We start from the raw sequence: 112,826 nt of genomic DNA on the forward strand, positions 1-112,826 counted from the left end.
GATGAGCGGGTTTTTCGTTTTGGACGGAGCAGCCGGATCAGACCAGCTTTTCCAGTTCCGGGACGGCTTCGAACAGGTCAGCCACCAGGCCGTAATCCGCGACCTGGAAGATCGGGGCTTCTTCGTCCTTGTTGATGGCGACGATGACCTTGGAGTCCTTCATACCGGCCAGGTGCTGGATCGCGCCGGAGATACCGACGGCGATGTACAGCTGCGGCGCGACGATCTTGCCGGTCTGGCCGACCTGCATGTCGTTCGGAACGAAACCGGCGTCGACCGCGGCGCGGGAAGCGCCCACGGCAGCGCCCAGCTTGTCGGCCAGCGCGTACAGGTGCTTGAAGTTCTCGCCGTTCTGCATGCCGCGGCCGCCGGAAACGACGATCTTGGCGGCAGTCAGCTCGGGACGGTCGGACTTGGCCAGCTCTTCGCCGACGAAAGCGGACTTGCCGGCATCGGCCGGACCGCTCACCGCTTCGACGGCAGCGGAACCGCCTTCGGCGGCAGCGGCATCGAAACCGGTGGTACGCACGGTGATCACCTTGATGGCAGCGGAAGACTGCACGGTGGCGATGGCGTTACCGGCATAGATCGGGCGCTTGAAGGTATCGGCGCTCTCGACGGCGATGATCTCGGAGATCTGGTCGACGTCCAGTTGCGCGGCAACGCGCGGCAGGAAGTTTTTACCGTTGGTGGTGGCAGCGGCCAGCACATGGCTGTAACCCTTGGCCAGCTCGGCGATCAGCGGAGCGACGTTTTCCGGCAGCTGGTGGGCATAGGCGGCGTTGTCGGCAACCAGAACCTTGGAAACGCCGGCAACCTTGGCGGCGGCTTCGGCGGCGGCGGAGCAACCACTGCCGGCGACCAGGACGTGGATGTCACCACCGATCTTCTGCGCAGCGGTCACGACGTTCAGGGTGGCAGGCGCCAGAGCGGTGTTAGTATGTTCAGCAACAACCAAGATAGTCATTTAGATTACCTTCGCCTCGTTCTTCAGTTTCTCGACCAGTTCAGCCACGGACTTGACCTTGATACCGGCGCTACGGGCAGCCGGCGCTTCGACTTTCAGGGTCTTGACGGTGGAAGCGGTGGAAACACCCAGGGCATCCGGGGTGAGCACGTCCAGCGGCTTCTTCTTGGCCTTCATGATGTTCGGCAGAGACGCATAGCGCGGCTCGTTCAGACGCAGGTCGGTAGTGACGATCGCCGGCAGGTTGAGGGCCACGGTCTGCAGGCCGCCGTCGATTTCGCGGGTGACGTTGACCTTGTCGCCAGCCACTTCCACCTTGGAGGCGAAAGTGCCCTGTGGCATGCCGGTCAGCGCACCGAGCATCTGGCCGGTCTGGTTGTTGTCGCTGTCGATGGCCTGCTTGCCCATGATCACCAGTTGCGGCTGTTCCTTCTCGACCACCGCCTTGAGCAGCTTGGCCACGGCGAGGGAGTTCAGCTCATCGTTGCACTCGACCAGGATCGCACGGTCGGCCCCCAGGGCCAGAGCGGTACGCAGCTGCTCTTGAGCGGCATTGGGGCCGATGGAGACGACGACGATTTCGCTGGCAACGCCTTTCTCTTTCAAGCGCACCGCCTCTTCCACAGCGATTTCGCAGAAGGGGTTCATCGACATCTTGACGTTGGCGAGATCAACGCCGGAGTTGTCCGCCTTGACGCGGACCTTGACGTTGTAGTCAACCACTCGTTTGACAGCTACAAGAACCTTCATGGATTCCTCGTTACTCTCCGGTGAATAAGAATGTCGCCAAGGCAAGCCTGGCCAGTGATGCAGGTCGGCCGGAACCGACTGTCAGCCTAGACGGCAAGCGCAAAACCGCCCGTATCTTGACCGTAACGCCCATTTGGGTCAATACGGCAAAATACCTCGCTATAAGCCTCGGAGCCTGATTCTATCAGGGCTCCACGAAATTCAAACAAACGTTTGTATTGGACCCGACAAAGGGTGTAGATATAATGCCCCGCAGCTCAGGTCAGGCAATGATCATAGCCTTCCCCCTATAACATCAAGAGTGCCTCGAGTAGGAGATAGCCTGTGGAACGCGAATACATGGAATTCGACGTCGTCATCGTCGGCGCCGGCCCTGCCGGTCTGTCCGCCGCCTGCCGACTGAAGCAGAAGGCCGCCGAAGCTGGTCAGGAGATCAGCGTCTGTGTGGTCGAGAAGGGTTCCGAAGTCGGCGCCCACATTCTCTCCGGTGCCGTTTTCGAGCCACGAGCCCTGAATGAACTCTTCCCCGACTGGAAAGACCTCGGCGCCCCGCTGAACACACCGGTCAAGCGTGACGACATCTATCTGTTCAAGAGCGCCGAAACCGCCAGCAAGATTCCGAACTTCTTTGTGCCCAAGACCATGCACAACGAAGGCAACTACATCATCTCCCTGGGCAACCTGTGCCGCTGGCTGGCCCAGCAGGCCGAAGGCCTGGGTGTCGAGATCTACCCGGGCTTCGCCGCCCAGGAAGCCCTGATCGACGAAAACGGCGTGGTTCGCGGCATCATCACCGGTGATCTCGGCGTCGATCGCGAAGGCAATCCGAAGGAAGGCTACTACACCCCCGGCATGGAGCTGCGCGGCAAATATACCCTGTTCGCCGAAGGTTGCCGCGGCCATATCGGCAAGCAACTGATCAAGCGCTACAACCTGGCGTCGGAAGCCGATGCCCAGCACTACGGCATCGGCATCAAGGAACTGTGGGAAGTCGACCCGGCCAAGCACGAGCAGGGCCTGGTGGTGCACACCGCCGGCTGGCCGCTGGACGATGAGAACATGGGCGGCTCCTTCCTTTATCACCTGGAAAACAACCAGGTGGTCGTGGGCCTGATCGTCGACCTGTCCTACAGCAACCCGCATCTGTCGCCGTTCGACGAGTTCCAGCGCTACAAGCACCACCCGGTGATCAAGCAGTATCTCGAAGGCGGCAAGCGCATCAGCTATGGCGCCCGCGCGATCTGCAAGGGCGGCCTGAACTCGCTGCCGAAGATGGTTTTCCCCGGTGGCGCGCTGATCGGTTGTGACCTGGGCACGCTGAACTTCGCCAAGATCAAAGGCAGCCATACGGCGATGAAATCCGGCATGCTCGCTGCCGAAGCCATCGCCGAAGCCCTGGCAGCCGGCCGTGAAGGCGGTGACGAGCTGACCAACTATGTCGACGCCTTCAAGGGCAGTTGGCTGTACGACGAACTGTTCCGCAGCCGCAACTTCGGCCCGGCACTGCACAAGTACGGTGCGCTGATGGGCGGAGCGTTCAACTTCATCGACCAGAACATCTTCGGCGGCAAGATCCCGGTCACGCTGCATGACACCAAGCCGGATCACGCCTGCCTGAAACCGGCAGCGGAATCGACCAAGATCGAATACCCGAAGCCGGACGGCAAGATCAGCTTCGACAAACTGTCCTCGGTGTTCCTCTCCAACACCAACCACGAAGAGGAACAGCCCTGCCACCTGAAGCTGACCGACCCAAGCATTCCGCTGACCAAGAACCTGCCGCTGTATGACGAGCCGGCTCAGCGCTACTGCCCAGCCGGCGTCTACGAAGTGGTCACCCAGGAAAACGGCGAGAAGAAGTTCCAGATCAACGCGCAGAACTGCGTGCACTGCAAGACCTGCGACATCAAGGACCCGGCCCAGAACATTACCTGGGTTGCGCCGGAAGGCACCGGCGGTCCGAACTACCCCAACATGTAAGAAAGAAAAGGCTCCTTCGGGAGCCTTTTTCATGTCCGGGCGTCACTCATCCTGCGGCCCGATGGGGAAAAACTGTCCCCCGCTCCAGATACCCAGCCAAGTGCGGCCATCCATTTCCCGTGGCACAGCCAATTCCACCAACTGGTAGAACACATTCCGGTGAATCAGCGCCTCCAGATTGGCGCGCACATGCACATACGGCGCAGGTTCCTGAGTCTCGGCATCCAGGGCGACTCGGATCGGGTGCTCGCCTCCCGCCTCCACTTCGTCCTCGACATTGGTGACGAAGCGCAACACCTGACGCTCCCCCTGCCCCTCGACGTCGACGCTCACAGCCACGAATGGCGCATCGTCCACCTTGATACCCACCTTCTCTACAGGCGTCACCAGAAAGTAATCGTCGCCATCGCGCCGAATGATGGTGGAGAACAGGCGCACCATCGGCTTTCGCCCGATCGGCGTTCCCATGTAATACCAAGTGCCGTCACGAGCGATACGCATATCGATATCGCCACAGAAATCGGGATTCCACAGATGTACCGGTGGCAAGCCCTTCTTTTCGGTCTTGGGAATCTGAGCGAGCAGGTCGCTCGCCTTGCCGGAATCGGACATGTTTGGGTTCTCCTTAACGGCTCAAGCCGAGCAAACTCCGAGCATAGTCACGCAGCGGCGGGCCCAGCAGGTCTTCCGGCTTGGCGTCATAGAGCGTCAGTAAACCGCCGCGGCTGCGAATGCGCGCAGTATCCACCAGATAGCGGGTGTTGGTTTCCACCAGCATCAATTGGATCACCCCACGGTCGGTGCCGAGACGATCCAGGGCCTCTTGGTCTTCCCACTCCTCCCAGGTTCCGATGCGGTCGTCGGCACTGGCGAACCGGCAGTAGAGAAGATAATGGGCACCTGCGGACCGCGCCTGCCCCATCGCCTCCTCCAGCCCGACCGGTGCCTTCGCGCGGCGAATCATGGGGAAATACTCCACGAAACCGTTGAAGGCCTCTTCGGCCACGACGTTGGGTCGCGGATAGGCCTTGCCGGGCGGCACGAAATGGCCCTGCGCGATGTAGATGAAAGAGTCGGGCTGCAAGCGCAGATTGTTGATCCGGCGAGTCTCGCTATGATCGAGGAGCCCCGCATCACCCAAGTGATAACGGGTACCCTCGGCAAGATCGCTGACACTCATGCAGCCCGCCAAGGCAGAAAAGACCAGCAATAGAATCAGACTTCGCATCGAACACTCCTGTGCCGGCGACGGAAAACCGGCAGACAGACGCCAGATGCAGCATCCGCGCCATCAGAGCCCACACTGCCATGTGCACCGGCTCCAACCGTTGACAGTCGAGAGGACCAGCGAACGCGCCTCGCACGGAGAACGGAATACCGGCTCGATATAGCGAATGAGAAATCGGCCATCGTTTTCTGTAAGTAAAGAAGCGATGTGCTCAGCCACCGATGATCTTCATCACCGTGACGCCACCGGAGAATGCCAGGTCCTGCTTATCCGCCAGCGCCCTGACCAGAAGCCGCTGCAATGCCGGAAGCGCCTGGTGGCGCGGCTTATCGAGCAGATCGCCGATGTAGTGACGATTGCTGGAAGACAGACACCCATGCAGCCAGCCGGTGGAGGACAGGCGCAGACGCGAACAGGTACGGCAGAAAGGCACGCTCTCGTTGGCAATCACGCCGAAAAAGCCGCCTTCGGGAATTTCATAGCGCAAGGCCGTGGCATCCAGCGGCGCCTCAGCCTGCTGATAGACGTAACGCTCACCGATCAGCTCGAGCAACTCGCCCATACCGACGAACTGCTGGTTGAACGCGCTGGGATCGCGGGCCAGGTGCCCCATGCGCATCAGCTCGATGAAACGCAGCTCGAACCCTCGCTCCAGGCAGTAGTCCAGCAACGGCAGTACCTGATCGAGGTTCTTGCCGCGCAGCGGCACCATGTTCAGTTTGATTTTCAGTCCGGCGGCACGCGCCTGCTCGAGGCCATCGAGAACCGTCGCCAGATCGCCGCCACGTGCGATATGGCGGAACGCCTCGGCATCCAGTGTATCCAGGGATACGTTCAGGCGACGGATGCCGGCCTCCAGCAATAAGGGAAGCTTGCGCGTCAGCAGCTGGCCGTTGGTGGTCAGGCTGATGTCCGACAGCCCCAGCGTGCCGACCGCGCGCATGAAAGGTTCAAGCTTGGGGCTTACCAGCGGCTCACCACCCGTGATACGCAGGCGCTCGATCCCCGCTGCCTCGATCAGATAGGCGACCCCGCGAATCAAGGCTTCGGCAGAAAGTTCGTCCTGCGCGGCAACCAGACGCTTGCCGTCCGGCACGCAATAGGTACATGCATAGTTGCAAGCGGCGGTCAGGCTGATCCGCAGGTTGCGGAAACGCCTGCCCTGGCGATCGACGATCATGGACGACTCCGGAGGCTGATGTTCCCGAGTATATCCCTCGACTTACCGGCCCGCATGCCTGGCAGCGCCATTCAGGCGCTGAATATCAGCCAGCCGCTGGATGTTCTCCATCGCGCCGACGCTTGTTGCCCATGCGCACTCCAATGTCCATGAGGAACTGGAAGAAACCTTCCTGATCCTCCAGAACTTCGCGCCAGAACGGCGAGTGGTACAGCGCCACGGCACCATGGACCAAAGCCCAGGCGGCACAGTAGTGGAAGTACGGCGGCACGTCCTCCAGCTTACCTTCGGCGATGCGGCCTTCGATCAGCTGGGTCAGTCGCTCGAAGTTCGAGGCGCGGATCCGGTGCAATTGCTCCACCATCTCCGGAACCTGGTTACCCTTGACCACCTTCTCTTCCAGGCGATCGAACAGCCGATAGCGCTGCGGGTCACGCATGCGGAACTCGAAGTAGGCGCGTGACAGAGCCTCCTTGTCCTTGGCGACGTTCTCCGAGTGGAAAAGCTCGTTCAAATCCCGCTCGTAGTCGAGCATCAGGCGCAGGTAGATCTCCGCCTTGGACTTGAAGTGCTTGTAGATGGTGCCTTTGCCGATACCGACGGCGTCGGCGATCATCTCCACGGTCACACTGTCCTCTCCTTGCTCGAGGAACAGTTTCAACGCGGTGTCGAGAATTTCCTGTTCGCGACGACGAAACTCACGGACCTTACGGGGTTCTTTCTGCATAAAGAGACTGAAGGGTCAAAACTCGAAGCCGCGTATTATGCCTAAATAGCAGGAAATTGCACGGAACAACCAATCATGTACGGCTTTCAAGACGAATTTCCGCAAGCTCATGGACTGCGCTATCTGAACCATGCCGCTGTCGCACCCTGGCCGAAACGCGCGACCCTGGCGGTTACAGCCTTCGCCGAAGAGAACGCACGCCTGGGCGCACGTGATTATCCAGACTGGCTGCAGACCGAGCGACGACTACGCGAACGCCTCAAGCACCTGCTCAATGCACCCAGCACCGCAGATATTGCGCTGGTCAAGAATACATCAGAAGCGCTGTCTTTCGTTGCCTTCGGTCTCGACTGGCGATTCGGTGACGAAATCGTCATCAGCGACGAAGAATTCCCCTCCAACCGGGTGGTATGGGAGGCGCTGAAGCCACGCGGGGTCGTGGTGAAGCAGATCGGCCTCCAAGGATCGGACCCGGAGGGGGATCTGCTTGCCGCCTGCGGCCCACGAACCCGGCTGCTATCGATCAGCTCCGTGCAGTACGCCAGCGGCCTGCGCCTGGATATCGAACGACTCGGCCATGCATGCCGGACCCGGGGCGTGCTGTTTTGCGTCGATGCTATCCAGCATCTCGGCGCCCTGCCCTTCGACGCCCAGGCATGCGACTGTGCTTTCGCCATGGCCGACGGCCACAAATGGATGCTCGGGCCGGAAGGACTTGGCGTCTTCTATTGCCGCAGCGACATGCGGGAACAACTGACGCTGCACGAGTACGGTTGGCACATGCTGGAACACGCCGGCGATTACGATCGCAGCGATTGGCAGCCCGCACGAACGGCAAGACGCTTCGAATGCGGCAGCCCCAACATGCTCGGAGCCATGGCGCTGGAGGCGAGCCTCTCGCTGCTCGAAGAGGTTGGAATGGATGCCGTGGGCCTTGCGCTGGCGGACCGGGTCCAACGGCTGTATGACGGGTTGACGAACATTGTCGGCGTGAGCCTGCACAGCCCGAGCGATCCGGCCCGACGCGCCGGCATCCTGACGTTCAGCCTGGACGGCTGGGATAACCAAGCGCTGTTCGAACGCCTCAAGGCTGAACAGGTCATCTGCGCCCAGCGCGGAGGAGGTATTCGCCTTTCCCCACACTTCTATACCGAAGCCCAGGTGATCGAAGAAACGCTGGCACTCCTGCATAGACTGGCCAACGCCTGAATCTCAGCAGGGACGGGGGTATTCCAAATCTGTTTAAAAAATGAGCGAAACCAATCTGGACGTTCGGGAATCTTCGCCAATACTTCAAGGTACTGGTGCGCGGTATCTCCCCCCAAGTGCCCCGCCAGTCAAGGTACCGTGGATCGCGTACCTTTGTTTTACTCCTAATGGTCTTAACCCGGATTCATCCCCCAGAACCCGGGTTTTTTTTGCGTATGCGCCTGGCTTGACCTGTGTTACTCAGTCAGATGAGCCAGCGGAAACAGTCGCCTGAAATTCGCGGTGGTTTGCACGGCAAACTCCTCGAAAGAAACCCCTCGCAGCTCCGCCATGAACTCGGCGACCTCTCGAACGTACTGTGGCAAATTCGGCTTGCCACGGTGAGGCACGGGCGCCAGATAAGGGGAATCGGTTTCCACCAACAGACGATCAGCCGGCACCTTGCGCGCGACATCGCGCAGAGCCTCGGCATTGCGGAACGTGACGATTCCGGACAGAGAAATATAGAAACCGATATCCAGCGCAGCCCTGGCCATTTCCCAGTCTTCGGTGAAGCAATGGAGAACGCCCGCTTGCGGCAACGCCGCCTCGCGAAGCAGGGCAAGCGTATCGGCTCGAGCTTCCCGGGTATGCACGATGACCGGCTTACCGGTAACTTTCGCGGCCTCCAGATGCAGTCGGAAGGATTGCTGCTGGCGTTCCGCGGCCTCCGGCTCGTAGTGGTAATCCAACCCGGTTTCGCCAATCGCCACCACCCGAGGGTGGTTCAACTCGCGCAGCAGCCAATCCAGCGCTGGCTCCGCACCCGGTTCGAGGTCCAGAGGGTGCACGCCGATCGAACAGTCCACATCGGCATATCGCTCAGCCAAGTGCTTGACCGCTGCAGCGTTGTCGGCGCTCACGCCAATGCAGAGGAAATGGCCGACACCACGCGCTCGCGCAGCGTCCAGCGCCTTATCGAGGGAGCCATCATGGGCACCCAGATCGAGGCGATCGAGATGGCAATGGGAATCGACGAGCATGGAGAAACCTCAATACGAAAGACCGCAAGCCCAAGCTCTCGGCTGGCGCTCCCGGCTTGCGGCTTGAGGCGTGTCACTTACATCGTGTGGGTCGGCCGATCGGACTTCAAGGCGCCGGCCAGATAGGTTTCGATTTTGTTGCGGGCAGTATTGTCGCCGTCGTTGAACTGCACACCAACACCTGCGGCACGATTGCCTTGGGCGCCTTTCGGGGTGATCCAGACCACCTTTCCGGCTACCGGAATCTTTTCAGGCTCATCCATCAGATTGAGCAGCATGAAAACTTCATCGCCGAGCTTGTAGCTCTTGTTGGTCGGAATGAACAAGCCACCGTTCTTAATGAAAGGCATATAGGCAGCGTACAGAACGGATTTGTCCTTGATGGTCAAGGACAGGATTCCGTTACGTGGCCCCAGATTCGGTGGCAGACTCATACGACGTTTCCCGGCTGAATTTCGGTGGGCCGATTCTAGCCCGGTCCGGGCAGGCTTGCCCACTGCACGAGCAAGGCTTCGAGAAGCAACACACGGTTGAGATTCGCCTTGCTCAATATTTTTTGCCGCTGAGCCAGTAACCAGTCCTGGATCGCCAGCACTTTCGGCTGCGGCGCCTTGTCCGCCAGGTATTGGACAACCTTGCGCATATCGTTCAGACCCAATCCTTCTTCGTCACGAGTCAACTGATAACGCAACATCAAATGCGCCCAGTCGCAGAACCAGTCGAACAGCAGCAACAGCGGGACCGCATTCCAGCCCTCTGCCAATTGGCTGGGCGCCACCTGTTGCTTCAATAGTTTCTTTACGCCCTCGACCACCAGGGCCCGCTGCTCCCGTGCCCCCTGCTCATGCAGCCGCAACGCGGTCAAAGGCGACCCACCGGCAAGTACCAGCAGTTCCTCTCGATCATCCGAGCCGCTCTCCGGCAGGGCCTGAGCCAACCACGCCAGGCTCTGGGAACGGTCCGGCAAAGGGCAAGCCTGCTGCACACACCGGCTCTTGATGGTCGGAAGCAACCGGCTGGGCTGATGGCTGATGAGCAGCAGGACGGTATCCCCCGATGGCTCCTCCAGGCTTTTCAGCAAAGCGTTGGCCGAGTTCAGGTTCATCGCCTCAGCCGGCTCCAGCAGTACGACCTTTCGCCCACCGAGCTGGGCCGTTTGCACGACGAACTCGACCAATTCGCGGACCTGGTCGACCCGGATCGCCTTGTCGGCCTCCTCAGGCTCTAGGACAAAGTTATCGGGATGAGTACCGGCCGCCAGCAAGTGGCACGCCTTGCACTGACCGCAAGCATCCAACCCGGCCGGCTGCTGGCAAAGCAGACGGGCCATCAGGCTCTCGGCCAATCGCCGCTTGCCGATCCCGGCGGGGCCATGCAGCAAATAGGCATGTGCATGCCGGGAACGGCCGGCCAGTTGTTGCCAGAGCCCGGCCTGCCAGGGAAATACCTTATCCACGAACACGCTCCAGAATCCGTGGCAACAATGCATCGAGCGAAGCCTGTACCTCGATAAGGGGCAGCGAGGCATCCACGACGCAATACCCCTCCGGACGCTCGGCGGCACGACGCAGGTAGGCTTGGCGGACAGCATCGAAGAACGCACGCCCTTCACGCTCGAAGCGATCGAGACGACCACGTGCACTGGCACGCGCCAACCCAACCTCCACGGGTAGATCGAAAATCAGACAGAGATCGGGACGAACGTCCCCCTGTACGAAACGCTCCAGTATGGCGATGCGATCCTCGGGCACACCGCGCCCGCCGCCCTGATATGCATAGGTGGCATCGGTGAAACGATCACACAACACCACTCGCCCTTCGGCCAGAGCCGGACGGATCACTTGGGCAAGATGCTGGGCACGGGCGGCGAACATCAGCAACAGTTCGGTATCCACGGCCATCGGCTCGTCGGACGGAGCCAGAAGCAATTCGCGGATACGCTCGGCCAGAGGCGTTCCCCCCGGCTCACGTGTCATGAGGACATCGATACCGTGGGCACGAAGGCGCTCGGCCAGATAATCGCGATTGGTACTCTTGCCGGCCCCTTCGGGACCTTCGAGGGTGATAAACAGGCCAGTCACAGGCAGTCCTTGATCATTGCGCATCCGGCTTCACGGCCGGCGGAATGGGTAACGGGCTGGAACGGTAATCGGAGCGGCGATTGAGCTGAAATTCGCGCACCGCCCGGTTGTGCTCCTCCAGGCTGCTGGAGAACACATGGCTACCGTCGCCCCGGGCGACGAAATACAGGCTCTTGCCTTCCGCCGGATGCAGCGCCGCATGAATCGCTTCGCGTCCCACCAAGGAAATCGGCGTTGGTGGCAGGCCCGCCTTGACATAGGTGTTGTACGGAGTCGGTTCGAGCAGATGAGCCCGCGTCAACTTGCCGTTATAGCGCTCGCCCAGGCCATAAATCACGGTCGGGTCCGTCTGCAGCAGCATTCCCAGTTTCAGTCTCCGAATGAAGACCCCGGCGATCTGGCTACGCTCCTCCGGTACCCCGGTTTCCTTTTCCACCAGAGAGGCCATGATCAACGCCTCGTAGGGATCACGGTAGGGTAAGCCTTCCGCCCGTTTCCCCCACTCTTCGGCGAGCACGCTTTCCAGTCGTGCATGGGCCTGCTTGAGCAGGTCCATGTCGCTCATCCCGCGAACATAACGGTAGGTATCGGGAAAGAAACGCCCCTCGGGATGCAGCCCGGCCTGCCCCAGACGCGCCATCAACTCAGCATCGGACAATCCGTCCAGGGTCTGTTCCAACTTGGCCTGGCGCGCCAATGCTGCACGCACCTGCCGGAAATTCCAGCCTTCCACCAGCGTCAGGCTGTATTGCACTACTTCGCCACGCTGCCAGAGCCCCAGCAGGTCGATCGCACGCATGCCCGGCGCCATTCGGTATTCGCCGCTGTGCAGCGCGTGAGAGGCCAGATTGAACCGCCAGTAGAGACGCAACCAGAAGGCATCACGAAGAATGCCTTCGCTTTCGAGACGGTTGAGCAATCCGCTGGGCGTCGCGCCGGCAGGCACGTCGAGCAACTGCTCCTCCGCCAGCTGCAAAGGCTGCTCGAGACTCTCGTGCTGCTGCCAGACAGCGAAAGCCAGCAGCAAGCCAGCCAACAGCAGGCCACTCTCCAGCAGCAACAGTAATTTGCGTATCACGAATCAGGAACCCAGGACGTCGCAGACAAGGGCTTGCAGTTTACGGGTCAGAGGACCAACGGGCCAGTCGCGCTCTTCCAACCTGATCACAGGCCAGACGCCATAGAGGCTGTTACAGAGGAAGATTTCATCAGCCTGCAGCAACTCCTCGTAGGCAATGTCTCTTACCTCGACGGATATGCCAGCAGCCTGCGCAATCGCCAGCACTTCTGCCCGCATGACTCCAGCCACACCGCAGCGGGACAGATCGGCGGTAACGAGCCGCCCGAGCCGGGCCATGAACAGGTTGCTGAAGACCCCTTCGATCACACGCCCCGATACATCGCGCATCAACCCTTCGGCGAAGGCGGGGTCCTGCCACTCGGAACGGGCCAGGACCTGTTCGAGTCGATTCAAGTGCTTCAGACCGGCGAGTGCCGGTTGCTCGGCGAGTCGGGTCCGACAGGAATACAGGCTGACGCCCCGTTCGGCATTGGCAAGAGGATAGGCCGGCAAGGCGCCGCCCTGAAGAATACGCCGCGCTTGCCCACCCACCGGAGGCGCGTAGCCACGCAGACCATCGCCCCTAGTCAGAATCAGCTTGACTACTCCGTCACCCAACACGGAACAGAATGCCAATAACTCAGACTCGATCAGCGCTTCATCGCAGGCCATTCCCAACCGGGTACGACCTTCGCTCAAACGCCGCAAATGCCGCTCCAGCAGGCGCGGCCGCCCCGCCCTGACGGCGATGGTCTCGAACAGACCATCGCCGTAGGCGAGCCCACGGTCCGTAACGGGCACATCACCCGCTGGCAGGCCGTCGACCCAGGTCAGCATCAGCCGGCAAACCGGCGGAACAGCAGCGAACCGTTGGTACCACCGAAACCGAAGGAGTTGGAAAGCACCACATCGATCGGCATGCTCTTGGCTTCATGCGGCACGAAATCGAGATCGCAGCCCTCATCCGGATCATCCAGGTTGATGGTCGGCGGAGCCACCTGATCACGAATCGCCAGCACACTGAAGATCGCCTCGACAGCGCCTGCAGCACCGAGCAGATGCCCGGTCATCGACTTGGTCGAGCTGACGGACAGGCGATAAGCGTGATCGCCGAATACCGACTTGACCGCGGCCGCCTCGGCAAGGTCGCCAGCAGGCGTCGATGTGCCATGGGCATTGATGTACTGGACCTGCTCAGCATTCAGCCCGGCATCGCGAAGCGCATTCTTCATGCAACGCGCGGCACCGGCTCCATCTTCCGGCGGCGACGTCATGTGGAAGGCATCGCCACTCATGCCGAAACCGACCAGCTCGGCATAAATGTGGGCTCCACGCGCCTTGGCATGTTCCAGCTCTTCGAGCACCAGCGCACCGGCCCCGTCGGATAGGACAAAGCCGTCACGCCCCTTGTCCCAGGGACGGCTGGCACGGGTCGGCTCGTCATTGCGGGTAGACAAGGCACGCGCAGCGCCGAAGCCACCCAGGCCCAAACCGCAGGCCGCCATCTCGGAGCCACCGGCAACCATGACGTCAGCCTCGCCATAGGCGATATTACGGGCCGCCATGCCGATGCAATGGGTACCCGTCGTACAGGCGGTGGCGATTGCATAGTTCGGCCCCTGAAGCCCTAGGTGGATCGACAGGAAACCGGACACCATGTTGATGATCGAACCGGGCACGAAGAACGGCGATATGCGCCTAGGTCCCTGCTCGATCAAAGATTTGCAGTTGTTTTCGATATTGGTCAGGCCACCGATACCGGAGCCCATCGCCACACCGATGCGCTCACGGTTGGCATCGGTCACTTCCAGACCCGAATCACGGACCGCCTGGAAACTGGCCGCCAAGCCGTATTGAATGAACAGGTCGAGCTTGCGTGCTTCTTTCGCCGAAAGATATTCCTCGACGTTGAAGCCCTTCACCGATCCACCGAAGCGGGTGGAATAGGCGGAAAGGTCCATATGCTCGATGGGGCCAATGCCACTACGGCCGGCCAGAATGCCCTGCCAGCTGCTCGGCACATCGGTCCCCAGGGGCGACAACATGCCCATGCCGGTTACCACGACGCGTCTACGCGACACAGCTATCTCCTCTTGCACGTTTGCAACACTTAAAGAAAAACCGCACGCCTGTTAGGGCAGTGCGGCTTTTCCGTGTCGGGAACCCGACGATTACATTACTGCGCGTGAGCGTTGATGTAATCGATGGCTTCCTGAACGGTGGTGATCTTCTCAGCCTGCTCATCCGGAATTTCGGTCTCGAATTCCTCTTCTAGAGCCATCACCAGCTCGACAGTGTCAAGGGAGTCGGCGCCCAGGTCTTCAACGAAGGAAGCGCTGTTGGTGACTTCCTCTTCTTTGACGCCCAGTTGCTCGGCGACGATTTTCTTGACGCGTTCTTCGATGGTGCTCATACCTTGTTTTCACTCCTATGGGAAAATCCGTGCAGCTGGGCTGCAGTGTATAGAAAGGGTTTTCAAACTTTCAAGCCAAACGGCCGCTCCCCTTCAGCAACACATCAACAAGCCGTCTCACCCATTGCACTTTTGTAACGGATTCTAGACAGCCCTTATGACAGTTTTCTGAAGGAAGACGTCACATTCAAGCCATGTACATACCGCCATTCACTGGAATGGTAGCTCCTGTTACGTAAGCCGCACCGTCGGAAGCCAAGAAGGCCACGACACTGGCGATTTCCTCGGCCTGCCCCAGGCGCCCCAGCGGAATCTGGGTCAACAGCGCTTCCCGCTGGGAGTCGGGCAATTCGCGGGTCATATCGGTATCAATGAAGCCAGGAGCCACCGCATTGACGGTGATTGCACGCGATCCGACTTCCCGCGCCATCGCCCGGGTGAAACCCTCGAGCCCAGCCTTGGCGGCCGCGTAGTTGACTTGGCCGGCATTACCCATGGCACCCACGACCGAACCAATATTGATGATCCGCCCCCAACGGGCTTTTGTCATGCCGCGCAGCACGCCCTTGGACAGACGGAACAGGCTGTTGAGGTTGGTATTGATGACATCATGCCATTCGTCGTCTTTCATGCGCATCATCAGATTATCGCGCGTAATGCCGGCATTATTGACCAGGATCAGCGGCTGACCGAGATGCTGCTGAATGTGCTCCAAGGTACTGGCAACCGATTCGTCATTGGCGACATCCAACACCAGGCCGGCACCTTCGATACCATTGGCCTTGAGGGTTTCGGCGATACGCTCGGCACCGTTCGGGCTGGTGGCGGTGCCGATCACGACAGCTCCCTGGCGCCCCAACTCCAACGCAATGGCCTGACCGATGCCTCGGCTCGCTCCGGTAACCAGCGCAACTTTACCTTGCAGACTCATAGTCCTTCTCCTTGTTCAAGCCAAAGCGGCACGAGCAGCCGCAAAAGCTTCGGGGGTATCGAGATTATGCGTATTCACGCCCTTGACACAGCGCTTGTTCAAGCCGGAAAGCACCTTGCCAGGGCCGCATTCGACCAGCTCGGTCACACCGCTCTCAGCCAGACGGACCATGGATTCCACCCAACGCACCGGACTGTAAAGCTGGGCCAACAGGTCGCGCTTCAGAATGTCGAGATCGGATACCACGGCGGCGCTGACATTCTGGACCAGAGGAATCTCAGGCTTCTGCCAGTCGATCGCATTCACCGTTTCGGCAAAGCGCTCTGCGGCCGGACGCATCAATTCGCAATGCGACGGCACGCTGACCGGCAGCGCCATGGCACGTTTGGCACCGCGTGCCTTGCATGCCTCGATCGCCCGCTCGACCGCCGCCGCGGCGCCGGCCACCACAACCTGGCCCGGCGCATTGAAATTCACTGCGCTGACCACTTCGCCCTGGGCCGCCTCGGCACAAGCAGCCAGCACATCGGCATCTTCCAGGCCAAGGATCGCGGCCATACCGCCCTGCCCGGCCGGAACCGCCTGCTGCATCAGCTGGCCGCGACGCTCGACCAGCCTCACTGCATCGGCCAGCCCCAGGCTGCCGGCAGCGACCAGCGCCGAATATTCGCCAAGGCTGTGACCGGCCACGAAAGCGGGACGCACGCCGCCCTGGGCCAGCCACAGGCGCCACAACGCCACCGAAGCGGTGAGAATGGCTGGCTGGGTTTTGTCGGTCTGGTTGAGTTGCTCTTCCGGCCCCTGCTGGGTCAATGCCCAGAGATCGTAGCCAAGCGCCTCGGAAGCCTCAGCGAAGGCATCCAGCACCAGCGGCTGTTGAGCGCCCTGCTCGGCCAGCATGCCGAGCGACTGGGAGCCCTGGCCAGGGAAGACGAATGCGAGGGATGCGGACATGTAAACAGTTCCCTATTGATCTTATCGTCGTGACATTCACGCTTGGCATAGCCAAACGGAACGAACTGACAGTTGGATGACAGCCCTTCGGGCGCAGTCACATCATCCTACAGCAAGAGATGCTCCAGACGGCCGTGAAGACGCTCCGGGAGATCTTCCTCAATCTCCTTGAGAGCCCGCCGAATGGCACTCTGGAAGCTCTCCGCCCCTGCGGAGCCGTGGCTTTTGATCACGATTCCCTGCAAGCCGAGAAAACTGGCGCCGTTGTAGCGCGCCGGCGCAAGATCAGCCTGCAGACGACGCAGGAACGGCAGCGCCAGCGCCCCCACCATGCGAGCAACGACCCCTTGCCGGAACAGCTCGCCCATCCGAGCGGAGATCATGGCAGCCAACCCCTCGCTGGACTTCAGCAGGATGTTGCCGACGAAGCCATCGCAAACGACCACATCGGCCGCCCCACGAAACAGCCCATCCCCTTCGACGTAGCCGATGTAGTTAATCCCAGAGGCCTGCTGCAACAGACTCGCAGCCAGCTTGACCTGCTGGTTGCCCTTGACGTCTTCGGTGCCTACGTTGAGCAAAGCCACTCGAGGGCGATCGATGCCGAGCGCCTCCGCCGCGACAGCTCCCATGACAGCGAACTGATAGAGATGCTCCGCACTGCAATCCACATTCGCGCCGAGATCAAGAAGATGGCAATGCCCTTTTTCGGTAGGCACCGCCGTCACCATCGCCGGTCGATCGATACCTGGCAATGTTTTCAGGACATAACGGGACAGCGCCATCAACGCCCCCGTATTACCGGCGCTGACACAGGCACGAGCCTGGCCGTTACGCACCAGTTCCAGAGCCACGCGCATGGAAGAGTCCGGCTTGCCGCGCAAGGCCTGTGCGGGCCGCTCATCCATCCCGATGACTTCACCGGCATGCTGAATGCGCAGACGAACGCGATCCACATCCCGGCCACGGGCAATCAATTCTTCAAGGAGGGGGGCTTGACCGACAAGGGTCAGGTGCAGCGAGGGGAAAGAGGCCAAACAGGCAAGGCTGGCCGGAACAATGCAGTGGGGACCGAAGTCCCCACCCATTGCGTCAATCGCGATGATCGGAGCGGACAAGGATTACTCGTCAGCGCCCTTGTCGATCACTTTGCGACCACGATAGAAGCCGTCCGGGGACACGTGGTGGCGCAGATGCACTTCACCGGTGCTCTTCTCGACGGACAGAGCGTTGGACTCCAGCGCGTCGTGGGAGCGACGCATGTCGCGCGCGGAACGGGATTTTTTGTTCTGCTGAACAGCCATAACTAATTAACTCCTAAACGTTTGGGTCACGCTTTAACTGCGCCAGTACGCTGAACGGGTTGGACCGCGATACCTCGTCCTCGCTCGGCTCAGGCTCTTCGAGACCGACCGGATGCTGGCAAACTTCAGGGTCATGGAGCGGAACAATGGGCAGGGCGAGCAACAGCTCATCCTCGACCAACGTCAGCAGATCCAAAGGATCCTCATCCACTTCCAGCACGTCGTAACCTTTGGGTAGAGACTGGGTGTTCGCCCCGGCCTTCACCACAGCGTAATCACACTCGCTATGGATCGGCAGAGCGACCAGCTCAAGACAGCGCTGGCAAACCATCTTTACCTCTACGTCGAGTTCGCTATGGATAACCACAGCCCTTTGCTCGTTACGCCCGAAAGCAAGCTTCGCGCGCACGACCCCGGCATTTTCAGCCAAGGGCTCGCAAAGTCTCGGCAAATCGGCCAGCGACAACTCCCCTTCGAGGGTAACGTCGCGATCAGCCAATTTGCGCGGATCGACATGAGGTGGAATAGGCCCATTCAACATAGGCGCAGCATTCTAGGGATGCCCCTCCCCCCTGTCAAAGGAAATTCGGCCTGTCCGCCATCGAAACCGACAGCTAGAATCTCCGCTTATCAAGGAGAACCTTCATGCAACCCCTTGTACTCGCTTCCAGCTCTCCCTACCGGCGAGAGCTCCTCGCCCGCTTGCGCCTGCCTTTTACCTGGCAATCACCCGACATCGATGAAACCAGACACCCCGAAGAGCCGGCCGAAGCCCTGGTCCGTCGGCTCGCAGAAGAAAAGGCCAGAGCCCTCGCAGACAGCTACCCGCACCACCTGATCATCGGCTCCGATCAGGTAGCCACACTCGGAGAGCAGATTCTCGGTAAACCCCACGAACACGCCAAAGCCAGGGAACAACTGCAGGCCGCCAGCGGTAACAGCGTGACCTTCCTCACCGGCCTGGCCCTGCTCAACACCGCGACAGGCCGCTGCCAGACGGATTGCATTCCTTTCACCGTGCACTTCCGCCCCCTGAAGCCAGCCAGCATCGAGCGCTATCTGGAAGCGGAGCGCCCGTACGATTGCGCTGGCAGCTTCAAGTCGGAGGGATTGGGCATCAGCCTGTTTCGCGCAACCGACGGGGTAGACGCCACCAGCCTGATCGGGCTTCCGTTGATCCGATTGATCGACATGCTGCTTGCCGAAAGTATCGAAATACCCTAACGAAAGGCCCGGAAAACCGGGCCTTTCGTTATCGAATCAACGCAGCTGCGCTCCTTGCAACCCCATCCACAAGGACAGTTGCTCCACCACGCCCGTACCCAGCTTTTTGGCGAAGCGGTCGATAGGGCTCTCCTGAACGGTGTAATCCACCATCTCCTCGGCCCCGATGATCTCCCGCGCCACGTAGCTGCTGCTTCCCAGGCTATCGACCAGCCCCAACTGCAGCGCCTGTTCGCCGGACCAGACCAGACCAGAGAATAACTCCGGGCTTTCCTTCAGACGATCACCCCGCCCTCGCCTGACACTATCGATGAACTGTCGATGGGTCGTTTCCAGCACACCCTGCCAAAAACGAACCTCGTCCTCTTTCTGCGGCAGGAACGGATCGAGGAAAGCCTTATGCTCACCCGCCGTGTAGACGCGCCGCTCGACACCGAGCTTTTCCATCAGATCGACAAATCCGAAGCTGGCCGCCGTCACACCGATGGAGCCGACAAGACTGGCTTTGTCGGCATAGATCTCGTCCGCCGCACTGGCGATGTAGTAAGCACCGGACGCACCGGCATCAGCGATCACCGCGTAGAGCTTGATGTCTTTGTGCAAGCCACGCAGGCGACGAATCTCGTCATAGATATAACCGGACTGAACAGGGCTACCCCCGGGGCTGTTGATCCGCAGGATCACCCCCTTGGTCTTCGGATCTTCGAATGCCTTTCGCAAGGCACCAACGACGTTGTCGGCACTGGCCGCCTCCTTGTCCGCAATCAAGCCCCGAATCTCGATCAACGCCGTATGGCTCTCAGCTCGCCCAGCGGACGAACCAAGATTCAAGGCCGGGGAGAAGACAATCAGCGCTCCGAACAGGTAAATGAATACCAGCAGCTTGAAGAATATCCCCCAACGACGGGAACGCCGCTGCTCCTGCACGCTTGCCAGCAGGGCTTTTTCGAGCAGTTTCCAGCTTCTCTCGTCATCCGCCCCAGAAGCCGGCGCCTTCCATTCATCCGACATCTCATTCCACCTCGATCATTTATTTCGCCACCCCAGCCCCAAGCCAGGCGCGCAATTCTGAAAACTCTTCAATCGCCAGCAATGGTTCATGCTCGAGCAGAACCTCCAGCGGCTGAGCACCATAGCCGACCGCCACCGCATCCAGCCCCGCCCGCCGAGCCATCAGCAGATCGAAGGAAGAGTCCCCCACCATAAGGGCCTGCTCCGCCACCATGCCGCAATGCGCGAGAATTTCATGCAGCATGAGCGGATCGGGCTTACCAGCAGTCTCATCGGCACAGCGAGTCACGTCGAAATAATCCAGCCAGCCATGACCCGCCAGAACATGATTCAGACCGCGGCGACTCTTGCCCGTCGCCACAGCCAGGCGGTACCCCGCCTGCCTGAACGCCCCCAGCGACTCGACCACCCCCGGGAACAGCGCCGAAGGCTCGTTTTCGAGAGCCAGGTAATGTTCGCTATATTGCTGGCGAAAGCGCTCCACACGCCCCGCGTCCCGCTCAAGCTCGGGATACAGGGTCCGGATCGCCTCCGACAGCGAAAGACCGATAATCCCTTTGATTGCCGCCTCCGCACGCTGCGGCAACGAGCAAGACTCGGCCGCCCGACGCATGGATTCAACGATCCGCCCGATGGAGTCGACCAGAGTGCCATCCCAATCGAAAATCAACAGCCGATAGTCACGCACCAAGACGCTCCAGAGTCTGTACCCACATATCGTCGACAGGCGCCTCCAGACGCAACTCGCCACCCTCAGGCAGCGGCACGGTCAACGAATAGGCATGAAGGAACAGGCGCTTGCCTCCCAAGGCACGGATTTCCTGGGTAAATGCCTCATCACCATACTTGGCATCCCCCGCGATCGCGTGCCCAGCATGCTTGGCATGTACGCGAATCTGGTGGGTACGCCCGGTAATGGGACTGGCCTCGACCAAAGTGGCAAAATCACCGAAGCGACGCAGGACACGGAACTCGGTCAACGCATCCTTGCCCTCGGTATTGACCTCGACCATACGCTCGCCGGAGCGCAGGTTGTTTTTCATCAACGGCGCGCGAACCTGCTTCTTCGACGTCGGCCAACTGCCTCGCACCAGCGCCATGTAGCGCTTATCCACGCCATCGCCACGCAGCGCCTCATGCAGATGGCGCAACATGCCGCGTTTCTTCGCGATCATCAACAAACCGGACGTATCCCGATCCAGGCGGTGTACCAGCTCGATATCCTTGGCCTCCGGGCGCAATTGGCGAAAAGCCTCGATCACCCCATAGCTGAGCCCGCTCCCGCCGTGCACGGCGATACCCGCCGGCTTGTTGATAACAATGAGAGCCTTATCCTCATAGAGGATCGCCTGCTCAAGGCGCTCCAGGAGCCCCTGAGCAAGCGGTGCCGGCTCGTCGCGCTCGGCCAGACGCAGCGGCGGCACGCGCACGATGTCGCCCGCCTGAAGCTTGTATTCAGGCTTGATTCGACCTTTGTTCACCCGCACTTCGCCCTTGCGCAAAATGCGGTAAACCAGCGTCTTGGGCACGCCCTTGAGCTGGGTACGAAGGAAATTGTCGATGCGCTGGCCGGCAAATTCCGGCGCGACCTCGAGCAGCTGAACGCCGGAGGTCGGAAGGGAGGGAGTCGTCATGGCCGGCATCATAACAATTTTTCATGCAATTGAAGCACTTAATCATTGCTGCTATAGTCGCGAACGCCGCCAAAAGCGGCCTGGTCCGCGGATGATCGCCAAAACTGCCATCCCGACCATATGCAAACCCATTCAGGACGCGAGGCCGTCCGACGGGATTTCGCCGCGAAAGGCCGCGATCTTCCCGGAAACCCAAGCCTCGAGCCATGACGCGCGATCGCCCGAACGGGCAGTCGCGGTAAATGCCAACCCGCTGCGGATTCTGCGAGCGGCACCCGATTTTCAAGGGATACGTGTAGGGTGGAGATGCACGACCATCGGACTGTGTAGCAGCACGCTTTATTCAAGACGCTTCATCTCGTCCGCTGCCGATGGTTGATTCCTCCCCTGAGAAAGTGCTTTCTGTCACAACAGCAAGCAGGAGACGTAGTCGCGACCCCGGCCTTTCGGCCGAACGTTGCTAGACACTGGAACGGCCGACAACCATTCCTGACGCGCCCTGACACCGACCGCGAGAGTCGTGTGTGCCGAACGCCGTTTCCGGCAGCACCGGAAACCGAACGGTACTACATGAAAAGAATGCTGATTAACGCGACTCAGCCCGAAGAGTTGCGTGTTGCACTGGTCGACGGCCAACGCCTGTACGACCTGGACATCGAATCGGGCGCCCGCGAGCAGAAGAAGGCCAATATCTATAAAGGCCGCATCACCCGCGTCGAACCCAGCCTCGAAGCCGCTTTCGTCGATTTCGGCGCCGAGCGCCACGGCTTCCTCCCCCTCAAAGAAATCTCCCGCGAATACTTCAAGAAGAACCCCGAAGGCCGCATCAACATCAAGGAAGTGCTGAGCGAAGGCCAGGAAGTCATCGTCCAGGTCGAAAAGGAAGAACGCGGCAACAAGGGCGCCGCCCTCACCACCTTCATCAGCCTGGCTGGCCGCTACCTGGTGCTGATGCCCAATAATCCGCGCGCCGGCGGCATTTCCCGCCGCATCGAAGGCGAAGAACGCAACGAGCTGCGCGAAGCCCTCAACGGTCTCAACGCCCCCGCCGATATGGGTCTCATCGTTCGCACTGCCGGCCTGGGCCGCAGCAGCGAAGAACTGCAATGGGACCTGGACTACCTGCTGCAGCTCTGGACTGCCATCAAGGAAGCGTCCCAGGACCGCGCCGCCCCGTTCCTGATCTACCAGGAATCCAACGTCATCATCCGCGCGATTCGCGATTACCTGCGCCAGGACATCGGCGAAGTGCTGGTCGATAGCGTCGAGGCCCAGGAAGAAGCGCTCAGCTTCATCCGCCAAGTGATGCCTCAGTACGCCAGCAAGATCAAGCTGTATGAGGACAGCGTCCCGCTGTTCAATCGCTTCCAGATTGAAAGCCAGATCGAAACGGCATTCCAGCGCGAAGTCAAACTGCCGTCCGGTGGTTCCATCGTCATCGACCCGACCGAAGCCCTGGTATCCATCGACATCAACTCCGCTCGCGCGACCAAGGGCGGCGATATCGAAGAAACCGCGCTGCAAACCAACCTGGAAGCCGCTGAAGAGATCGCCCGCCAGCTGCGCCTGCGCGATATCGGTGGTCTGATCGTCATCGACTTCATCGACATGACGCCGGCCAAGAACCAGCGCGCCGTCGAAGAGAAGGTGCGCGAAGCCTTGGAAGCCGACCGTGCACGCGTCCAGATCGGTCGCATCTCGCGCTTCGGCCTGCTGGAGATGTCCCGCCAGCGCCTGCGCCCCTCCCTGGGCGAAACCAGCGGTATCGTCTGCCCGCGCTGCAACGGTCAAGGCATCATCCGTGACGTCGAATCCCTGTCGCTGGCGATCCTGCGCTTGATCGAAGAAGAAGCGCTGAAAGACCGCACTGCCGAAGTGCGCGCGCGCGTGCCCTTCCAGGTTGCAGCCTTCCTGCTGAACGAAAAACGCAACGCCATCACCAAGATCGAGTTGCGCTCCCGTGCTCGCATTTTTATCCTGCCGGATGACCACTTGGAAACCCCGCACTTCGAAGTGCAGCGCCTGCGCGACGACAGCCCGGAAGTCCTGGCCGGTCAATCGAGCTACGAAATGGCGCCGAGCGAGGCCGAAGAAGCCCACCCCATCAGCGCCACCCGCACCCTGGTTCGTCAGGAAGCCGCGGTGAAGACCGCGCCGCAGCGCACCGTTCCCGCACCGGTACCGGCCAGCGAACCCACAGCCGCCGCCAAACCCTCCGCGGAACCGAACCTGTTCAAGGGCCTGGTCAAGTCGCTGGTCAGCCTGTTCGCCGGCAAGCCGGAAGAGAAACCCGCCGAAACCACCGGCAAGCCGAGCAGCGAACGTCCGGCGCGTAGCGAGGAGCGGCGCTCCAGCCGCCAGCAGAACCGCCGCCGCGATGGCCGCGAAGGTGGTCGCCGCGATGACGAGCGCAAGCCGCGCGAAGAACGCCAGGCTCGCGAAGAACGTCAACCCCGCGAGCAACGCGAAGAGCGCCAGCCGCGCCCGCCCCGCGAGGAACGCCCGCGTGACCGCGAAGTAGCCGAAGGCCAGGAGAGCCGTCGCGAACGCCAGCCGCGCGAAGAGCGTCAACCGCGCGAGGAACGCAAGCGTGAGCTGCGCGAACCGCTGGATGCCCAGCAGGAAACCACGCGCGAAGAGCGCCCTGCCCGTCCGCCGCGCCCTCCGCGCGAAGAGCGTCAGCCCCGCGCCGCCGAGCAGGCCGCGAACGAAGAAGAACTGCTGCAGGGTGAAGAGCAGCACGAAGAGTCCCAGGAAGGCAGCGATGGCGAACGCCCCCGCCGCCGCTCTCGTGGTCAACGCCGCCGCAGCAACCGTCGTGAACGCCAGCGCGACGCCCAAGGCAACGAAATCGAAACCACCGAGGAAGACGGTGCCGAACGCAACGAACCGCAGGTCTCCGGTCTTGCAGTGGTTGCGGCAGCAGAGGCCTCCGGCGTGATCGCCAGCGAAATCCAGGCGGAAACCGCAGCAGCCGAGCAAGGCGTTCAGCCAGAAGCAGAAACCAGCGCCCCTGCCGAAGCCGAGGTCGTTACTTTCGTCGCCGAGCAGGCTGCTACCGAGCAGCCCCAGGCAGAGGCCGAGGTAGCTACCGCCACACCGGAAGAGCCTGCAGCCCAAGCGCCCGAGGAAACCGCCGCTACACCTGCGACCGAGACTGCCCCCGAAGCTCCGCAAGCCGCTTTGGAGCAACCAGCCGCACCGGTCGCTCCGAGCACGGGCCGCGCACCGAACGATCCCCGTGAGGTCCGTCGCCGTCAACGCGAGGCCGAACGCCTGGCACGGGAAGCTGCGGAAGCCGCCAAGGCAGCCGAAGCCACACAACAGGTCGAGGCACCAGTAGCCGAAGCGAATGTAGAAGTGGAAGCAGAAGCCACTGCAGAGCCGAGCACCGAAGCCGTTCAACCGGTGGACGAAGCCCAGGTGATCGAGCCGATCGCTCCGACCGTAGAACCGGAATCGGTCGAGCCTGAAGCCGAAAAGACCATAGCCGAGGCAACCAACGAGCCGGAAAGCGCGGCCACGCCTGAAACCGAAACCGAAACCGAAACCGAAACCGAAACCGAAAAAACGGAAGACCAGCAGAGTGATGAAATCAAGCCACACGCTTGATTTCACACTGCCAATAAAAGGGGATGCCTAGGCATCCCTTTTTATTGATGGCTCCGAACCACCGCCTCACCACTGGAATCAGCAAGTTCAAATCACGTTCGGCTCTATCTCCAGCGCCACGCCGAAGCGTGCAGCGACATCCGCCTGTATCCGTTGCGCCAAGCCCAACAATTGTGCCCCGCTGGCATTGCCATAATTCACCAGGACCAACGCCTGCAAGCGATGCACGCCCGCATCACCGTCTCGAAAGCCTTTCCAGCCAGCCCGCTCGATCAACCAGCCCGCTGCCAACTTTACTTGCCCATTGGCCTGGGGATAGACCACCAGATCCGGGTGCTCAGCTTGTAAATGCACCGCGACCTCCGCACTGACCAGCGGATTCTTGAAGAAACTACCGGCATTTCCAAGCTCGGCAGGGTCTGGCAATTTTTCCCTGCGAATGGAACAGATCGCATTGCTCACATCGATAGCCGTGGGATCGGAAATACCTTGATCAGCCAATCGCTGCCGCACCGGCCCATAGTCCAGATGCAGGCGCTTTTGGCGACTCAAGGCAAAGCGCACCCGCAGAATGAGCCACCGTCCTGCCTGTCGCTTGAACAGACTATCCCGATAACCGAACGCGCAGTCTTCCAACATGAAGTCCCGCAGCTCGCCACTATGACGATCGAGCGCGGTCAGCCCGGCAAAGACATCCTTGATTTCCACACCATAGGCACCGATGTTCTGCATCGGTGCAGCCCCCACGGTGCCGGGAATCAGGCTGAGGTTTTCCAGGCCGATCAAGCCCTGGGACAGACTCCACAGCACGAATGGATGCCACGGCTCTCCCGCCTCCGCCTCGACGACTACCTGTTCACCATCGTCGCTAAGAATGCGAATGCCTCGGCTGGCCATCCGCACTACCAAGGCCTCGACATCAGCCGTCAGCAGCAGATTGCTCCCTCCGCCGATCAACAGCAAAGGCAGCCCTTTCTGCTCGGCATCACTCAAAGCCTTGCGCAGTTCTTGCTCCCCCCGCACTTCTACGAACAGGCGGGCGGATACGTCCACGCCGAACGTATTGAACGGCTTCAGCGACTGGTTTTCCTGAAAATGCAAACTCACAGCCGCCCCTTGATCTCTGCCAGAAGCGCATCGCTGGCCCTCTCGATCAGGTCCAGAACCTGCTCGAAGCCGTCTTCACCGCCATAGTAAGGATCAGGCACTTCGTCCAACGCCATGTCATAGCGGCGCAAGAAAAGATCCAACTCGGCCCGGGCAGTCGCAGGCCGCACCGCCTGGATATTCCGAAGGTTGCTGCGATCCATTGCCAGGACCAGATCGAAGCGCTCGAAATCTTCGCGCTGGAACTGACGGGCGCGCAACCCGGACAGGTCATACCCACGCAGACGCGCAGCCCGGCAGGTACGGCTATCCGGAGCCTTTCCCACGTGCCAGTCGCCCGTCCCCGCCGAATCGATATGAATTCGCTCTTCCAGGCCTGCTTCACGCACGCGATGGCGAAAGACGCCTTCCGCAGTCGGCGAACGGCAAATATTGCCGAGACATACGAACAGAACGCGCATCACGCCCCCAGCAGGCGGCGCACCCGCTCCAGGTCTTCCGGCGTATCCACACCGGCCGGCGGCGCTTCCAACGCATCGGCGACATGGATGCGCACGCCATGCCAGAGCGCACGCAACTGTTCCAGGCTTTCGGTGTTTTCCAGCCAGCAGGGCCCCCAGGAAACGAAGTCATGGAGAAAACCGGCACGGTAGGCATAGATTCCGATATGCCTGCGATACGGAACGCCGACAGGCAGGCTTTCCTTGCTCTGCGCAAAGGCATCACGCGCCCAAGGCAACGGGGCACGACTGAATGTCAGCGCGAGACCATCAAGATCCGCAACGACCTTCACGACATTGGGATTGAACAACGAGGCCACGTCTTCGATCGGCTCAGCCAGTGTCGCGATCCCCGCTTCGGGATGAGCAGCCAGATTGCCGGCCACCTGGTCGATGATCGAAGGGGGGATCAATGGCTCATCGCCTTGTACGTTGACGACGATGGCGTCGCTGGCCAGGCCCAATTGAGCCGCCACTTCGGCCAGCCGGTCAGTCCCGGAGTTATGCTCGACACGGGTCAGCAACACCTCCGCACCGAACGCACGACACGCCTCGACAATACGCGCATCGTCGGTGGCCACAACCACACGACTGGCGCCGCTACGCCCGGCCTGCTCCCAGACGTGGCGAATCATCGGTTTGCCGGCGATATCCTGCAGCGGTTTACCGGGCAGGCGGCTGGAGGCAAAACGAGCGGGGATGACAACGGTAAAGTCGATACTCATTTGTCCAGACGCTCATCGACACTGAGGGTACGGGCTTCGCTTTCCAGCATGACCGGGATGCCGTCGCGCACAGGGAATGCCAAAGCATCCGCCTTGCAGATCAGTTCGGATTTATCGTCGGTGAGCTTGAGCGGCCCTTTGCACAAAGGGCAGGCCAGAATATCGAGCAGTTTCGGATCCATGGGAAATTCCTGAGGTGGTCTAGTCATCCGGATATGCCGGCTCGAAGCGCCCTCTCCGGCGCCGGCCTCGTCTGCATCCGAAGCCAGATGGACAGGCAGGATCAGAGACGGTCGGGCAACAGACGGACCAGTTGCGCATCGAACCAGGCAACGAAGCTGGCCGATGGCATGGCATCCACTGCCAGATACCACCAGTCTTCAGCCGCGAAACCTCGGCATTTCACCGCATCCTTTTCGGTCATCACCAGGGGTAGCGGCGGGCTGAAATGCAGCTCAGCGGCGCTGTATCGGGCGTGGTCGGCGAAGGCGTGCGGAATCGGGCGCCAGTGTAGCGCTTCGAGGGTAGCGAAGAAACGCCGTGGATTACCGATGCCAGCAACCGCGTGCATTGCTTGCCCTGAAGGAAAACTGTCCAGCGCCCGCCGTTCGTCACTGGCCAGATTGATCAGTGCGGAGGGCCGCAGCTGGAAAGCGAAACCATCCTGCCGGTCCTCAGCGGCACCGTTATAGAGCAAGGCGTCCACACTGAGCAGGCGAGTTTCAGGTTCGCGCAGAGGACCGGCCGGAAGGCAGCGGCGATTACCCAGGCCACGGGCGGCATCGATCAGAACCAACTCCAGGTCGCGCGCCAGGCGATAGTGCTGCAACCCGTCGTCGCATAGGATCAGATCCAGCGACTCGGTTTCCAGCAAGGCGCGCACCGCCCGGGGCCGGTCGGGATCGATCACCAGGGGTACGCCTGTGCGCTGGACGATCAACAAGGGCTCGTCGCCAGCCTGCTCCGCGGCGTCCGTCAGTTTGACACGCCAAGGCAGTTGCGGAGGATGGGCACCATAGCCGCGGCTGACCACGCCGACCCTCAACCCACGCGCCCGGCAATGTTCGATCAGCCAGAGGATCAGCGGCGTCTTGCCGGTGCCGCCAACGGTGATATTGCCAACTACCACCACCGGAACAGGCGGACGGTAGATATTCCCCTCGCCGGCCAGGAAACGCTCCCGACGCCGTGTCACTACGCGACGGTAGAGAGCCTCCAGCGGGCGCAGGAGGCCGAGTGCGGGGTGCCCCCGGTACCAAGCCTCCTGCAGGCGATCGGCGAGACTCACGGAGCCGGCTGCGCCTCGATCGTAGTGATCCGCAAATGGGCGAAGCCGAGCTTGCCGGCCGCGTCCATTGCCGTGATCACCGCTTGGTGAGGCGTCTTGGCATCGGCACTGATGACCATCGGCACGCTGTTGTCGCCGCCCGATTCCTTGCTCAACGCCGCCATCAGACTGGCCAGGTCGCTCTTCAGCAGGGCCTGCCCGTTCAACGAATAGTTGCCCTCGGCATCGATCAGGACTTCCAGCCGCTTCACCTCGGCTTCTTCCGGCGGCGTACCACTGGCTGCTTCGGGCAGGTCGACCTTGAGCTGGGTCTCACGAGTGAACGTGGTGGTCACCACGAAGAACAGCAACAGGATGAACACCACATCGATCAACGGAGCCAGGTTGATCTCGATGTTTTCCCGCGGTTTGCGCCGGAATTTCACGCCTTGCCCTCACCCAGGTCGACGTCGCGATCACCCTGTACCACTTCCACCAGCTTGATGGCTTCCTGCTCCATGCCGACCACCAGCTCATCCACCCGACGCTGCAGGTAACGATGGAAGAACAACGCCGGGATCGCCACGATCAGACCAGCCGCCGTGGTGATCAACGCCTTGGCGATCCCGCCCGCCAGCATTGGGGCATTGGCCATACCGGCACCCATGAAGGCACTAAAGATTTCGATCATGCCCAGCACGGTGCCGAGCAGGCCAAGAAGCGGGGCCACAGCCGCGATGGTACCGAGCGCGGTGAGATAACGTTCCAGCTCATGGATGACCCGGGCGGCGGCCTCTTCGATGCATTCCTTCATGATCTCGCGACCATGCTTGGAGTTGGCCAGGCCCGCCGCAAGAATCTGCCCCAACGGCGAATTGTTACGCAGTTCCTTGAGTTTGTCGTTGCTGAGTTGCTTGTCCTTGATCCAGCGCCAGACCTGTCCGAGCAGATGCGGCGGCGTGACGCGGCTGGGCCGCAGTGTCCATAGACGTTCGGCGACGATACCGGCGGCTGCGATGGAACAGAGAATGATCGGCAGCATGATCCAGCCGCCTGCTTTGACCAGTTCCCACACGAGATGAATCCCCCTCGAAAAAGTGGCGACACTCTAGCATAGGGACATCCCTCCGCCGACCGCTCCGGTTCTCATTTTTCCCGCCAGAATCGCCCCTGTGCACGTAACGCTTGCGCGGGCAGCCATTCGCCCAGATGTACCCGTACGGCCCCGGTCAGCGCACTGTCATGGATCTCGAGCGAAAACCGGCGATAGCGGGCGAGTACGGAAGGATGTGGATGACCGAAGGCGTTGTGCCGCCCCCGTGAAATCAGCACGGCGCGGGGAGCAACCGCCTGCAGGAAGGCCGGAGACGAAGAGCTCCTGCTACCGTGATGAGGCGCTACCAACCAGTCGGCCCGTACGGTCATGCCGCTGCCGACCAAGGCACGTTCGGCGGCCTCATCTATATCGCCTGTCAGCAGCAGGCGCTCGCCATTGGCTTCGATGCGCAACACGCAGGATGTCGCGTTCCCCTTGTCCGCATCGGCCCAGCGCCAAGTGGCGAAACGCACACCATCCCACTCCCAGCTCTCGCCCGCTACGCAAGCATCCGCCTCCAGCCGGGCGGACAGACGCGACGGCTCGCCACTCAGTACCCTGGCCACCGGCATTCCCCTCTGGACTGCCAAGGCACCGCCGGCATGATCGTTGTCCGCATGGCTCAGCAGCATGACATCGAGCCGCTGCACCCCCAGGCTACGCACGGACGGCAGGACAACGCGCTCACCAATATCGAATTCGCCGAAACGCGGTCCCGTGTCATAGAGAAGCGCATGCCCATTCGTCCGTACCAGCACTGCGAGCCCCTGGCCAACATCCAGCATCCAGACCTCCGCTCTGCCGGGCTCAGGTCTTTCCAGGGACGGAAAGAACAAGGGCACGAGTAGCGCCAGACCAAGACCACGCACAGGGACGCCCGCTGGCAGCAGCACCAGCAGTGTCCCCGTCGCGGCCAGCGCCCAGCACCACAACGGCAGCTTTGGCGGAAGCCAGGCGGGCAGCCAATCGGCGATAACCCCGAGGATCAGGAACAGCCATTCCAGCGACCAACCCGCCAGCCAGAGCAGGCCCTCGCCAAGCCAGGGAACCGGCAGCAGCAAGGTACCCAGCAAGGCCAATGGCACGCTGATCACGCTGACCCAGGGTACCGCCAGCAGATTGGCCAGAGGACCGCTGGCACTGATCGGCAACCCCAGCGCCAGCAACAGAGGTAACAGGCCCACCGCCATCGTCCACTGCGCCCGTCCGAGCGTTCGCCACCAGGACCAGGCACCAAGACGCCCACTGAATACCAGCGAGAGAATCGCTACAGCACCGAAAGACAACCAGAAACCCGGCTGGAGACTGGCCAGGGGCTCCAGTGACAGGACCCCGGCCAGCGCCAGGAGCAGCGGCAGCCAGACGCCAAGGTGACGAAACCGCAGCCGCCAGATCAGCAACACCGCTACCATCAGACAGGCACGTCGCACCGGAACCTCGAAGCCGGCCAGCAGCCCATACCCCAGGGCGCTGGCGAAAGCGAGGCTGCAAGCCCATGGCAGCCAAGGCAGGGACCTCGGCCACAAGCCCCAGCGCGCCAGGCCAGCAACCAAGGCATAGACCAGGCCCGCCAGGAGCGCGACATGCTGACCGGAGATGACCAGCAAATGAACGGTGCCGGTATCCTGCAGCAGACGCCAGTCCGCCGGCGCCAGGCCGGAGTCGTCTCCCAGCACCAACGCCGCGACGCCGCCCTGGCGGCCGTGCGCATCGACCTGCAGCATGCGCAGACGCAGCGAATCGCGCCACGCCGCGGGCCCTTGTGCCGCCCGTAGCCGCTCACCACTTTTCACCGTGCCGGTCGCACCGATCCGCTGGGCAAGCAGCCAGGACTCGTAATCGAACGATTGGGGATTGACCAAGCCATGGGGCCGCTTCAAGCGTACCGCCAGGCGCCAACGCTCACCGGCATGTACCGGAGGCCCGCCATACCAGGCCAGGCGCATACTCCGCGGCAGTCGGGTACGTCGCGAGACGGCTTCGTCCAACTGGAAGCGCACCACGCCGTCCCGATGCTCCGGCAAACCACTCACCTGCCCTTCCAACCAGAGGGTCTGGCCGTCCAGCGAAGGCGGTAGCCGATCATCCAGCGCCCATTGCGCCGAGGTGCATGCCCAACTGAAACCCAACAGAAAGAAAGCCAGGGGATAGCTGCGGAATGGCAACAGCATCAAGCCGAACAAGGCGAGGACGGACAGCAGCCACGTCGGCGGTAACGCCGGAAGAAAGCGCAGGGCGAGCAGCCCGGCAACGAACGCGACAATCCCTGTGCGCATTGAGTGAAGCTCCTCAACAGGCAGCGCCGGCCGACGTCGGCCGACCTGTGCCTGCTATTCGTTGTCACAAACTCTGACAGCAGCCTGTAGTGAATGGGTGCATAATAAGCCCGCTTCCGTTTGCCAGAGAGCCTTCATGCCGCGTCGTTTCTTCAAGCGCTACATGCCCAATCCAGAGAGCATCAAAGGGAACAAGTCCCTGCGCTTTCTCGGCAAGCTGATCCACGACCCCAACCTCTGGCATCTCAATCGTCATTCGGTCGCCCGCGCCATGGCGGTCGGCCTGTTCTCCGCCTTCGTCCCGATCCCCATGCAGATGCTGTTGGCCGCCTCGCTCGCCGTACCGATGCGAGCCAATCTGCCGATTTCCGTGGGCCTGGTGTGGCTGACCAACCCCATCACCATGCCGCCGGTATTTTTCTGCACCTACAAGCTGGGTACCTGGATTCTGCAGACACCTTCGGAAAACATGCCCGCCGAACTGACGATGGCCTGGATCAGCGCCAAGCTCGCCTCGCTCTGGGAACCATTGCTGGTCGGCTCGCTGGTAGCAGGGCTTGTGTTTGCGATCCTGGGCTACTTTCTCACCATGACCTACTGGCGCTGGTGGGTTCGGCACAACTGGCGCAAACGCCAGGAAGCTCGCCGGCAGCGCAACGCCTGATCCTTAGGTATCAGAGCTGCCGGAGTCTAGCGCGCCCACCTTCGGGACTTCTGTGACATCGCGGGCAGAGAAACTCAGTCTCCACCCGCATCGGGTCACTCGTAGCGCAGCGCTTCCGCCGGCTGGGTACGCGATGCGCGCCAGGCGGGATAGAGGGTCGCCAGGAAGCTCAGGATCAGCGCGGCGCTACAGATGAGCAGCACGTCGAACGCCTGAAGGTCGGACGGCAGATAGTTGATGAAGTAGACGTCTGAACTGAGGATCTGCTGGCCAGTGACACGCTCCAGCCATCCGATCAGGTTGCTCACATTCAACGCGGCCAACACGCCCAGCACACCGCCAATCAGGGTACCGACAAGACCGATGACCGTCCCCTGAACCATGAAGACAGCCATGATCAAGCCCGGCGTGGCACCCAGGGTGCGTAGGATGGCGATGTCCGCACGCTTGTCGGCGACCACCATGACCAGAGTCGCGATGATGTTGAAGGCTGCCACGGCAATGATCAGCAGCAGCAGCAGTGCGATCATGGTCTTTTCCATCTTCATCGCACTGAACAGGCTGCCCTGGGTATGGGTCCAGTCATCCGCCCGATAGCCCTCACCCAACTGGGCGGCAATCGCGCTGGATACCTGAGGCGCCTGGTACAAATCCTTCAGCGCAAGACGCACACCCTGCACCTGATGGGGCTGCCAGCGCTGTATCTGGGCCGCGTCCTCCAGATCGATCAAAGCCAACGAACCATCCAGCTCGGCACCGACTTTGAACACGCCGACCACGGTGAACCGCTGCATGCGTGGTGTGATGCCGCCCGGAGCGGAACTGATTTCGGGAACGATGAGCGTCAGCTTGTCCCCCACGTTAAGGCGAAAACGCCGTGCCGTGATGTCACCAATGACCATCCCGAACTCACCGGGCGCGAGCGTTTCCAGGCTCCCCTGCTGCATATGCGAACCGATGATGGAAACCTTCGATTCCATCCGCGGATCGATACCGTTCACCTGAATCGGCTGCATCCCACCACGATAAGAAAGCATACCTTCCAGTTCGCTGATCGGCGCCGCGGCTATCACTTGGGAGTTCTTCAACGCAGCGGCGGCCACTGGCTGCCAGTCATCCAACGGCTGGACGCCCGAGAGTGTCGCATGGGGCACCATGCCGAGAATGCGCGAACTCATCTCCTTCTGGAACCCGTTCATCACCGACAGTACGACGATCATCGCCAGGACACCCAGCGCCAGACCGATCATCGAGGTCAGCGAGATGAACGAGATGAAGTGGTTGCGTCGCTTGGCCCGGGTGTAACGGGTACCGATGAATATCGCGAGAGGCTTGAACATATCAGGCTGCCACCAACCGGCCTTCTTCCAGGCGCAGCACACGGTCCATCTGCCGTGCCAGTTGCATGTCGTGGGTCACTACCAGGAAGGCGGTTCGCGACGATTTGCTCAGCTCCAGCATCAATTCCTGGATGCCGTGGGCCGTATGCTGATCGAGGTTGCCGGTCGGCTCGTCGAGCAAGACCAGGGCCGGCTGGTTGACCAATGCGCGGGCGATGGCTACCCGCTGACGCTCGCCGCCGGACAGCTCCGCCGGCTTGTGCGCCGTACGATGACCGAGGCCGACCCGCTCCAGCAACGCCTGGGCCCGCTGGCGGGCTTCGGCGATCGGCGCCTGACCGATCAGCAGTGGCATGCAGACGTTCTCCAGTGCCGTGAACTCAGGCAACAGGTGATGGAACTGATAGACGAACCCCAACTGACGATTGCGCAACAGACCACGGGCCTTCTCGCTCAGCGCGGACAACTCCTGGCCCGCCAGCCACACGCTGCCGTGGCTCGGCGTATCCAGACCACCCAGCAGATTGAGCAAGGTACTCTTGCCGGACCCGGAGCTGCCGACAATGGCGATCCGCTCACCGGGATGCAGTTCCAGTTGCACGTCACTTAACACCTCGACCGATTGCGGGCCTTGCTCATAGCTCTTGCCCAGATCGCGGCAACTCAGGACAGCCTTGTCCTGCACGGAAATATCACTCATAGCGCAAGGCCTCCGCAGGCTGGGTGCGCGCGGCACGCCAAGCCGGATAAAGGGTAGCGAGGAAACTCAGGACCAACGCGGCGGCACAGATCAACAGCACGTCCTCGCCCATCAGCTGGGAAGGCAGGTAGTCGATGAAGTACACGTCGGCGTTGAGGAATTTGTGGCCCAGCAAGCGCTCCAGCGCAGCGATCCAGGCGCTGATATTGAGGGCTGCGAAGATGCCCAGCACCGCCCCGATCAGTGTGCCGACCACGCCGATGACAGTACCTTGCACCATGAAGACGCCCATGATCTGCCGTGGCGTCGCGCCGAGGGTCCGCAGGATGGCGATGTCACCCTTCTTGTCGGTGACCACCATGACCAGCGTGGAAATGATGTTGAACGCGGCCACCGCAATGATCAGCAGCAGCAGCAAGCCAATCATGGCCTTTTCCATGCGGATCGCCTGATATAGGTTGCCGTGGGTGCGGGTCCAATCGCGGGCGTAGTATTCGTCGCGCCCCAGGGAAAGCGCCAGCTCCCAGGCCGTTCGCGGCGCCTGGAAGAGATCGTCGAACTTCAAGCGAATACCCTGGACCTGCGACCCCTGCCAGCGATGCAGCCGCGCCAGGTCCTGCAGATGAGTCATGGCCACATAGCCATCCAGCTCGCCGGCACCGACATGGAAAATGCCCACCACGGTGAAACGCTTCATCCGGGGAAACATGCCCGCCGGCGTCACCGTGACCTCGGGCGCGACAAAGGTAATCTTGTCGCCCAGACCAACGCCCAGCTTGCTCGCCGCCTTGTCGCCGATGACGATGCCGAATTCGCCGGCTTTCAGCGCGTCCAGGCTGCCTTCGCGGAAGAAGTCGCCGATGATCGATACCTTGCGCTCTTCCTCCGGATCGATGGCATTGATCAGTACCTTCTGCACCTTACCGTCATGGGTGAGCAAGCCCTGCATCTGCGTGAAGGGTGCCACCGCCAGCACCTGCGGGTTCTTCATCACCCGCTGGGCGATATCACGCCAGTCGTCGATCGGCTGGTCGCCCTCGATGGTGGCATGAGGCACCATGCCCAGCACGCGGGTTCGCATCTCATGATCGAATCCGTTCATCACCGACAGCACCACGATCATCACTAGCACGCCCAGCGCCAGACCAATCATGGAAGTGAGAGAAATAAAGGATACGAAGTGGTTACGGCGCTTGGCACGCGTGTATCGCGCGCCGATGTAGACGGACAGCGGTCTGAACATAGAGGAGTTGATTCGCTGGCGAAAGAAGGGACGTCCTTGTGGCGAGGCCCGGATAGCGGCTTTACACTCTGAACACTACTGCAGCCATGGGTTCGCCATGTCGACCAAAGATGTAGACGATCGCCGCGAATACTATCGCATCACGGATACGATCGCATTGGAAATTCGCCCTGCCGAAAACTCCGGTAACGGACCGGCCGGCGATCTTCCCGATACCCCGCCGCTGTTCAATCTGCTCAGCGAACTACACCTGATGGACTTCGAATCGCAACATCTGTTACGACACATCAGCGAGCGCGACCGAACCCTCGCCAACTACCTGAAGGTCATCAACAAACGCATCGATCTCCTGGGCCAGGCGCTGGCACAAGGGCTCCTTCGCGAGATCGGCACGCGCAAGACCGTAGTGCTATCCGAGGGCGGCATCAATTTCACCCACTCCGAGGCTTTTCCTGCGGGAACGCTGCTCGCCCTGCGCATGGTGTTGATGCCCCAGGCCCTGGGCATGCTGCTGCAAGGACGGGTCGTCCACTGCCAATCCCGCGCGGACGGATCATTCGAAATCGGCGCCGAGTTCGAAGCGTTGACCGATGCACAGCGGCAACTGCTGGCTCGTCATATCCTGCAGAAGCAGGCCCTGGAACGCCGCCAGGCCCGCGAACGCCCCGACCCGCAATGATGAGATGACCATGCCACGCCGCTTACTGCTCACCCTGTTGTTCACCACTACCCTGCCCTGCTTCGCCGACACTCTGGAAATCCCGGTCGGGCAACAAGGCGCCACGGACATTGCGATGCCCAGCCGCGGCGAGTCGCAGCGCGCCGTTCTCGAGCGCTTCGGTCTGGCCGATGAAGAGCATCCTCCGGTCGGCCGACCACCGATCACCCGCTGGGATTACCGGGACTTTTCCGTCTATTTCGAAAGCGGTCGCGTCATCGACAGCGTCCGCCATCACCAGCCCCGTCATCCGAAGGAAGAATGAGTTGACTCTGATCTACGGCCATCGCGGCGCCAAAGGCGAAGCACCGGAAAACACCCTCGCCAGTTTCCAGAAGTGCCTGGAGCATGGTGTCCGCCGTTGCGAACTGGATCTCCATCTTTCTCGCGACGGCGAGCTGATGGTCATCCACGACCCGACGCTGAAGCGCACCACCGGTCGTCACGGTAAGGTCGTGCAGCACAGCGCCGAGGAACTGGTGGGCTATGACGCACGCCAAGGTGGTCCAGGCTGGGTCCATCCCTGCCCCATCCCTCGACTCAGCGAACTGTTCGAAAAATGCGATTTCGAGCATTGGCAACTCGAGGTGAAAAGCGCTTCGCGCGTGCGCGCCGCCCGTACGGTATTGGCCATCCAGGCGCTGGCGGAGCGATACGGTCTGCTCGACAAAGTCACCGTAACGTCCAGTTCGCGGGAAGTATTGAGAGCCCTGAACCGCCTGACACCCCAACTATCCCGCGGCCTGGTGGCCGAGTACGCCTGGCTCGATCCGCTGAAAGTCGCCAAGCACAATGGCTGCGAACTCCTGGCCCTGAACTGGACGCTGTGCACACCGGAACGTCTCGAGAAAGCACAGAAACAGGGACTGCACGTATCGGTATGGACAGTGAACGAACCGGCCCTTATGCGCCGGCTCGCCGACTTCGGTGTCGACAGCCTGATCACCGACTTCCCCGGCCTGGCAGTAGCCACTCTGACGCGCTGAGCGATACCGCAGATAAAAGAAAACCGGCCGCAAGGGCTAATGCCAGTCAGTTAAGCTGACTGGCATTTTTATTTTTGGTCGGGTACTTGGACGGTTTGGGCCTGACGACCCGGGGATAGCGGCGATCTTCCCGGCGATGCGGGAGGACGTAATGCCTGGCTGAGGCCTGCAGTTCGGCCAGATAGCGGGGGATGTTGCCGGGATGGTTCAGGGAGGTGCCGTTGAGGAACCCCAGGATCGCCCAGGTGCAGGCCGTGAAGCTCATCTCGCAAGGGTAGATGCCAGGGCAGTGGCGACTCATCTCCAGCATCTGATAGCGCAGCAGGTTGTAGGCCAACAGGACGCCCCAGAGTTCCTGCTCGATCATTTCCGGCGTCTTGCTACGCAGCGTGTAGTGGCTGGCCAGCAGGCCCTGTTTCATTTCCCGGTAGCCCAGCTCGATTTCCCAGCGTTGGCTGTACAGGTCAACGATTTCATCGGACGGGAAGCGCAAGGGGTCGGTCATCGAAGTCAGTATCTGACGCACCTTGCCCTTGATCGTCTTGCTCAGTAGCCGCGCCTGCAGCGTTTCCGGCAGATCGGGCCATTGTTTGCGCGCCTGCGGTGACGTGTGCAGGGTCACGAGGGCATCCTGGCGTCCCAGACGCTGGACGACTTCGTACTGAGTGTCTTTGCGCAAGGGCAGCAACCAATGGCGTTGGGTGCCTGTCCGTTGCCAGCGATGCAGCAAGCCCAGCGAGTAGAAACCCCGGTCGAACAGCGTCAGCGAGTGGTCGGGCGTGCTCTCGATCAGTTGCTCGGCCAGTTTCATTTCGTTGCTGTGATAGCCGGCCAAGGCACTGCTGACCAACAGGTGGCTGGTCAACTCCATCTGACAGACCATGCGGACTTGAGGAAACCCCGTGTCGCCATGTTGGTTGCTGGCACTGCCGTAGCGTTCGCGATTCTCCGGTGTATCGGGCGTGCGCCAGACCACCCCGTCGACGCTGAGCAAACGGAGTCCCGCCCAGGTCGGGTGATGGGCCGTCTCATGCCAGCGCCGCTGGGTTAGCGCGAACACTTCGCGGACCGCCTCGCTGCCCAGGCGTTGACGCCCCTGCACCACCGCGCTGGGCGCCACCAGCGGCCGCTGCCCGGGCAACCTGATGTCCAGGTGGTTGACGACATCCCAGGTCGACATGCGGCGGCACAAGGCCATGCCGATCACACACCAGATCATCGCCTCCAAGGGCAGGCGCCGCTTGCGGATCGTGGCGATCCCCGCGGACTCGAAGGCCGACTTGACCAGTTCGGGGTCGAGCAGCGCTCCGAGCCCTTCAAGGGACTGGGTGCCAGCAGCGACGTCATGGGTCAGTGCGAGCGCGCGGGAAAGTCGCATAAAAAATCCGATGCCTGAAACAGGCATCGGATTCTGCTCCCCGTTCGCCAAAGGTCAAGGCGGCGGGCTTAACTGACTGGCATTAGCCGCAAGGGCCGGTTTCTTTTTCCAACTGCCTGCTCAGAAACTCTCCCGATTCGGCCAATGCCAATCCCGGAGCGCACCGAGAGGTTCCTCTCCGACCGGCTCAGGCCACCGGTCGGAGCGGCTCAAAAAAGCCTGTTGAGACCGTCGAACGCAGCAACCCGATAAGCCTCGGCCATGGTCGGGTAGTTGAAGGTCGTGTTGACGAAATACTTGATGGTATTCGCCTCGCCCTTCTGGTTCATGATCGCCTGGCCAATGTGGACGATCTCCGAGGCCTGGTAACCAAAGCAGTGCACGCCGAGGATTTCCAGGGTCTCTCGGTGGAACAGAATCTTCAGCATACCCACCGGCTCAACGGCAATCTGGGCGCGCGCCATGCTCTTGAAGAAAGCCTTGCCCACTTCATAAGGCACCTTAGCCTGGGTCAGTTCACGCTCGTTCTTACCGATGGAGCTGATCTCGGGGATGGTGTAGATACCCGTCGGCACGTCGTCGACGAAGCGCCAGCTATCGTTCTCGACGATGCTGCCTGCTGCCGAACGCCCCTGGTCATAGGCCGCACTGGCCAGGCTGGGCCAACCGATCACGTCGCCCGCCGCATAAATGTTGCTGACCTCGGTCCGGTAATGCTCATCGACCTTGATCTGGCCGCGGCTGTTGACCTTGATACCGATGTTCTCCAACCCCAGCTTGTCGGTGTTGCCGGTGCGGCCGTTACACCAGAGCAAGGCATCGGCCTTGATCTTCTTGCCGGACTTCAGGTGCAGGACAACGCCGTTATCCACGCCCTCGATGCGCTCGTATTCCTCGTTATGGCGGATGAGCACATTGTTATTGCGCAGGTGGTAGCTAAGCGCATCGGAAATCTCGTCGTCGAGGAAGCTGAGCAACTGGTCGCGGTTATCGATGAGATCGACCAACACCCCCAGGCCACTGAAGATCGACGCATACTCACAGCCGATCACGCCGGCTCCATAGATGATCAGGCGACGCGGCGTATGGCTGAGGGTCAGGATGGTGTCGCTGTCGTAGACTCGTGCGTGAGTGAAATCGACATCCGCCGGACGATAGGGCCGCGACCCCGTGGCGATCACGATCTGCTGGGCGACCAGCTTTTCCACCATGCCGTTGAGGCACACCACCTCGATCGTCTGCTCGTCGGAGAAGCTCGCGGTGCCGAAGAAGGTATCGATGCGGTTTCGGGCGTAGTAGCCGGTGCGCGACGTGACCTGCTTGGCGATGACCTTTTCCGCGCTCTTGAGCACGTCGGGAAAGGAGAACCAGCGAGGCTCACCGATCTGGCGGAACATCGGGTTGGTGTTGAACTGCATGATCTGCCGCACGGAGTGTCGCAGCGCCTTGGAGGGGATGGTGCCGAGGTGCGTACAGTTGCCTCCGACTAGCGGACGGTTGTCAACCACCGCAACCTTGCGCCCCGCTTTCACGGCATTCATCGCCGCGCCTTCACCCGCCGGGCCCGAACCCAGCACCACGACATCGTAGTTGTAGACCGCCATGATTACTCCTTGAGGACAGGCCGAAGCGCAACCGCTGCCTCGGCAGAACCGGGATCGCAACGATCCCGGCCATCGCTTTCTTATGTGTTCCGGCAGATCCCATCCGACGCTGGTCGGATGGATGAAACGTTCAACGCTTGCTGGCGTCGTAGGCGAGATCGCTGACACCGGCTTTGCCCGGAGCCTTGTCGGCATTCGCCTCTTCGCATTTACTGAAATCGCCACCGCAGATCGAGCACTCTTTCTCGATACCGAGGTTAGCAATGCCGCCGCAGGAGCCGGCGATCGGCTTGCGCCCCATGATCACGCCGATGGCCATGCCCAGGACGACCAGAAGCATGACCGCGAATACGATCAACCACGTCATGGTGTTTCTCCTTGCGCCGCGAACAGCGCATCGAATGCGGGAGTGCTCCGGGTGACGAAGCCGTCTCCCTCGCGGGTCACGAAGAATGCCGCTATCCCCTCGCGCTCGGCGAAGGCATAGCCGCGCTCGGGACCGAGCACCATTAAAAGAGTAGACAGCCCGTCCGCCTGCAGGGTTTCTGCATGCACCACGGTGACCGCCGCCAGCTTGTGGCTGATCGGAGCCCTCGTCTGTGGATCGAGCGTATGGGAATAACGGCGCCCGTTTTCCTCGAAGTAGTTACGGTAATCCCCCGAAGAGGAAACCCCATAGCCATCCAAGGCAAGAATCTTCTGCGCCACGCGCTCGCCGCTCTGCGGCGCCTCGATGGCGATTCGCCAGGATGAGCCGTCCGGCTTCTTGCCCACCGCTTTCAGTTCACCTGTCGCCTCAACCAGATAACTGGTCAACCCCAGGGATTGAAGCCGTTCGGTAATCCGATCCACCGCATAACCCGCGGCGATACTGTTGAAATCGACCTGGACCGGGGCGTCCTTGCAAAGCTGATCGCCCTGAATGGAAAGATGCTGATAGCCGAATTGCTCGCGTACCGCGGCAAGTTCTTCGGCACTGGGGACTTTTTCTGCCCTGGCCTTGGGTCCGAAGCCCCAGAGGTTGAGCAGCGGCTCCAGCGTCAGATCGAACGAGCCCTCGCTGAGTCGCGACAATCGGTCACCGGCCCTCACCAAGGTCAGGATGGGTTCCGGCATCGCCATGCAGGTGCCGCCAGGCGCTTCGTTGAAACGCTCGATATCGGAATCGTTGCGGTAGGTGGACATCTGGCGGTCGATATCGGCCAGGATGCGCTCCACTTCGGGTTGTACCTGCTCGGCACCCGGCATACCCGAGCCGCGTACGTACTTGACCGAGTAGGTGCTGCCCATCGTGGGGCCACCGAAGGTTTCTACCGTGTCGGAAAACAAGCAGCCCGTCAGGGCCGCCGCAAGTGCGGCGACGCTGACGGGCTTGAGTACTGCAGCAATCATGCTTAGCCGCCGAAGTCATCGAGAAGGATGTTCTCCCGCTCTACACCCAGATCGGTCAGCATCTTGATCACCGCCGCGTTCATCATCGGCGGGCCGCACATGTAGAACTCGCAATCTTCCGGCGCCGGGTGGTCCTTCAGGTAGTTCTCGTACAGCACATTGTGGATGAAGCCAGTCAGGCCGGTCCAGTTGTCCTCGGGCTGAGGATCGGAGAGCGCCAGATGCCACTGGAAGTTCTCGTTCTCCGCCTGGAGCTGATCGTACTCTTCGACATAGAAGGCTTCGCGCAACGAACGCGCACCGTACCAGAAGCTGATCTTGCGCTTGGATTTCAGGCGCTTCAGTTGGTCGAAGATGTGCGAACGCATCGGTGCCATGCCGGCACCACCACCGATGAACACCATCTCGGCGTCGGTATCCTTGGCAAAGAACTCACCGAAGGGGCCGTATACGGTGACCTTGTCGCCCGGCTTCAGATTGAATACCCAAGAGGACATCTTGCCCGCCGGAATATGGTCCTTGCCTGGCGGCGGCGATGCGATACGGATGTTGAACTTCACCAGACCGCGTTCTTCCGGGTAGTTCGCCATCGAGTAGGCACGGATCACGGTCTCGTCGACCTTGGACACGTAGCGCCACATGTTGAACTTGTCCCAGTCGCCGCGGTATTCGGGCTGGATATCGAAGTCCTTGTAGTTCACCACGTGCGGCGGGCATTCCAACTGGACGTAGCCGCCCGCACGAAAATCCACGTTCTCGCCTTCAGGCAACTTCAGAGTCAGCTCTTTGATGAAGGTGGCGACGTTGGGGTTGGACGCCACCGTGCACTCCCACTTCTTCACGCCGAAGACTTCTTCCGGCACCTCGATCTTCATGTCCTGTTTGACCGGAGTCTGGCAGGACAGGCGCCAGCCCTCGCCCGCTTCGCGGCGGGTGAAGTGCGACTCTTCGGTCGGCAGCATTTCGCCGCCGCCGCTCTCGACGACGCACTTGCACTGAGCGCAGGTACCACCGCCACCACAAGCGGACGAGAGGAAGATGTTGTTTGCCGCCAGGGTTTGCAGGAGCTTACCGCCGGCCGGCACCGTGATGGTTTTCTCGCCGTTGATTTCGATAGTCACGTCGCCGCTGGATACCAGCTTGGCACGCGCCAGCAGGATGATCACCACCAATGCCAGTACGATGGCGGTGAACATTCCGATGGCCAGGAAAATTTCGTAATTCATGTAGTCATCCCTTCCTTACAGCTGGACACCGGAGAAGGACATGAAGCCCAGGGACATCAAGCCGATGGTGATGAAGGTGATGCCCAGACCGCGCAGGCCTTCCGGCACGTCGCTGTACTTGAGCTTCTCGCGGATGCCCGCCAGGGTGGCGATTGCCAGCGCCCAGGACAGACCGGAACCCACGCCATAGGTGGCACTCTCCGCAAGGTTGTAGTCCCGCTCCACCATGAACAGCGAACCCGCCATGATGGCGCAGTTCACGGTGATCAAGGGCAGGAAGACCCCCAACGCGTTGTACAGGCTGGGCACGTACTTATCGAGCAGCATCTCGAGGATTTGCACGATCGCCGCGATCACGCCGATGTAGCTGAGCAGGCCGAGGAAGCTGAGATCGACTTCCGGCAGACCGGCCCAGGCCAGCGCACCGTCCTTGAGCAGGTAGGTGTAGATCAGGTTGTTGGCCGGCACGGTGATGGCCTGCACCACGATGACCGCGATGCCCAGACCGATGGCGGTTTCGACCTTCTTGGAAATGGCGATGAAGGTACACATGCCGAGGAAGAAGGCCAGCGCCATGTTCTCGACGAACACGGCCCGCACGAACAGGCTGATGTAATGCTCCATTAGTAGGCCTCCTTATTGGATACCTGCGGGGCCATCTTGAAGGCAGCGGGCTCGACCTGCTCCTTCTTCCAGGAGCGCAGGCCCCAGATGATCAGGCCGATCAGGAAGAATGCCGAAGGCGGCAGCAGCAACAGCCCGTTCGGCTGGTACCAGCCACCGTCGTTGACTACCGGAATGATCTCGTAACCCATCAGCTTCCCGGCGCCGAACAGCTCGCGGAACGTGCCGAGCACGATCAGCATGGCACTGTAGCCGAGCCCGTTACCGATACCGTCGAAGAACGACAGGATCGGCGGGTTCTGCATGGCGAAGGCTTCGGCACGCCCCATCACGATGCAGTTGGTGATGATCAGGCCGACGAATACCGACAATTGCTTGGACAGACTGAAGGCGTAGGCCTTGAGGATCTGGTCCACCACGATCACCAGCGACGCGATGATCACCATCTGCACGATCATGCGGATCGAGCTGGGGATCTGGCTGCGGATCATCGAGATGAACAGGTTCGAGAAGCCGGTTACCAGCGACAGGGCGATGGACATCACCAGAGCGGTCTTGAGGTTCGACGTCACCGCCAGCGCCGAGCAGATCCCGAGGATTTGCAGGCCGATGGGGTTGTTGTTCAGAACCGGATTGAACAGTACTTCTTTGATAGTCGGTTGCGACATGATCAGGCCTCCCCGGCGCGCAGGTTAGCGATAAAAGGACCGAAGCCGTTCTCGCCCAACCAGAAATGCAACAGGTTGTTCACCCCTTTGCTGGTCAGGGTTGCACCGGCCAAGGCATCGACCTGGTGCACGGCTTTCGGGCTTTGCGGGTCTACACCGCCTTTGACGATATCCACGGCAAGCGTGCCGTCTTCGGCGAAAAGGGTCTTGCCCGGCCACTGGCCGCGCCATTTCGGGTTGTCGACTTCACCACCCAGGCCGGGCGTCTCGCCATGCTGGTAGAAGCCCATACCGATCACGGTGTTGAGATCGCCCTTGATGGCCAGGAACCCATACAGGGTGGACCACAGGCCGTAACCGCGAACAGGCAGGATCAGGGTATCGAGCTGCCCGTCCTTCTCCACCAGATAGACAGTGGTGTAACGCTCCTGGCGCTTGATCGAGGCGATATCTTCCTCACCCGACAGTACCTTGGACAGCTTCGGGTCCTTGGCTGCCTTCAACGGGTCGAACGTCTTCGGGTCCTGTGCATCGGTGAATTTGCCGGTCTCGAGGTCGACTACCTTGGTCGTGATGCGGCTGTTGAACAGTTCCTTCACTTCACGAGCCGGCATTCCCGGCCGGCCCAGGCCAGCGATGGAGAGAATGCTGCGCTGCTTGTCCAGCAGGCGGTTGTCGAGCTGGGTCGGTTTCAAAGCCACGGCTGCGCCGGCAACGAATACCGAGCACACCAGGCAGACCAGGACCGCCACCGTCAGCGTACGGACGGTGGATTCTTTTTGACTAGACATTGCGTGCCAGCCTCCGCTTGATATTGGCCTGAACGACGAAGTGGTCGATCAGCGGTGCGAACAGGTTGGCGAACAGAATCGCCAGCATCATGCCTTCCGGGAAGGCCGGGTTGACCACACGGATCAATACGACCATCACACCGATCAAGGCACCGAAGATCCATTTGCCGACATTGGTCATGGAAGCCGACACCGGGTCGGTGGCCATGAAGACCATGCCGAAGGCGAAGCCGCCCACCACCATGTGCCAGTACCAGGGCATGGCGAACATCTGATTGGTCTGCGAGCCGATTGCGTTGAACAGCAGGCTGAGCCCGATCATACCGATCATCACACCGGCAACGATGCGCCAGGACGCGATCTTGGTCATCAGCAGCACGGCGCCGCCGATGAAGATAGCCAGCGTGCTGGTTTCACCTACCGAGCCATGCATGGTGCCGATGAAGGCATCCATCCAGGTGATGCCGTGGCCAATCACGTTCTCGATGCCACCCGCAGCGCTCAAGCTCAGCGCCGTGGCGCCGGCGAATCCGTCAACGGCAGTCCACACCGCGTCGCCGGACATTTGCGCCGGATAGGCGAAGAACAGGAAGGCACGGCCGGTCAGTGCCGGGTTGAGGAAGTTCTTGCCGGTACCGCCGAAGACTTCCTTGCCGATCACCACGCCGAAGCTGATGCCGAGGGCGACCTGCCAGAGCGGGATGGTCGGCGGCAGGATCAGAGCGAACAGCACGGAAGTAACGAAGAAGCCCTCGTTGACCTCATGCTTGCGGATCGATGCGAACAGCACTTCCCAGAAGCCACCGACGATAAAGGTCACCGCATAGATCGGCAGGAAGTAGGCCGCGCCCTGGACGAAGTTGTCCCACAGGCTATTCGGGTCGAAACCGGCCAGAGCGCCGGTCAGCGCAAAGCGCCAGCCGTCCTGAGCCGCGAGCAGCTCAGGGTTGGCTGCGAAGATCAGGTTGGCCTGATAGCCGACGTTCCACATGCCGAAGAACATCGCCGGGAAGGTGCACATCCAGACGGTGATCATCATGCGCTTGAGGTCAATGCCGTCGCGCACGTGAGCAGTCGTCTTGGTCACGCTGCCGGGGCGATAGAAGAAGGTGTCGATGGCTTCGTAAAGCGCATACCACTTCTCGTACTTGCCACCTTTTTCGAAGTTGTGCTCGATCTTGTCGAGGAATGCTCGAATACCCATGGATCAACCCTCCTTCTCGATACGGGTCAGGTTATCCCGCAGGATCGGGCCGTATTCGTACTTGCCGGCACAGACGTAGGTGCAGAGCGCCAGGTCTTCTTCGTCCAGCTCCAGGCAGCCGAGTTTCTGTGCCACTTCGGTGTCGCCAACGATCAGCGAACGCAGCAGTTGGGTCGGCAGGATGTCCAGCGGCATCACTTCTTCGTAGTTGCCGACCGGCACCATGGCGCGGGGGCTGCCGTTGGTGGTGGTGGAGAAGGCGAACTTCTTCGCCCCCATCAGCTTGGAAACGAAGATATTCAACACGGAGTGCTTGTCGACCCCGGCGCGCAGGTAATGCAGCATTTCACGGTCGTTACCTTCGCGCAGGCAGGACACCTGCAGGTGGTAGCGGCCCAGGTAGGCGAACGCACCGTGGGCGGTACGGCCGCCCAGCAACGAGCCGGATACGACGCGGTTGTAGCCGGGCTGCAGCTCACCGGCGGTCAGCTCATCCAGGTTGGCACCGACGCGGGTACGGACCAGGCGAGGCTTCTCGACCACCGGACCGGCCAGCGACACCACACGCTCCATCCACAACTGCCCTGTGGTGAACAGCTTGCCGACGGCGATCACGTCCTGATAGTTGATGGTCCAGACGCTCTTGGATGCGCTGACCGGATCGAGGAAATGAATGTGGGTGCCCGGCAGGCCGGCGGGATGTGGCCCGGAGAAGGACTCAGTCTGGACCTTCGACAGTTTCTCGCCCGCCACGCTGGCCCCTTCTGCCTTGCAGAGGAAGACCTTGGCGAGGTTGCCCAGCACCTTTAGGCCGTTCTCGAAGTCGGCAGCATGCTCGGCAATGATTACCGCCGGATCGGCAGCCAGCGGATGGGTGTCGATAGCCGTCACGAAGATGGAGCTCGGTGTGGCATCGATCGCCGGCACCTTGCTGAACGGACGGGCGCGCAATGCAGTCCATAGACCGGACTGTTGCAGGTTTTCGCGGACCTGCTCGCTGCTCAGGCTGTCCAACTGCGAAGCCGGATACTGAGCGAAGGTCTCCTGTTCATCGCCGTCGATGTCGATCACCACCGACTGCAGGACACGCTTCTCACCACGATGAATGGCACTCACCACCCCGGCAGCCGGCGCCGTGTAATGCACACCCGGCGTCTTCTTGTCGGAGAAGAGAACCTGACCGAGCTTGACCCGGTCACCGACCTGTACCTGCATGGTCGGCTTCATCCCGTGATAATCGAAGCCTATGACGGCGACGCTGCGAACCGGCCTTCCGGCCTCGATACGCTGCGCCGGCGCACCTGTTATGGGCAAGTCGAGCCCACGTTTTATTTTGATCATAGGTTTGCCTAACCACTGATTTTAGAAAGCTTTTTCAGGTACGAACGACACCCTCGAGCCGAACGCCGCGACATCGTGCCGCTGGCGTTATCGACATGAATGATGTATTCGAACCCAGGTAAAAAATCCGCTCGATTATAGAGGTCGTCCCCCACACTGGCCACCCAAGCGCTTGCTTTTTTTATGATTTCCATAAGCCGTCAGGCATCTGGGTCTTGACCAAAAGCAAGGAGAAGGTCAGAAAAAAGACATCACGAAAAACCGCGCCCGCAGCTATCCGATTCCTTTGATTTTTTCTCTTATCCATTGGTCGAATCCCCGCCCATGTCCTCATATGAGGACAAGCAGAGGACACCAAGAGGCCGGAGCCACAATGCCCGGAAAGACGTGACCGGAGCGACTCGGGTCACTCTGAGCCCCCCCCCGCGGCATAGCCCCCCCCCCAGCAAGAGCTTCTCGAGCCGAACCCCTCGGCTTGGCTGGCACCCCAATCAAAATCCACCCCCTGAAAAACAAAACGGGAGCCCAAGGCTCCCGTTCCGTCTTACCGACTCAACCGTCAGGCACGCGGGAAAGCGGGCGGGTTGACGCCAGCCATCTCTTCCATCACGCGCACCACCTGGCAGCTGTAGCCGAACTCATTGTCGTACCAGACATAGAGAACGACACGGTTGTCGTTGCAGATGGTCGCTTCGGCATCCACCACGCCGGCGTGACGCGAGCCCACGAAGTCACTGGATACCACTTCCTGCGAGCTGACGAAGTCGATCTGCTTCTGCAGATCCGAGTGCATGGCCATCTGGCGCAGGTACTCGTTGATCTCCTCGCGGTTGGTGGCCTTCTCCAGGTTCAGGTTGAGAATGGCCATGGAGACGTTTGGCGTCGGAACACGGATGGCATTGCCGGTCAGCTTGCCTTTCAGTACCGGCAGCGCCTTGGCGGCGGCAGTGGCGGCACCGGTCTCGGTGATCACCATGTTCAGCGGAGCGCTGCGGCCACGACGACTTCCTTTGTGGAAGTTGTCGATCAGGTTCTGGTCGTTGGTGTAGGAGTGAACGGTTTCGACATGACCATTGACGATACCGAACTTGTCATTCACCGCCTTCAGCACCGGAACGATGGCGTTGGTGGTGCAGGACGCCGCGGAAACGATCTTGTCGTCGTCGGTGATTTCGGCATGGTTGATGCCATGCACGATATTCTTCAGGGCACCCTTGCCCGGAGCGGTCAATACGACACGAGCAATGCCCGGACACTTGAGGTGCTGACCGAGACCTTCGGCATCACGCCATTTGCCGGTGTTGTCCACCAGCAGGGCGTCCTTGATACCGTACTGGGTGTAATCCACCGAGGACGGGTCGTTGGAGTAGATTATCTGGATCAGGTTGCCGTTAGCGGTCAGGGTATTGTTCGCTTCGTCGATGGTAATGGTGCCGTCGAACGGACCATGCACGGAATCACGACGCAGCAGGCTGGCGCGCTTGACCAGATCGTTCTCGGCCCCCTTGCGCACGACGATGGCCCGCAGACGGAGCCCGTCGCCGCCACCAGTCTTCTCGATGAGGATGCGCGCCAGCAGGCGACCGATACGGCCGAAGCCGTACAGAACGACATCGGTGCCCTCGCGAGGAACGCTGTTCTGCTTGCCGACTACATCGGCCAGCTCATCACGCACGAACTGCTCGATATTGCGACCGTTACCTTCCGCCTTGAACTTGGCGACCATCTTGCCCAGGTCGACCGATGCGGCCCCCAGCTTGAGCTCGCTCATGATCTTCAGGATCGGGAACGTCTCGTGCACCGACAGCTCGGTCTCGTCCACCAGGCGGTGACGTGCGAAGCGGTGGGCCTTGAGAATCGCGATCACCGAGCGATTGATCAGGCCGCGGCCGTAAATCGACGTCACCACGTTGTTGTTACGGTAGAGCTGACCGATCAGCGGAATCATCGCTTCCGCAAGGGCTTCACGATCAATCCATTCACCGAGACACTGGTCGGGCTTCTGAGTCACGGGCAATACCTTCCACATGTAGGGGCTGAAAAAAGGGGCTACATTATGACGGCGCGCTCATTCGGCGGCAATCTGCAGCGGACGAAACACTGACAGCGAAACGGCCGGATAGTTACAATCGCTCCGGCCAAAACTAGACCGGAGTCACGACTGCACGTGTCCGTATCCGTACTGCGCCTCCCTACCCTGCCGGCTGCGACCGGTAAACAGCACTGGGGCAATCTGCCCGGTGCCGCCCTGTCCCTGGCCATTGCCGAAGCCGCCAGCGCGGCCAGACGCTTCACCCTGCTGCTCACCGCCGACAGCCAGAGCGCCGAGCGCCTGGAGCAGGAACTGGCCTTCTTCGCACCAAACCTGCCGGTACTGCATTTCCCAGACTGGGAAACGCTGCCCTACGATCTGTTTTCTCCGCACCAGGACATCATCTCGCAGCGCGTCGCCAGCCTGTATCGCCTTCCCGAGCTGAAGCACGGCGTCCTGGTAGTGCCGATCAGTACCGCCCTACATCGCCTGGCGCCGACCCGCTTCCTGCTCGGCTCGAGCCTGGTGCTGGACGTAGGGCAGAGGCTCGACGTCGAACAGATGCGCCTGCGCCTCGAGGCGGCCGGCTACCGATGCGTGGACACCGTCTACGAGCATGGCGAGTTCGCCGTGCGCGGCGCACTGATCGATCTGTTCCCCATGGGCAGCCCCCTGCCCTACCGCATCGACCTGTTCGACGATGAAATCGAAACGCTACGCACCTTCGATCCGGAAACCCAGCGCTCGATCGACAAGGTGGAATCCATCCGCCTGCTGCCCGCCCGCGAATTCCCGCTGGACAAGAAAGCCGTCACCGATTTCCGCGGGCGCTTTCGCGAGCGCTTCGACGTCGATTTCCGTCGCTGCCCGATCTACCAGGATCTTGCCAGCGGCATCACCCCGGCGGGCATCGAGTATTACCTGCCGTTGTTCTTCGAAGAGACAGCCACGCTCTTCGATTACCTGCCTCAGGACACCCAGGTCTTTTCCCTGCCCGGCATCGAACAGGCGGCGGAACAATTCTGGGTCGACGTTCGTAACCGCTACGAAGATCGCCGTGTCGACCCCGAGCGACCGATTCTGCCGCCAGCCGAGCTTTTCCTGCCGGTGGAAGATTGCTTCGCTCGCCTGAAGAGCTGGCCACGCATTGTCGCTGACCAGAAGGACATCGAGCCCGGCGTTGGCCGCGAACGCTTCCCTGCTCAACCGCTGCCCGAGCTGGCCATCGAGGCCAAGGCCAGCGAACCGCTCGGCGCCCTGCGCCGCTTCCTCGATCAATTCCCCGGACGCGTGCTGTTCACCGCCGAGTCCGCTGGCCGCCGCGAAGTCCTGCTGGAACTGCTGGCACGCCTGAAACTCAAGCCTCAGGAAGTCGACGGCTGGCCACAATTCCTGGAAAGCCAGGAACGCCTGGCCATCAGCATCGCACCGCTGGATGAGGGGCTTCTGCTCGACGAGCCGGCCGTTGCATTGGTCGCCGAAAGTCCATTGTTCGGCCAACGCGTCATGCAGCGCCGGCGCCGCGAAAAGAGCCGCGATGGTGGCGAGAACGTCATCAAGAACCTGACCGAGCTGCGCGAAGGCGCGCCGGTGGTACACATCGACCATGGCGTCGGCCGCTACCTGGGCCTGATCACCCTGGAAATCGACGGACAGAGCGCCGAATTCCTCGCCCTGCAATATGCCGACGAAGCCAAGCTCTATGTGCCGGTGGCCAGCCTGCACCTGATCGCCCGCTATACCGGCAGCGACGACGCTCTCGCTCCGCTGCACCGACTGGGCTCGGAGCAATGGCAGAAAGCCAAACGCAAAGCGGCCGAACAGGTGCGCGACGTCGCCGCCGAACTGCTCGATATCTACGCCCGTCGCGCCGCCCGCAAGGGCTATGCCTTCAAGGACCCGGCCGCCGACTACGCCACCTTCGCCGCCGGTTTCCCGTTCGAGGAAACCCCCGACCAGCAGGTCGCCATCGACTCGGTGCTCGCCGATATGCTGGCCGAGAAGCCGATGGATCGCCTGGTCTGCGGTGACGTGGGCTTCGGCAAGACCGAAGTCGCCATGCGTGCCGCCTTCGTCGCGGTACACAGCGGCAAGCAAGTGGCCGTGCTGGTACCGACCACCCTGCTCGCCCAACAGCACTACAACAGTTTTCGCGACCGGTTCGCCGACTGGCCGGTAACGGTGGAAGTGATGAGCCGCTTCAAGTCGGCCAAGGAAGTCGAAGGCGCAATACAACAGCTCGCCGAAGGCAAGGTGGATATCGTCATCGGCACCCACAAGCTGCTGCAGGACGACGTCAAGTTCAAGAACCTCGGGCTGGTGATCATCGATGAAGAGCACCGTTTCGGTGTTCGCCAGAAGGAACAGCTCAAGGCCCTGCGCAGCGAAGTCGACATTCTCACCCTCACCGCCACACCGATCCCCCGTACCCTGAACATGGCCGTGGCCGGCATGCGCGACCTGTCGATCATCGCCACCCCGCCCGCCCGGCGCCTGTCGGTGCGGACGTTCGTCATGGAGCAGCAGAACGCGGTGATCAAAGAAGCCCTGCTGCGCGAGCTGCTGCGCGGCGGCCAGGTCTATTACCTGCACAACGAGGTCAAGACCATCGAGAAATGCGCCCGCGACCTCGCCGAACTGGTGCCGGAGGCGCGTATCGCTGTCGGCCATGGGCAGATGCGCGAGCGCGAACTGGAACAGGTGATGAGCGACTTCTACCACAAGCGCTTCAACGTGTTGGTGGCGTCGACCATCATCGAGACCGGCATCGACGTGCCCAGCGCCAACACCATCATCATCGAACGTGCCGACAAGTTCGGCCTGGCCCAGCTGCACCAGCTCCGCGGCCGTGTCGGGCGCAGTCACCACCAGGCCTACGCCTATCTGCTGACACCACCCCGCAAGGCCATGACGCCGGATGCCGAGAAGCGCCTGGAAGCCATTGCCAATGCCCAGGATCTCGGCGCCGGCTTCGTTCTCGCCACCCATGACCTGGAAATCCGCGGCGCCGGCGAACTGCTCGGAGAGGGCCAGAGCGGGCAGATCCAGGCAGTCGGCTTCACGCTCTATATGGAAATGCTGGAGCGGGCGGTCAAGGCCATCCGCAAGGGCGAGCAGCCCAATCTGGAACAGCCGCTGGGTGCTGGTCCGGAGATCAATCTGCGCGTTCCGGCCTTGATCCCGGAGGATTACCTACCCGACGTGCATGCCCGCCTGATCCTCTACAAGCGCATCGCCTCGGCCACGGACGAAGACGGCCTGAAGGAGCTGCAAGTGGAGATGATCGACCGTTTCGGCCTGCTGCCGGAGGCGACCAAGAACCTGATGCGTCTGACCCTGCTCAAACTGCAGGCGGAGAAGCTCGGCATCCTCAAGGTCGACGCTGGCCCGCAAGGCGGACGCATCGAATTCGCCGCCGACACCGTGGTCGATCCGCTGGTGCTGATCAAGTTGATCCAAAGCCAACCCAATCGCTACAAGTTCGAAGGGGCCACCCTCTTCAAGTTCCAGGTGCCAATGGAGCGCCCGGAAGAGCGCTTCAATACCCTGGAGGCGCTGATCGAGCGCCTGACTCCACAATCCGCTTAAGGACCCGCCATGCCTGCGCTTCGCTACATCGCACTGTTGTTCATTTTCCTCGCGCCAACGGCCTTCGCCGACGGGCTCTACCAGGTCGAGCTGATCCTGTTCCGCCAGGCCGGCGAGACGATTCCCTCCAGCCAGCCCGCTCCCGAGGATTGGGCCGCCGGGGCACAACGTCTGGGAGCCGGCAGCGAACGAGCTACGGCTTTGAACAACGAAGCGGCCAAGCTCACCCCCGCCAACGGCTATCAGGTGCTGCTACACCAGGCCTGGCAACAGATGCTCGGCACTACGCCCAGCAAGATCATCGTCAGCACGGGGCAAGAGCAATTCGGGCACTTTCCGGTGGAGGGCACACTGTCGATGAACCAAAACCGCCTGGTGGATCTGGAAGCCGAGTTCTGGGTCAATCAATTCGATGCGGATGGCGTGCTGGTCGGCAGTGAATACATGAAGCAGGGCAGCCGGCTCAAGAACGGCGAACTGACCTATCTGGATCACGGCAGCCTGGGGCTGCTGATCCGCGTGTCCCCTCTCTGAGGCGAAAGAGGACGCAACTGCGGCAGCTCGGGCTCGAGCTGCCGAAACCTGGACCCTCGATCAGTCCGCCAGCACCCGCGCCAACACGGCCTTGACCTTCCCCATCCCCTCGTTCAGCGCGCGCTCGATCTCCGCCATGGTGATCAACGCTGCGGATTTGCCCGCCGCGGGGTTCACCACCAGCGCCAAGCAGGCGTAAGGCAGGGCCAACTCCCGCGCCAGCGCTGCCTCCGGCATGCCGGTCATTCCGACGATATCGCAGCCATCACGCTCCAGGCGGGTGATCTCGGCGACCGTTTCCAGCCGAGGTCCCTGGGTGCAGCCGTAGACGCCGTGGCCACTATAGGCACAACCTTCTGCCGCCAACGCCGCGACGAGCCGGCCGCGTAGCGTCTCGTCGTACGGATGACTGAAATCCACGTGGGTAACGTGTTCCAGCTCGCCCTCGTAAAAGGTATGCGCACGGCCCGAGGTGTAATCGATGATCTGATGCGGGACGCAGAAATGCCCGGTGCCCATCGCCGCATGGATACCGCCCACGGCGTTCACCGCGAGAATCGCGTTGGCTCCCGCCTGTTTCAGCGCCCAGAGGTTGGCCCGGTAATTGACCTGATGGGGCGGGATACGGTGCGGCTGGCCATGCCGTGCCAGGAACAGCACTTCGCGGCCGGCATACTCGCCACGCATGATGTCCGCAGACGGGGCGCCATAAGGCGTATCCATGGATTGGGCCTGGCGAATGGTCAGACCTTCCAGTTGGGTCAGGCCAGTGCCGCCGATAATGGCGTAGACAGTCATCGTTGTTATCGTCCTCAGTCGATCAATTGAGCATTCCGCAGGGCCGCCACGGCTGCCAGCCAGCGCGGATACTGCCGGTACTCGGTGGTTGCGAAGCCCCTTCCACGCATGCGTGCGAGACGTGCCGGGCGCTCGACCTTGAGCCGTTGCAACGCCTGCAGAGCCAACTCGGCAGAGCCCCGATCGTTACACACCAGTCCCATGTCGCACCCCGCACCTAACGCAGCCTCGATTCGATCGGCTGCATCGCCGACCACATGTGCGCCCGCCATCGACAGATCATCGCTGAAGATCACGCCGTCGAAACCTAGCTCGCCACGAAGAATGTCCTGCAGCCAGCGCCGCGAGAAACCCGCCGGCTTCCCATCTACTGCCGGGTAGATCACGTGGGCCGGCATCACGGCGGCCAATTGATCACACAAACGTGCGAACGGAACCAGATCGCACGCACGGATCTCATCCAGGTTGCGCTCGTCGACCGGTATCGCCACATGGGAGTCGGCTTCGGCCCATCCGTGGCCGGGGAAATGCTTGCCGGTCGTCGCCATGCCTGCTGCGTTCATACCCCGAATGAAGGCCCCGGCGAGTAGTGCTGCCCGCTCGGCATCCCCCTCGAAAGCACGGCTACCGACCACCGCACTGCGCTGGTGGTCCAGATCGAGAACCGGCGCAAAGCTGATATCCAGGCCCACCGCCAGCACTTCTGTCGCCATCAGCCAGCCACAGTGCTCGGCCAGAATCTCGGCGTCGGCGTTATCGGCAATCGCCCGCATCGCCGGCAGCCTCACGAAACCCTGGCGCAGGCGTTGAACACGTCCGCCCTCCTGGTCCACCGCGAGAAGAAGATCCGGTCGCACGGCGCGTATCGAAGCACAGAGTTCGCGTACCTGGCGCGGGTGCTCGATATTGCGGGCGAAGAGAATCAGGCCGCCGACCTCGGGTTGCCGCAACAGGCAACGATCCTCGGCAGTCAACCACGTGCCGGCGATATCCAGCATCAGGGAACCTTGCATGAATGGTCCTTAGTCAAGTTCGGCCTGGGCCCAGTCCGGGCAAGCCGCTTCATCGATACGTACCGGACAGTGCAGCGGCACGCGAGGGAATAGATCCAGGAGATCGGTGTTACGCAGGCGAATGCAGCCATGGGAGCGCGGCACGCCCATCGGCTCGCTGTCAGGCGTACCGTGGAGATAGATATAACGGCGAAAACTGTCTACGTGTCCCAGGCGATTCCGGCCGCGCTCGCAGCCACTGAGCCAGAGAATCCGGGTCAGTATCCAATCGCGGCCGGGAAACTGTTCGTGCAGCGCTGGCGACCAGACCTCGCCGGTCCAGCGCCGCCCTCTCAGCACGGCGCCGCATGGCAGCCCGTCCCCGATTTTCGCGCGAACCTGATGCAAGCCCCGCGGCGTACAACCGGAGCCATTCAACTCGCCAGCACCGTTCAAGGCCGTGGAAACAAGAAGACGCAACACCAACCGCCCCTCAGCGAAGCCATAAAGGCACTGATCGGCGATGGAAATGTGCAGGAAATCGAGGGTTCGCATGGGCGGCTAGCTTAGCCGATCAGGCCGGAGCCGCCCAGACGGATCAAACCTTGGCAGGCGCCGGGGCGGTCTTGCTGCGCGGCTTGAGTTGAGCGCTGGCCAGCTTTTCATCGGTCACCGCACTGTCAGCCCGCATGCCAGCGGCCAGGAACGGCACCATCAAGCGCATCACCTGCTCGATCGAGGTGTTCACGCCAAAATCATTCTCGGCGATGGCGCGCAGAGCCTTGATCCCGGACATACTGAACGCAGCGGCACCCAACATGAAGTGAACGCGCCAGAACAGTTCGATGGGCGGCATCTTCGGCGCGGCTTCGTGAACCAGCTGCATGTAGCGCCGAAATACCTTGCCGTACATGTCTTCCAGATAGCGACGCAAGTGCCCCTGGCTCTGGCTGAAAGCCAGGCCCAGAAGGCGCATGAAGATAGACAGATCGTTACCGCTGCGCGGCTTCACCGCCAAAGCCTGCTCGACCAGTATTTCCAGCAACTCTTCCAGGCTGGCATGGCTTTCCGGCTTGGTCTGGCGGCGATCCAGCTCACGCTCGAGGCTGAGGCAGAACGGCCCGAGGAACCGCGAGAAGACGGCCTGAATCAGGGCCTTCTTGGAGCCGAAGTGATAGTTCACCGCAGCCAGGTTGACCCCGGCCTTGCTGGTGATCAGGCGCAAGGAGGTTTCGGCGAAGCCTTTCTCCGCGAACAGCTGTTCCGCAGCATCCAGGATGCGTTCGACGGTTTCTGACTGTGCCATGGATCCTCCACCTGACAAACACTTGTTTGAAACATACGTTTCAGCGTACCGCCTTGTCAAGTCGCACGAGCCGACTTTTGGCCGGCCGGTCACGATTGGCGACGATCACCATCAGAACGACCGGACCGGTATGAACCGGCAAGCGAAGGATTGCCAAGCGCCGTTCACTGTATATAATCCCAGTCACTGTATAAAAAAACAGAGCCAAGACATGCTGAAACTGACGCCCCGCCAAGCCGAGATTCTCGCCTTCATCAAGCGTTGCCTGGAAGACAATGGCTATCCGCCCACCCGGGCCGAGATCGCCCAGGAGCTCGGTTTCAAGTCTCCCAATGCCGCCGAGGAACATCTCAAGGCCCTTGCCCGCAAAGGCGCCATCGAAATGACTCCCGGTGCCTCCAGAGGCATTCGCATCCCCGGCTTCGAGCCGAACAACAACGAGGAAGACGGCTTGCCGGTCATTGGCCGGGTCGCTGCCGGTGCGCCGATTCTAGCGCAACAGAATGTCGAAGAATCCTGCCGGATCAATCCGGATTTCTTCCATCCCCGCGCCGACTATCTGCTACGTGTCCGCGGCATGAGCATGAAGGACATCGGTATCTACGATGGCGACCTGCTGGCCGTGCATGCCACCCGTGAGGCCCGCAACGGCCAGGTCGTGGTCGCCCGCCTGGATGACGACGTCACGGTCAAGCGTTTCAAGCGCGAGGGCAACAAGGTCTGGCTCATCGCGGAAAACCCGGAATTCGCCCCTATCGAAGTCGATCTAGAACAGCAGAACCTGACGATCGAAGGCTTGAGTGTCGGCGTAATCCGCCGCTAAGGAGACGTTATGCAGTTCTCGCAGCCGCTTGACCTTCCCCAGCTCCCCCTGTTCGAGGCCTTTCTCGGCCAACCCGCCGCGCCATTACTGGCCGATGGAGCCGAGCCCCATTGGCCCGAACCCGAGGCCTTCAGCGAACTGTCGCTGAGCGGAGCGGCCGGGCACTGCCTCCATCTGTTGGCGCCCATCCTTCGGGAGCTGAGCGAAGAAACCGATCCACGCTGGCTTACGCTCATCGCTCCGCCTTCCAGCCTGACCCATAGCTGGCTGCGCGAAGCCGGTCTGAACCGTGAGCGGATTCTCCTGCTGCATCCACGCGGTCAGCAAACCAGCCTTGAACTGGCCTGCGAAGCCCTTCGCCTGGGCCGCAGCCACACTGTTGTCAGTTGGTTGAACCCGCTCGATCACAAGGCACGCCAGAACCTTGCCTCCGCCGCCCGCCTGGGTAGCGCACAAAGCCTGAATATTCGTCTGGGTTGATCACAGCGGCACACGGAGGTGCCACCCGCCTCGATGCAGCAAGGCGGTCAATGGGCAGGAAGCCTGGCTCAGTGCAGGACGCGAGGCCCTTCTTCATCCCGCTCGAAATCACCTTCGGCCAATCGGCCAGCCATCTGCACGCCAACGCTCAGCATGGCCTTGGCGACTTCCACATGGTGCCCCTGCAGGAAGGCCTTGGCATCTGCCGAGAAGTCGAGGATTACCAGCGCTTCCTCATCCTCCGCTCGGCGCAAGGCGATGCGCCCATCGGGCAGCTCAACGATTTCGAGGAAGGAAGTAGGCATAAGTCAATCTCAAGCAAAGGCCGGCCATTGTACCAGCCTGAAGGGATACGTCTCTAACCGTTCGGCTCAGCATTCTGTCAGCGTTTCACGGAAACGCAGCGCCAGACCTTTCAGTTGTTTGCGCCACTCCTCCAGCTCATCGCGACCGAGCGATGGCTCTTCCGCTTCCAGATCGACCGATTCGATCAATGGAACGGTCGGGTCGACCTTGGCCTTCTTCGGCGCCTGTGGCGGCTGAAATAGCGCAGCATAGGCCGCAAGGAGACGCCCAAGCCATGTTTCGGGTTGCTGCGCCAACTCCACCAACTCGGCCAGCTCAGGGCTGGGCGCGGCATTCAGGACCACCTGATTCAACAGCATATCGACCCTGGGCGCGCGCGCCTCGGGCAAACGATAGAAACCGGCAATTTCATGGCAAAGGCCCAGAACCGCGCCATACAGATGAAACAAGGCGGACTCGCGTTCAGCCTGGATCAGTGCCTGGGCGTTCATCGCCTGCCCGGTTTCGGCACGTTTCCACGCCTCAAGCGCCAGACCAGCGAAGTAGAGCTTCTGGTTCGTACGGGTATAAAGCTCATGGGCCATACAGCGCCTCCAGAGATACGCGCAAAGTGCCGGAGCAACTTACCGGACTATACGCGCCTCCGGCAGAAACCGGAGGCACGTTTTGTCCGATCAGCGCTTGTCTTCGACCTTCCAACGGCTACCGTCATAGAACGCACGCCAGCCGGTGGGCTTACCGTCGACCTCGGACTGTACGTACTGCTCTTTGCTCTTGCGGCTGAAACGGATTACCGCAGGACGGCCCTCCGGGTCCTTCTGTGGTGCATCCAGGAGGAAGTGATATTTCGGATCCAGTTCGTCCTTGTGCGGGATCAGCTCGCTGACCAGCGGTGCACGGGTTTCGCGGTTCTTCGGGAACTGACTGGCCGCCAGGAACAAACCGGACGCACCGTCGCGCAGCACATAGACGTCGTCGACCTTCTCGCACTTGAGCTCCGGCATCTTGATCGCGTCCATCTTCGGCGGCGCCGGCTCGCCGTTCTTCAGCAACTTGCGGGTGTTCTTGCAAGTGGGGTTGGTGCACCCGAAGAACTTGCCGAAGCGGCCGGTCTTCAACTGCATCTCGCTTCCACACTTGTCGCATTCGAGGCTCGGCCCTTCATAACCCTTGATACGGTACTGGCCCTGTTCGATCTCGTAGCCGCTGCAGTCCGGGTTATTGCCGCAGATGTGCAGCTTGCGCTTCTCGTCCAGCAGATAGGCATCCATCGCCGTCGAGCAGATCGGGCAACGATGCTTGCCCAACAGAACGCGGGATTCCGACTCGCCCTCGTCATCCGCCGCGATTTCGTCCCCCGGAATCAGGTTGATGGTCGCCTTGCAACGTTCTTTCGGCGGCAGGCTATAGCCCGAACAACCGAGGAAGACCCCGGTGGAGGCGGTACGAATCATCATCGGCCGCCCGCATTCGCGGCAGGGAATGTCGGTCAGTGTCGGCTGATTGGCCCGCATGCCCTTCTCGCTGGCCTCGGCGGTTTCCAGCTTTTTCCTGAAATCGGCATAGAACTCGTCGAGAAGGTGCTTCCAGTCACGCTCGCCCTGGGCAACGTCGTCCAGATGCTCTTCCATCCCGGCGGTAAAGCCGTAGTCCATGAGGTTGGAAAAGCTTTCGGAAAGACGGTCGGTCACGATATCGCCCATCTTCTCCGCGTAGAAACGACGGTTATGCACGGTAACGTAACCGCGTTCCTGGATGGTGGAAATGATCGCCGCGTAGGTCGACGGCCGGCCAATGCCCCGCTTTTCCAGCTCCTTGACCAGGCTGGCTTCGGAGTAGCGCGCCGGCGGCTTGGTGAAATGCTGGCTGGGATCGAGCTTGATCAGCTTGAGCATCTCGCTTTCGTTCATTTCCGGCAGCACGTCGTCTTCGCCCGGCTTGCTCTGCTGGGGCAGTACCCGGGTATAGCCGTCGAACTTAAGGATGCGACCCTTGGCACGCAGCTCGAAGTCGCCCGCCGCTACGCTGACGGTAGTCGATAGGTACTCGGCCGGCGGCATCTGGCAGGCGACGAACTGGCGCCAGATCAATTCGTAGAGGCGCTCGGCGTCACGCTCCATGCCGGACAGTTGATTCGGCCGCAGATTGACATCGGACGGACGGATCGCCTCGTGAGCCTCCTGAGCGCCTTCCTTGCTGGAATAGACATTCGGCTTCGCCGGCAGGTATTTCTGACCGAACTCGCCCTCGATGAAGCCCCGGACCATGCCGATGGCGTCCGCCGAAAGATTGGTCGAGTCGGTACGCATATAGGTGATATAGCCCGCCTCGTAGAGACGCTGGGCCATCATCATGGTCTTCTTCACGCCGAAGCCGAGACGGTTGCTCGCCGCCTGCTGCAGCGTGGAGGTGATGAACGGAGCCGACGGACGGCTGCTGGTCGGCTTGTCCTCGCGCTTGACCACGCGGTAGCTGGAAGCCTTGAGCTTCTCCAGCGCCGCCATGGCCTGGGCTTCGTTGAGCGGCTTGAAGGCCTCGCCCCTTTCGCGAACCACTTCGAAGCGGACCTGGGCATTCTTCGCCGTGGACAGGTCGGCATGCACTTCCCAGTACTCTTCCGGGACGAAGGCGCGGATTTCGCGCTCACGCTCCACCACCAACTTCACCGCGACCGACTGGACGCGGCCGGCGGAAAGACCGCGGGCGATCTTCTGCCAGAGCAACGGCGACACCATGTAGCCGACCACGCGGTCAAGGAATCGCCGCGCCTGCTGGGCGTTGACCCGATTGATGTCCAGATCGCCGGGTGCGGAGAACGCTTCCTGGATCGCCTTCTTGGTGATTTCGTTGAAAACCACGCGCTTGTAGCGGCTCTCGTCACCACCGATGGACTCGCGCAGGTGCCAGGCGATGGCCTCCCCTTCGCGGTCCAAGTCGGTTGCGAGGTAGATGGTGTCGGCATCCTTGGCAAGGCGGCGAAGCTCGTCGATCACCTTTTCCTTGCCCGGCAGAATTTCGTATTTGGCTTTCCAGCCGTGCTCGGGATCGACACCCATGCGCGAGAACAGCTGGCGCTTGGCCTTTTCTTTCGCCGACAACGCCGGAGCCTCGGCCGCAGTCTTGCCGCGCTTCGCCGGCTCCTTGCCATTGCTGGACGAACCGCTGGTGGGCAGGTCACGGATATGGCCGATGCTCGACTTCACCACGTACTGGCTGCCCAGGTACTTGTTGATGGTCTTGGCCTTGGCCGGGGATTCCACGATGACCAGCGATTTGCCCATGGATCGGAAAATTCCTGAATTCGGTAAATGAAAGGCGGGAGCCGCCTGGCGCGGCACCGCTATATATAGTGGTGGCCGAGGCAAGGTCAAGCGCCCCGGCTCGGCGATGGGAGGTCAAGGCTGCTCGAACAGCGCCTTTTCCGCCTTGATCAATGCAAAACGCGGAACGCTTTCACCATCCACCTCGACGGTCTCGGTGAACATGCGCAGCGGGCGCACCCAGAGCCCGTACTCGCCGTACAGCGCCTGGTATACCACCAGCTCTTCTTCCGTCTCGGAATGCCGGGCCACACCGAATACCCGATACTCGGGCCCTTTGTAATGGCGATAGAGGCCGGGTTGAACTCGCATCACGGATTCCCTCTTTGCACAAAAACAAAAGCCGGGGCACCAGGCCCCGGCTCTTACCACCGATTGCTTAGGACGCTCAGATGCGCTCGAAGACGGTGGTGATGCCCTGGCCAAGGCCTATGCACATGGTAGACACACCCAGAGTACCGCCGTTCTGCTTCATCACGTTCAGCAGGGTACCGGAGATACGCGCACCGGAACAACCGAACGGGTGACCCAGGGCGATGGCGCCGCCATGCAGATTGACCTTCTCTTCCATCTTGTCGAGCAGCTTGAGGTCCTTCAGCACCGGCAGGGCCTGAGCGGCAAAGGCTTCGTTCAGCTCGACGAAGTCGATGTCGTCGATGGTCAGTCCGGCACGCTTGAGTGCCTTCTGGGTCGACGGCACCGGACCGTAACCCATGATGGCCGGGTCGACACCCGCCACCGCCATGGCACGAACCACGGCCATCGGCTGGATGCCGAGGTCCTTGGCACGCTGGGCGGACATGACGATCATGCAGGACGCGCCGTCGGTGATCTGCGAAGAGGTGCCCGCAGTCACGGTACCGCCCTTCGGATTGAAGGCCGGCTTCAGTTGCGCCAGGCTTTCCAGGGTAGTGTCGGGACGAATGGTCTCGTCGTAGTCGAACACCTTCAGGAAGCCGTTCTCGTCGTAGCCCTGCATCGGGATGATTTCATCCTTGAACTTACCCTCGACGGTGGCTTTATGCGCCAGGCGGTGCGAACGCTCACCGAAGGCGTCCTGCTGCTCACGGCTGATGCCATGCATCTTGCCGAGCATTTCGGCAGTCAGGCCCATCATGCCGGACGCTTTGGCGGCGTACAGCGACAGGTGCGGGTTCGGATCGACACCGTGCATCATGCCGACGTGGCCCATGTGCTCCACGCCACCGATGACGAACACATCGCCGTTGCCGGTCTGGATCGCCTGCACGGCAGTGTGCAGGGCGCTCATGGACGAACCGCACAGGCGGCTGACGGTCTGGCCAGCGCTGGTATGCGGAATCTGGGTCATCAGCGACGCCATGCGGGCGATGTTCCAACCCTGCTCCAGGGTCTGGTTCACGCAGCCCCAGATCACGTCTTCCACTTCCGCCGGGTTGACCAGCGGGTTGCGCTCCAGCAGCTTGCTGATCAGATGCGCCGACATGTTCTCGGCACGGGTGTTGCGGTGCATGCCGCCCTTGGAACGACCCATCGGGGTACGACCGAAGTCGACGATGACGGCATCTCTCGGATTCAGGCTCATAGTTCTACTCTCGCTCTCATCTGTCCGCGATTAACCGAAGAAGCTCTGGCCCTTGGCGGCCATTTCACGCAGCTTCGCGGTCGGGTGGTACAGCGGACCCAGGTCGGCGTACTTATCGGCCAGGGCCACGAATTCGGCTACACCGATGGAATCGACGTAGCGCAGCGCACCCCCACGGAAGGGCGGGAAGCCGATGCCGTAGATCAGGCCCATGTCAGCTTCGGCAGCCGTTTCGACGATGCCGTCTTCCAGGCAGCGGACGGTTTCCAGGCACAGCGGGATCATCATGAAGTTGACGATGTCCTCGTCAGTCAGCTCGCGCTGCTCGCGGACGATCGGCTTGAGCACTTCGTAGGCCTGCGGATCGGAGACCTTCTTCGGCTTGCCGCGCTTGTCGGTTTCGTAGGCGTAGAAGCCCTTGCCATTCTTCTGACCCAGGCGATTGGCTTCGTACATCACGTCAACGGCAGTCTTGCCCTCGACAGCCATGCGATCCGGGAAGCCTTCGGCCATCACGTCGCGGCCATGGTGGCCGGTGTCGATACCGACCACGTCGGACAGGTAGGCCGGGCCCATGGGCCAACCGAATTTCTCCATCACCTTGTCGATGCGAACGAAATCGATGCCCAGCTCCAGCAACTTGGCGAAACCGCCGAAGTACGGGAACAGCACGCGGTTAACCAGGAAGCCGGGGCAATCGTTGACCACGACCGGGGTCTTGCCCATCTTCTTGGCGTAGGCAACGGTAGTGGCGATAGCGGTTTCGCCGGTCTTCTCGCCACGGATCACTTCCACCAGCGGCATCATGTGCACCGGGTTGAAGAAGTGCATGCCGCAGAAGTTTTCCGGACGCTTGAGCGCCTGGGCCAGCAGGCTGATGGAAATGGTCGAGGTGTTGGAAGTGAGGATCGCGTCCTCCTTCACCAGCCCTTCCACTTCCGACAGCACGGCCTGCTTGACCTTCGGGTTCTCAACCACGGCCTCGACCACGATGTCGACGGTGCCGAAATCGCCGTAGGACAGGGTCGGACGGATTGCGTTGAGCGCCTGAGCCATCTTCTCGGGAGACAGGCGGCCTTTCTCGACGCGCTTGCCGAGCAGCTTGGAGGCTTCGCCGAGGCCGAGCTGGATGGCTTCTTCGCGGATGTCCTTCATCAGGATCGGCGTGCCCTTGACGGCGGACTGGTAGGCAATGCCACCGCCCATGATGCCGGCGCCGAGCACGGCGGCCATCTTCACGTCCTTGGCCAGCTCGTCGTACTTCTTGGATTTCTTCTTCAGTTCCTGGTCGTTCAGGAACAGGCCGATCAGGCTTTCCGCAACAGAGGTCTTGGCCAGCTTGACGAAACCGGCGGCCTCGACTTCCAGCGCCTTGTCACGGGTGAAGTTGGCGGCCTTCTGGATGGTCTTGATCGCCTCGACCGGCGCCGGGTAGTTCGGACCGGCCTGGCCGGCGACGAAGCCCTTGGCGGTTTCGAATGCCATCATCTGTTCGATGGCATTCAGCTTGATCTTTTCCAGTTTCGGCTGGCGCTTGGCCTTATAGTCCAGCTCGCCGGAGATGGCGCGCTTGATCAGATCAACGGCAGCGGCTTGCAGCTTGTCGGCGGCGACCACGGCATCGACGGCACCCACTTTCAGCGCGTCTTCGGCCTTGTTTTCCTTACCGGAAGCGATCCACTCGATGGCGTTGTCGGTGCCGATCACGCGCGGCAGGCGAACGGTGCCACCGAAGCCCGGGTAGATGCCCAGCTTGACTTCCGGCAGGCCGACCTTGGCGCTGTCCGCCATGACGCGGTAGTCGCAGGCCAGGCACATCTCGAAACCGCCGCCGAGGGCGATGCCATTGATGGCGACGACCGTGGGCACCCCGAGGTCTTCGAAATCGCTGAAGATCTTGTTGGCTTCGAGGTTACCGGCAACCAGCTCTTCGTCGGGCAGCTTGAAGTTGTCGACGAACTCGGTGATGTCGGCGCCGACGATGAACACGTCCTTGCCGCTGGCGACGACCACGCCTTTGATCGAACCGTCCGCCTTGATGGCATCCACGGATTCGCGCAGCTCGTTCAGGGTGAGACGGTTGAATTTGTTGACGGACTCACCCTTGAGGTCGAAGTTCAATTCGACGATGCCGCCCTCAAGAGCCTTAACCGTGATGGCTTTACCTTCGTAAATCATCAACTGATCTCCACGGTATGGAAGCTGAACAGTGCACATCGGACACCAGCCGCGGACTTACCTGCGGTGCAGCCGGAGCATAGCCCCGAACTGTCTGGTACACCCGCCGACGTGATAATCGGGTTTTGTTTTAGAGCCGCCGCCTGGGGCAAACGCTCAATTCATACGCCCGTTTGATTTGGGTGTGCACACCATCGGGTAAAAACCGACCGTTGTCAATCGGAGGGCGCCACCGCTGTGCGCCCGCTTGTGACCGACAACAGAGTCGCTAGGGCTCTGGATAGCGGCATTCACGAGACCTATGGGCATACATTCGCCAGCCCCACCGATACTGGCACCCTGCCCGCCCGCTAGCTGGTCAAACCTGCCGGCTACGGGTAGAGTCGCCCCGCACGGCCCGCCCAGGCCCGCGAACAGAAGAACAACAAACGAGAATCAACGGGCCAACGGAGTCGTCCATGCCGAACCGTCTGCGCACTTTTTCATTGAGCGCCCTCCTTGCCCTCTGTCTGGCTCTGCCCGCCTGGGCGGCCGACCCGAGCGCCACGTTGCTCGACCTGCATCAGCAACGCCTCGCCACCCAACGAAGCCTGGCGGCGTTCTTCATGTTCAATGGCATGGAAGGCGACCAGCGCTACGCGCGCATGATCGATGAATCGCTGCAACTGGCCCGCAGCCGCCTCGACAAGCTGGGCGAACTGCCCGGCGAAAGCTCGAAAGCGCTCGCCACCCGCCTCGCCCAGGAATGGCAAGGCTATGAGAACGACCTCAAGACGCTGGTCAGTACGCTGAAAACCCAGGGGTTCACCGACCTCCAGCCGGTCGCCGACCTGGCCGAACGCAATCGGCAACTGATGGAACTGAGCGGGGAGCTGCATGCCAGAATCCAGCGGGAGAGCGCCTTCAGCGTTCCGCCATTGACCCAGCAAAGCCGCGAGCAGAGCCTGCTGATGCAGGACATCGCCCTGGACTACGCGTCACGCAGCGCGTCAGTCGGGGCAACATTCTTCGGCGGCAACGAGGGCAAGGCGATCGATGAACTGGCCGAACAGTTCTCGGCCGGGCTCGCGCGCCTGGAGGAGGCGCCGGCTAACACCGCGGAAACCCGACAGGGCTTGCAGGCCGTCGGCACGAAATGGCGTTACATCGAGAAGTCGCTGAAAAACTACAATGAAAACAGCGTTCCTTTCGTCATCAGCAAATATTCGGATCGAATTATCGAAGCGCTTGAAGTACTCTCTGCCCAATATGCCGCGCAAAGCCTGTGAACCCGGCCCGGCGCAACACGATTTCCGGCCTGTCTGGCCATACGCTACGGCCCGGTGCAACCCACCGGGCTTTTTTCTGCGCCTCAGGCGAGCGCAGCCAGCACATCCGCAACCCGTTGCAACGCCTCCGCATCGCCCCGCTCGCCCCAACAGAGGGCTATCATCTGCGAATTCGCTTCGATCTTGTAAACATCCATCGGAAGCTCAGCCAGCCGCCCCGCCAACGCCTCGTCCGCGCAAGGTTCGCGCCACTGATTCAGCCATTCGCCGGATTCGGATCGCCAGAAACACCAACTGTCCCCACGACCGGCGCGGCGCGGACGGTGATACTGCGGGCACGGGTTCGGCGGCTGCCGGCCCAGCCAGTGCGGCCATTCCTGGCGCGACAACTGCATCGCCAGGCCCATCCGGCGCGCAGCCAGGCGCATTTCCATCTGCCCCCGCTGGCGGTGCGAAGGCAGCAGCCAGGCAAGCGGACTGAGCAGGAGAGCCAGGAGTACGAGAGTCAACCAGAGCGTCACGACGGAAATCCTTGTTACCCGAAAGCTGTTACAAGCAGCCAATACAGCCATACTTGTGATTAATCCCCACACTTTGGAGGAGAACTTCGCCATGACCTACCAGCACATTCTGGTCGCCGTCGACCTGACCGAGGAATGCCACCCGGTGGTGATACGCGCCCAGGCCCTGGCCAACAGTTGCCAGGCCCGTCTGTCCCTGGTGCACATCGTGGAGCCCATGGCCATGGCGTTCGGCGGCGATGTCCCCATGGACCTGTCGATGTTGCAGCAGCAGCAGTTCGAACAGGCCCGCGAACGCCTCAATACCTTTGCCGGTCGCTATCCCGAGCTGACCGCCGACCAGCGCCATCTCGCCTATGGCCAACCGCGCCAGGAAATCCATCGCCTGGCCACCGAACAGGGCTGCGACCTGATCGTGGTAGGCAGCCACGGCCGGCACGGCCTCGCCCTGCTGCTGGGCTCCACCGCCAATGACGTCCTGCATGGCGCACCCTGCGACGTGCTTGCCGTGCGTCTGAAGAAACCCGAGTGAGGTTCCGGCGGGCAGGCTCGCCCTGCCCGCACGGCCGAGATTATTCGAGAAGGTCCCCCGGGCTCATCAGCAACGGCCGGATCTTCTGCAGCTGGGTTTCCAGCGAATAGGTCATGCTCGACGACATCGAGAAGAAGGTCAGGAACGCCTTGAGGTTCGAGTCGCCTTCGCAGGTGTCGTGGATGCGCTGCCAGAACGCCTGGTTGACCAGTTGCAACTGCTGGAACAGGCGTACGAGGCCTTTCAGTTCCCAGTCCGCATGGCGGCCTTCGCGGTAGTTGAAGTACTGCCGCGCCAGGTACAGGGAAACCGTGCGCAGGATGAATTCCTGGTTGCTGGCGAATGGCAGGTGATGCTGCGCCATCGGCTTCAACCGGCCGAGCACCGGGCAGGAGCTGGTGGCCATGATCACCCCGAGCAGTGCCCGCAACCCCTCTTCCAAGCCGACCAGCTTGCTGTACTCGCGCTCCGGCGTGCGCACCCAGACCTGCGCCTTGGTAATGGCCGGCAGGCCGTGGAAGTCCTCGATGACCCGGTACAGGTCCACCGCCGCGGGGCAATGGCTGAACTGCTCCTTATTCAGCGGGCAGTTGCTGCACTGCTGGTAATCCAGGCGCGTCCACTTCGGCGCGATGGCGGCACGCTCCTGGTCGTACTGGCGATCCAACTCGATCCGATAGCTGAACTCATGTTCGTCATCGAGCGTGATGCGATATTCGATGGCCATAACCGTTCCCTGATCACTCCTCCAGTTCAGCCCAGCGTTCCAGCAGGGCATCCAAATCGCGCTGCAGGCTCTCCATCCGACCCAGGACCGCCCCGGTTTCCGCCGACGGCTTCTGGTAGAACGCCGGGTCGGCGATCTGGCCCTGCAACACGGCAAGCTCGGCCTCCAGGGCATCGATCTGTCCGGGAATCGCTTCCAGCTCGCGCTGCAACTTATAACTCAGCTTCTTCCGGGCCGGCGCCGCCGTCTCGCTCGACGCGGCGGCCGGTGCCTCTGTCTTCGCCGGCGCAGCGGCTTTCTCCGGCTTGGCTTCGCCCACACCCAGCAGACGCGGCGAACCGCCCTGGCGCAGCCAGTCCTGGTAACCGCCGACATACTCGCGGACACGCCCCTCGCCTTCGAACACCAGGGTGCTGGTCACGACGTTATCGAGGAACGCCCGGTCGTGGCTGACCATCAGCACAGTGCCCTGGAAACCGAGCAGCACTTCTTCGAGCAACTCCAGGGTTTCCACGTCGAGATCGTTGGTCGGTTCGTCCAGCACCAGCAGGTTGGCCGGCTTGCTGAACAGCTTGGCCAGCAACAGGCGTGCCCGCTCGCCACCGGACAGTGCCTTCACTGGTGTGCGGGCGCGCTGCGGGCTGAACAGGAAATCGCCGAGATAGCTGAGTACATGGCGGTTCTGGCCGTCGATGGTGATGAACTCGCGCCCTTCGGCGAGGTTATCGATGACCGTCTTCTCCGGCTCCAACTGGTGACGCAACTGGTCGAAATAAGCCACTTCCAGGCGGGTACCGGCCTGGATGGTGCCACTGGTCGGTTGCAACTCGCCGAGCAGCAACTTGAGCAGCGTGGTCTTGCCGGTACCGTTGGCGCCCAGCAGGCCGATCCGGTCGCCACGCTGGATGACGATGGAGAAATCACGGACCAGCGGCTCGCCGCCCGGATGGGCGAAGCTCACATGTTCGGCGACGATCACCTGCTTGCCGGACTTGTCCGCCGCTTCCAGCTGGATGTTGGCCTTGCCCTGGCGCTCGCGCCGCTCGCTGCGCTCGGCGCGCATCGCCTTCAACGCGCGAACACGGCCTTCGTTACGGGTCCGGCGGGCCTTGATGCCCTGGCGTATCCACACTTCCTCCTGGGCCAGACGCTTGTCGAACAGCGCATTGGCGGTTTCTTCCGCCGCCAGTTGCTGTTCCTTGTGCACCAGGAAGCTGGCGTAGTCGCCGTTCCAGTCGATCAGATGGCCGCGATCCAGTTCGAGGATGCGGGTAGCCAGGTTCTGCAGGAAAGCGCGGTCGTGGGTGATGAACAGCACGGCTCCCTGGAAACCGAGCAGCGCCTCTTCCAGCCAGGCGATGGCGCCGATGTCGAGGTGGTTGGTCGGTTCGTCGAGCAGCAGCAGATCCGGTTCGGCGACCAGCGCCTGGGCCAGCAGGACACGCCGGCGCCAGCCGCCGGACAGCTCCGCCAGGGTCTTGTCCGCCGGCAGTTGCAGGCGGCTCAGGGTACTGTCCACCAGTTGCTGAAGACGCCAGCCATCCTTCGCCTCCAGTTCGTGCTGGACCTGGGTGAGCTTCTGCAGATCGGCGTCGTCGCGGATGTTCTGGCTGAGGTGGTGATATTGCGCGAGCAACTCGCCGACGCCCGCAAGCCCCTCGGCCACCACGTCGAACACAGTACGCTCGTCGGCCCGCGGCAGTTCCTGCGGCAGCTCGCCGATCTTCAGCCCCGGCGCCCGCCAGATTTCGCCATCGTCGGCGGCCTGGTCACCCTTGACCAAGCGCAGCAAGCTCGACTTGCCGGTACCGTTGCGCCCAATGATGCAGACCCGCTCGCCCCGGGCGATCTGCCAGGACACATGGTCCAGCAGGGGCATGGCACCATAGGCGAGGGATACATCGGCGAACTTGAGCAGAGTCATGGGCATCTCCTGAAACAGGGCGCGCATTCTACCCGAGTTGAAGGGTCGACAGACCGGCTTTTCTCCGCCGAGGAACGCTTTCACCTCCCCCTGGCAACGGCTAAGCTAGGGCTGTCTGCGCCCTCGGTGGCGCTCCTTTGGTTATCCGTTCGGAAGTGTCATGCGCGGTCGTCTGTTTTGCCTGTTTTCCTGTTTCCTGCTCTCCGCTGCAACCCTCGACACCGCGCAAGCCGTCAGTCTTGCCCAGCAACGCCAGTACTACGACGAAGCCAAGCGCGCCCTGGCCAAGGGCGATAGCGGCCCGTACAAGCGCTACGCCAGCGCCCTGCGCGACTATCCCCTTGAGCCGTACCTCGCGTACGACGAGCTGACCGCCCGTCTGAAATGGGCCAGCAACGACGAAATCGAGAAGTTCCTCGCCGAGCACGGCGACCTGCCCCAGGCCAACTGGATGAAATTGCGCTGGCTACGCTGGCTGGCCGAACGAGGCGAGTGGCAGACCTTCATCAAGTACTACGATCCCTCGATGAATTTCACCGAACTGGACTGTCTCTACGGCCAGTACCAGCTGGGCCATGGCATGCGTGCCGAAGGCTTCGCCACCGCCGAGAAGCTCTGGCTGGTCGGCAAGTCGCAACCGGAAGCCTGCGACCGCCTGTTCGACCGCTGGGCCGCCGAAGGCCAGTTGACCGAGGAAAAGCGCTGGAAACGCGCCAAGCTGGCGGCCGAAGCCCGTAACTATGGGCTGGCCAGCTTCCTGGTGAAGAAGCTGCCGACCCTCTCCAAACAGGGACAGCTACTGGTGGATGTGGCGCAGAAGCCCGAGCTGCTCGGCCAGACCGCCCGCTTCGCACCCGCTGATCGCGCCATGGCCGATGTGGTCGGCCTCGGCCTGCGCCGGCTGGCCCGCCAGGACCCGGAGAAGGCCCTGCCCCTGCTGGATGTCTATGCCAAGCGACTGCCCTTCTCCGCCGAAGAGAAAGTGGCGATCGCCCGCGAGATCGGCCTGACCCTGGCCAAGCGCTTCGACGGCCGGGCATTGCAGGTAATGGCCGAGTACGACCCGGAACTGCGCGACAACACCGTCTCCGAATGGCGTGCCCGCCTGCTGTTGCGCCTCGGCCGCTGGGACGAGGCCCATCAGTTGACCCGGCAGTTGCCCCAGGAGCTTGCGACCAGCAACCGCTGGCGCTACTGGCAGGCGCGCAGTCTGCAATTGGCCCAGCCGCAGAACCAGCAGGCGGTCACGCTTTACCAGCCAGTGGCTGCCGAGCGCGACTTCTACGGTTTCCTCGCCGCCGATCGCATCCAGGTGCCCTACCAGTTGAACAACCGGCCGCTGCCGCTCGACCCGAAAGTCGTGCAGAAGGTGCGCAACACCGCCGGCATCCGCCGCGCCCTGGAATTCCATGCCCGGGGTCAGATCGTCGACGGGCGCCGCGAGTGGTATCACGTCAGTCGCCTGTTCAGCCGCGAAGAACTGGTGGCCCAGGCCCGCCTGGCCTACGACCTCGAATGGTATTTCCCGGCCATCCGCACCATCAGCCAGGCGCAGTATTGGGATGACTTGGAGGTACGCTTCCCAATGGCCTACCAGAGCAGCCTGGTGCGCGAAGCCAGGGCGCGCGGACTGCATTCGAGCTGGGTCTTCGCCATCACCCGCCAGGAAAGCGCCTTCATGGCCGACGCCCGCTCGCCGGTGGGCGCCATGGGGCTGATGCAACTGATGCCGGCTACCGCCAAGCAGACCGCACGCAAGTTCGGCATCCCCCTGGGTTCGCCGCAGCAGGCGCTCAATCCCAACGTCAACATCCAGCTCGGCGCGGCCTACCTTAGCCAGGTGCATGCGCAGTTCGGTGGCAACCGCATCCTCGCCTCCGCCGCCTACAACGCCGGCCCCGGCCGGGTCCGCCAGTGGCTGCGTGGGGCCAACCACCTGGCCTTCGACGTCTGGGTGGAAACCATTCCGTTCGATGAAACCCGCCAGTACGTGCAGAACGTGCTGTCCTATTCGGTGATCTACGGGCAGAAGCTCAACGCACCGCAGCCGCTGGTCGATTGGCACGAGCGGTTCTTCGACGACCAGTGATGCGGGCAGGCGGTTTCTGACGATCCAAGCCACGGCGGGCGAATGAATTCGCCCCTACAGCGCAATCCGGGACCGCCACGCCAGAACTTCCCCTCATCTCACTCCAACACTTCGACGTCCATGCCAACCTCGAGCACGCCGCTGCCGCCGTGGATCAGGTTCTGGCCGAAGTACACCTCGCCGTCACGTTCGCGGTAGGTCTTGAGTGTGGTGAGCGGTTCGCGGTCGGCGCTGCGTTCGCCGGTGCGCGGGTCCATGGAGGTGATGATGCAGCGTGAGCAGCCCTTGGCGACGCGGAAGGTCTGGCCGCCGATGCGAATGCGCTTCCAACTGTCCTCGGCATAAGGCTCGCTGCCCTCCACCACCAGATTCGGCCGGAAGCGCAGCATTTCCAGCGGACGGCCGACCCGCCGCGACAGGTCGTCGAGGGACGCCTGGCCGATCACCATCAGCGGGTAGCCATCGGGGAACGCCACTTTCTCGCCCGGTTCGGCATAGTGCGTATTGACCTGCCGGGCGCGAGCCTCCGGCACGTAGACCAAGCGGCACGGCCGCCCCAGCAGATCGCTCAGCCAGGCCGCCGCGGCATCGCCGGCATCCGGGACCTGCAGCGTATCGCGCCAGATAATCACCCTCCGCAGCGACGCCGTTTCGTCTGGCACGGCGACGCTCAGCGATTCCAGCCCCGGCGCACTCAACAGCAAGCGTTCACTCCCCTGCCAGCGCGCGCACAATTGCGTCATCTGCGGCAGCAGGCGCTGGGTCAGGAAGCGTCCGCTCTCCGCGTCGACCGCCATCCAGCGTCGGTCGCCGACCAGCCCCAGGGCATCCAGCTCCGCCCGTTGCAGGGGCTCGCCGAGGGAGGATTTGAGGGGATAACGATAGAGCGCGGAGAGACGCATGGACCGACTTCCTGTTCAGGCAAAACGCTCTTATACGAGCTGCCCGCCGTCGCCACAAGCCCTTCGCAGAGCCCTCCAAGCGACCAATCAGGTCCCGGCCGCACCGCGCAGCAGCCGGTCACGGATCACATCCACCAGTTTGTCCGGCTGGAACTTGGAAAGGAAACCGTCGCAGCCGACCTTCTTCACCATGGCGTCATTGAAGCTGCCAGACAACGACGTGTGCAGTACCACGTAGAGGTCACGCAGGCGCGGGTCCTGGCGGATCTCCGTGGTCAGACGATAGCCGTCCATTTCCGGCATTTCAGCGTCGGTGAAGACCATCAGCAGCTTGTCGGTCATCACCTCGCCGGTATCGGCCCACTTCTTCAGTTGGTTCAGCCCTTTCAGACCGTCGCTGGCGGTGTGGATCTTCAGGCCCAGTTGGGTCAGGGTTTCGCGCAGTTGTGCCAGGGCGACGCTGGAGTCGTCCACCAGCAGCACCTCGCGGCCACGGGCCTGCTCCAGCAGCGGATCGGCCAGGCGCTCGGCGGAAACCTTCGCGTTGTACGGCACGATCTCCGCCAGCACCTTCTCCACGTCGATGATTTCCACCAGCTTGTCGTCCACCTTGGTGATCGCGGTCAGGTAATGCTGGCGCCCGGCGCCTCCCGGAGGCGGCAGGATGGACTCCCAGTTGAGGTTGAGGATGCGATCGACACCGCCCACCAGGAAGGCCTGCACGGAACGGTTGTATTCGGTGACGATGATGGTGCTGCGCTCATCCGGCACCAGCGGGCGCATGCCGATGGCCTGGGACAGGTCGATCACCGGCAGGGTCTGCCCGCGCAGGTTGACGACGCCGCAGACGTAGGGGTGCCGCTGCGGCATCAGCGTCAGCTTGGGCATCTGCAGAACTTCCTGCACCTTGAACACGTTGATCGCGAACAACTGACGCCCGCTGAGGCGGAACATGAGAATCTCCAGGCGGTTCTCACCCACCAGCTGGGTACGTTGATCCACGGAGTCGAGAATGCCGGCCATCGCCTGCTCCTACAGAAAAAATGAACTGATCGCATCGGGGCGCAAGGCCCGGTAAGGGGTTATCGGCAACGCCCGGAAAAACCACAGCATGGCTTTTAGCCACCATACTCGCCGCTCTCCAGAGTTACCAGCCTCCCCCGGCTCTACGACACGTCATCGGGGCGCCCCTAGGGCCCCCTAGGGGAGCCCCCGATACCGCACTGACGTACCAGCCTCTATCGTTTTGGACATCGTCATTCGAGAGAGACCGTACCCGTGCTCGCCTACTCCGCCCTCTGGCTAGGAATAGCGACCAGCCTCGCCGGGCTGGCCGCCGGCATGCCGTGGCTGACCGGTGCGGGCTGCGCGCTAAGCGCGTTGGCCGCCCTGTTCAATCGCCCACCGAAACCGGCCCATGCGGACCTTCCCCCGGCCACCGACACGCCGCTCGACGCGCCGGCACCCGCCAGCGTCGAGCCGCTGCTGCTGGAAGTGCTGCCGGCCTGGAGCCAGAACCTTGGCCAGGTCCGCCAACTGGTGCAGGACAACATCCAGCGCCTGTTCGAGCGTTTCGCCGGGCTCAGCCAGCGCCTGGACCACACCCTCAACCGCTCGGAGAACGTCATCGGCGGCGGCGGCGTGGCCGACAGCCTGCGCCAGGCCCACCAGCGCCTCGACGAAGTGATCGCCTCCTTCCACGGCGCCAGCGCCCGCAAGAACGAACTGCTCGGCACCATCGCCCACCTGGACAGCTACGCCAGTGAACTGCAGAAGATGTCCAAGCTGGTCCAGGACATCGCCAGCCAGACCAACCTGCTCGCCCTCAACGCCGCCATCGAGGCCGCCCGCGCCGGCGAACATGGCCGTGGCTTCTCGGTGGTCGCCGACGAAGTGCGCAAGCTGTCCAGCCTGTCCGCCGAAACCGGCCAGCGCATGAGCGAGAAGGTCGGCGAGATCAACCAGGCGATCCGCTCCACCGTGACCGCCGCCGAAGAGCTGTCCGGCAGCGAAAAGAGCAACCTCGATTACCTCGACGAAGTCGCTGGCCAGGTGATGCAGCGCCTCAGCGCCAACCTCGACGAACTGTCCGACACCTCCCTGCAGCTGCAGCAGGACACCCGCACCACCCAGGCGGACATCCAGGAAATCATCGTCAACCTGCAATTCCAGGACCGTACCGACCAGATGCTCGACCACTTGCAGATCGACCTTGGCCGCCTGCAGCAGGCCGTGCGCGAGCAGGACGACAGCCTCGCCAACCCCGGCCGCTGGCTGAAGGACCTGCGCGACCGTTTCACCACCGACGAAGAACGCCACGGCAGCCGCCGCAGCGCCTCGCAGAACGACGTGACCTTTTTCTGATTACCCAAGGAGCAACCTGTCATGGCCAAGACCATCCTGATCGTCGACGACTCCCTCTCCATGCGCCAACTGGTGAAGATGACCCTCTCCGGGGCCGGCCACACCGTGATCGAAGCGGTCGACGGGCGCGACGCCCTGACCAAGCTCAACGGGCAGAAGATCAACCTGATCATCAGCGACGTGAACATGCCCAACCTCGACGGCATCGGCCTGGTGAAGGAAGTGAAGGCGCGCAACGAATACCGCTTCACGCCGATCGTCATGCTCACCACCGAGAGCGAGCAGGGCAAGAAGGCCGAGGGCCAGGCCGCCGGGGCCAAGGCCTGGATCGTCAAGCCCTTCCAGCCGCAGCAGTTGCTGGCGGCCGTGGACAAGCTGGCCGGCTGACATGTTCGACGTTCGTCACGACAGCCAGCACCAGCCCGAGCGCCTGGCCCTCGTCGGCAGCCTGACCATCTACGAGGTCAGGCAGGCCCACGAGGCGCTGCTCGGCGCCCTGGTTTCTTCCGCCGAAACACGCCACTGGCTGCTGGACCTCAGCGAGCTGGAGGAGCTGGACAGCGCCGGCGCCCAGTTGCTGCTCGCCCTGCAGCGCCACCTGGCACAGCAACAGGCGCGCCTGGAAGTGACCGGCCCGGCCGGCGAGGTCCTCGGCATGCTCGAACTGCTCCGCTTGCAGCCGCTCTACCCCGACGTGCTGCCGGCGAAGGCCTGATTGGAGACGCCCATGCTCAATGGAGATCAATGGAGCCAACTGCTCCAGGGCTTCATCGAAGAAGCCAGCGACCTGATCAAACAGGCCGAGGAATACCTGCTGCAGCTCGACCAGACGCCTGACGACGAAGACGCCATCAATGGCCTGTTCCGCGCCATGCACACCCTCAAGGGCTCGGCCGGGCTGTTTTCCCTGACGCCCCTGGTCAGCTTCACCCATCACCTGGAAAGCCTGCTGATGGCGGTGCGCGACGGTCAACGCACGCTGACGCCGCCGCTGGTCTCGCTGATGCTGCGCTGCCTGGACGAAGTCGCCTCGATGGTCTCCCTGATCGACGTCGACAGCGGCGAACTGCCGGTGGACGAAACCCACCAGAACGAACTGCTCGCCGCCCTCGCCGAGCACAGCGGGCAGGCCGTGGAACAGATTCCCGCCACCCAGGTCGCCGCTCCTTCCGCCTGTCCGAACCGCGGGCGCCTGGAAAAGTGCGCCAACTGCGATGCCGACGGCGCCTGGCACATTTCCCTACGCTTCCACCCCGACCTGTTCCGCAACGGCTTCGATCCGGCGGCGTTCATCCGCTACCTGAGCCGCCTGGGCGACATCCTGCACCTCGACGTGATCGACGCAAGCCTGCCGTCGTTCAGCGAGATGGACCCGGAAAGCTGCTACCTGGGCCTCGAGATCGACCTTTGCACCGACGCCAGCAAGGCGGAGATCGAAGAAGTCTTCGAGTTCATCCACGACTTCTCCACCCTGCGCATCCTACCGCCGAACAGCGCGCTGGAGGACTACCTGCAACTGATCCACGAGTTGCCGGAAACCGACCAGCGCGTCGGCCGCATCCTAGTCGCCAGCGGCCTGCTCACCGAACACGAACTGGAGCAAGGGTTGGCATTGCAGGCCCAGGCCAGCGAGCAGAAACCGCAGCTCGGCAGCGTCCTGGTCGAGGAAGGCATGGTCGCCCCGCAAGCGGTCAACGCCGCCTTGGCCAAGCAGCAATCGGCGCGCGAGAAGCGCAGCCTGGAAAGCAGCCAGATCCGCGTCGCCGCGCACAAGCTGGACGAACTCATCAACCTGGTCGGCGAGCTGGTGATCAGTGCCGCCGGCGCCCAATTGCGCGCCCAGTCCCATGGCGATGCCGGCTGCGTCGAGACCACCCAGACCGTCAACCAGCATGTCGAACTGATCCGCGAGGCCGCGCTGAAGCTGCGCATGATCGAGATCGGCGACACGTTCAACCGCTTCCACCGGGTGGTGCGCGACGTCAGCCAGCAGCTCGGCAAGAACATCCGCCTGGAAATCCGTGGCGCCGACACCGAGCTGGACAAATCGGTGATCGACAAGCTCGCCGACCCGCTCACCCACCTGGTGCGCAACGCCATCGATCACGGCATCGAATCGGCCGAGGATCGCCTCGCCGCCGGCAAGCCGGCCGAGGGCCAGCTCCAGTTGAACGCCTACCACGAGTCGGGCCAGATCGTCATCGAAGTGGCCGACGACGGACGCGGGCTGAACACCGAGCGCATCCGCCAGAAGGCCATCGACAGGGGTCTGATCGATCCGCAGGCGAATCTCGCCGAGCACGACATCCACGCGCTGATCTTCGCCGCCGGCTTCTCCACCGCCGACAACGTCTCCGACCTGTCCGGTCGCGGCGTCGGCATGGACGTGGTGCGCAGCGTGATCGACGGTCTGCGCGGCAGCATCGAGATCGACTCGGTGCTCGGCGCCGGCTGCACCTTCCGCATCCGCCTGCCGCTGACCCTGGCGATCATCGACGGCTTCCTGATCAGCCTCGGCGAGGAATACTTCGTCGTGCCCCTGGACATGGTCACCGAATGCCTGGAGATGGACGCCGGCCAGCTCGGCGACAGCGCCTATGGCTACCTCAACCTGCGCGGCAAACCCCTGCCGTGCATTTCCCTGGCCGCGCACTTCGACCTGCCGGCCAGCCGCAGCAAGCGCCGCAATATCGTCGTGGTCAACCAGGGCCGGCAACAGGCCGGGCTGGTCGTCGACAACCTGCACGGCGAGCTGCAAACCGTAATCAAGCCGCTCGGCCTGCTGTTCCAGCACCTGCAAGGCATCGGCGGCTCGACCATCCTGGGCAACGGGCAAGTCGCCCTGATCCTGGATATCCCCAGTCTGTTCCGTCATCTGCAAAACCACGTCGAGGCCAGTGCTGGCGATCTTCGTCAACCTCGTATGGACATCAGTGGCTTCTGAGGAGTAACTCCGCCATGCAATTCATCCGCAACCTCAAGATCGGCGTCCGCCTGATCGCTGGCTTTACCCTGGTGGTGATTCTCACGCTCACCGTCGGGCTGATGGGCATCGCCAGCCTGGCGCAGGTCAACGATCTTTCCGACAGCATGTACAACCGCGAGATGCTCGCGCTGAACGACATGCAGAACGCCAACATGCAACTGATCTACGCCGGTCGCTCGATCCGCAGCGCGTTGCTGGCCACCAGCATCGAGGAACGCGACCGCTCCATGGAGCAGGCCCGCCAGGCGTTCAAGAACATGCATGCGTTCATCGACAAGGCCGCCTTCAGCTTCTCTTCGCCGGAAGCCAAGGCTCTGTTCGAAGCCATGAAGGAACCGATGGCCAACTACGAACGCACCGCCAACGAGGTCCTCAATACCCACGCCGCCACCGGCTCGCTCGCCGAAGCCAGTTCGGTCACCACCCTCCTGCCGCGGATGCGCGAAGAAGGCCAGCGCGTGGACGACACCATGACCACCCTGGTGGAGCGCAAGCTGCAACGCGCCAAGGAAGCCAACGACGAAATCACCCGTATCTACCTCTCCTCGCGCACCGAACTGATCGGCCTGGTGGTCATCGCTTCGCTGCTCGGCTTCGCCATCGGCGTCCTCGTCACCCGCAGCATCACTCGTCCGCTCAACCGGGCGGTCAGTGTGGCCGATAGTCTGGCCGCCGGCGATCTCGGGGTACAGGTCGAAGTGGACAGCAAGGACGAGACCGGCAAGCTGCTCGCCGCCATGAAACACATGACCGAGCGCCTGCGTAACATCATCGGCGACGTGCGCAGCGCGGCCGACTCGCTCTCCTCCGCCTCGGAAGAAGTCAGCGCCACCTCGCAGTCCCTCAGCCAGGCTGCCACCGAACAGGCCGCCAGCGTCGAGCAGACCAGCGCCTCGGTGGAGCAGATGTCGGCGTCCATCGCGCAGAACACCGAAAGCGCCAAGATCACCGACGGCATCGCCGGCAAGGCGGCCAACGACGCCGTCGAAGGTGGCCGTGCGGTGCGCGACATGGTGGTTGCCATGAAACAGATCGCCGACAAGATCGGCATCATCGACGACATCGCCTACCAGACCAACCTGCTGGCCCTGAACGCCGCCATCGAGGCCGCCCGCGCCGGCGACCACGGCAAGGGCTTCGCCGTGGTCGCCGCAGAAGTGCGCAAGCTGGCCGAGCGCAGCCAGGTCGCCGCGCAGGAAATCGGCGGCGTGGCGAGCAACAGCGTGCACCTGGCCGAACAGGCCGGATCGCTGCTCGACCAGATCGTGCCGAACATCCAGAAGACCTCCGACCTGGTGCAGGAAATCACCGCCGCCTCGCAGGAGCAGAGCAACGGTGCCGGGCAGATCAACATCGCCATGAGCCAGATGAACCAGATCACCCAGCAGAACGCCTCGGCTTCCGAGGAGCTGGCAGCCACCGCCGAAGAGATGAACGCCCAGGCCGGCCAGTTGCAGGAGTTGATCAGCTACTTCCGCCTCGACGCCAGCAGCGCCCGCGAATCGCACCACACGCCACGCCGCGAGCCGGCACGCAGCGAGGTGGTCCGCCGTAGCGAACGCAAGCCGTCGGCCGCCCATCTGATGGCCGACGAAGGCCAGTTCGTCAGCTTCAACTGAGGACGGGCGCGATGAATCTGCCTCAGATCGTCAAAGCGGAGATGCCGCTGGCGAGCATCCAACACCTGTCGTTCCGCGTGCGCCAGGCGCGCTATGCGCTGCCCATCGAACTGGTTCGGGAAATCATCGAGTACGGGCAGATCACCACCGTGCCGATGATGCCGGCCTTCATCCACGGCGTGATCAACCTGCGCGGTAACGTGGTGCCGGTGCTCGACCTGGCGGCACGCTTCGGCTTCGAACTGACCGAACCGGGCAAGCGCACCTGCATCGTCATCATCGAACTGGAACTGGACGACCAGCAGCAACGCATCGGCCTGGTGGTCGATGCGGTGGACGCCGTGCTCGACATCGACAGCAGCGAAGTAGAGCCGGCGCCGCCGTTCGGCGCCGGCATCCGCACCGACTTCATCGCCGGCATGGCCCGCGACGAACGCGGCTTCACCATCATCCTCGATGTACGGCGGGTGCTCTCGCTCGACGATATCCGCCAGTTGAGCCTTGCCCAACAGGCCAGCTGATGATGTCCAGCAGCCATCTGCCCAAGCTCAGCGACCAGGACTTCCGTTTCCTCCAGCAATTGATGCTGGAGGAATCCGGCATCCGCATGGCCGAGCAGAAGCGCACCCTGATGGCCGGGCGCCTGATGGGCCGCCTGCGGGCCCTGGAGCTGCGCGACTACAGCCAGTACCTGCGCCTGCTGACGCGACCCGAATCGCGCGAAGAACGGCGCACGGTGATCGACCTGCTGACCACCAACGAGACCTACTTCTTCCGCGAACCCCAGCACTTCACCGTGCTCGGCGACTGGGTGGCCGCGCAACGGCGCCCGCTGCACATGTGGAGCGCCGCCAGCTCGTCCGGTGAGGAAGCCTTCAGCATGGCCATGACGGTCGCGGAGAACGCCCGCACCCAGGACTGGTCGATCTTCGCCAGCGACATCAGCCGCCGCGTGCTGGAACGCGCACGCAGCGCCACCTACTCCATTGACCAGGCCGGCCAGTTTCCCCCCGGCTGGCTCAAGCGCTACTGCCTGCGCGGCGTGGAGGAAAGCGAGGGGCTGCTGCGCATCAACCAGCCGCTTCGCCACCGGGTGACCTTCGCCGAGGTCAACCTGATGCGCCCCCTGCCCCAGGAAATCGGCCCGTTCGACGTGATCTTCCTGCGCAACGTGCTGATCTACTTCGCCTCCGAACAAAAACGCGCGATTGCCGTCCGCCTGCTGGAGCGTTTGCGCCCCGGCGGCCTGTTCTTCATCGGTCACGCCGAAAGCCTGCATGGCTTCGACCTGCCGCTACGTACCGTGCGCCCGTCGGTGTTCGAGCGCCTATGACGTTCTTGGATGGAATGCCCCGATGCCTACCGCTCCGTTGATCAAGGTCTTTATCGTCGATGACTCGGCGCTGGTACGCCAGGTGCTGACCGCCTGCCTGGACAACCATCCGGGCATCCAAGTGATCGGCCAGGCCGCCGACCCCCTGTTCGCCCTGGAGAAGATGCGCAAGCAGTGGCCCGACGTGCTGGTGCTGGATGTCGAGATGCCACGCATGGATGGCATCACCTTCCTGCGCAAGCTCATGGCCGAGCGGCCGACGCCAGCGATCATCTGCTCGACCCTCACCGAAGCCGGCGCGGCGGTGACCCTGGATGCGCTGGCGGCCGGTGCCGTGGGCATCTTCACCAAATCCAGGCTGGGACTGCGCGAAAGCCTGCAACAGATGTCCGGCGACCTGATCCGCCAGATCGAGGTCGCCGCTCGCAGCCAGCCCCGTGCGATGCCGCGAAAAGTGGCCGAGCAGCCGGTGCCGGCGAACACGGAGAAACCCTCGCCCGTCAACCTGACCACCACCGACCGGGTGGTGGCGCTAGGCACCTCGACCGGCGGCACCCAGGCATTGGAAGTGGTGCTGCGCCAGTTGCCGGTGGGCTGCCCCGGTATCGTCATCGTCCAGCACATGCCGGAGAAGTTCACCGCCGCCTTCGCCCAACGGCTGAACAGCGTCTGCGCCATCGAGGTGCGCGAGGCCAAACACATGGATCGCGTGCGTCCGGGGCTGGCGCTGGTGGCGCCGGGCGGCAAGCACATGCAGCTCCAACGCAGCGGGGCGCAGTATTTCGTCGAAGTGCTCGACGGCCCGCCGGTGAACCGCCACAAGCCCTCGGTGGACGTGCTGTTCCGCTCCGTCGCACGGCACGCCGGGCACAACGCCCTGGGCATCATCATGACCGGCATGGGCGACGACGGTGCTCGCGGCCTGTTGAGCATGCGCGAGGCCGGCGCACGCACCGTGGCCCAGGACGAAGCCAGTTGCGTGGTGTTCGGCATGCCTAAGGAAGCCCTGCGCATGGGTGCGGCGGACAGCACCGAGTCGCTGCAAGGCATCCCGCGCCTGATCGAGCAGTACGGACGCGCCGATCTCCACGCCGTCGCCCAGGCCGGCAAGCGCTCGGGTTGACCGGCTTTTTCCCCCTCCGACAACGACGTCCGGACAGCCCCGCATCGAAGCCCTGCCAGTCGAACCTGACATCGGCACAGCATCGGCTATCCTGAACTTCGCGTGGCGCCGAAACTCCCTTAAGTCATACGGCCGAAATCACGGCCCCTTCATGCGTCATCGGCCAGCCGCTCACTACGGATCTCCGGGCATTACCCGGCCTCAAAAGGAGCGCTATCCATGTCTGTTCCTGTCCTCTACGCCCCCTTTGCCCCCCCCTTCGACACACAGGCGGCCCGCCCATGACCTGCCGCGTGTTGCTGGCTGACGATCACGCGGTCATCCGCGCCGGCGTGCGCGCGATGATCCAGGACATCGACGACTTCACCATCGTCGGCGAAGCCGAGGACGGCAAGGAAACCGTCGAAATGGCTCGCGAACTGGAGCCCGACATCATCCTGCTGGATATCTCGATGAAGAAAGTCAGCGGCCTGGAAGCCCTGCAAGCGCTCAACCGCCATTCGCCGGAGTGCAAGGTGCTGATCCTGTCCATGCACACCGGCCCGGAAGTGGTGCTCGAAGCCTTGCAGAAAGGCGCCCACGGCTACCTGCTCAAGGATGCCGCCGCCTACGAGCTGCGCCTGGCCCTGGAGGCGGTCCGGCGCGGCGACCGCTACCTCAGCTCGGCTATCGTGCAGCCGGTAATCGAGCAGGCGGTGTCGAAGGTCAACTCGAACGCCGAACACACCCTCACCCAGCGCCAGCTGGAAATCCTCCGCCTGATTACCCGTGGCGAATCGACCCGCTCCATCGCCAACGGCCTGGGATTGAGCGTCAAGACAGTAGAGGCGCACCGGGCGCAGATCATGAAGCGCCTGCAGATCCACGACGTGCCCGGGCTGGTGCTGTATGCCGTGCGAGAAGGGATCATCAGCCCGGACGATTGACCTCTACTGCGGCGCAGGCTCCACCACCTGCAACACCCGACTCAGCACCGGGCAGCCCTCCGGCAGGTGCATGCGCAGCGCCGCCGGCCTGGCATCGAAGCGCAGGTGCGTGCTCTGCATCGGCTCGCCATCGAGATTCAGCGCCAACCCTTCCGGCGCGTCCAATTCGATCCAAGGCAGGCGTGCGCAGACCGACACCGTTTCCAGCCCGAGGATGCCCCCTGAAAGCAGGGTTCCCAGTGTCGCCGGGATGTCCTGTGGCGCCGGCACGATGCAGATATCCAGCAAGCCATCGTCGACCACCGCCTGCGGGCAGAGCACATGGCCGCCGCCGGCCTGCCGGCCATTGCCGATGCCCAGGGCGAGGAATTCCCCCTCCCACTCGAAATCCGGTCCGCGAAAACGGCCGAACGACGCATGGACCTCGGGAAAACGACTGAGGCCGGTGAGGAAATACGCGGCACTGCCCAGCAACTTTTTCAGCTCCTCCGGCGTGTTGGCGGTGATCTTCGAGCCGAAACCGCCGGTCGCCATGTTGAGGAACAGTTGGCCATCCACCTGCCCCAGGTCCACCGGCACGGCGGGCCGATCGAGCACGGCCAGCGCCTCATCCGGCGGCAGCGCCATGCCGGCGGCACGGGCGAAATCGTTGCCGGTGCCCAGCGGCAACAGCGCCAGGCTGGCCTGGCCGCCGGCATTCGCCAGGGCTTCGGCGACCTCGCGCAAGGTGCCGTCGCCGCCCCCGGCGACGATGATCGGATACCCCGCCTGCAACCCCTCGGCCACCAGCCGCTGGGCGTCCCCCGGCTCCCAAGTCAAACGCACCGCCAGATCCCAGCCCTGTTCCCGACGGGTCTGCACCGCCGCGCGCACCTCGTCGTTGGTGGCCTGCTTGCCATGCAGAATCAGCCATGCCCTGCGTTCGCTCATCGTGTTTCCTCTCCCCTGCGGACTCCGCTCCACTGTATTGACAGCGTGGCCGCGCTAAAAGCGCATCGTCATGACGGGTTTCAACAAAACGTAACGCGATCAGGCCGGATAGCCGGTGATCTCACGGATGCTCCGGTACAGCGGGCGCAACTGGCGGTACATGCGTAGGTAGACCTCGCGATAGAGCCGCTGATAGGTGCGCTGCGCCTCGGCATTCGGCTGAAACACCTGGCCCACGCGGGTCATGGCGGCGATGGCGGTGGGAAAATCCCGGTGCAGGCCAAGGCCCACGGCACAGGCGATGGCCGCGCCCAGCCCGGACGTTTCGTAGGTATGCGGCCGCTCCGCCGGCAGGCCGAAGATGTCGGCGGTCAACTGCATCGCCGCATCGCTCTGCGAACCGCCGCCGGAGACGCGCAAACGGCTGATCCGCGTCCCCGAGCGCTGCTCGATACGCTCCTTGCCCTGGCGCAGGGCGTAGGCCAACCCCTCGAGAATGGCGCGGTACAGGTGCGCGCGGCCATGCACGTCGCCGAAACCGATGATCGAGCCTTTCGCCTCCAGACCCGGCTCGCGGATACCGGGGGTCCAGTAGGGTTGCAGCAGCAAGCCCATGGAGCCCGGCGGCACACTGTCGACCAGCTCATCGAACAGCGTCTCCGGCTCGATGCCCAGCTCCAGCGCCTGCTGCATCTCGCGCAGGCCGAACTCCTGCTTAAACCAACTGACCATCCAGAAGCCGCGGTAGATCATCACCTCGGTGTTGTAGCGATCCGGCATCGCCGCCGGATACGGCGGAATCAGCGGAATGGTCTCCAGATAGCGGGTACGGGTGGTGTTGATGGTCGCCGTGGTGCCATAGGACAGGCAGGCGATGTCCGGCTGCTCGCCACCGGCACCGAGCACTTCGCAAGCCTTGTCGGAACCGGCGGCGATCAGCGGCAGCCCTTCCGGAACGCCCAGGTGCCGGCCGGCCTCGGCCGTGATCGCCCCGAGCCGTTCCCCCGGTTTGTGCAAGGTGGGCAGTTGCTCGGGCCGCACCGCCAGCGCCTGCCACTTCCAGTCGCCCGGTCCGGCCCATTTCAGCCGCTTGTAGTCGAACGGCAGGTAGCCCACCGCACAACCCACCGAATCGACGAAGGCTCCGACCAGCCGATGGGTGAGAAAGCCGGACAGCAGCAACACCTTATGCGTCCGCGCCGCCACCTCCGGCTGATGCTGAGCCACCCAGTTGATCTCCGCCTGGCCACGGAAGTGATTCACCGTCGCCTCGGCGCCGATCAGCGTGAACAGCCAACCCCAGGGCCCCTTGATCCGCTCGCGCACCTCGGCCCGGCGTTGGTCCAGCCAGAGAATTGCCGGACGCAGCGGCCGCCCTTGCTCGTCCACATGGATCACCGTGCCGCGCTGGGTGGTCAGCGAGACGCCCTTGATCAGGCGCCGGTCGATATCCACCTGCTGCCACAGCCGCCGACAGGCTTCCCCCAGGCATTGCCAGTAATATTCCGGGTCCTGTTCGGCCCAGCCCGGCTGGGTGGAGTAATACGCCTCCAGCTCCACCCGGCCCTTGCCGATCAGGTTGCCAGCGAGGTCGAACAACAGCGCTCGCACGCTCTGGGTGCCATTGTCGATAGCCAGCAGGTAGCTCGTTCCGCTCAAGACCAATCCCTTTCGTCATTCAAATCAAGGGCGAATTCAGGTGCCCGTTACCTGTGGGAGCGGGCTCTGCTCGCGAATCCGGGCAGCACAACAGCTTCGCCAGCAGAGCTGGCTCCTACGCGAAAGCCGATCTGCGTAGGGGCGAATTTATTCGCCCGGCAAGGGTCGGCTGGGCGAATGAATTCGCCCCTACAGAGGTCTGGCCTTAACCAGAGCCAGGCCATCCGGGAATCAAGACAACGGCTCCTCGCCGTCCGGCAGGCTGTAGCTCCTCCGCCACAGCGCCCGGTACGCCTCTTCCTCGACCTGCCAGCGCGCATCGTCCCAGCCCAGCCGCACCTGGCACAGGGCGCGCACGCGCGGCAACTCGGCAGCGGCACCATTGGCCAGCAGCAGCCCGACGCGGGTGCGGCGCAGCAGCAGATCATCCAGATGCAGCACCAGCTCCCGCTCGCAGGCGAAGGCCAGCTCGGCCCACAGCGTCTCGGTCGTCCCCACCCGCTCGGTGCCAAGGCTCTCGATCAAGCGGACCAAGGCCGGCATCTCCCGTCCATAGCGCCCCATCAGTCGCGCACGCAGAGCCGGAGACAGCATGGGCACTTCCACCGGCGGCACCGGGCCGAACACCGCCCCGCCATCCTCCGCCACCGCTCGCCCCACGAACGGCGCGCAAGCCCGCAACACATCCAGCGCCAGCAGGCGGAAGGTGGTCAACTTGCCGCCGGCCAGGGTCACATGGCCGGGCTCCACCCACAACGCATGCTCGCGATTTTCCGCCGAGGGCGTGCGGTTCAGGTCGCCGTCACTGACCACGGGACGCACACCGGCCCAGGTCGACAGCACGTCGTCCCGCCCGATGTTTGCAGAGGGAAACTCCTGGGCACAGGCGGCCAGCAGGTAATCCACCTCCGTCGGGGTGATGCGCGCTTCGCTATCCAGATCCTCGTCATGATCGAGATCGGTGGTTCCGATCACCGTAGCCCCTTCCCAGGGAAAGACGAACACCGGGCGGCCATCCGCGGCGTGCATGAAGCTGAAGGCATGGGCCAGCGGTAGCCGCCATCCTGGCAACAGCAGGTGACTGCCACGCAGTGGACGAATGCGCGTGCCGTCGGCCGACGGGTGCAGCCGCTCGCACCAGGCACCGGTGGCCTGGGCTACCGCTTTGGCCCGGAAGGTAAAGCAGCGGCCGTTTTCGCGGTCCTCGGCGAGCAGCCCGCAGACCCGCCCCGCCTCGCGATGCAACGTCACCACACGGACGCCGTTCAGCGCCTCGCCGCCCTCGGCCCGAGCCTCGCCGAGCACACGCAGAACCAGCCGGGCGTCATCGGTCACCGCATCGAAAAAGCGCGTGCCGCCGAGCAACCCTTCTTCCCTCAATCCCGGTGCCAGGTACCGGAGTTGTTGCAACGGGTAGTAGAGATGGTTGCGCTTGCCGGCCAGGGCGTCGTACAGCGCCAGCAACCCACCGAACACCCTGGGTCCGGGAAAACCGCCCCGGTAATGCGCCATCAGGAAGCTCAACGGCTCCACCAACCCCGGCGCTTCGTGCAGCAGGCGCTGGCGCTCGCGCACCGAATCGCGGCTGAGACGAAACTGGCCCTTGGCGATGTAGCGCAACCCGCCGTGCACCATCTTCGACGAACGGCTGGAAGTACCCCAGGCGAAATCGCGCTGCTCCAGCAGCAGGCAGCGCCAGCCGCGCCGGGACGCCTCGCGGAGAATGCCGGCGCCGGTGATGCCGCCGCCGATCACCAGCAGGTCCCATTCGCAGGCAGCCAGCTCGGGCAGGGCCGCGTCTCGCCAGGCGGCATTCCAGGCGTTCATGCGTCGCCGTCTTGCAGCAAGGCGCCGGGGTTAAGGCGGCGCTGCGGGTCGAAATGCGCCGCCAGCGCCTGCAACGCCGCCATTCCCAACGGCCCCTTTTCCCTCAGCAGGTAGGGCGCGTGATCGCGGCCGACGCCGTGCTGGTGGCTGATGGTGCCGCGGTTTTCCACGATGGTCCGGCTGGCCGCCTGCTTGAGCCGGCGCCAGCGCTCGTGGGTCGCGGCGTAGCTGGCCGCCGGGCGGAACACATAGGTGGTGTAGAGGCTGGAGCCCTCGCCGTAGACATGGGAAAGGTGGGTAAACACGTGAACCCGCTCGCCCTCCGCCGCCAGGGCATAGCTCAGGCTGCGCTCGACCTTGCGCAGCAACGCATCGACGTTCGACCAGTCGGTAGCCGTCTCCAGGGTGTCCACCGCGTAGCCCGCCTGCCACAGGCTTTCGCGCAGGTACGGGAAGCGGAAACGGCCCTCGGCCCATTTCGCGCCGAGCAGGGTACCGGTGAATACCCCGCCGAACGCTTTCAGCAACTGCCGCGCCTGCTTCAGGGCATTGGCCGTCTGCACGCGGCTACCGGTGACGCCGAAGGTCAGCAGGCATTTGCCGGCGCCCGCGCCGCGCCAGCCCAAGTACTTTTCCAACAGGGCGATACGGCCGGGATGCCCGGCCAGGGCCAGTTGGGTTTCGGTCTCCAGCGCGTTGGACAGGCGCAGCATGGACAGCGGCACCCGCTCCTGGGCCAGGCTGCGCACGGCCTGCAGCGCCCGCGGCCAGTCCGGCAGGAACACCCCGTAGAACGCCTCCCGCTCGGCCAGCCGCGAAACCCGCACACGGACCTCCGAAATCACGCCGAAACGCCCTTCCGAGCCCAGCACCAGTTCGCGCAGGTCGGGACCGGCCGCCGAGGCCGGAAAGGTGGGAATTTCCAGCGGACCGGCGAAGGTTTCCAGAATCCCGCCGGCGAACAGGTGCTCGATCCGCCCGTAGCGCAGGGACTGCTGACCGCTGGAACGACTGGCCACCCAGCCGCCGAGGGTGGAGAGTTCCCAGGATTGCGGGAAATGCCCGAGGGTGAAACCACGGGCACGCAACTGACTCTCAACCTGGGGGCCATTGGCACCCGGACCGAAACGGGCGATCTGGCTCTCTTCGTCCAGTTCCAGCAGGCGGTTCATCCGCTCCAGGGAAAGGCTGACCACCGGCCGGGTCGAGGCTTCGGGGTTGATATGCCCGGCCACCGAGGTGCCGCCACCGTAGGGGATCAGGACCAGATCCTGACGCTCGGCCCAGGCCAGCAGCTTGCGGATGTCCTCGGCGCTCTCCGGGTAGGCAACCCCGTCCGGGAACACACCGAAGTCGCCTTCGCGCATCGCCAGCCAGTCCGGCAGGCTCTGCCCGCGCGCGTGGCGCACCCGGTCCTCGGCGCGGGTGGTAATCAGCGGATGAGCTTCCAGGCGCGAAGCCGGCACACGCGCCAGCACGCTCTCCAGGCTGGCGTCCGGCAGGGGCCGCCCACTGCCGATCCGCGCGGCGAGAAAATCCGCGCCGCCTGCCGGCAGCTCGACCACCGTTGCCTCGTCGCCCCAGCCGTTCCAGCGTCGCATGCCTCACTCCTTGTCCGGAAACCTGATGGCCTGCATAGTAATCGGCCACTGGCCACCGTCACTGTCGGATCGGGCCAGCCCGAGTCGCCAATCACGACAACAAGAACGACTGCATGCACAGCCTCGGCCACACCTCGGTTCCCGCCCTGCTCAAATACCTGCGTCTGGCCGAACACCTCGGCCTCGACCAGGATGCCGCGCTCGCCGCCGCCGGCCTCAGCGCCACCGACCTCGCCGACAACAGCCGACGTGTGTCGGGAGAGGCCCATGAAAGGCTTCTCGGCCACCTGCTCGACGCCTCCGGCGACCCACTGTTCGGCCTGCACGCGGCACGCTTCGTCCAGCCCGGCTCCTGGAGCGTGCTCGGTTACATCACGATGAACTGCGCCACCCTGGGCGAGGCCATGAGCCGCATCGTCCCCTACGAAAAGCTGGTGGGCGACATGGGCGTCAGCCGGGTGGAGGCCGCCGTCGATCATGTGCGGCTGATCTGGACCTGCCGCCACCGGCCTGCGGAAATCCGCCGGCACATGGTAGAGAACGTGCTCGCATCCTGGCTGCTTTACGCCCGCTGGATCGCCGACATGGAGCGCTCGCCACGGGAGGTCTGGTTCGAACACGCGCGACCGGAGGCCGCACCACTCGCGGAGTACGAGGCGATCTTCGGATGCCCGGTGAAATTCGAGCAGAGCTGCAACGCCCTGCTGGTGCCGCTGGAGTACCTGGGGATTCCTCTGCGCCAGGCCGACGCCAACCTGCTGCGCACCCTGGAAGAACATGCCCTGACGCTGATGGCCGGGCTGGACGACGACGAACCGTTGCCGCTACGGGTGAAGAACGCCCTGCGCCTGCTGCTGAAGGACGGCCTGCCGCGCAAGGAGCGCGTCGCCGAGCGTTTCGCCATGACCGTGCGGACCCTGCAACGTCACCTGCAACAGGCCGGCACCAGCTACCAGGAAATCCTCGACCGGCTACGCCAGGAACTGGCCGAGCACTACCTGCTGCGCAGCGACCTGCCGATCCAGGACATCGCCCACTACCTGGGCTTCACCGAACCCCGCTCGTTCCACCGCAGCTTCAAGGGCTGGACCGGCATGACACCGGGGGAATTCCGCGAAAGCCGCCGACAGACTTCATAACCGAGCCTATACGCCGTAGCCCCGGATAAGCGAAGCGCAATTCGAGGGTCGATCTCTCGCACTCATCCCACATAGGGGCGAATTTATTCGCCCACTGGAGCGAAACCCAGGCCTACACCAACACCTCGCTCAACGGAATGAACGTCACCGCATCGCCCTCGGCCAGGGTCGTGCCTTCGCGCACCTCCACCAAGCCATCGGCCCAGGCGACGCTCCGCAGTACCCCGGAGCTCTGGTTGGCGTAGATCACCGCACGACCGTTCTCCAGCCGCGCACGCAAGTATTCGCGGCGGTTGCCTGGTTTCGTCCAGGTGAAGCCGGCCGGCACGCTGAAGCGCAGCGGTGTTACCTCGGCACAACCCAGGCGACGCAGCAGGTACGGGCGGGTCAGCAGGGCGAAGGTCACCAGGGTCGAGGCCGGGTTGCCCGGCAGGCCGATCACCGGCACGCCCCGGTAATGCCCGCAGGTCAACGGTTTGCCCGGCTTGATCGCCAGCTTCCACAGCGCCAGCTCGCCGGCTTCGCGCAGGACTTGACCGAGGAAGTCCGCCTCCCCCACCGATACGCCACCGGTGGACAGCAACAGGTCGACATCGGCCAACTCACCGAGACAGACGCGGGTACGGTCGAGATCGTCCGGCAGGATGCCACCGTCCACCACCTCGCATCCCAGGCGCTGGAGCCAACTGGCAAGCAGGCGGCGGTTGCTGTTGTAAATCTGCCCCGGCCCGAGCGACTGGCCGGGCTCGACCAGCTCGTCGCCGGTGGACAACAGCGCCACACGCGGGCGGCGGCGAACCGTCAGCTCGGCCGCTCCGAGGGAAGCGGCCAGACCCAATTCGATCGGCCCCAGCCGGGTACCGGCATCCAGCACCGTCTCGCCCCGGCGCGTCTCCTGGCCTTGCGGGCGCACGTGCTGACCAGCGCGGATGGCTTCGAGGAAACGCACCCGACCATCGGCCAGGACCTCGACGTTCTCCTGCATCTCCACGCAATCCGCGCCGGCCGGCAACGGGGCACCGGTGAAAATACGCGCGCAGGTGTCCGCTTGCAGCGGCTCGGGGGCCTGCCCGGCGAAGATGCACTGGCTTACCGGCAACGGCTCGCCGGCATCGGCCTGACGCAGGGCGTAGCCGTCCATGGCGCTGTTCGGCCAGGGTGGCAGGTCCAGCCCGGCGACCAGCGGTTCGGCCAGCACCCGGCCCTCGGCGGAAGCCAGCGGCAGGCGCTCGGTCTCCCGGATCGGCGCCGACTCGGCCAGCGCCAGGAGGCGTTCCAGGGCCGTTTCGACCGGCAGCAGGCCAGGCTTGTCGCAGCAGCCGCTCATCCGCGGCTCTCGCAGGGCGCCGCCTGTTTCAGATGCGGGACGAAGTTGCACGGGCGGTGACGGGCGTCCAGTTGCTCGGCGAGGATGCCGTCCCAGGCGGTGCGGCAGGCGTTGGTGGAGCCCGGCAGACAGCACACCAGGGTGCCGTTGGAAAGGCCGGCCAGGGCTCGGGACTGCACGGTGGAGGTGCCGATGTCGGCCACGGAAATCTGCCGGAACAGCTCGCCGAAGCCATCGACGGTCTTGTCCAGCAGGCAGCTCACGGCTTCCGGCGTGCTGTCGCGGCCGGTGAAGCCGGTGCCGCCGGTGATCAGCACCACCTGCACGGTTTCGTCGGCGATCCAGGTGGCGACCTGGGCTCGGATTTTGTAGAGGTCGTCCTTCAGCAGCACACGCGCGGCGAGGTTATGGCCGGCGGCAGTGAGGCGATCGACGAAAAGTTGGCCCGAGGTATCGGTTTCCAGGGTACGGGTGTCGCTGACGGTCAGGACGGCGATGTTCAGCGGGACGAATGCCGCTTCAGCCTTGTGGTTCATAGGCTCGATCCGGTTGTGGGGGAGGCAGACCGGTGTTATATCACAGCCCCCGACTGGAGCGCCGCCCATGACCGACCCGACCGCCCTGCCCCCCTGCTCCGTGCTGCTGCTCGCCGGCGGTCGCGGGCAACGCATGGGAGGCCGCGACAAGGGCCTGCTGGAATGGCGCGGCGAACCGCTCATCGCCCACCTGCACCGCGTGGTGCGGCCGCTCACCGATGACCTGATCATTTCCTGCAACCGCAACCAGGCCCGTTATGCCGCCTATGCCGACCGCCTGGTGACGGATGCCGAGGAGGGCTTCCCCGGCCCGCTCGCCGGCATCCGTGCCGGCCTGGCGGCGGCGCGGCACGACACGCTGCTGGTGCTGCCCTGCGATGCGCCGAAGGTGGATGCCGACTTGCTGCTCGCCCTGCGTCAGGCGGCGGCCGCATACCCTGGGCGCCCCCTGATGCTGCGGCGTGGCGAGCAGTGGGAGCCGCTGTTCTGCGTGGTGCCGAAAATCCTCGTCGACGCCCTCGAACAGGCCTGGCAAAACGGCGAGCGCAGCCCGCGCCACATCTTCTTCGCCTTGGGCACCCAGGCCCTGGATTGCACCGTGGACGACCCGCGCCTGGCCAACCTCAACACGCCGGATTTGCTTTCCGATGAGGGTGAGATGGCCGCCGATCACTGAACTTAAGCAGCAGATCTCCGTCTGATGTCGGTACAGACGTACCTTTTTTACCTAGGAGAGTAGTGATGATTCAACGGACCCTTCCCGCGTTCCTGGTCGCTCTGGGCCTTGTCGCACTGGCTGGCTGCTCCTCGCCGGCAGTGATCACCCTGAATGACGGCCGCGAGATTCAGACCGTCGATCAACCGGAGTACGACGAAGAGTCGGGCTTCTATGAGTTCGAGCAACTGGACGGCAAGCGCGCCCGGGTCAACAAGGACCAGGTACGTACCGTCAAGGAACTCTGAGGCGGTTTCTTTCCCAACCTGAAACAGGGCCCGCTTCGGCGGGCTCTGTCGTTTCCCCGGATTGCGCTGGGGCTTATCCGGGCGACTTCGCTCCCTCTTCGAGACACGCTTGCATCGCCGCCTTGGCCATCTCGATCAAGTAGCCGCAGGCATGGCTCAGATGCTCGTTGTCAGCAGAGCTGGACGATTGAGCGACTAACGCTTCGGCAGCATCCAATAGATAGCAGGCACTTTCCAGAGCGACGGGCAAGGGAATTCCCGCCTGAACGGCGAATAACCGCTGTTCGCCATCGTTGCACGAATGGAAGGAAACAGAGCTAGTGACTAATGAATCGGCATGACTCGTATGCACGGTGAAACTCCTTGAGGAATCGGGAGACCACCACCGTCCACGGCCAAGTGGATGCAGGTGGCAGCTGTACGCGGGTTGGCCGACCGGGCCTCAAGGTTCCCGGCACACCCGTAGGTGTCCCGCGCACAGCCGCCATAACACGCATGCCGAGCAACAAAAAAGCGCCGACAAAGGTAATGGGGCGCTTATGCGCCTTGAGGTATTCGACCGGCCAAGGTCGGTCGCGGATTTTGCCGCGACGGCAGAACTATAGATTCTTTGAGAGGAGATGGGCAAGAAAGGAAGGACACTTACGGATCGTTCCCACGCTCTGCGTGGGAATGCAGCCTCGGACGCTCCGCGTCCGTTGCAGTGAGCGGGACTCTCACGCAGGAGCGTGGTAACCATCAAAACACGAAGCCGCACGAAATTGGCCGAGCCAACCCCAGAAACGAAAAAACCCGCTCAAGGCGGGTTTTTCGTTGGCTTCCGGTACAAGCGGGACAACCGGAAACTCTGTGTTGGTCGGAGCGACTGGATTCGAACCAGCGACCTTCTCGTCCCGAACGAGACGCGCTACCAAGCTGCGCTACGCTCCGAAGATGGCGCGCATTGTACCGAAAAACTTTTGGTTCACAAGGGGTTAGCGAAAAGTTTTTTCTCGCTGCCGGAAAACGGCGCCCACCCTGCGCTCCCGGCGGCAGGTCGCGCGGTCTTCAGCAGTAACGTCGCACCGCGTCCGCCAGATCGGCAGCCAGGCCGGCGCCGGGCGCCCGGGCTTCGTCGCCCTCGCGGTATTTGCCGGTGCGCACCAGGCAGGCCTGGAGTCCGGCCTTTTGCGCACCCAGGACGTCGCCCTCGACGTCGTCGCCGATCATCAGGGCGTCCTGTGGGGCGACGCCGAGGGTGTGCAGGGCGCCGTTGAAAAAGTCCGCCGACGGCTTGCCGAGCACCAGCGCCTGGGTATCCGCCGCATATTCCAGCGCCCGGACGAAAGGTCCGGCGTCCAGCCGCAGCGCGCCACGACTGTGGAAATAGCGGTTGTCGCCCATGGCGATCAGCGGCGCACCTTCGATCAGCAGGTGAAAAGCGCGTTCGAGGTGGGCGTAATCGAAACGCGACTCGGCGTCGCCGACCAGCACCGCGTTGGGTTGCGGCAGGTCGAGCAGGTCGGCGAACTCTTCTTCGAGATTCGGGTGGATCAGGCAGTAGGGCCGCAACCCGTGCGCCGCCAAGTAGCGGCGGGCGGCCTGCGGCGCGCTGAAAATCTGCCCGGGCGACAACCCGAACCCCATGCCGCTGAGCTGCCGGTGGATTTCCGCCGCGGTCAGGCGCGAGGTGTTGGTCACCAGGCGCAGCGGGTAGCCCTTGTCACGTAGCTGGCGCACGGCTTCCACCGCGCCCGGCAACGGTCGGGCGTCCTCATAGAGCACGCCGCTGATGTCGAGCAGTATCGCCTTGGGCATGGCTTCGCCCCTCCTCTGTGCCCTTCAACAGCCATAGCACAGGCGGGGGAAACGCATCGGATCGGCGTTCGGAGCCGGACGAGTGGCTTCAACGCAAAAAGGAAACGACCTGCTCGGCCTCGAACGGCCAATCCAGCTCGGCACCGGTGTCGCAGCGGCGCAGCACCGGAATGCGCAGGCCGTAATCGTCGACCCAGGATTCGCGGTCGGCGATGTCCACCAGTTCGACCAGCAGGCCGTGCTCGACGAAGGGCATCAGGATGGCCTCGGCCTGTTCGCAGAGATGACAGCCAAGGGTACCGAACAGTTGGCATTCGGGAATCATGGGTGCGCCTTGCCGGTGGTGGGAAGGCGCAGTCTAGCATGCCCTGGATCAGGCTTCCGTCGGCGAGACCCCGCCCTCGGCGTCCAGCAGCCCCTGCAACCCATCCAGCAGGCGACCGTTGAGCCGCTCGGCCTTTTCCAGGCGCGGCAGGTCGAAACGTTCGTCGAGGCTGAAGCCACCCTTGAGCAGGTCCTTGAGCATCTGCTTGCCATCCTTAGCGAAGTCATCGGCCGTACGCAGGGCATCCAGCAGGCCCTGGGCGTAATCCAGCAACGCGCCGTTCACCGCGCTGGCGCTCCGTCCACCCTGCTGCGCCACCGTGGCATAGGCATCGGTGGCCTGGCGTACGCTGGTCTGGGTCAGGCGCAGCGACATCGAAGCCAGTTGCTCGCCATCCAGTTCCAGGGCCATGGCACGGTCGAAGGCGCCAGTGAGGTCACCGGAATAGAAGCGATTGGACAGGTCCTGCACCTGGCCGAAGAGTTTCTCCAGGGCGGCCCGTTCGTCATCGTCCAACTCACCGTCGACCTGCACCTGCCAGCCGCCGATCTGCAGGCTGCCGGAGCGGCTGCTGGCAACCGTCGCCTGGCTGTCGCCGTCGCGGGCGATTGCAACGCCGGTCTGCGACCAGTTGGCCGAAGCCTGGGCGACGGAAATCCGCAGGCGATCGCCGTCGCGGGTGGTCACTTCCATATCGAAGGTTTCCGCCAGCGCGGAGAACCGCGAGCTATAGGCGGCGGCCGCACCGCTGCCGGTGGTGGCCGGCGTGGTGGATTCTGCCTGCTCGGGGTCATAGCGCTGGGTCAGATCGCTGAGGCCGTCCTGGATGCGTTTATAGGTGTCGTCGATATCGGTGGCGATCTTGCCGCTCAGCACACCCATGCCATCGAGAATCTTGCGCGCTTCATCGAAGCCCTTCTCGACACCCGAGCGGGCCTGGTCCAGCAGCTTGCGCAGTTCGGTGGTGTCGGAGCCGCTGGCTTCGGCGCTCTTCAGGCGCCCCTCGATGAAACCGAGGATGCGCGTGGCGACTTTCTCCGGCGTGTATTCGTCGGATTTGCCGTTGAGGGCGCCGGGCTCCAGGCCGAGCCGTTCGGCCAGGCGGTTGGCCAGCAGTTTCTGGGCGTCGTCGGCGTTGCGCACCGGGGTCTTGGCGTGCTGCGCCTGGGGGGTACGGGTGGCCGACGGGGTAAGCGTGGTAAGCGGTTTCATCGCAGCGTACCTGGGGACGGGGTATCGACAAGGGTGGCGGCCGGCGGCGACGAAACTTGAGGGGTCGACGGCACAGCGACGACGAACGGACCACCGACTGCCCCGTCGACCGGTATCGAGCCCGCCTATCGCCGGCTGGACGCTGCCGTGGCGCTTCGGCATGCTCAGGTCAGTTTCCAGGGAGAACCCGCTTGTTCGTCAATCTCTTGATCATTCTAGCCGCGTCGTTGCTGGTGATTGCGCTGTTCCGCCGCCTGCGCCTGCCGCCGGTGCTCGGCTATCTCTGCGTCGGCCTGCTGCTCGGCCCGTCGGCGCTGGCCTGGGTCGATTACGACCAGGACCTGCCGCACCTCGCCGAATTGGGCGTGGTATTCCTGCTGTTCACCCTCGGCCTGGAGTTCTCGCTGCCGCGCATGCTCGCCCTGCGGCGCGTGGTGTTTGGCCTCGGCAGCCTGCAGGTGCTGATCTGCGGCCTGGTGCTCGGCGGCCTGCTGGTGTTCGGCTTCGCGCTGCCGTGGGAAGTGGCGCTGCTGATCGGCTCGGGCCTGGCGCTGTCGTCCACCGCCATCGTCAGCAAGGAATTGGGCAGCCTCGGGGAAATCTTCAGCAACCACGGCCAGAACGCCATCGGCGTGCTGCTGTTCCAGGACCTGGTCGCGGTGCTGTTGCTGACCCTGGTCCCGGTGTTCGCTGGCCAGGGCGGCGAGAGCTGGTACTGGGCGCTGCCCATCACCCTGGGCAAGACCGTGCTGCTGTTCATCGGCCTGCTGGTGGCCAGCCGCTGGCTGCTGCCCCGGCTGTTCCAGGAGGTAGCGGCGGCCCATTCTGCCGAGCTGTTCGTGATGCTGGCACTGGTGATCGTGCTGCTCACCGCCTGGCTGACCCACCTGCTCGGCCTGTCCATGGCGCTGGGCGCGTTCCTCGCCGGCATGCTGCTGGGGGAAAGCCATTACCGCCACCAGATCGAGGCGGACATCCGGCCGTTCCGCGACATTCTCCTCGGGCTGTTCTTCGTCAGCGTCGGCATGCTGATCGACATTCACTTGTTCGCCCGCCACGGCTGGCTGATTCTCGGCCTGACGCTCGCCCTGTTGCTGCTCAAAGGTGCGCTGGTGGCGTTGCTGGTGAAGCTGCGCGGGGATGACAACGAGACTGCCTGGCGCAGCGGCATCGCCCTGGCCCAAGGCGGTGAGTTCTGCTTCGCCCTGGTCGCCCAGGTGCAGCAGAACCGTCTGCTGGATGCCGACATCGGCGGCCTCCTGTTGGCCGCCACGTTCTGCTCGATGGCGGTCACGCCTCTGATGCTGCGCGCGGCGCCACGCCTGGCGGCGCATCTGCGCGCACGGCTGGGCGGCATGGAGAGCCAGGTGGAAGAAATCGCCGCGGCCAGCGCCGAACTGAGCGGCCACGTGGTGATCTGCGGCTATGGCCGGGTCGGCCAGTCGATCGGGCGCTTCCTGCATCGCGAGCGGCAGCCATTCATTGCCCTGGACGACGACCCGGTGCGCGTCCAGGAGGCCGCCGCCGGCGACGAGAGCGTGCACTACGGCGACTCGCGCCGTGGCGAGTTGCTCAGCGCGGTCGGTACCGAGCGGGCCCGTCTGCTGGTGGTGGCGGTGGACAAGGCCGACGTGGCGCTTGCCGTGGTCGAGCAGGCGCGGCGCTTGAGTGCGGACCTGCCGATCCTGGTGCGTACCCGCGACGACAGCCGGCTGAGCGACCTGCAGGCCGCCGGGGCGACCGAGGTGGTGCCGGAGCTGCTGGAGTCGAGCTTGATGCTGGCCTCCCACGCGCTGGTCATGCTCGGCCTGCCGGAACGTCACGTCCAGATGCGCGTCGATGAGGTGCGCCGCAGCCGCTACCGCCTGCTGCATGGCTTCTACCACGGTGCCCAGCCCAACCTGCTGGACGCCCAGGGCCGGCCGCGACTGTTGTTGCACGCGGTCAACCTGAGCGAAGACGCCTACGCCTGCGGCCATTCCCTGCCCGATCTGGAGCTGGAGAAACTCGGTGTCGAGATTCAGGCCGTGCGCCGGGACGGCCACGACATGCCGTTGGATGGGCAGGACTGCCTGAACGAAGGGGATGCGGTGTTGCTGTCCGGCCCGCTGGAAGCCATCGAGGCTTGCGAGGCGCGCCTGCTGGCGGGGCGCTGATCAGACGCCGGCCGCCTGCAACAGCACCTCGGCGGCGGCCTTGGCTTCCTGCGCCTGGCCGCCAGGTCCTTCCATGTGGGCCATGGTGATCGCGCCCTCGACGAGGTATTGCAGTTGGCGCGCCAGCCGCGCCGGCTCGGGGGCTTCCAACTGCTCCAATTGCTCCCGCAGATGATCGCCGAAGAGCGCCTTATGCGCCGCCGCACGGCGATGCACCGGGTGGTTGCGGTCGTGGAATTCGGCCGACGCATTGATGAACAGGCAGCCGCAGAAATCCCCGCCGTGAATCATCGCGTGCAGCCCGTCGAAGGTACGCAGGATCGCCTCGCGCGGCCCGAAGCGCTCACGCGCCTCGCGCAGCCGCTCGACCATCTGCTGCGAGCGGTTTTCCAGTGCCGCCTCGATGAGTTCATCCTTGGATTTGAAGTGCTTGTACAGCGTCATCTTGGCCACGCCGGATTCGGCCAGGATCCGGTCGATGCCGGTAGCGTGGTAGCCCTCGCGCTTGAAAAGCTCCAACGCCGTATTGATCAGTTGATCGCGCTTGCTTGATGCCATGTCGGGCCTCCTCGGACAGCCATTATGCCCGTTGGCGGGCGACCGACTCCATGGATTGGCTGTCGTGTCACTTGAAATATACAGACAGGTCTGTCTATTATCCAGTCGCACACCCCACAACAAGGAGTTTCACCATGCGTCTCTATGACTTTCACCTGTCCGGCAACTGCTACAAGGTGCGCCTGTTCCTCAGCCTTATCGGACAGGAAGCGGAGCAAGTCGAACTGAACCTGCGGGGCGGCGAACAGAAAACCCCGGAATTCCTCGCCATCAACCCGCGCGGCCAGGTGCCGGCCCTCGAAGACGGTGATTTCCGTATCGGCGACTCCCAGGCGATCCTGGTCTATCTCGCGGCTCGCTACGCTCCGGCCTGGGCGCCCGCCGATCCGCTCACCCAGGCGCGCATCGCCAGTTGGCTGAGCTTCGCCGCCAACGAGATGCAGAACGGCCCGGCGATGGCCCGGGTCGGCAAGCTGTTCGGCTATCCCATCGACGAGGCCAAGGTCCACGCCAAGGCGATCCAGGCACTGGAACTGCTCGACGCCCAACTGGCCCGTCACCCCTGGCTGGCGCAGACAGACGCCCCGAGCATCGCCGACCTGGCGGTCTATCCCTACGCCGCGCTGGCCGGCGACGGCGGCCTCGACCTTGCGCCCTACACCCACCTGAATGCCTGGTTCACCCGCCTGCAAGCATTGCCGGGCTATATCGGCATGACCGGTCTCTGAGAACCTGTTTACGATCTCGCGAGCTAGAGCCATGCAAGGCCTCGGCGGCCCCACAAAAACAGGCGAGGAAGCGGCTGGGGTCGCATTCGACTTTACGAGTTGTAAATGAGCATTCCGACCGGGCTGGCGATCCAGCCTGTTTTTAACGCAGCAGGGCCGACGCGCAGCAGATCGTAAACAGGTTCTGAGCCCTTCCCGGGCCTCCACCCATGTGGAGGCCCGTTCCCAGGAGCCTTGCCCATGAACAGTCCTTTCCATCCCGGTGAACAGGCGATGCAGCACCGCGCTGGAGTCCGCGAAAAAATCGAGGACATCGGCAGCCGTGTGATCCGTCCTTACATGCCGGAGCAACACCGCGAGTTCTTCGGCCTGCTGCCCTGGCTGCTGGTCGGCAGCGTGGACGCCGAGGGCCAGCCGCATGCCTCGGTGCTCTGGGGCGCGCCGGGTTTCGTCCGCTCACCGGAACCGACCCTGCTGCGGATCAACGCCCGGCCGCAGACGGACGACCCGCTCGCCGAACAGTTGCGCAGCGGCGAACGCCTGGGCCTGCTCGGGATAGAAATGCCGACCCGGCGGCGCAACCGTCTCAATGGTCCGCTGCTGGAAGTGGACGCCGCCGGCTTCACCCTGGGCGTCGCGCAGTCGTTCGGCAATTGCCCGAAGTACATCCAGGCCCGCGACTGGCAAGCCCTGACGCGCGAACCCGGCCCCCTGCTGCAGGGCGAAGGCCCGGACCCGGCCTGGCTGCAACGGGTGAGCACGGCCGATACATGCTTCATCGCCAGTCACAACCACGACCCGCACAGCGGTGGCGTCGACGTCTCCCACCGTGGCGGCCCGGCCGGATTCGTGCGCCTGGGTAGCGACGGCCGGCTGTGGATGCCCGACTACACCGGCAACTTCATGTTCAACACCCTCGGCAACTTGCTGCTCGAACCCCGTTGCGGCCTGTTGTTCGTCGATTTCGCCAGCGGAGACCTGCTGCACCTGCAAGCCCGCGCCGAGGTGCTCTGGCCGGAGGATGCGGCTCGCCTCGGCCAATCGCTCCCGCCCGGCGCCGAGCGGATGCTGGCACTGACCCCGGAACGCTGGCTGCTGCGCCGCTCACGCCTGCCCCTGGCGTTCGGCGCGGCCTCCGCCTCCCCTTTTCTACCTGATCAAGGAATCTGAGCCATGCGCGTCTTCAGCCTGATGCTGCTCGCCCTGTTGAGCCTGACCAGCCTGCCCGGCGAAGCCGCCGGTCTGCGCTTCACCCTGGTGAAAACCTCGGAAACCGAAACCCTCGACGCCTTCACTGTGGAAGGCGGCGACTGGACCGAGAAAGCCATCGCCGACCACGTGGCGGTCCTCATCGAGCATCACGCCGCCACCCTGCTCTTCGATACCGGCCTCGGCCGCCAAGTGGACAGCCAGTTCCAGGAAATCCCCTGGTGGGAGCGCAAGCTGCTGCAATACGGCCCGGTCCAGCCGGTGCGCGATCGCCTGGACGCGGACGGCATCCGTGTCGACCGCATCCTCCTGTCCCACACCCATTGGGATCATGCGTCCGGGCTGGCGGACTTTCCCGAAGTACCGGTCTGGGCGCCCTACGAGGAAATCGAGTTCAGCCAGATCGCGGTTCCGCCGGCGATACTGCCCAGCCAGTTCAGCCATGCGGTGAAATGGGTGCCCTTCGCCTTCCAGCCGGAACCCTTCATGGGCTTCCCGGAAAGCCTCGACCTGTTCGGCGACCGCAGCCTGGTGCTGGTGCCGCTCAGCGGCCATACGCCTGGCTCCGTCGGGCTGTTCCTGACCCTAGACGACGGGCGCCGCTTCTTCTTCACCGGCGACGCTAGCTGGCGCCTGGAGGGCTTCACCGGCCCGAAGGAAAAGTTCTGGTTCAGCCGGCGGCTGGTGGACCAGGATCGCGACGCCACCCGCCAGGTGCTCGAACAGGTCCATGCCTTGCTCGAGCGGGAGCCGGAATTGGTCGTAGTGCCAGCACACGATGCCAACGTGCATAAGCAGTTAGGCTTTTATCCTCAATGGATACAGTAGGAGACACTTGTAACTCCTTGTATTGATGGGCTGGGCGACTAAAGTCTAAGAGTCGTCATCCAAGCGTCGTGGTTTAGTCACCGCGCCGTAACAGGACGGCCGGCGGCCGCCCTGAGCACCCCAAACGAGGAGACAAGAATAATGAGCAAGACTCCCCTCGCCCGTGCCGTGGCCCTGGCCACGCTGGGCGCCAGCCTCACTCTGCCAAGCCTGGCCTTCGCCGAGTTCATCAAGGACAGCAAGGCCAGCCTGGAGCTGCGCAATTTCTACATGAACCGCGACTTCCGCCAGGACCTGGGCGAGCCTAACCCGCCACGCATTCCCGGCAAGACCCCGGCCGAGTTCCGTAGCAAGTCCGAAGAGTGGGCGCAGGGCTTCATCGTGCGTTACGAGTCGGGCTTCACCGAAGGCACCGTCGGCTTCGGCCTCGATGCCATCGGCACCCTCGGCGTGAAGCTGGATTCCGGCCGCGGCACCGCCGGCACCGGCCTGCTGCAACTGGACCGCGACACCGGCGAAGCGCAGGACACCTATGGCGACCTGGGCGCCACTGCCAAGGTCCGGCTCTCCAAGAGCACCCTGAAGGTCGGCACCTTGATGCCGAAGATGCCGGTGCTGATGTCCAACGATTCGCGCCTGCTGCCGCAGAGCTTCCAGGGCGGCTGGCTGAACTCCGCCGAGATCGACGGCCTGACCTTCGACGCCGGCCAGATCAACCGCGTGAACCAGCGCGACTCGTCCGACCACGAGACCATGCTGGTGACCAGCGGCAAGGGCATCACCGCCGCCACCGGCCAGGACAGCGACGAGTTCAACTTCGCCGGTCTGACCTACAAGTGGAACGACAGCCTGACCACCAGTTACCACTACGGTGCGCTGGACGAGTTCTACAAGCAGCACTATTTGAACTTGGTGCACGTCCTGCCGCTGGGCGACAAGCAATCCCTGAAGAGCGACCTGCGCTACGCCCGTTCCACCGATGACGGCAGCAGCAACGTCGACAACAAGGCGCTCGGCGGCCTGTTTACCTACAGCCTGGGCTACCACGCCTTCGGCCTGGGCTACCAGAAGATGAGCGGCGACACCGGCTTCGCCTACATCCAGGGCACCGACGCCTACCTGGTGAACTTCGTGCAGATCGGCGATTTCGCCAACCGCGACGAGCGTTCCTGGCAGGTTCGCTACGACTACAACTTCGCCGGCGTCGGCATCCCGGGCCTGACCCTGATGACCCGCTACATCAGCGGCGACAACGTCAACCTCGGTGGCGGTTCGGAAGGCAAGGAATGGGAGCGCAACACCGACATCGCCTATGTCTTCCAGGACGGCCCGCTGAAGAACCTGGGCGTCAAGTGGCGTAACGCCACCGTGCGCTCCAACTTCGGCAACGACCTGGACGAAAACCGTCTGATCGTCAGCTACACCCTGCCGTTGTTCTAAGCATCAGTGCCTCGAAAAAGCCCGCCATCCGGCGTAAAGCGTTGGTCAGACACGATCAGTCCCTCTCCCCCCAGCCCCTCTCCCGTAAACGGGAGAGGGGAGCAGGCGTGCATAACCTTAAATGAACAGCATTACGCCATCCGGCGGGCTTTTTTTCGCCAACAAAGCTGGCTCCTACAGGTAATCGTAGGGGGGAATTCATTCGTCCCTACACAGGCCAGCTTTTCGTAGGAGCCAGCTCTGCTGGCGATATTTCTCCACGCCATTCGCGAGCAGCGCTTGCCCCGCCCCACTCAATCGACGCTAACCGCACCAATCTTGTGCACGGACAGGTCCGCACCGTTGAACTCTTCCTCCTGGCTCAGGCGAAGCCCCACCACGGACTTGAGCACACCGTACACCAGCAAGCCACCGAGGAAGGCCACCAGCACACCGAGCACGGTGCCGGCGAGCTGGCTGGCCAGGCTCACGCCGCCCAGGCCGCCGAGCGCCTGCTGGCCGAAGATGCCGCAGGCGATGCCGCCCCAGACACCGCACAGTCCGTGCAGCGGCCAGACGCCGAGGACGTCGTCGATCTTCCACTTCACCTGGGTCGCGGTGAACGCCCAGACGAACAGCGCACCGGCCAACGCGCCGGTAGCCAGGGCCCCTACCGGGTGCATCAGGTCGGAGCCGGCGCAGACTGCCACCAGCCCGGCCAGCGGGCCGTTGTGCAGGAAGCCGGGGTCGTTGCGGCCGACCAGCAGGGCCGCCACGGTACCGCCCACCATGGCCATCAACGAGTTGACCGCCACCAGCCCGCTGATGCCTTCCACGGTTTGCGCGCTCATGACGTTGAAGCCGAACCAGCCGACGATGAGAATCCACGAGCCCAGCGCGAGGAACGGAATGTTGGATGGCGCGAAGGCCACCAGACGGCCGTCGCGATAGCGGCCGTTGCGCCGTCCCAGCAGCAGCACCGCAGCCAGGGCCAGCCAACCGCCCACCGCATGCACCACCACCGAACCGGCGAAATCATGGAAGGCGGCACCGAAACGCGCCTCCAGCCAAGCCTGCAACCCGAAGTTGCCGTTCCACACCATGCCTTCGAAGAAGGGGTAGACGAACGCCACGATCAATGCGGTGGCGCACAGTTGCGGGGCAAACTTGGCGCGCTCGGCGATACCGCCGGATATGATCGCCGGGATCGCCGCGGCGAAGGTCAGCAGGAAGAAGAACTTCACCAGGCCGTAGCCGTGGTCCGCGGTCAGCGCCGCGGCCGGCTCCAGGAAGGTCACCCCGTAGGCGATCCAGTAACCGATGAAGAAATAGGCCAGGGTGGAAACAGCGAAGTCGGAAAGGATTTTCGACAAGGCATTGACCTGGTTCTTCAGGCGGACCGTGCCCACCTCGAGGAAGGCGAAACCGGCGTGCATCGCCAGCACCATCACGGCGCCGAGCAGGATGAACAGGGTGTTGGAACCGTGGATCAGGGTTTCCACGGCACTGCTGAGATTTTCCATCAGGTCTGTTTCCCCAGTCGAAAAGCACCAAAACAGCTCTCACCGATCCATAAACGCACCGATATAAGGCATTCAGGCCCTACGACCCGACCCTCATACGCCCTGCCATGGAGCATTCCTTTCGGAAATTCGCGAGCATGACGCGCGAACTTCCCTTTGTTTTTCAGTGCTATGGCGAGAAATCAATAAGTTGCGGCGCTTTACGGAACGCGCCTTTAAGGGGCACGAAAGAGCGAAAGCGCACCAGACCGATGCAAGCGACATACCAAACCCGCCCCGAAACGCGACGGGGAACCTTGCAGCACAGCCGGGCTCGAAAAATTCAGTAGCCCGTGCCCTGCTACCCTTCGTGGAACATGAAAAAACGACAGGAGATTCACCATGACTCTGCAAAGCACTTCGACGCCTTCCCCGGACGGTCTCGGCCAAGGCCCAGTCGACGAGAAGTCCGTGCACAAGCGCAACCTGCACGCCGCCCAGGACGAACTGATGGCCGAGTTCCAGAACCTGATCGGCGATACCGAAAAACTGCTCAAGCACACCGCCAGCGTTGCCGGTTCCCAGGCCGAGGAGCTGCGTGCGCGGATCAACGAAAACCTCACCCGCGCCAGGGCGATGATCAAGGACAGCGAAGCCAGCCTGCGCGACCAGGGCCGTGCCGCCGTCGAGGCCACCGAGGAGTACGTGCACAGCCACCCCTGGCAATCCATCGGCATCGCCGCCGGGGTCGGTTTCCTGCTCGGCCTACTCGCCGGCCGCCGTTGATCGAGGAGCGCGAATGGAATCCCTGCCACCACCCGCCGACGACGCGCCCAAGCCATCGCTGAAGAAGCTCGCCGGCGCGTTCGTCGGCTTGCTGCAAAGCCATCTGGAATTGCTCGGCATCGAGTTCCAGGAAGAGAAGGCACGCACCTTTCAGTTGTTCGTCTTCTCCGGACTCAGCCTGATTCTCGGCCTGATGGTGATGCTGGGGCTGTCGGCGGCGGTGATCATCGCCTTCTGGGACAGCTACCGGCTGACGGCTACCCTCGTGCTGTGCGCGTTCTACGGCATCGCCCTGCTGTTCTGCATCAGCAAGGCCGTCCACCTCGCGCGCAAGGGCGAATCGCCGTTCCAGGCGACCGTCGAAGAACTCGCCCGCAACCGGGAGCAACTGTTGCCATGAGCACGCCCCTATCCAGTTCGGCCCGTCGCAGCATGCGCAAGGACCTGATCCGCCTGCGCATGGAAATGCACCGTCAGCAGTTGCTCTATCACTCGCGCCCGCTGACCCATCCGCTCGAACAGATCGGCCGCTTCCTGCCCAGCCAGGGCGGCATGCTCGGTTCCAGCAAGACGCCCCTGGCCATCGGCGGCGCGCTGTTCCTGCTGCTGTTCGGCAAGCGCCTGGGCGCCTTCGGCAAGCTGGCGCGCATCGGCTTGGCGGTGTACCCCATCGTCCGTCAGTTGAAGCGGCCTCCGCCCCCCTGACAGGCACTGATCCATCCCGGAGCACCGGATGCGGCGTTGCGGCATTCCGGTGCATCCTTCCTCCTGCTCTGCGCCCTCTCGCGGTCTTTCTCCCCCGCGCCAATCCCTTTCTTCACTCGATGCGCCATTAAATGGCCACATTCTTGCAGTCGGCCAGTACCTATCCGGCGAGTGAGCCCGATGACCTGCCAACTGCCGAACGGCTTTCCGTTCCCACCGCTCAAGGACGCGTCCGTGACAGACGGGCAACCGATTGCGTGTTTCCAACCTTTCATCGATACCGCCACCGGCCGCATCGCCGGCATCGAAGCACTCGGCCGCCTGCGCCAGGCGGACGGCGAACTGCGCTCCGTCGGCCCGCTGTTCCTCGACCCGAAGAACTCCCCCGCCGCGCTGCGCCGGCTCGACCGGCTGATCCGCGAGAACGCCCTGCAGCGCCTGGCGGAGGCGCCCGACGATTGGTTCCTCAGCCTGAACATCTCGCCGCGCTGGATCAGCCGGCTGCGACCGGGCCAGCCGCTGCCCAGCCTGAAGCAGCTGGAGCGCCAGGGCGTGCCCGCCGAACGCATCGTCTTCGAAATCACCGAACTGGGCGGCGCCAGCCACCGGCTGCCGGAGGTGGTGGCGCGCTACCGGGAAGCCGGCGCACGCATCGCCATCGACGATTTCGGTGCCGGTTATTCCCAACTCGACCGCGTGCTGGCGTTGCAGCCGGACATCCTCAAGCTGGACATGCGCCTGTTCCAGGCCGCTGCGCGAGGTGGTCCCAGCGGCGAAGTGGTGAAAGCCCTGGCGATGATGGCGGAGAAAACCGGTTGCTGGATCATCGCCGAAGGCGTGGAGACCGAAGCCGAACTGGACTTCGCCCTGGAATGCGGCGCCCGTTACGTGCAGGGCTACCTGTTCGCCCGGGCCGAGCCGGACTTCTTCCCGGCCGATGCCTTCGTCGAGCGCTTCGCCCAACTGCGCGACCGTTACGTCCACGACAAGCTGGCCGAGCGGGCCCGCGGCATCGTGCTGCGCCAGCAACTGCTCGAACTCATGGGCATTCTCAAACCCTGGGCAGAAGCCGGCGCGGCGCCCGGACAACTGCCATCGCTGCAGCGCTACCCGTGGTTGCTGCGTCTCTACCAGTGCGACCGTCAGGGCACCCAGGTCAGCCCCAACCTGGAGCGGCACCAGGGGCAATGGCGGGAAGATGCCCGCTACCTCGGGCACAACTGGTCGTGGCGACCGTACTTCTACCAGTTGCTCGCCGAGGGCTGGGAAGAGCGTCGGCTGTCCGTCTCCGGGACCTACCGCGACGCCACCACCAACCAGTACTGCCTCACGGCCGGGCAATTCGTCGACAACGGTCGCCGGTTGCTATTGGTGGATGTGGATGCGGCGAGCTTCCAGGCAAAGGTTTAATCGGCGCCCACCCAGGCGCCTATCCAACGTACCAACAGCCACGCCAGCAGCAGCCAGATCAGCAGGATGAACGCCGCCGCCCCGTAGCTAACCGGCTTATCCGCCGCCTGTTGCGCCTGCTCGCGGGCGCTGTTCAGCACCTCCGGCGGAGTCAACTTCACCACCAGCGCCAAGCCCAGGGGAATCAGCAGCAGATCGTCCAGGTAACCGATCACCGGAATGAAATCGGGGATCAAATCGATCGGGCTCAGCGCGTAGGCTGCCACCAGCAGCGCCAGTAGCCGCACGAGAAGCGGCGTGCGCGGATCGCGCGCGGCGAAGTACACCGTCAGGGTGTGCTGCTTGAGTTGCCGTGCGCGGTGTTTGAGCGAATCCAACCAGCCCATGTTCGAAGCCCCAGTGTGATGGCGAGCCAGGATGCTCCACCGTCCCGGCGCGGAAGGCAATCGGAACGCGGGATAAGGTGAAAAATCCTCCGCCGCGCGGTCGAAACCGGTACACGCCCGGCAAAACCCGCTCCGGCCCTTGCGGCCGACGGTACGAACCCCGAAGCTACGGGCATTGGCTATCGAATGGCGAGGACTGGCCTTGGACTGGCAAACCCTGTTGACCCGCGAACGTCTCGGCAAACCGGTGCACAGCACCGATGAACTCGGCCGCAGCCCCTTCCACAAGGACCACGACCGCATCATCTTCTCCGGCGCCTTCCGCCGCCTGGGGCGCAAGACCCAGGTCCACCCGGTCTCCAGCAACGACCACATCCATACCCGCCTGACCCATTCGCTGGAGGTGAGCTGCGTCGGCCGCTCGCTCGGCATGCGTGTCGGCGAGGTGCTGCGCGACGATCTGCCGGATTGGTGCGCTCCCTCCGACCTGGGCATGATCGTGCAGTCCGCCTGCCTCGCCCACGACATCGGCAACCCGCCGTTCGGTCATTCCGGCGAGGACGCCATCCGCCACTGGTTCCAGCAGGCCGAAAGACGCGGCTGGCTCGATGGCATGAGCGAGCCGGAGCGCGCCGACTTCCTCAACTTCGAAGGCAATGCCCAGGGCTTTCGCGTGCTGACCCAGCTGGAGTACCACCAGTTCGACGGCGGCACCCGGCTCACCTACGCCACCCTCGGCGCCTACCTGAAATACCCCTGGACGGCGCGCCACGCCGAGGCCCTGGGCTACAAGAAGCACAAGTTCGGCTGCTACCAGAGCGAACTGCCGCTGCTGGAACAGATCGCCGCCAAGCTGGGCCTGCCGATGATCGAAGAACAGCGCTGGGCGCGGCACCCGCTGGTCTACCTGATGGAGGCGGCGGACGACATCTGCTACGGCCTGATCGACCTCGAAGATGGCCTGGAAATGGACCTGCTCGACTACGCCGAAGTGGAAGCCCTGCTGCTCGGCCTGGTCGGCGACGACCTGCCGGAAACCTACCGCCAGCTCGGCCCGCGCGACTCGCGCCGGCGCAAACTGGCGATCCTGCGCGGCAAGGCCATCGAACACCTGACCAACGCCGCCGCACGTGCCTTCGTCGAACAACAGGACGCGCTGCTCGCCGGCCGCCTGCAAGGCGATCTGGTGGAGCACATGCACGGGCCGGCCAAGCGCTGCGTACTGCACGCCAAGACCATCGCCCGCGAGAAGATATTCCAGGACAAGCGCAAGACGCTGCACGAAATCGGCGCCTACACAACCCTGGAAATCCTCCTCAATGCCTTCTGCGGCGCGGCCCTGGAACAGCACGGCGGGCGCCCCCTGTCGTTCAAGAACCGGCGCATCCTCGATCTGCTCGGCAACAATGCGCCGGACCCGCACTGGCCGCTGTACCGCTCCTTCCTGCGCATGATTGATTTCATCGCCGGGATGACCGACAGCTACGCCACCGAGATGGCGCGGGAAATGACCGGACGCTCGAGCCCGGTCTGAGGTCGGAGGCGATGGGCGTCGGAAAAAACCAACGAAGCGGCGCCCGCAGAGGGTTCGCTTCGCCGCCGAGCAGCTATTTTTAGTACGTGGTCCGGCCTCGCGCACGGATCGAGTGTGAGATGCGGCCTTTGCCGAATGGGGACTTTCGAACAGGATGCGGACGGCCTTCCGTGGAATGGTTGCCTGTGGGCGTGCCTGGGGAGAGCGCAAGGAGTGACGATACGATGACCACATCCGGGCGACAGCGGAGTTGCCCCCTGACGAACGCCGTCCGCAACCGGCGGAGCCGCATCTGACATGCGTCGGCTGATACGACAGAGCCTGCACTGGCGTCCGGTGACGCCTGCCTGGGGACCGGCGATGGTTGCCGGCCTCGGCTGCGCCCTGCCGTTGCTGCTCGGCCTGTTCAGCGCCCACTCGGGTTTCCTCTGGGCCTCGGTCGGCGCCTTCCAGGCCGCCCAGACCAACCCCCTGCACCGCTTCGGCATGCTGCGCATGCTGCTGCTCATCGGCCTCGGCGCCTGTAGCGCGGGGCTGGGCTTCTGGGCCGCCACCCATCCACTGATCAGCCTGGGCCTGTTCGCCGCCTTCGGCCTGCTCCTGGCCTGGTTGCAGCGCTTCGGCAACGAAGCCGGCAAGCTGGGTATCGGCCTGGCCGTCTGCCTTTGCCTGGGACAGGGCCAGTACGGCCTGGGCAACCTCAACAACCCCTATGCGGTGGCCGCGCTGTTCACCCTCGGCGGGCTCTGGGTGATGCTGCTCGCCTTCGGCCTGCGCGGCCTGCATGGCCTGCGCATGTGGCCGTACATGCCGCGCCTGATGGCCCTGCTGCGCGTATTGCGGCGCCATGCCCGACGCCTGCCGCGCATCCAGTGGCGACTGCATGCGCTGAACTGCACCCTGGCCGGCGCACTGGCCGGGCTGATCGTCGAACTCGCCGACCTGCCGCGTGGCTATTGGCTGACTCTGACGGTGTTCAGCACGTTGCAACTAGAGTTCCAGCACAGCCTGGTGCGGGCGGTGCAATCCAGCTTCGCCAGCCTGTGTGCCGCCGGCCTGCTGATCTTCATCGGCCATAGTTTGCAGAACCCGCCGATGATCGTGGCCAGCATGCTGCCGCTGATCGTTCTGAGCCGGGCGTTCCAGGTCAATCACTACGGCCTCTTCGTGATGCAGAACACCTTCTGCTTCGTGCTGCTGGCTGAAAGCCTGTCCCAGGACTGGCACCTGCCCGAGCAGCGCATCATCAATACCCTGCTCGGTGCCGGGGTCGCCCTCGGCGTCGCCCTGCTGATCCATGCCGCACGCCTGCGACTGGCCAAGCGGAGCGCCCCGCAGACCCGCGAGGCAAACGCCGACCCCACCCTGCACGAACTGGATCAACCCTCTCGCACCCAGTGAAGCACTTCACAATTGTTCCGTGGCATTGAGCACATCGGAAAAGCCTTCACTATTCTTGGGGGCACCCCCGCATTGCCAAGGAGTGCCAGCAATGCCCATGACGGCCCAGCGCGGCGACAGGCGCTATCCCCTGCATATCCACATCAGTGTCGTTTTCAGCCTTCTGCTCCTGATTGCCGGCCTCGTGCTGGGCTACTTCAACTACCGGCAAACCACCGAGATCATCTTTTCCAGCAGCGACAAGCTCTTCGAACGCATTCAGGAGGCCGTCCGCCTCGATCTCGAGCACACCTACGAGCCCATTCGCCACCTGCTCAGCCTGCTGGCCCTGGGCGAAGCGGCCCAGGTATCCGACCTCGACGCACGCCTGACACTGCTCAAACCGCTCGCCCAGGCCTTGCGCGACCAACCGAAGCTGGCCTCGATCTACCTGGCCGACGAAGACGGCGATTTCTTCATGCTCCGCCCACTGCGCACCGGTGCCTTGCGCGAGCGCTTCGACGCACCCGCCGACGC

The 112,826-nt window shown here is 63.0% G+C and carries 111 protein-coding genes and 1 tRNA gene (1 of these 112 running past the window's edge); 39 read left to right on the plus strand and 73 right to left on the minus strand.

The features are described 5' to 3' along the window. Positions 1-37: 37 nt before the first annotated feature. Both PIN01S_RS04685 and PIN01S_RS04690 read right to left on the minus strand, forming a co-directional pair. Positions 38-967, minus strand: a complete 930-nt coding sequence (locus PIN01S_RS04685; protein ID WP_084333988.1) for an electron transfer flavoprotein subunit alpha/FixB family protein — start codon at positions 965-967, stop codon at positions 38-40. Next, the gene (locus tag PIN01S_RS04690; RefSeq protein WP_084333989.1) at positions 968-1,717 is read right to left on the minus strand and encodes an electron transfer flavoprotein subunit beta/FixA family protein; all 750 of its coding nucleotides are present in this window, start codon (positions 1,715-1,717) and stop codon (positions 968-970) included. A gap of 324 nt (positions 1,718-2,041) precedes the next feature. On the opposite strand from PIN01S_RS04690, the gene PIN01S_RS04695 reads away from it, so the two are divergent. Continuing rightward, entirely contained in the window at positions 2,042-3,697 is a 1,656-nt protein-coding gene (locus PIN01S_RS04695) for an electron transfer flavoprotein-ubiquinone oxidoreductase (protein WP_084333990.1), read from the plus strand. Between the two features lie 42 nt (positions 3,698-3,739). Here the strand turns inward: PIN01S_RS04695 and PIN01S_RS04700 are convergent, their stop codons facing one another. The 4 genes from PIN01S_RS04700 to PIN01S_RS04715 all read right to left on the minus strand — a co-directional run bounded on the left by PIN01S_RS04700 (position 3,740) and on the right by PIN01S_RS04715 (position 6,832). Further along, complete coding sequence (locus PIN01S_RS04700) at positions 3,740-4,309, minus strand: DUF1285 domain-containing protein (protein WP_084333991.1); 570 nt, start codon at positions 4,307-4,309, stop codon at positions 3,740-3,742. 13 nt (positions 4,310-4,322) lie between these two features. Then, complete coding sequence (locus PIN01S_RS04705) at positions 4,323-4,925, minus strand: DUF4823 domain-containing protein (RefSeq protein WP_084333992.1); 603 nt, start codon at positions 4,923-4,925, stop codon at positions 4,323-4,325. Between the two features lie 211 nt (positions 4,926-5,136). Further along, complete coding sequence (locus tag PIN01S_RS04710) at positions 5,137-6,105, minus strand: GTP 3',8-cyclase MoaA (RefSeq protein WP_084333993.1); 969 nt, start codon at positions 6,103-6,105, stop codon at positions 5,137-5,139. 85 nt (positions 6,106-6,190) lie between these two features. Continuing rightward, on the minus strand, positions 6,191-6,832 hold the full coding sequence (locus PIN01S_RS04715; RefSeq protein ID WP_084333994.1) for a TetR/AcrR family transcriptional regulator: 642 nt from the start codon (positions 6,830-6,832) through the stop codon (positions 6,191-6,193). 75 nt (positions 6,833-6,907) lie between these two features. On the opposite strand from PIN01S_RS04715, the gene PIN01S_RS04720 reads away from it, so the two are divergent. Beyond that, complete coding sequence (locus PIN01S_RS04720) at positions 6,908-8,041, plus strand: aminotransferase class V-fold PLP-dependent enzyme (RefSeq protein WP_084333995.1); 1,134 nt, start codon at positions 6,908-6,910, stop codon at positions 8,039-8,041. A gap of 236 nt (positions 8,042-8,277) precedes the next feature. Here the strand turns inward: PIN01S_RS04720 and PIN01S_RS04725 are convergent, their stop codons facing one another. The 13 genes from PIN01S_RS04725 to PIN01S_RS04785 all read right to left on the minus strand — a co-directional run bounded on the left by PIN01S_RS04725 (position 8,278) and on the right by PIN01S_RS04785 (position 18,347). Beyond that, entirely contained in the window at positions 8,278-9,063 is a 786-nt protein-coding gene (locus PIN01S_RS04725; RefSeq protein ID WP_084333996.1) for a TatD family hydrolase, read from the minus strand. Positions 9,064-9,140: 77 nt separating this feature from the next. Then, complete coding sequence (locus PIN01S_RS04730) at positions 9,141-9,497, minus strand: PilZ domain-containing protein (RefSeq protein ID WP_003245164.1); 357 nt, start codon at positions 9,495-9,497, stop codon at positions 9,141-9,143. Positions 9,498-9,532: 35 nt separating this feature from the next. Further along, positions 9,533-10,552 (minus strand): DNA polymerase III subunit delta', encoded by a 1,020-nt coding sequence (locus PIN01S_RS04735; protein WP_084333997.1) that lies wholly within the window; start codon positions 10,550-10,552, stop codon positions 9,533-9,535. Beyond that, positions 10,512-11,144, minus strand: coding sequence for a dTMP kinase (gene tmk / locus PIN01S_RS04740; protein WP_084334449.1), 633 nt, complete (start codon positions 11,142-11,144; stop codon positions 10,512-10,514). The genes PIN01S_RS04735 and tmk overlap by 41 nt, the downstream gene beginning before the upstream one ends. Before the next feature lie 13 nt (positions 11,145-11,157). After that, positions 11,158-12,222 carry an endolytic transglycosylase MltG gene (mltG, locus tag PIN01S_RS04745; RefSeq protein ID WP_170837187.1) on the minus strand — a complete coding sequence of 355 codons (1,065 nt, stop codon included), beginning with the start codon at positions 12,220-12,222 and terminating at the stop codon, positions 11,158-11,160. A 3-nt stretch (positions 12,223-12,225) separates the two neighbouring features. After that, positions 12,226-13,041 (minus strand): aminodeoxychorismate lyase, encoded by an 816-nt coding sequence (gene pabC / locus PIN01S_RS04750; RefSeq protein WP_084333998.1) that lies wholly within the window; start codon positions 13,039-13,041, stop codon positions 12,226-12,228. Continuing rightward, positions 13,041-14,285 carry a beta-ketoacyl-ACP synthase II gene (fabF, locus tag PIN01S_RS04755; RefSeq protein WP_084333999.1) on the minus strand — a complete coding sequence of 415 codons (1,245 nt, stop codon included), beginning with the start codon at positions 14,283-14,285 and terminating at the stop codon, positions 13,041-13,043. The genes pabC and fabF overlap by 1 nt, the downstream gene beginning before the upstream one ends. 95 nt (positions 14,286-14,380) lie before the next feature. Then, a complete protein-coding gene (gene acpP / locus PIN01S_RS04760; RefSeq protein WP_003283670.1) occupies positions 14,381-14,617 on the minus strand; it encodes an acyl carrier protein in 237 nt (78 codons plus the stop codon). A 187-nt stretch (positions 14,618-14,804) separates the two neighbouring features. Then, positions 14,805-15,548, minus strand: coding sequence for a 3-oxoacyl-ACP reductase FabG (fabG, locus tag PIN01S_RS04765; RefSeq protein ID WP_084334000.1), 744 nt, complete (start codon positions 15,546-15,548; stop codon positions 14,805-14,807). A gap of 15 nt (positions 15,549-15,563) precedes the next feature. Beyond that, on the minus strand, positions 15,564-16,502 hold the full coding sequence (gene fabD / locus PIN01S_RS04770; protein WP_084334001.1) for an ACP S-malonyltransferase: 939 nt from the start codon (positions 16,500-16,502) through the stop codon (positions 15,564-15,566). Positions 16,503-16,609: 107 nt separating this feature from the next. Continuing rightward, a complete protein-coding gene (plsX, locus tag PIN01S_RS04775; RefSeq protein WP_084334002.1) occupies positions 16,610-17,620 on the minus strand; it encodes a phosphate acyltransferase PlsX in 1,011 nt (336 codons plus the stop codon). A 3-nt stretch (positions 17,621-17,623) separates the two neighbouring features. Next, complete coding sequence (gene rpmF / locus PIN01S_RS04780) at positions 17,624-17,806, minus strand: 50S ribosomal protein L32 (RefSeq protein WP_084334003.1); 183 nt, start codon at positions 17,804-17,806, stop codon at positions 17,624-17,626. A gap of 13 nt (positions 17,807-17,819) precedes the next feature. Further along, complete coding sequence (locus PIN01S_RS04785; RefSeq protein ID WP_084334004.1) at positions 17,820-18,347, minus strand: YceD family protein; 528 nt, start codon at positions 18,345-18,347, stop codon at positions 17,820-17,822. 104 nt (positions 18,348-18,451) lie between these two features. Here PIN01S_RS04785 and PIN01S_RS04790 point away from each other — a divergent pair, with 104 nt between their 5' ends. After that, positions 18,452-19,030, plus strand: a complete 579-nt coding sequence (locus PIN01S_RS04790; protein ID WP_084334005.1) for a Maf family protein — start codon at positions 18,452-18,454, stop codon at positions 19,028-19,030. A gap of 36 nt (positions 19,031-19,066) precedes the next feature. Here the strand turns inward: PIN01S_RS04790 and sppA are convergent, their stop codons facing one another. From sppA to rluC, 3 genes are read right to left on the minus strand one after another with little or no spacing between them, the layout of a single operon-like run. Further along, positions 19,067-20,041 carry a signal peptide peptidase SppA gene (gene sppA / locus PIN01S_RS04795; protein ID WP_084334006.1) on the minus strand — a complete coding sequence of 325 codons (975 nt, stop codon included), beginning with the start codon at positions 20,039-20,041 and terminating at the stop codon, positions 19,067-19,069. A 19-nt stretch (positions 20,042-20,060) separates the two neighbouring features. Beyond that, a complete protein-coding gene (locus PIN01S_RS04800) occupies positions 20,061-20,729 on the minus strand; it encodes an HAD-IA family hydrolase (protein ID WP_084334007.1) in 669 nt (222 codons plus the stop codon). Next, the gene (rluC, locus tag PIN01S_RS04805) at positions 20,722-21,675 is read right to left on the minus strand and encodes a 23S rRNA pseudouridine(955/2504/2580) synthase RluC (RefSeq protein ID WP_084334453.1); all 954 of its coding nucleotides are present in this window, start codon (positions 21,673-21,675) and stop codon (positions 20,722-20,724) included. Before rluC ends, PIN01S_RS04800 begins: the two co-directional genes overlap by 8 nt. Positions 21,676-22,245: 570 nt before the next feature. On the opposite strand from rluC, the gene rne reads away from it, so the two are divergent. Next, the gene (gene rne / locus PIN01S_RS04815; protein WP_212633056.1) at positions 22,246-25,287 is read left to right on the plus strand and encodes a ribonuclease E; all 3,042 of its coding nucleotides are present in this window, start codon (positions 22,246-22,248) and stop codon (positions 25,285-25,287) included. 87 nt (positions 25,288-25,374) lie between these two features. Here the strand turns inward: rne and murB are convergent, their stop codons facing one another. From murB to PIN01S_RS04855, 8 genes are all read right to left on the minus strand, one after another. Then, positions 25,375-26,394, minus strand: coding sequence for a UDP-N-acetylmuramate dehydrogenase (gene murB, locus PIN01S_RS04820; RefSeq protein WP_084334009.1), 1,020 nt, complete (start codon positions 26,392-26,394; stop codon positions 25,375-25,377). Further along, positions 26,391-26,855 (minus strand): low molecular weight protein-tyrosine-phosphatase, encoded by a 465-nt coding sequence (locus PIN01S_RS04825; RefSeq protein ID WP_084334010.1) that lies wholly within the window; start codon positions 26,853-26,855, stop codon positions 26,391-26,393. The genes murB and PIN01S_RS04825 overlap by 4 nt, the downstream gene beginning before the upstream one ends. Continuing rightward, positions 26,855-27,619 (minus strand): 3-deoxy-manno-octulosonate cytidylyltransferase, encoded by a 765-nt coding sequence (gene kdsB / locus PIN01S_RS04830; RefSeq protein ID WP_084334011.1) that lies wholly within the window; start codon positions 27,617-27,619, stop codon positions 26,855-26,857. Before kdsB ends, PIN01S_RS04825 begins: the two co-directional genes overlap by 1 nt. Then, a complete protein-coding gene (locus PIN01S_RS04835; RefSeq protein ID WP_084334012.1) occupies positions 27,616-27,801 on the minus strand; it encodes a Trm112 family protein in 186 nt (61 codons plus the stop codon). The genes kdsB and PIN01S_RS04835 overlap by 4 nt, the downstream gene beginning before the upstream one ends. A gap of 101 nt (positions 27,802-27,902) precedes the next feature. Continuing rightward, on the minus strand, positions 27,903-28,907 hold the full coding sequence (lpxK, locus tag PIN01S_RS04840; RefSeq protein WP_084334013.1) for a tetraacyldisaccharide 4'-kinase: 1,005 nt from the start codon (positions 28,905-28,907) through the stop codon (positions 27,903-27,905). Then, a complete protein-coding gene (gene pocB / locus PIN01S_RS04845; protein ID WP_084334014.1) occupies positions 28,904-29,332 on the minus strand; it encodes a flagellar polar localization protein PocB in 429 nt (142 codons plus the stop codon). The genes lpxK and pocB overlap by 4 nt, the downstream gene beginning before the upstream one ends. Continuing rightward, positions 29,329-29,961: a flagellar polar localization protein PocA gene (pocA, locus tag PIN01S_RS04850; protein WP_084334015.1), complete on the minus strand. Its 633-nt coding sequence runs from the start codon at positions 29,959-29,961 to the stop codon at positions 29,329-29,331. Before pocA ends, pocB begins: the two co-directional genes overlap by 4 nt. 71 nt (positions 29,962-30,032) lie before the next feature. Next, positions 30,033-32,258, minus strand: a complete 2,226-nt coding sequence (locus tag PIN01S_RS04855) for a DNA internalization-related competence protein ComEC/Rec2 (RefSeq protein WP_170837186.1) — start codon at positions 32,256-32,258, stop codon at positions 30,033-30,035. 136 nt (positions 32,259-32,394) lie between these two features. Here PIN01S_RS04855 and PIN01S_RS04860 point away from each other — a divergent pair, with 136 nt between their 5' ends. Next, positions 32,395-32,922: a DUF2062 domain-containing protein gene (locus tag PIN01S_RS04860; protein ID WP_084334016.1), complete on the plus strand. Its 528-nt coding sequence runs from the start codon at positions 32,395-32,397 to the stop codon at positions 32,920-32,922. Between the two features lie 95 nt (positions 32,923-33,017). On the opposite strand, the gene PIN01S_RS04865 is transcribed toward PIN01S_RS04860, so the two are convergent. The 3 genes from PIN01S_RS04865 to PIN01S_RS04875 are packed head-to-tail and all read right to left on the minus strand — an operon-like array spanning position 33,018 to position 36,205. After that, a complete protein-coding gene (locus PIN01S_RS04865) occupies positions 33,018-34,262 on the minus strand; it encodes a lipoprotein-releasing ABC transporter permease subunit (RefSeq protein WP_084334017.1) in 1,245 nt (414 codons plus the stop codon). A 1-nt stretch (position 34,263) separates the two neighbouring features. Beyond that, positions 34,264-34,947 (minus strand): lipoprotein-releasing ABC transporter ATP-binding protein LolD, encoded by a 684-nt coding sequence (gene lolD / locus PIN01S_RS04870; RefSeq protein WP_170837190.1) that lies wholly within the window; start codon positions 34,945-34,947, stop codon positions 34,264-34,266. A 7-nt stretch (positions 34,948-34,954) separates the two neighbouring features. Then, positions 34,955-36,205, minus strand: a complete 1,251-nt coding sequence (locus PIN01S_RS04875) for a lipoprotein-releasing ABC transporter permease subunit (protein WP_084334019.1) — start codon at positions 36,203-36,205, stop codon at positions 34,955-34,957. Positions 36,206-36,302: 97 nt separating this feature from the next. Here PIN01S_RS04875 and PIN01S_RS04880 point away from each other — a divergent pair, with 97 nt between their 5' ends. Genes PIN01S_RS04880 through PIN01S_RS04890 form a run of 3 tightly spaced genes read left to right on the plus strand, consistent with a single transcriptional unit; the run spans position 36,303 to position 37,909 of the window. Next, a complete protein-coding gene (locus PIN01S_RS04880; RefSeq protein WP_084334020.1) occupies positions 36,303-36,884 on the plus strand; it encodes a PilZ domain-containing protein in 582 nt (193 codons plus the stop codon). 4 nt (positions 36,885-36,888) lie between these two features. Next, positions 36,889-37,188 carry a phosphodiesterase gene (locus PIN01S_RS04885; protein ID WP_084334021.1) on the plus strand — a complete coding sequence of 100 codons (300 nt, stop codon included), beginning with the start codon at positions 36,889-36,891 and terminating at the stop codon, positions 37,186-37,188. Position 37,189: 1 nt separating this feature from the next. Further along, complete coding sequence (locus PIN01S_RS04890; RefSeq protein ID WP_084334022.1) at positions 37,190-37,909, plus strand: glycerophosphodiester phosphodiesterase; 720 nt, start codon at positions 37,190-37,192, stop codon at positions 37,907-37,909. A 46-nt stretch (positions 37,910-37,955) separates the two neighbouring features. Here PIN01S_RS04890 and PIN01S_RS04895 read toward each other — a convergent pair whose 3' ends face one another. The 11 genes from PIN01S_RS04895 to PIN01S_RS04945 form a co-directional block, all read right to left on the minus strand. Next, positions 37,956-39,287, minus strand: coding sequence for an IS4 family transposase (locus tag PIN01S_RS04895; protein ID WP_084334023.1), 1,332 nt, complete (start codon positions 39,285-39,287; stop codon positions 37,956-37,958). Between the two features lie 209 nt (positions 39,288-39,496). Further along, entirely contained in the window at positions 39,497-40,891 is a 1,395-nt protein-coding gene (sthA, locus tag PIN01S_RS04900) for a Si-specific NAD(P)(+) transhydrogenase (protein ID WP_084334024.1), read from the minus strand. Positions 40,892-41,021: 130 nt separating this feature from the next. After that, positions 41,022-41,258, minus strand: a complete 237-nt coding sequence (gene nqrM / locus PIN01S_RS04905; protein ID WP_084334025.1) for a (Na+)-NQR maturation NqrM — start codon at positions 41,256-41,258, stop codon at positions 41,022-41,024. Further along, positions 41,255-42,283: an FAD:protein FMN transferase gene (locus PIN01S_RS04910; protein ID WP_084334026.1), complete on the minus strand. Its 1,029-nt coding sequence runs from the start codon at positions 42,281-42,283 to the stop codon at positions 41,255-41,257. Before PIN01S_RS04910 ends, nqrM begins: the two co-directional genes overlap by 4 nt. Positions 42,284-42,285: 2 nt before the next feature. After that, entirely contained in the window at positions 42,286-43,509 is a 1,224-nt protein-coding gene (gene nqrF / locus PIN01S_RS04915; RefSeq protein WP_084334027.1) for an NADH:ubiquinone reductase (Na(+)-transporting) subunit F, read from the minus strand. 15 nt (positions 43,510-43,524) lie between these two features. After that, positions 43,525-44,133, minus strand: a complete 609-nt coding sequence (gene nqrE, locus PIN01S_RS04920; RefSeq protein WP_084334028.1) for an NADH:ubiquinone reductase (Na(+)-transporting) subunit E — start codon at positions 44,131-44,133, stop codon at positions 43,525-43,527. Beyond that, on the minus strand, positions 44,133-44,807 hold the full coding sequence (locus PIN01S_RS04925; RefSeq protein WP_170837189.1) for an NADH:ubiquinone reductase (Na(+)-transporting) subunit D: 675 nt from the start codon (positions 44,805-44,807) through the stop codon (positions 44,133-44,135). The genes nqrE and PIN01S_RS04925 overlap by 1 nt, the downstream gene beginning before the upstream one ends. Further along, positions 44,804-45,592 (minus strand): Na(+)-translocating NADH-quinone reductase subunit C, encoded by a 789-nt coding sequence (locus PIN01S_RS04930; RefSeq protein ID WP_084334030.1) that lies wholly within the window; start codon positions 45,590-45,592, stop codon positions 44,804-44,806. The genes PIN01S_RS04925 and PIN01S_RS04930 overlap by 4 nt, the downstream gene beginning before the upstream one ends. Next, on the minus strand, positions 45,585-46,796 hold the full coding sequence (locus tag PIN01S_RS04935; RefSeq protein ID WP_084334031.1) for an NADH:ubiquinone reductase (Na(+)-transporting) subunit B: 1,212 nt from the start codon (positions 46,794-46,796) through the stop codon (positions 45,585-45,587). Before PIN01S_RS04935 ends, PIN01S_RS04930 begins: the two co-directional genes overlap by 8 nt. A 3-nt stretch (positions 46,797-46,799) precedes the next feature. Further along, entirely contained in the window at positions 46,800-48,137 is a 1,338-nt protein-coding gene (locus PIN01S_RS04940; protein ID WP_084334032.1) for a Na(+)-translocating NADH-quinone reductase subunit A, read from the minus strand. Between the two features lie 559 nt (positions 48,138-48,696). Further along, complete coding sequence (locus PIN01S_RS04945) at positions 48,697-50,166, minus strand: glyceraldehyde-3-phosphate dehydrogenase (RefSeq protein ID WP_084334033.1); 1,470 nt, start codon at positions 50,164-50,166, stop codon at positions 48,697-48,699. A 138-nt stretch (positions 50,167-50,304) separates the two neighbouring features. On the opposite strand from PIN01S_RS04945, the gene mfd reads away from it, so the two are divergent. Continuing rightward, positions 50,305-53,757 carry a transcription-repair coupling factor gene (gene mfd, locus PIN01S_RS04950; protein WP_084334034.1) on the plus strand — a complete coding sequence of 1,151 codons (3,453 nt, stop codon included), beginning with the start codon at positions 50,305-50,307 and terminating at the stop codon, positions 53,755-53,757. A gap of 9 nt (positions 53,758-53,766) precedes the next feature. Next, positions 53,767-54,291 carry a CsiV family protein gene (locus PIN01S_RS04955; RefSeq protein ID WP_084334035.1) on the plus strand — a complete coding sequence of 175 codons (525 nt, stop codon included), beginning with the start codon at positions 53,767-53,769 and terminating at the stop codon, positions 54,289-54,291. Between the two features lie 60 nt (positions 54,292-54,351). Here the strand turns inward: PIN01S_RS04955 and PIN01S_RS04960 are convergent, their stop codons facing one another. From PIN01S_RS04960 to PIN01S_RS04975, 4 genes are read right to left on the minus strand one after another with little or no spacing between them, the layout of a single operon-like run. Beyond that, positions 54,352-55,089, minus strand: coding sequence for an S-methyl-5'-thioinosine phosphorylase (locus PIN01S_RS04960; protein ID WP_084334036.1), 738 nt, complete (start codon positions 55,087-55,089; stop codon positions 54,352-54,354). Positions 55,090-55,103: 14 nt separating this feature from the next. Then, entirely contained in the window at positions 55,104-56,102 is a 999-nt protein-coding gene (nagZ, locus tag PIN01S_RS04965; protein ID WP_084334037.1) for a beta-N-acetylhexosaminidase, read from the minus strand. 9 nt (positions 56,103-56,111) lie between these two features. Then, on the minus strand, positions 56,112-56,636 hold the full coding sequence (locus tag PIN01S_RS04970; protein WP_084334038.1) for a L,D-transpeptidase: 525 nt from the start codon (positions 56,634-56,636) through the stop codon (positions 56,112-56,114). Positions 56,637-56,679: 43 nt separating this feature from the next. Next, positions 56,680-57,387: a TetR/AcrR family transcriptional regulator gene (locus PIN01S_RS04975; protein WP_084334039.1), complete on the minus strand. Its 708-nt coding sequence runs from the start codon at positions 57,385-57,387 to the stop codon at positions 56,680-56,682. A gap of 211 nt (positions 57,388-57,598) precedes the next feature. On the opposite strand from PIN01S_RS04975, the gene lexA reads away from it, so the two are divergent. Then, entirely contained in the window at positions 57,599-58,210 is a 612-nt protein-coding gene (lexA, locus tag PIN01S_RS04980) for a transcriptional repressor LexA (protein ID WP_084334040.1), read from the plus strand. Positions 58,211-58,219: 9 nt separating this feature from the next. Next, positions 58,220-58,690 carry an SOS-induced cell division inhibitor SulA gene (sulA, locus tag PIN01S_RS04985; RefSeq protein WP_084334041.1) on the plus strand — a complete coding sequence of 157 codons (471 nt, stop codon included), beginning with the start codon at positions 58,220-58,222 and terminating at the stop codon, positions 58,688-58,690. Between the two features lie 68 nt (positions 58,691-58,758). Here the strand turns inward: sulA and PIN01S_RS04990 are convergent, their stop codons facing one another. The 6 genes from PIN01S_RS04990 to fadB all read right to left on the minus strand — a co-directional run bounded on the left by PIN01S_RS04990 (position 58,759) and on the right by fadB (position 66,058). Further along, complete coding sequence (locus PIN01S_RS04990) at positions 58,759-58,995, minus strand: hypothetical protein (protein WP_084334042.1); 237 nt, start codon at positions 58,993-58,995, stop codon at positions 58,759-58,761. Positions 58,996-59,061: 66 nt separating this feature from the next. Then, positions 59,062-59,580, minus strand: coding sequence for a DUF6586 family protein (locus PIN01S_RS04995; RefSeq protein ID WP_084334043.1), 519 nt, complete (start codon positions 59,578-59,580; stop codon positions 59,062-59,064). Between the two features lie 90 nt (positions 59,581-59,670). Then, complete coding sequence (gene topA, locus PIN01S_RS05000; protein WP_084334044.1) at positions 59,671-62,277, minus strand: type I DNA topoisomerase; 2,607 nt, start codon at positions 62,275-62,277, stop codon at positions 59,671-59,673. 114 nt (positions 62,278-62,391) lie between these two features. Beyond that, a complete protein-coding gene (locus PIN01S_RS05005) occupies positions 62,392-62,628 on the minus strand; it encodes a DUF1653 domain-containing protein (RefSeq protein ID WP_084334045.1) in 237 nt (78 codons plus the stop codon). A gap of 76 nt (positions 62,629-62,704) precedes the next feature. Next, complete coding sequence (gene fadA / locus PIN01S_RS05010; RefSeq protein ID WP_084334046.1) at positions 62,705-63,880, minus strand: acetyl-CoA C-acyltransferase FadA; 1,176 nt, start codon at positions 63,878-63,880, stop codon at positions 62,705-62,707. Positions 63,881-63,910: 30 nt separating this feature from the next. Beyond that, on the minus strand, positions 63,911-66,058 hold the full coding sequence (gene fadB / locus PIN01S_RS05015) for a fatty acid oxidation complex subunit alpha FadB (RefSeq protein WP_084334047.1): 2,148 nt from the start codon (positions 66,056-66,058) through the stop codon (positions 63,911-63,913). Between the two features lie 458 nt (positions 66,059-66,516). On the opposite strand from fadB, the gene PIN01S_RS05020 reads away from it, so the two are divergent. Continuing rightward, entirely contained in the window at positions 66,517-67,326 is an 810-nt protein-coding gene (locus PIN01S_RS05020; RefSeq protein WP_084334048.1) for a hypothetical protein, read from the plus strand. 83 nt (positions 67,327-67,409) lie between these two features. Here PIN01S_RS05020 and PIN01S_RS05025 read toward each other — a convergent pair whose 3' ends face one another. Next, the gene (locus PIN01S_RS05025) at positions 67,410-67,847 is read right to left on the minus strand and encodes a hypothetical protein (RefSeq protein ID WP_084334049.1); all 438 of its coding nucleotides are present in this window, start codon (positions 67,845-67,847) and stop codon (positions 67,410-67,412) included. Positions 67,848-67,938: 91 nt separating this feature from the next. Between PIN01S_RS05025 and PIN01S_RS05030 the strand changes: the two genes are divergently transcribed. After that, positions 67,939-68,379, plus strand: coding sequence for a universal stress protein (locus PIN01S_RS05030; protein WP_084334050.1), 441 nt, complete (start codon positions 67,939-67,941; stop codon positions 68,377-68,379). 40 nt (positions 68,380-68,419) lie between these two features. On the opposite strand, the gene PIN01S_RS05035 is transcribed toward PIN01S_RS05030, so the two are convergent. After that, complete coding sequence (locus PIN01S_RS05035; protein WP_084334051.1) at positions 68,420-69,106, minus strand: DUF6901 family protein; 687 nt, start codon at positions 69,104-69,106, stop codon at positions 68,420-68,422. 13 nt (positions 69,107-69,119) lie between these two features. Further along, on the minus strand, positions 69,120-71,030 hold the full coding sequence (locus PIN01S_RS05040) for an ATP-binding cassette domain-containing protein (RefSeq protein ID WP_084334052.1): 1,911 nt from the start codon (positions 71,028-71,030) through the stop codon (positions 69,120-69,122). Positions 71,031-71,190: 160 nt separating this feature from the next. On the opposite strand from PIN01S_RS05040, the gene PIN01S_RS05045 reads away from it, so the two are divergent. Then, a complete protein-coding gene (locus PIN01S_RS05045; RefSeq protein WP_084334053.1) occupies positions 71,191-73,119 on the plus strand; it encodes a transglycosylase SLT domain-containing protein in 1,929 nt (642 codons plus the stop codon). A 98-nt stretch (positions 73,120-73,217) separates the two neighbouring features. Here PIN01S_RS05045 and PIN01S_RS05050 read toward each other — a convergent pair whose 3' ends face one another. Both PIN01S_RS05050 and PIN01S_RS05055 read right to left on the minus strand, forming a co-directional pair. Further along, positions 73,218-74,021 carry an MOSC domain-containing protein gene (locus tag PIN01S_RS05050; protein WP_084334054.1) on the minus strand — a complete coding sequence of 268 codons (804 nt, stop codon included), beginning with the start codon at positions 74,019-74,021 and terminating at the stop codon, positions 73,218-73,220. Positions 74,022-74,108: 87 nt separating this feature from the next. Next, on the minus strand, positions 74,109-75,044 hold the full coding sequence (locus tag PIN01S_RS05055; RefSeq protein ID WP_084334055.1) for a chemotaxis protein CheV: 936 nt from the start codon (positions 75,042-75,044) through the stop codon (positions 74,109-74,111). A gap of 318 nt (positions 75,045-75,362) precedes the next feature. Here PIN01S_RS05055 and PIN01S_RS05060 point away from each other — a divergent pair, with 318 nt between their 5' ends. The 9 genes from PIN01S_RS05060 (at position 75,363) to PIN01S_RS05100 (ending at position 84,372) form a co-directional block, all read left to right on the plus strand. Then, positions 75,363-76,385, plus strand: coding sequence for a methyl-accepting chemotaxis protein (locus PIN01S_RS05060; protein ID WP_425287675.1), 1,023 nt, complete (start codon positions 75,363-75,365; stop codon positions 76,383-76,385). 21 nt (positions 76,386-76,406) lie between these two features. After that, a complete protein-coding gene (locus tag PIN01S_RS05065; protein ID WP_084334057.1) occupies positions 76,407-76,772 on the plus strand; it encodes a response regulator in 366 nt (121 codons plus the stop codon). A gap of 1 nt (position 76,773) precedes the next feature. After that, entirely contained in the window at positions 76,774-77,100 is a 327-nt protein-coding gene (locus PIN01S_RS05070; RefSeq protein ID WP_084334058.1) for an STAS domain-containing protein, read from the plus strand. 12 nt (positions 77,101-77,112) lie between these two features. Beyond that, complete coding sequence (locus PIN01S_RS05075; protein WP_084334059.1) at positions 77,113-79,329, plus strand: chemotaxis protein CheA; 2,217 nt, start codon at positions 77,113-77,115, stop codon at positions 79,327-79,329. A 14-nt stretch (positions 79,330-79,343) separates the two neighbouring features. Beyond that, a complete protein-coding gene (locus tag PIN01S_RS05080) occupies positions 79,344-80,990 on the plus strand; it encodes a methyl-accepting chemotaxis protein (RefSeq protein WP_084334060.1) in 1,647 nt (548 codons plus the stop codon). Between the two features lie 11 nt (positions 80,991-81,001). Beyond that, a complete protein-coding gene (locus PIN01S_RS05085) occupies positions 81,002-81,511 on the plus strand; it encodes a chemotaxis protein CheW (protein WP_084334061.1) in 510 nt (169 codons plus the stop codon). Positions 81,512-81,513: 2 nt separating this feature from the next. Beyond that, positions 81,514-82,323, plus strand: coding sequence for a CheR family methyltransferase (locus PIN01S_RS05090; RefSeq protein ID WP_084334457.1), 810 nt, complete (start codon positions 81,514-81,516; stop codon positions 82,321-82,323). 22 nt (positions 82,324-82,345) lie between these two features. Beyond that, complete coding sequence (locus tag PIN01S_RS05095) at positions 82,346-83,446, plus strand: protein-glutamate methylesterase/protein-glutamine glutaminase (RefSeq protein WP_084334062.1); 1,101 nt, start codon at positions 82,346-82,348, stop codon at positions 83,444-83,446. A gap of 281 nt (positions 83,447-83,727) precedes the next feature. Next, the gene (locus PIN01S_RS05100) at positions 83,728-84,372 is read left to right on the plus strand and encodes a response regulator (protein WP_084334063.1); all 645 of its coding nucleotides are present in this window, start codon (positions 83,728-83,730) and stop codon (positions 84,370-84,372) included. Positions 84,373-84,375: 3 nt separating this feature from the next. Here the strand turns inward: PIN01S_RS05100 and yegS are convergent, their stop codons facing one another. The 4 genes from yegS to PIN01S_RS05120 all read right to left on the minus strand — a co-directional run bounded on the left by yegS (position 84,376) and on the right by PIN01S_RS05120 (position 90,389). Next, positions 84,376-85,302 (minus strand): lipid kinase YegS, encoded by a 927-nt coding sequence (yegS, locus tag PIN01S_RS05105; protein WP_084334064.1) that lies wholly within the window; start codon positions 85,300-85,302, stop codon positions 84,376-84,378. 99 nt (positions 85,303-85,401) lie between these two features. Then, a complete protein-coding gene (locus PIN01S_RS05110) occupies positions 85,402-86,961 on the minus strand; it encodes an FGGY-family carbohydrate kinase (protein ID WP_084334065.1) in 1,560 nt (519 codons plus the stop codon). A gap of 231 nt (positions 86,962-87,192) precedes the next feature. After that, a complete protein-coding gene (locus PIN01S_RS05115) occupies positions 87,193-88,788 on the minus strand; it encodes a glycerol-3-phosphate dehydrogenase/oxidase (protein WP_084334066.1) in 1,596 nt (531 codons plus the stop codon). Beyond that, positions 88,785-90,389 carry an FAD-binding oxidoreductase gene (locus PIN01S_RS05120; protein WP_084334067.1) on the minus strand — a complete coding sequence of 535 codons (1,605 nt, stop codon included), beginning with the start codon at positions 90,387-90,389 and terminating at the stop codon, positions 88,785-88,787. Before PIN01S_RS05120 ends, PIN01S_RS05115 begins: the two co-directional genes overlap by 4 nt. A gap of 113 nt (positions 90,390-90,502) precedes the next feature. On the opposite strand from PIN01S_RS05120, the gene gliR reads away from it, so the two are divergent. Continuing rightward, positions 90,503-91,528, plus strand: coding sequence for an AraC family transcriptional regulator GliR (gene gliR / locus PIN01S_RS05125; RefSeq protein WP_084334068.1), 1,026 nt, complete (start codon positions 90,503-90,505; stop codon positions 91,526-91,528). Positions 91,529-91,640: 112 nt separating this feature from the next. Here the strand turns inward: gliR and PIN01S_RS05130 are convergent, their stop codons facing one another. Beyond that, a complete protein-coding gene (locus PIN01S_RS05130) occupies positions 91,641-92,855 on the minus strand; it encodes a molybdopterin molybdotransferase MoeA (protein ID WP_084334069.1) in 1,215 nt (404 codons plus the stop codon). Next, positions 92,852-93,391: a molybdenum cofactor biosynthesis protein B gene (moaB, locus tag PIN01S_RS05135; protein ID WP_084334070.1), complete on the minus strand. Its 540-nt coding sequence runs from the start codon at positions 93,389-93,391 to the stop codon at positions 92,852-92,854. The genes PIN01S_RS05130 and moaB overlap by 4 nt, the downstream gene beginning before the upstream one ends. Positions 93,392-93,458: 67 nt before the next feature. Between moaB and mobA the strand changes: the two genes are divergently transcribed. Together mobA and PIN01S_RS05145 are read left to right on the plus strand one after the other, a co-directional pair. Next, entirely contained in the window at positions 93,459-94,067 is a 609-nt protein-coding gene (mobA, locus tag PIN01S_RS05140) for a molybdenum cofactor guanylyltransferase MobA (RefSeq protein WP_084334071.1), read from the plus strand. A 65-nt stretch (positions 94,068-94,132) separates the two neighbouring features. Continuing rightward, positions 94,133-94,354, plus strand: coding sequence for a YgdI/YgdR family lipoprotein (locus tag PIN01S_RS05145; RefSeq protein WP_084334072.1), 222 nt, complete (start codon positions 94,133-94,135; stop codon positions 94,352-94,354). A gap of 73 nt (positions 94,355-94,427) precedes the next feature. On the opposite strand, the gene PIN01S_RS05150 is transcribed toward PIN01S_RS05145, so the two are convergent. From PIN01S_RS05150 to PIN01S_RS05170, 5 genes are all read right to left on the minus strand, one after another. Beyond that, positions 94,428-94,706 (minus strand): DUF3077 domain-containing protein, encoded by a 279-nt coding sequence (locus PIN01S_RS05150; RefSeq protein WP_169715789.1) that lies wholly within the window; start codon positions 94,704-94,706, stop codon positions 94,428-94,430. 501 nt (positions 94,707-95,207) lie between these two features. After that, positions 95,208-95,284: transfer RNA gene (locus PIN01S_RS05155), tRNA-Pro, on the minus strand. Positions 95,285-95,401: 117 nt separating this feature from the next. Continuing rightward, positions 95,402-96,151: a TIGR01458 family HAD-type hydrolase gene (locus PIN01S_RS05160; RefSeq protein ID WP_084334074.1), complete on the minus strand. Its 750-nt coding sequence runs from the start codon at positions 96,149-96,151 to the stop codon at positions 95,402-95,404. A gap of 88 nt (positions 96,152-96,239) precedes the next feature. Further along, positions 96,240-96,476: a glutaredoxin family protein gene (locus tag PIN01S_RS05165; protein ID WP_084334075.1), complete on the minus strand. Its 237-nt coding sequence runs from the start codon at positions 96,474-96,476 to the stop codon at positions 96,240-96,242. A 48-nt stretch (positions 96,477-96,524) separates the two neighbouring features. Then, positions 96,525-97,688: a DUF5610 domain-containing protein gene (locus PIN01S_RS05170; protein ID WP_084334076.1), complete on the minus strand. Its 1,164-nt coding sequence runs from the start codon at positions 97,686-97,688 to the stop codon at positions 96,525-96,527. 191 nt (positions 97,689-97,879) lie between these two features. Between PIN01S_RS05170 and PIN01S_RS05175 the strand changes: the two genes are divergently transcribed. Beyond that, positions 97,880-99,844, plus strand: coding sequence for a monovalent cation:proton antiporter family protein (locus tag PIN01S_RS05175; RefSeq protein WP_084334077.1), 1,965 nt, complete (start codon positions 97,880-97,882; stop codon positions 99,842-99,844). Here PIN01S_RS05175 and PIN01S_RS05180 read toward each other — a convergent pair whose 3' ends face one another. Continuing rightward, on the minus strand, positions 99,845-100,402 hold the full coding sequence (locus PIN01S_RS05180) for a TetR/AcrR family transcriptional regulator (protein WP_084334078.1): 558 nt from the start codon (positions 100,400-100,402) through the stop codon (positions 99,845-99,847). It abuts the gene before it with no gap. Positions 100,403-100,536: 134 nt separating this feature from the next. On the opposite strand from PIN01S_RS05180, the gene PIN01S_RS05185 reads away from it, so the two are divergent. The 4 genes from PIN01S_RS05185 (at position 100,537) to PIN01S_RS05200 (ending at position 104,607) form a co-directional block, all read left to right on the plus strand. Continuing rightward, positions 100,537-101,130: a glutathione S-transferase family protein gene (locus PIN01S_RS05185; protein WP_084334079.1), complete on the plus strand. Its 594-nt coding sequence runs from the start codon at positions 100,537-100,539 to the stop codon at positions 101,128-101,130. 240 nt (positions 101,131-101,370) lie between these two features. Further along, positions 101,371-102,300, plus strand: coding sequence for a pyridoxamine 5'-phosphate oxidase family protein (locus PIN01S_RS05190; protein ID WP_084334080.1), 930 nt, complete (start codon positions 101,371-101,373; stop codon positions 102,298-102,300). A 3-nt stretch (positions 102,301-102,303) separates the two neighbouring features. Continuing rightward, a complete protein-coding gene (locus PIN01S_RS05195; protein WP_084334081.1) occupies positions 102,304-103,167 on the plus strand; it encodes an MBL fold metallo-hydrolase in 864 nt (287 codons plus the stop codon). 141 nt (positions 103,168-103,308) lie between these two features. Further along, positions 103,309-104,607 (plus strand): OprD family porin, encoded by a 1,299-nt coding sequence (locus PIN01S_RS05200; RefSeq protein WP_084334082.1) that lies wholly within the window; start codon positions 103,309-103,311, stop codon positions 104,605-104,607. Positions 104,608-104,900: 293 nt separating this feature from the next. On the opposite strand, the gene PIN01S_RS05205 is transcribed toward PIN01S_RS05200, so the two are convergent. Continuing rightward, positions 104,901-106,109 carry an ammonium transporter gene (locus PIN01S_RS05205; protein ID WP_084334083.1) on the minus strand — a complete coding sequence of 403 codons (1,209 nt, stop codon included), beginning with the start codon at positions 106,107-106,109 and terminating at the stop codon, positions 104,901-104,903. 381 nt (positions 106,110-106,490) lie between these two features. On the opposite strand from PIN01S_RS05205, the gene PIN01S_RS05210 reads away from it, so the two are divergent. From PIN01S_RS05210 to PIN01S_RS05225, 4 genes are all read left to right on the plus strand, one after another. Beyond that, a complete protein-coding gene (locus PIN01S_RS05210) occupies positions 106,491-106,874 on the plus strand; it encodes an ElaB/YgaM/YqjD family protein (protein ID WP_084334084.1) in 384 nt (127 codons plus the stop codon). A gap of 13 nt (positions 106,875-106,887) precedes the next feature. Continuing rightward, a complete protein-coding gene (locus PIN01S_RS05215) occupies positions 106,888-107,274 on the plus strand; it encodes a phage holin family protein (protein WP_084334085.1) in 387 nt (128 codons plus the stop codon). Next, entirely contained in the window at positions 107,271-107,579 is a 309-nt protein-coding gene (locus PIN01S_RS05220) for a hypothetical protein (RefSeq protein WP_084334087.1), read from the plus strand. The genes PIN01S_RS05215 and PIN01S_RS05220 overlap by 4 nt, the downstream gene beginning before the upstream one ends. Positions 107,580-107,813: 234 nt before the next feature. Continuing rightward, a complete protein-coding gene (locus tag PIN01S_RS05225; protein ID WP_084334459.1) occupies positions 107,814-108,989 on the plus strand; it encodes an EAL domain-containing protein in 1,176 nt (391 codons plus the stop codon). Here PIN01S_RS05225 and PIN01S_RS05230 read toward each other — a convergent pair. Continuing rightward, entirely contained in the window at positions 108,986-109,375 is a 390-nt protein-coding gene (locus tag PIN01S_RS05230; RefSeq protein ID WP_084334089.1) for a YkvA family protein, read from the minus strand. The two genes, PIN01S_RS05225 and PIN01S_RS05230, sit on opposite strands and share 4 nt — an antisense overlap. 202 nt (positions 109,376-109,577) lie before the next feature. Here PIN01S_RS05230 and PIN01S_RS05235 point away from each other — a divergent pair, with 202 nt between their 5' ends. The 3 genes from PIN01S_RS05235 to PIN01S_RS05245 form a co-directional block, all read left to right on the plus strand. Further along, positions 109,578-110,909: a deoxyguanosinetriphosphate triphosphohydrolase gene (locus tag PIN01S_RS05235; RefSeq protein ID WP_084334091.1), complete on the plus strand. Its 1,332-nt coding sequence runs from the start codon at positions 109,578-109,580 to the stop codon at positions 110,907-110,909. 297 nt (positions 110,910-111,206) lie between these two features. Beyond that, positions 111,207-112,310 (plus strand): FUSC family protein, encoded by a 1,104-nt coding sequence (locus PIN01S_RS05240; protein WP_084334093.1) that lies wholly within the window; start codon positions 111,207-111,209, stop codon positions 112,308-112,310. Positions 112,311-112,401: 91 nt separating this feature from the next. Continuing rightward, a protein-coding gene (locus tag PIN01S_RS05245; RefSeq protein ID WP_084334095.1) for an HD domain-containing phosphohydrolase crosses the window boundary here: on the plus strand, positions 112,402-112,826 show its start. Its footprint extends 2,575 nt past the window's final position; the window shows 425 of its 3,000 coding nt (coding positions 1-425); the start codon lies at positions 112,402-112,404; the stop codon falls past the right edge of the window.

The sequence above is a fragment of the Pseudomonas indica NBRC 103045 genome (assembly GCF_002091635.1).
GTDB classification, from domain to species: Bacteria; Pseudomonadota; Gammaproteobacteria; order Pseudomonadales; family Pseudomonadaceae; genus Pseudomonas_M; species Pseudomonas_M indica.

Bases quoted from the DNA above. Each gene is read 5' to 3' on its own strand.
- PIN01S_RS05020 (WP_084334048.1), top strand. From the start codon at position 66,517: ATGCCGAACCGTCTGCGCACTTTTTCATTGAGCGCCCTCCTTGCCCTC.
- PIN01S_RS04825 (WP_084334010.1), bottom strand. From the start codon at position 26,855: ATGCGCGTTCTGTTCGTATGTCTCGGCAATATTTGCCGTTCGCCGACT.
- PIN01S_RS05065 (WP_084334057.1), top strand. From the start codon at position 76,407: ATGGCCAAGACCATCCTGATCGTCGACGACTCCCTCTCCATGCGCCAA.
- PIN01S_RS05240 (WP_084334093.1), top strand. From the start codon at position 111,207: ATGCGTCGGCTGATACGACAGAGCCTGCACTGGCGTCCGGTGACGCCT.
- PIN01S_RS05075 (WP_084334059.1), top strand. From the start codon at position 77,113: ATGCTCAATGGAGATCAATGGAGCCAACTGCTCCAGGGCTTCATCGAA.
- PIN01S_RS04860 (WP_084334016.1), top strand. From the start codon at position 32,395: ATGCCGCGTCGTTTCTTCAAGCGCTACATGCCCAATCCAGAGAGCATC.
- PIN01S_RS05195 (WP_084334081.1), top strand. From the start codon at position 102,304: ATGCGCGTCTTCAGCCTGATGCTGCTCGCCCTGTTGAGCCTGACCAGC.
- fadB (WP_084334047.1), bottom strand. From the start codon at position 66,058: ATGATTTACGAAGGTAAAGCCATCACGGTTAAGGCTCTTGAGGGCGGC.
- PIN01S_RS05055 (WP_084334055.1), bottom strand. From the start codon at position 75,044: ATGGCCGGCATTCTCGACTCCGTGGATCAACGTACCCAGCTGGTGGGT.
- moaB (WP_084334070.1), bottom strand. From the start codon at position 93,391: ATGAACCACAAGGCTGAAGCGGCATTCGTCCCGCTGAACATCGCCGTC.
- PIN01S_RS05115 (WP_084334066.1), bottom strand. From the start codon at position 88,788: ATGAACGCCTGGAATGCCGCCTGGCGAGACGCGGCCCTGCCCGAGCTG.
- PIN01S_RS05030 (WP_084334050.1), top strand. From the start codon at position 67,939: ATGACCTACCAGCACATTCTGGTCGCCGTCGACCTGACCGAGGAATGC.
- PIN01S_RS04975 (WP_084334039.1), bottom strand. From the start codon at position 57,387: ATGGCACAGTCAGAAACCGTCGAACGCATCCTGGATGCTGCGGAACAG.
- PIN01S_RS04790 (WP_084334005.1), top strand. From the start codon at position 18,452: ATGCAACCCCTTGTACTCGCTTCCAGCTCTCCCTACCGGCGAGAGCTC.
- PIN01S_RS05185 (WP_084334079.1), top strand. From the start codon at position 100,537: ATGCGTCTCTATGACTTTCACCTGTCCGGCAACTGCTACAAGGTGCGC.
- topA (WP_084334044.1), bottom strand. From the start codon at position 62,277: ATGGGCAAATCGCTGGTCATCGTGGAATCCCCGGCCAAGGCCAAGACC.
- lexA (WP_084334040.1), top strand. From the start codon at position 57,599: ATGCTGAAACTGACGCCCCGCCAAGCCGAGATTCTCGCCTTCATCAAG.
- PIN01S_RS04960 (WP_084334036.1), bottom strand. From the start codon at position 55,089: ATGACTGTCTACGCCATTATCGGCGGCACTGGCCTGACCCAACTGGAA.
- PIN01S_RS04785 (WP_084334004.1), bottom strand. From the start codon at position 18,347: ATGTTGAATGGGCCTATTCCACCTCATGTCGATCCGCGCAAATTGGCT.
- PIN01S_RS04875 (WP_084334019.1), bottom strand. From the start codon at position 36,205: ATGTTCAGACCGCTGTCCGTCTACATCGGCGCGCGATACACGCGTGCC.
- pabC (WP_084333998.1), bottom strand. From the start codon at position 13,041: ATGCTGACCTGGGTCGACGGCCTGCCAGCGGGTGATGTGCCCGTTACG.
- PIN01S_RS04730 (WP_003245164.1), bottom strand. From the start codon at position 9,497: ATGAGTCTGCCACCGAATCTGGGGCCACGTAACGGAATCCTGTCCTTG.
- PIN01S_RS05085 (WP_084334061.1), top strand. From the start codon at position 81,002: ATGAATCTGCCTCAGATCGTCAAAGCGGAGATGCCGCTGGCGAGCATC.
- PIN01S_RS05120 (WP_084334067.1), bottom strand. From the start codon at position 90,389: ATGCGACGCTGGAACGGCTGGGGCGACGAGGCAACGGTGGTCGAGCTG.
- PIN01S_RS05210 (WP_084334084.1), top strand. From the start codon at position 106,491: ATGACTCTGCAAAGCACTTCGACGCCTTCCCCGGACGGTCTCGGCCAA.
- PIN01S_RS05100 (WP_084334063.1), top strand. From the start codon at position 83,728: ATGACCTGCCGCGTGTTGCTGGCTGACGATCACGCGGTCATCCGCGCC.
- PIN01S_RS05200 (WP_084334082.1), top strand. From the start codon at position 103,309: ATGAGCAAGACTCCCCTCGCCCGTGCCGTGGCCCTGGCCACGCTGGGC.
- PIN01S_RS05045 (WP_084334053.1), top strand. From the start codon at position 71,191: ATGCGCGGTCGTCTGTTTTGCCTGTTTTCCTGTTTCCTGCTCTCCGCT.
- sulA (WP_084334041.1), top strand. From the start codon at position 58,220: ATGCAGTTCTCGCAGCCGCTTGACCTTCCCCAGCTCCCCCTGTTCGAG.
- PIN01S_RS04835 (WP_084334012.1), bottom strand. From the start codon at position 27,801: ATGGATCCGAAACTGCTCGATATTCTGGCCTGCCCTTTGTGCAAAGGG.
- acpP (WP_003283670.1), bottom strand. From the start codon at position 14,617: ATGAGCACCATCGAAGAACGCGTCAAGAAAATCGTCGCCGAGCAACTG.
- PIN01S_RS05090 (WP_084334457.1), top strand. From the start codon at position 81,514: ATGTCCAGCAGCCATCTGCCCAAGCTCAGCGACCAGGACTTCCGTTTC.
- PIN01S_RS04930 (WP_084334030.1), bottom strand. From the start codon at position 45,592: ATGTCTAGTCAAAAAGAATCCACCGTCCGTACGCTGACGGTGGCGGTC.
- nagZ (WP_084334037.1), bottom strand. From the start codon at position 56,102: ATGCAAGGTTCCCTGATGCTGGATATCGCCGGCACGTGGTTGACTGCC.
- PIN01S_RS05130 (WP_084334069.1), bottom strand. From the start codon at position 92,855: ATGAGCGGCTGCTGCGACAAGCCTGGCCTGCTGCCGGTCGAAACGGCC.
- PIN01S_RS05170 (WP_084334076.1), bottom strand. From the start codon at position 97,688: ATGAAACCGCTTACCACGCTTACCCCGTCGGCCACCCGTACCCCCCAG.
- PIN01S_RS04705 (WP_084333992.1), bottom strand. From the start codon at position 4,925: ATGCGAAGTCTGATTCTATTGCTGGTCTTTTCTGCCTTGGCGGGCTGC.
- nqrE (WP_084334028.1), bottom strand. From the start codon at position 44,133: ATGGAGCATTACATCAGCCTGTTCGTGCGGGCCGTGTTCGTCGAGAAC.
- PIN01S_RS04715 (WP_084333994.1), bottom strand. From the start codon at position 6,832: ATGCAGAAAGAACCCCGTAAGGTCCGTGAGTTTCGTCGTCGCGAACAG.
- PIN01S_RS05180 (WP_084334078.1), bottom strand. From the start codon at position 100,402: ATGGCATCAAGCAAGCGCGATCAACTGATCAATACGGCGTTGGAGCTT.
- sppA (WP_084334006.1), bottom strand. From the start codon at position 20,041: ATGTCGGATGAATGGAAGGCGCCGGCTTCTGGGGCGGATGACGAGAGA.
- PIN01S_RS05145 (WP_084334072.1), top strand. From the start codon at position 94,133: ATGATTCAACGGACCCTTCCCGCGTTCCTGGTCGCTCTGGGCCTTGTC.
- PIN01S_RS05215 (WP_084334085.1), top strand. From the start codon at position 106,888: ATGGAATCCCTGCCACCACCCGCCGACGACGCGCCCAAGCCATCGCTG.
- PIN01S_RS05060 (WP_425287675.1), top strand. From the start codon at position 75,363: ATGCCGTGGCTGACCGGTGCGGGCTGCGCGCTAAGCGCGTTGGCCGCC.
- PIN01S_RS05080 (WP_084334060.1), top strand. From the start codon at position 79,344: ATGCAATTCATCCGCAACCTCAAGATCGGCGTCCGCCTGATCGCTGGC.
- fabG (WP_084334000.1), bottom strand. From the start codon at position 15,548: ATGAGTCTGCAAGGTAAAGTTGCGCTGGTTACCGGAGCGAGCCGAGGC.
- PIN01S_RS04885 (WP_084334021.1), top strand. From the start codon at position 36,889: ATGACCATGCCACGCCGCTTACTGCTCACCCTGTTGTTCACCACTACC.
- PIN01S_RS04955 (WP_084334035.1), top strand. From the start codon at position 53,767: ATGCCTGCGCTTCGCTACATCGCACTGTTGTTCATTTTCCTCGCGCCA.
- sthA (WP_084334024.1), bottom strand. From the start codon at position 40,891: ATGGCGGTCTACAACTACGATGTCGTGGTGCTGGGTTCGGGCCCGGCG.
- PIN01S_RS04865 (WP_084334017.1), bottom strand. From the start codon at position 34,262: ATGTTCAAGCCTCTCGCGATATTCATCGGTACCCGTTACACCCGGGCC.
- PIN01S_RS05005 (WP_084334045.1), bottom strand. From the start codon at position 62,628: ATGCGAGTTCAACCCGGCCTCTATCGCCATTACAAAGGGCCCGAGTAT.
- PIN01S_RS04995 (WP_084334043.1), bottom strand. From the start codon at position 59,580: ATGGCCCATGAGCTTTATACCCGTACGAACCAGAAGCTCTACTTCGCT.
- PIN01S_RS05190 (WP_084334080.1), top strand. From the start codon at position 101,371: ATGAACAGTCCTTTCCATCCCGGTGAACAGGCGATGCAGCACCGCGCT.
- fabD (WP_084334001.1), bottom strand. From the start codon at position 16,502: ATGTCCGCATCCCTCGCATTCGTCTTCCCTGGCCAGGGCTCCCAGTCG.
- PIN01S_RS04935 (WP_084334031.1), bottom strand. From the start codon at position 46,796: ATGGGTATTCGAGCATTCCTCGACAAGATCGAGCACAACTTCGAAAAA.
- fadA (WP_084334046.1), bottom strand. From the start codon at position 63,880: ATGAGCCTGAATCCGAGAGATGCCGTCATCGTCGACTTCGGTCGTACC.
- PIN01S_RS05035 (WP_084334051.1), bottom strand. From the start codon at position 69,106: ATGGCCATCGAATATCGCATCACGCTCGATGACGAACATGAGTTCAGC.
- PIN01S_RS05050 (WP_084334054.1), bottom strand. From the start codon at position 74,021: ATGCGTCTCTCCGCGCTCTATCGTTATCCCCTCAAATCCTCCCTCGGC.
- yegS (WP_084334064.1), bottom strand. From the start codon at position 85,302: ATGAGCGAACGCAGGGCATGGCTGATTCTGCATGGCAAGCAGGCCACC.
- PIN01S_RS04910 (WP_084334026.1), bottom strand. From the start codon at position 42,283: ATGATTGCTGCAGTACTCAAGCCCGTCAGCGTCGCCGCACTTGCGGCG.
- PIN01S_RS04720 (WP_084333995.1), top strand. From the start codon at position 6,908: ATGTACGGCTTTCAAGACGAATTTCCGCAAGCTCATGGACTGCGCTAT.
- nqrF (WP_084334027.1), bottom strand. From the start codon at position 43,509: ATGAATTACGAAATTTTCCTGGCCATCGGAATGTTCACCGCCATCGTA.
- PIN01S_RS04725 (WP_084333996.1), bottom strand. From the start codon at position 9,063: ATGCTCGTCGATTCCCATTGCCATCTCGATCGCCTCGATCTGGGTGCC.
- PIN01S_RS05205 (WP_084334083.1), bottom strand. From the start codon at position 106,109: ATGGAAAATCTCAGCAGTGCCGTGGAAACCCTGATCCACGGTTCCAAC.
- PIN01S_RS05165 (WP_084334075.1), bottom strand. From the start codon at position 96,476: ATGATTCCCGAATGCCAACTGTTCGGTACCCTTGGCTGTCATCTCTGC.
- nqrM (WP_084334025.1), bottom strand. From the start codon at position 41,258: ATGACGTGGTTGATCGTATTCGCGGTCATGCTTCTGGTCGTCCTGGGC.
- PIN01S_RS04735 (WP_084333997.1), bottom strand. From the start codon at position 10,552: ATGCATTGTTGCCACGGATTCTGGAGCGTGTTCGTGGATAAGGTATTT.
- PIN01S_RS05070 (WP_084334058.1), top strand. From the start codon at position 76,774: ATGTTCGACGTTCGTCACGACAGCCAGCACCAGCCCGAGCGCCTGGCC.
- PIN01S_RS04880 (WP_084334020.1), top strand. From the start codon at position 36,303: ATGTCGACCAAAGATGTAGACGATCGCCGCGAATACTATCGCATCACG.
- PIN01S_RS04990 (WP_084334042.1), bottom strand. From the start codon at position 58,995: ATGCCTACTTCCTTCCTCGAAATCGTTGAGCTGCCCGATGGGCGCATC.
- PIN01S_RS04685 (WP_084333988.1), bottom strand. From the start codon at position 967: ATGACTATCTTGGTTGTTGCTGAACATACTAACACCGCTCTGGCGCCT.
- PIN01S_RS04690 (WP_084333989.1), bottom strand. From the start codon at position 1,717: ATGAAGGTTCTTGTAGCTGTCAAACGAGTGGTTGACTACAACGTCAAG.
- rpmF (WP_084334003.1), bottom strand. From the start codon at position 17,806: ATGGCTGTTCAGCAGAACAAAAAATCCCGTTCCGCGCGCGACATGCGT.
- gliR (WP_084334068.1), top strand. From the start codon at position 90,503: ATGCACAGCCTCGGCCACACCTCGGTTCCCGCCCTGCTCAAATACCTG.
- PIN01S_RS05220 (WP_084334087.1), top strand. From the start codon at position 107,271: ATGAGCACGCCCCTATCCAGTTCGGCCCGTCGCAGCATGCGCAAGGAC.
- PIN01S_RS05095 (WP_084334062.1), top strand. From the start codon at position 82,346: ATGCCTACCGCTCCGTTGATCAAGGTCTTTATCGTCGATGACTCGGCG.
- PIN01S_RS04895 (WP_084334023.1), bottom strand. From the start codon at position 39,287: ATGCGACTTTCCCGCGCGCTCGCACTGACCCATGACGTCGCTGCTGGC.
- rluC (WP_084334453.1), bottom strand. From the start codon at position 21,675: ATGACGACTCCCTCCCTTCCGACCTCCGGCGTTCAGCTGCTCGAGGTC.
- PIN01S_RS05160 (WP_084334074.1), bottom strand. From the start codon at position 96,151: ATGCCCAAGGCGATACTGCTCGACATCAGCGGCGTGCTCTATGAGGAC.
- PIN01S_RS05230 (WP_084334089.1), bottom strand. From the start codon at position 109,375: ATGGGCTGGTTGGATTCGCTCAAACACCGCGCACGGCAACTCAAGCAG.
- PIN01S_RS04945 (WP_084334033.1), bottom strand. From the start codon at position 50,166: ATGTGGAAGGTATTGCCCGTGACTCAGAAGCCCGACCAGTGTCTCGGT.
- PIN01S_RS04970 (WP_084334038.1), bottom strand. From the start codon at position 56,636: ATGCGAACCCTCGATTTCCTGCACATTTCCATCGCCGATCAGTGCCTT.
- PIN01S_RS04855 (WP_170837186.1), bottom strand. From the start codon at position 32,258: ATGCGCACAGGGATTGTCGCGTTCGTTGCCGGGCTGCTCGCCCTGCGC.
- PIN01S_RS04710 (WP_084333993.1), bottom strand. From the start codon at position 6,105: ATGATCGTCGATCGCCAGGGCAGGCGTTTCCGCAACCTGCGGATCAGC.
- mobA (WP_084334071.1), top strand. From the start codon at position 93,459: ATGACCGACCCGACCGCCCTGCCCCCCTGCTCCGTGCTGCTGCTCGCC.
- PIN01S_RS04940 (WP_084334032.1), bottom strand. From the start codon at position 48,137: ATGATCAAAATAAAACGTGGGCTCGACTTGCCCATAACAGGTGCGCCG.
- PIN01S_RS05040 (WP_084334052.1), bottom strand. From the start codon at position 71,030: ATGACTCTGCTCAAGTTCGCCGATGTATCCCTCGCCTATGGTGCCATG.
- rne (WP_212633056.1), top strand. From the start codon at position 22,246: ATGAAAAGAATGCTGATTAACGCGACTCAGCCCGAAGAGTTGCGTGTT.
- PIN01S_RS04700 (WP_084333991.1), bottom strand. From the start codon at position 4,309: ATGTCCGATTCCGGCAAGGCGAGCGACCTGCTCGCTCAGATTCCCAAG.
- kdsB (WP_084334011.1), bottom strand. From the start codon at position 27,619: ATGAGTATCGACTTTACCGTTGTCATCCCCGCTCGTTTTGCCTCCAGC.